Source organism: Streptomyces sp. NPDC002232 (assembly GCF_042890295.1).
Lineage (GTDB): Bacteria > Actinomycetota > Actinomycetes > Streptomycetales > Streptomycetaceae > Streptomyces.
The window spans coordinates 510707-626049 of sequence record NZ_JBIARV010000006.1 but is presented as its reverse complement, the minus strand read 5'-3'; the positions used below and the strand labels follow the sequence as shown (position 1 = coordinate 626049).

Genomic DNA, 115343 nt, shown 5'->3' with positions numbered 1-115343 from the left:
CTCCTCGCACCTCGCGCATGCGCGGGTGGTGCGTGCAGATGATGACACAGGCGCACCCGCTGTCACCAATCGATTCTCACCGTACTAGCCCTCCGGGGTTCAGGGCAAAGCCCGGCCGGCCCCGTCGTGCCGTTCGGCGCACCCCGCTTGCGCAACGCCGGGGCGGCCGGAGCGTTAGAGGAAGCGGCACCACGCCTTCCCGTGCTTCCCGTGTTCCTGGAGATCCGCATGCTGCGCAGCCTCGTCCTCGCCTCCCTCGCCACCGCCGCCCTCGGGACCGGCGGCCTCGGCCCCCTGCCGCCGCTCGGGCTGTTCGCGCCGCCCTCCGACGCGCTGACGGTCACCATCGAGAAGAGCGGCCGTCCGCTGGCCGACGGCACCTACGACCTCACCTGCGAGGGGCGGGCCGGGGGCAGTCACCCGGACGCGCGGGACGCCTGTACGCGCCTGGACCAGCTGGCGAAGGAGGGCGCCGATCCGTTCCGGCCCGTCCCCGAGGACCAGATGTGCACCCAGATGTACGGCGGGCCCGCTCTCGCCCACGTCACCGGCACCTGGCAGGGCCGTGAGGTCGACGCGCGCTTCTCCCGCGCCAACGGCTGCGAGATCGCCCGTTGGGAGAATCTGGAGCCTCTGCTTCCCCTGGTCCGGGGGTGACCCCCCGAGGCTCCCTTAGACTCCCCTCAGTGACAGGCAGCGGCCCGAGGGGCAAGATGGGGCCGGGCCGATAGGACGAGCACGTGCAGTGCGTCTGGGAGGAAGCGTCGTCGTGAGCAGCAGGCCATCCCGAGGCGCTGCTCGCCTCGCAGCCATACTCGACGCCCTCCCCGACGGCCTGGTGCTCGTCAATTGCAACGGCACGGTCGTCAACGCCAACACCATCGCCCTCGGCATGTTCGAGACGCCCGGCACCGCGCTCGTCGGGCGCGGCCTGCTGGATCTCCTGCCGACCTTCGACTCGCGCCTCATCCCCGGCTCCATGCGCCGCCCCGACGGCGCCGACGAGCGAGGGCGCACCAAGCCGACCCGGATGATCGCCCGCCGCACGGACGGCTCCGAGTTCCCGGTCGAGGTGACCAGCGCCAGCCTGGAGGACGGCCGCGAGGCCTACGACTCGTACGGCGGGTACACCGGCGACGAGCTGCTCATGCTGGTCGTGCGGGACCTCACGGGGACCCTCGACACCGAGGCCGAACTCGCCCGCTCGCAGCGGCAGACCGAGATGATCCTGCGGGCCGCGTCCGAGGGCGTCGTCGGCACCGACACGGACGGCCGCGTCGTCCTCGTGAACCCGGCCGCCGCCCAGATCCTCGGCTACCGCGCCGGTGAGCTCGGCGGCCAGGAGCTGCACCCGCTGATCCTCGCCGAGCGCGCCGACGGCGAGCCCTTCCCGTACGAGGAGTCCCCGCTCGCCGACACCCTCAAGTCCGGGCGCAAGCACCGGGTCCGGGGGCAGGTCCTGTGGGCGAAGAAGGGCACCCGGGTGCCGGTCGACCTGACGACCGCTCCGGTGCGGGACGGGGACCAGCTCGTCGGCGCGGTGATGACGTTCACCGACCGCAGGCCGTACGAGCAGCTCGTCGAGGAGCACGCCGCCGAGCTCGCCGACCGCGCCGAGCGGCACGCGGCCGAGCGCGAGACGCAGGCGGAGCGGTACGCCTCCCTCGCCGCCCGCCACGAGCAGCTGACCGCCGTCCTCGCCGAGTCGCTGCGCGGTCCCCTCGACGAACTCCGCACCCAGCTGGGCACCCTCGCCGCCGACGACGCCGGCCAGCTGTGGCCCGAGGCCAACCAGGTCCTGCACCACCTGTCCGCCGGCTACGCCCGGATGACGGCCCTGGTCGACAACGTCCTCGGCTACCAGCGGCTGGACGCGGGGGACGAGCGGCTCGACAAGGCGGTGGTGCTGCTCGACGGGATCGTGTCCGGCGGCATCGACGGCGCCGTGGAGCTGATCGGGCCGGGCCGCGCCCAGTTCGCCGTGCACGCGCCGCCCATCGAGGCCGAGGTGGACGCGGCCCGCCTGACGACCGCGCTCGCGCACCTCGTGGCGGACGTCGCCGGTGTCGACGCGACCGGCAAGAGCAAGGCGGACCGCACCCCGAGCGACTCCACGATCGTGGTCGCGGCCGCCCAGCGCGGTGACGTCGTCCGCATCGAGGTCCGCGGCCCGTACGCGGGCGGGGACCCGGTGCACGGGCCCGTGGTGCGCGGCATCGTGGCGGCGCACGGCGGAGTCGTGCAGACCCACGAGGTGCCGGGCACGAGCGGCGGGGCGTACGTCCTGGAGGTGCCGGTCGGCGCCGGCCGGGGCACCGTGCCCGCGCCGGCGCCCGAGCCGCGGGGCGACGGGCCCTCGGGCGGCCGCGAGGCCCTGGCACTGCCCGCGCAGGCCTCGGAACCCGCGGTGGAACCGGCCCCGGGGCCCGGCGAGGGACCGCACGGCCCCGGATCCGGCTCCGGATCCGCCCCCGGATCCGGCCTCGCGCTGGCGGCCGGTCCTGTGCCCGCGTCCGTCTCCGGGCCCGCGTCCGTCTCCGGGTCCGTGCCCGCCTCCGGTCCGGTACCCCCGTCCGTCTCCGGGCCCGTGCCCGCCGCCGGGTCCGGCGCGGGCGGGTCCTCCGCGCCGGGGGCCGAGGTCCCCGGCGGTGGACGGCGGCGCGCCCGGCGCGGCTCGACCGACGCCTTCCTGGAGAGCGCGGTCGCGCCCGAGGCCGACGCCGAGCCGAGTGGTCGCCGCCGCGCCCGTACGGGAGAGGCCGCCGGTCCCGCCGAGCTGATCCCCGCCCAGCAGAACTCCGCGGCGGACGCCGCCGTCCCGGTGTCGTCCGGCGCCCCGGCCCTCGCCCCCGCCCCCGTGGAGCCCACCGGGCGCCGTCGGGGACGGCCCGCCGAGGGCTCCGTGGTGACTGCCGCCGAGGGCGCCCAGGGCCGTGCCGCGCTCGGCGCGGCCGTGCCGCCGCAGGGCGTGCCCGTCGACCCGGCCGGGGCGCCCGCGCACTCCGCCCTCGCGCTGCCCGCCGTCGCCTCCGGACCCGCCCCGGAGGAGGCTCCGGCGCAGCCTAGCGGACGCCGCCGCCGCGCCCTGGCCGCCGCCCAGGAGCGGGCCGCCGCGGCCGAGGCCGGGCCCCGCACCCCGTTCGCGCTGCCGCCCGCCGACGCCGACCGCGACGCCGGACCGGAGCTCCCGGCCGACGCCCCCGGGTCCGGCCCGCTGCCCGTCTCCGACGAGGGACAGCACGAGGCCGTACGCGGTGTCCCGGGCGCCGACCACACGACGCCGCAGCCGCATCCGCAGTCCGAGGGCGCGACGCCGGCCGGGCCGACCGGGCGGCGCCGGGCCGTGGCGGTCCCGCGCCCGGAGTCCGCGAACCCGAGCCTGACCTCGGCCTCGACCCCGGCCCCGGCACCGGCACCGGCACCGGCCCCGCAGGAGCCCGCGGGCACCGGGACCGGCTCCGTACCGCTGCCGCCCGAGCTGCCGATGCCGGCGACGGTGTCGCAGGACTCCACCCAGGGGCGGGCGTTCAGCGTCCGGACCCTTGGGCAGGGCGTCCCGTTCGTGCCTCCGTCCTCGACGGCGACTCCCGCCGCCCCTCCCGGGGCCTCCAACGGCTCGGGGCGCCGCCGCAGGCTCGCCACCCCGCCCGAGGTCGACCCGCCGGCCGCGGCCGCCCCCGTGGCCGAGGCCAGGCCGCACCCGCAGCCGACCGCGCCGGCCCCCTCGCCGCACGACACCCCGGCCGAGGGCCGCGCCTACGCCATAGGAGCACCCGCCGAGGGCTCCGCCGAGGGGCCCGAGCCGCTGGACGGTCCCGGCGGCGCGGTCGAGGTCGCCAACCGGCCCGCCCCGCGTCCCGTCGACGACGAGCTGCCCCCGGAGCCCCTCGACAACCCCCGCAGGCTGCTCGTCTGGCCCGCGCCCGACGTCTCCACGCAGCAGGCGCTGAGCGACCGCGGCTACCGGCCGGTGATCGTGCACTCCCGCGAGGAGGTCGACGCGCAGATCGCCGCCTTCCCGGCCGCGCTCTTCGTCGACCCGCTGACCGGGCCGATCACCCGGACCGCGTTGCAGTCGCTGCGTCAGGCGGCCGTCGCCGCCGAGGTGCCGGTACTGCTGGCGGCCGGGCTCGGGCAGGCGACCCGGGAGGCGGCGTACGGCGCCGACCCGGCCGTACTCCTCAAGGCGCTGGCGCCCCGGGACAGCGAGCAGCACCCGTCCCGGGTCCTGCTGATCGAGGAGCACGAGTCCATCGCGGAGGCGCTCGCGGCCACCCTGGAGCGGCGCGGGATGCAGGTCGCGCGGGCGGCCACGGACACGGAGGCCGTCACGCTGGCGACCCGGACCCGGCCGAACCTGGTGGTGATGGACCTGATGCAGGTGCGCCGCCGCCGGGCCGGGATCATCGACTGGCTGCGCGCGAACGGTCAGCTGAACCGCACGCCGCTCGTCGTCTACACCTCGGCCGAGCTCGTCGAGGAGGAGCTGGCGAAGCTGGACTCCGGCGAGACGGTGCTGTTCCTCGCCGAGCGCGCGAACAGCGCCGAGGTCCAGGCCCGGATCGTCGACCTGCTCGCGAAGATCGGCACCAACTAGCCCCGCGGGGCCGGTCGGTGCCGATCGGTGACGCCGGACGGAGGTGGGTGGCGCCAGGTGGACGTCGGGGCGCCCGGTGGACGTCGGGGGCACCCGATGACCGCTGGTGGCGCCGGGGCGACGTCGGTGGCGCCCGGTGGACGTCGGCGGTGCCCGACGGACGTCGGGCACCGGGGCGGCGTCGGGGGCGCTACAGCTGGGTGACGTCCAGCCCGCCCTCCGCGTACTGCTTGCGGATGACCTTCTTGTCGAACTTGCCGACGCTCGTCTTCGGCACCGCCGGCACGATCGCCCACCGCTCCGGCAGCTGCCACTTCGCGATGCCGCCCTCGTCCGCGAGGAAGGCCCGCAGCGTCTCGTAGTCGGCCGTCGCGCCGTCCTTGAGGACGACGGTCGCGAGCGGACGCTCGCCCCACTTCTCGTCCGGCACCGCGACGACGGCGGCCTCGGCGACCGCCGGGTGCGCCATGAGGGCGTTCTCCAGCTCGACGCTGGAGATCCACTCGCCGCCCGACTTGATGACGTCCTTGGCCCGGTCCGTGAGGGTGAGGAAGCCGTCCGGGCCGATCACGCCGACGTCGCCGGTCTTGAGCCAGCCGTCCTCGCTGAACTTGTCGGCCGGGCGGATCTCCTCGGCGCCGACGCCGCCGAAGTACGAGCCCGCGATCCAGGTGCCGCGCACCTCCAGCTCGCCCGCCGACTCCCCGTCCCAGGGGAGGTGTTCGCCGCCGGGGCCGACGAGGCGCGCCTCCACCCCGGCGGGGAACCGTCCCTGCGTGATGCGGTACGGCCACTCCTCCTCGGCGGTGAGGCCGTGCGGCGGGTGGGCCATCGTGCCCAGCGGGGAGGTCTCGGTCATGCCCCAGGCGTGGCAGAGCCGGACGCCGAGCCGGTCGTACGCCTCCATGAGGGAGGGCGGACAGGCGGCGCCGCCGATGGTGACCTGGGTCATCGAGGTGAGGTCGCGGGGGTTCTCGGTGACCTCGGCGAGCAGTCCCTGCCAGATCGTGGGGACGGCGGCGGCGTGGGTCGGCCTCTCGCGCTCGATCATGTCGGCGAGCGGGGCCGGCTGGAGGAACCGGTCCGGCATGAGCATGTTGATGCCGGTCATGAAGGTGGCGTGCGGCAGGCCCCAGGCGTTGACGTGGAACTGCGGGACGACGACCAGGGTCGTGTCCCGGTCGCTGAGGCCCATCGACTCGGCCATGTTCACCTGCATGGAGTGCAGGTAGATCGAGCGGTGCGAGTAGACGACGCCCTTGGGGTCGCCGGTGGTGCCGGAGGTGTAGCACATGGCGGCGGCCGTGCGCTCGTCCAGATCGGGCCAGTCGTACGCGGTCGGGCGGCCGGCGATCAGCTCCTCGTAGTCGTGGACGCGCGGGGCGGTGCCGTCCAGCAGGGAGCGGTCGCCCGGGCCCGCGACGACGACGTGCTCGACCGTCGGCAGGTGCGGCAGCAGCGGGGCGAGGAGCGGGAGCAGGGAGCCGTTGACCAGGACGACCCGGTCGGCGGCGTGGTTGACGATCCAGACCAGCTGCTCCGGGGGCAGGCGGAGGTTGAGGGTGTGGAGCACCGCGCCCATCGAGGGGATCGCGAAGTACGCCTCGACGTGCTCGGAGTTGTTCCACATGAGGGTGGCGACGCGCTGGTCGCCGGTGACGCCGAGTTCGTCGCGCAGGGCGTGGGCCAGCTGGTGCGCGCGTGTTCCGGCCTCGGCGAACGTGCGGCGCTGCGGCTCGGGCTCGCCCGTCCAGGTGGTGATGGTGGACTTCCCGTGGATCGTCATCCCGTGCTGGAGGATGCGGCTCACGGTCAGTTGTACGTCCTGCATGGTGCTGTACACGGGGCGTCCTCCCGGTGGGCGCTACGTGGCAGAAGGGGTGTCCAGATTCTGCGCACGTACCGCGCGGTATGTCACTACCCGAGAGTACGCAAATTGCCAGTGATCACTGGCAGAAGCGGGCGGTCACCGCTGCGTGGCTACCGCACGGGCGTCAGCTCGGGGTCCTCGCGGAGCTTGCCGAGCGCCCGGGACACCGCGCTCTTGACCGTGCCGACCGACACCCCGAGCACCTCGGCCGTCTGCGCCTCGCTCAGGTCCTCGTAGTACCGCAGGACCACCATCTGGCGCTGGCGCTCCGGGAGCTTCAGGACCGCGCGCCACATCGCGTCGTGCAGCGCCTGCCGCTCGGCGGGGTCCGGCTCCGGGAGGCCGGCCGGCTCGGGCAGCTCCTCGCACGCGAACTCGTCGACCTTGCGCTTGCGCCACTGCGACGTACGGGTGTTCAGCAGCGCGCGGCGGACGTAGCCGTCCAGGGCGCGGTGGTCCTCGATGCGCTCCCAGGCCACGAAGGTCTTGGCGAGCGCGGTCTGGAGGAGGTCCTCCGCGTCCGAGGGGTTGGCGGTGAGGGAGCGCGCGGTGCGCAGGAGTACGGGCCCACGCGCCCGTACGTACGAGGAGAAGGTCGGGTACGACGCGTACTGCGAGGCACCGGCGCAGACGGGGCCAGAGGGTGGCGGAGTCATGGCTCCACGCTAGGAGGGCGGGGCCGTCCGGCGGATCGGCCCCAGGTCCCGACCCGCCGTCCGCCTCAGGTTGTAGGGGTGGGGACAGCTTCACCTCCTCTGGGTGGAGGGAGGGGGACGACGGGGTCAGGGTCGGGGCGGGGTCGCCCGGTCCCTACGGGCGGCGGGAGCTGTGAGGTCTCCCGGGGCTCAGGGGCGGCGGGAGCTGTGCGGTCTCCCGGGTCTCAGGGACGGCGGGATCTCGGCCGGCCGCCCGGGTCTCAGGGGCGGCCGGAGTCGAGGAACGACAGCGGGACGGGGAGCCGGGAGTCCGACCGGGCCGGGGCGGTGACCCGCGCGACCGGCGCGTCGATCGCGTTGCGGTCGATCGAGAGGGTGCGCCCGCCGTACGTCTCGGTGACGTTGCCCACGTACTGGTGGATGCGGGCGTGCGGCGTCCAGGCCTCCGGGTGCAGCGCCGGCTCGGTCAGCAGGGCCGGCTGCCCGCTCCAGTGGGCGAACCACATCACGTCCGGCAGGTCCTCCGTCCCCGCCCTCCGCTGCGCCTCCAGGTCCCGCACGCCCGTGTCGGCGCTGCTGTAGAAGCCGGGCAGGTAGCCGAGGCGCCGTACCTCCCGGTTCCAGGCCCGGACGAAGGCCAGGGTGGTCGCGGCGCAGCCCGCGTCCCCCCGCGCGTACGCCTCGACGTCGAGGTAGAGCGGGCTGTCGGTGCCGATCCCGAGCGCCCGCGCGGCCCGGACCGCGTCGCCGCCCTCCTGGGTGCCCTGGGCCGTGGGGGCGCCGCCGATGGCGTACTTGCGCTTGGCGGGGTTGTCCACGCACGGCGCCTGGGAGCCGACGAACAGCGGCAGCAGCCGCCAGCCCATGGCGTGCGCGGAGGCGACCCAGTCGGGGGTGAGCTCCTTCTGGACGGGACATCCGCGGCCCCGCCCGCCGAAGTAGATCCCCACGGCTCCGTACGGCGACCCCCGCCAGGCCTCCATCACGGTGAGGGGCGGCGCCTCGCAGGTGTCGAACGCCTTCCCGGCGAAGGTCGCGGGAGCGGCGCCGCCGGGAGCGCCCCCGGCCCCGCTCCCGGGCTTCGCCGAGTCGGACCCGGTGGCGGCGGGCACGGCCGGGACGGCCCTGGTGGCGGAGGCCGTGCCGCCGGGGCCGGTGCGCTCCGTGGCGGGGGGCGGGGCGGCGAGGAGGGCCGCCCCGGCCAGCGCCACCAGCACGGCGGCGACCGCGGTACGCGCCCCGGGAGGCGGCGCGCACCGCGGCCGGGCCGGTGCGGACGACGCGGCCGGAGCGCGTACGGCAGGGGGTGCGGGGGCGGGTCCGGGCTCGGGGGCGGGGGCGGGGCCAGGCTCGGGGGCGGGGCCCGGTCCCGCCTCAGGGTCGAGTACGGGCTCGGGACCGGGTTCGGGCGTCGGCGGCGTGCGAGTGCTCATGGCGCGAGTGAAGATCCGCACGCCGTGCCCGGCCACCGCTCAGGCCGTCGCCTCAGCCGTCCGTGCCCAGGATCAACCCGGACGTGGGAACCCCCGTGCCCGCCGTGACCAAGGTCCGGGCCGCGCCCGGGATCTGATTCACCGAGGTGCCACGGATCTGCCGTACCGCCTCCGCGATGCCGTTCATGCCGTGGAGGTACGCCTCGCCCAGCTGCCCCCCGTGGGTGTTCAGCGGGATCGCGTCCGCCGCGACGAAGTCGGCCCCCTCGCCCGGGCCGCAGAAGCCGAACTCCTCCAGCTGCATCAGCGCGAACGGGGTGAAGTGGTCGTAGAGGATGCCCACGTCGATCTCGGAGGGCGCGAGTCCGGAGGTCCGCCAGAGCTGACGGGCCACCACACCCATCTCCGGCAGCCCGGTCAGGCCGTCGCGGTAGAAGCTGGTCATGGCCTCCTGTCTGCGCCCGGCGCCCTGGGCCGCCGCCAGGATCACGGCCGGTGGCCGCGGCAGGTCACGGGCGCGCTCGACGGAGGTGACGACGATCGCCTGGCCGCCGTCGGTCTCCTGGCAGCAGTCGAGGAGCCGGAGCGGCTCGACGATCCAGCGCGAGGCCGCGTGGTCGGCGAGGGTGATCGGCTTCCCGTGGAAGTACGCGGCGGGGTTGCGGGCCGCGTACCGCCGGTCGGTGACCGCGACGTGCCCGAAGGCCTCCGGGGTCAGCCCGTACGCGTGCAGGTACCGCTGCGCGGCCATGGCGACCCAGGAGGCCGGGGTGAGGAGCCCGAAGGGCAGCTGCCAGCCGAGCGCCGCGCCCTCGGCGGAGGGTTCGCGCTGCTGCACCCCGGAGCCGAAGCGGCGCCCCGAGCGCTCGTTGAAGGCCCGGTAGCAGACGACCACCTCGGCGACCCCGGCGGCGACGGCCAGCGCGGCCTGCTGCACGGTCGCGCAGGCGGCCCCGCCCCCGTAGTGCACGCGGGAGAAGAAGGACAGCTCGCCGATGCCGGACGCCTGGGCGACGGTGATCTCGGGGTTGGTGTCCATGGTGAAGGTGACCAGGCCGTCGACGTCGGCGGGGGTGAGCCCGGCGTCGTCCAGGGCGGCGCGCACGGCCTCGACGGCCAGGGACAGCTCGCTGCGGCCCGAGTCCTTGGAGAACTCGGTCGCCCCGATGCCGACGACGGCCGCCCGCCCGCCGAGCTCGTCCCGGGAGCGGACGCTCATCCGGTCACCTCCACGGTGACCGTGCCGGTGACGTGGTGACCGAGCCCGTTGGCGCCGACCACCCGGACGCTCGCCGTGGCGCCGTCCACCTCGGTGACCGTCCCGGTCAGGACCATGGTGTCCCCAGGGAAGTTGGGGGCGCCGAGCCGGATGGCGACCCGGCGCAGGACGGCTCCGGGGCCGAAGTGGTCGGTGATGTACCGGCCGACGAGGCCGTTGGTCGTGAGGATGTTCATGAAGATGTCCGGGGATCCCTTCTCCCGGGCGAGTTCGGCGTCGTGGTGCACGTCCTGGTAGTCCCGGGAGGCGACGGCCCCGGCGACGATCAGGGTGCGGGTGATCGGGATCCGCAGCGGCGGCAGCTCGTCGCCCGGCTTCGGGACGGTCACGACGGGTCCCCCTTCGCGAGCAGGTCGCCGAGTTCGGCGAGGAGTTCGGTCCCGGCCCCGAGATAGGCGTCGAGCTGCCGGCCCCAGAGGAAGTGCCGGTGGACGGGGTGGTCGAGGTCCGCGCCCGTGCCTCCGTGCAGGTGCTGTCCGGCGTGCACGACCCGTCGGCCCGCCTCGGAGGCCCACCAGGCGGCGGTCAGCGCCGCCCCGCCGGCGTCGAGCCCCTCGTCGAACCGCCAGGCGGCCTCGTACGCCGTGACCCGGATGGCCTCGGTGTCCATGTGGGCGTCGGCGGCCCGCAGTTGCACCGCCTGACGGGTCGAGAGCGGCCTGCCGAACTGCTCCCGTACGGAGGTGTGCGCGACGGCCCGGTCCAGGGACCCGGCGCACACCCCGGCCTGGAGCCCGGCGAAGGCGATCCGCGCGGCGGTGAGCACGTCGTCGTGGGCCGTCGCGTCGGACCGCCCGAGCCGCTCGGCGGGCGCCCCGTCGAGGACGAGGCGGGCGGCGGCCCAGGGCGCGGTGAGCTCGACGGGCTCCACGGCGGCCGCGTCCTCGGTACGGACCAGCCACAGGACGCGGTCCTGGTCCGGCACCAGCACATGGGTGGCGTCCCTGAGCCACGGCACCCACGCCACGGCCCCACTGAGCCGGCCCGCGCGGGGTGCCGGGGTGGCCCAGCCGGGTGGCGCGGTGGCCGTGTCCGGTGGCGCCGTGGCCGTGGCCGGTGCCGCTGTGGCCGTGCCCGGTGCCGCCGTGACCGTGCCCGGTGCCGGGAGCGCGCCCGTCAGCACCGTCGTGCCGTCCCGGAGGCCGGGCAGCAGCCGGGCGCGCTGCTCCTCCGTACCGTGCCGGGCGACGGCGAGGATCCCGTACACACAGCTCGCGGCGAACGGCACCTGCGCCGTCGTGCGCCCCTGCTCCTCCAGGAGCAGGACCAGGCCGAGCAGCCCGGTCTCCTCGACGGAGCCCGGCAGCCCGGCCGCGCAGAGCGCCTTCCACAGCTCGGCGTCCGTGCCCGTCCCGGCGGCCCGGAGCCGCTCGTGGCCCGCGAGGTCGGCGAAGATCCGCCCGGCCAGCTCCCGGGCGGCCCCCTGCTCCTCGGTCGGGGTGAAGTCCATGTCAGTCCTCCCCTCCCGCGCGGAAGACGGGAAGCTCCAGCTCCTCGTCGACCCGCAGGAACTCCAGCCGCACCGGCATCCCGATCCGCACCTTGTCGTACGGCACCCCGACCACGTCGCTGACCATCCGCACGCCCTCCGCGAGCTCGATCAGCCCGACCGCGTACGGGGGGTCGAAGGCCGGGAAGGACGGGTGGTGCATCACGACGTACGAGAAGACCGTCCCGGCGCCGCTCGCCTCGACCGCCTCCCACTCCCGCGAGCCGCAGTCGGCGCATCCGGGCAGCCAGGGGAAGCGCGGGGTCGCGCAGTCGCCGCAGCGCTGGATCAGCAGCCGGTGCGCGGCCACGCCCTCCCAGAAGCCGGCGTTGTCCCGGTTGACGACGGGCCGGGGACGGCGGGGCGCGGGCTTCGGGTCCTCCCGCACCGGCTCCCTCGGCGGCTGCTCCCGCACAGGCTCCCGTACCGGCTCCCTCGTCAGCTCCGCCCGCTCGGACGGCCGCTCGGGCTTCCGGGGCGGCCTGGCCGCGGGGGCGTACTTGAGGATGCGGAAGCGGTGCGTGCCCGCCAGGACGCCGTCCGCCCGGACGTCCGTCCGCGTCGTCACGAAGTGCCCGGTGCCGAGCTTGGTGGTCTTGCGCTCCGACACGGACTCGATGACGGTGTCGAAGCCGATCTCCTGGCCCGGGCGGAGCGGCCGCAGGTACTCCTGCTCGCAGTCGGTCGCGACGACCGAGGTGTACCCGGCGCCGTCGAGGAGGCCGAACAGCTCCTCGTGGGCCGGGGACCGGTCGGTGTGCCCGGAGAGGCCGCCCATGGTCCACGCCTGGAGCATGGTCGGGGGCGCGACGGCGTCCGGTCCCCGGTAGGCGGGGTGCGCGTCCCCCATCGCCTCGCACCAGTGCCTGATCATGGCCGCGTTGACCGGGTCCTTCCCGGTCCCGGCGGTGGCGGCGGACCGCCCGACGAAGGCCGCGAGCCGCTCGTACAGCGCGTCGTCCGTCCCGCTCATCGCCGGCCCCTCGCCTTCATGCCGAGCCGCATCCTCGCGACGATCTCGCGCTGCACCTCGCTCACGCCTCCCCCGAAGGTGTTGATCTGCGCTGCCCGGTTCATGCGCTCCAGCTCGCCGCCGTCGCACGCGCCCGGTGATCCCCCGCGCACCGTCCCGGGCCCGCCCGCGATCTCCTGGCAGATGCGGTACACCTCCACCGCCGACTCGGTGCCCGCGAACTTCACGCCGCTCGCGTCCCCCGGAGCCAGTCGCCCGGCGCCCACGTCACCCACGAGGCGCCAGTTCAGCAGGCGGGTCGCGGCCAGCCGGGCATGCGCCTCGGCGGCCCGGATCCGTATCCACGGTTCGTCGATCCGACGCCGGCCCGTCACCGGATCGGGGGTGCGGGCCCGGTCGAGGACGGCCGCGAAGAAGTCCTCGGCCTGCATGCCGATCGCGGCCAGCGCGACCCGCTCGTGGTTGAGCTGGCCGGTGATGAGGCCCCAGCCGCCGTGCTCGGGTCCGACGAGATGACCGGCGGGGACCCGTATGCCGTCGTAGTAGGTGGCGGTCGTCGTCAGACCGCCCACCGTCTCGATCGGGGTCCAGGAGAAGCCGGGGGCGTCGGTGGGGACGAGGAGGATGGAGATGCCCCGGTGCGGTGGCGCGTCGGGGTCGGTGCGGCAGGCGAGCCAGATCCAGTCCGCGTTCTGCGCGTTGGAGGTAAAGATCTTCTGGCCGTCCACGCGCCAGGAGTCCCCGTCGCGCACGGCCCGGGTGCGGAGCGAGGCGAGGTCCGTACCGGCCTCGGGTTCGCTGTAGCCGATGGCGAAGACCGTCTCGCCGCGCAGGATCCGCGGAAGGAACCAGGCCTTCTGCTCCTGGGTCCCGTGGGCCATGAGCGTCGGTCCGACCGTGTTGAGGGTGACCATCGAGACGGGGGCGTCCGCGCGGTGGGCCTCGTCGAAGAAGACGAACTGCTCGTCGGGTCCGCGGCCCTGCCCTCCGTACTCCTCGGGCCAGCCGAGGCCGAGCAGTCCGTCCGAACCGATCCGCCGGAGCAGCCGCCGCTGGGCGGCCGCGTCGGTGGCCGGAGGCGGTCCTTCGGGCATCAGCTCCCGGAAGTACGCGCGGAGTTCGGCGCGCAGCCGCAGCTGCCGCTCGGTCGGGGCGAGGTGCACGGCGACGGCCTCCCGTGGGACGACTGAGATTTCTGACTGTCCGTCAGATTCTTGCGTCGTGTCAAGGCGCGCGCATGCGCGACGGCCCGTGCGCCGGTGCCGGAGCACCGGCGCACGGGCCGTCGTTCACCTCACGGTCCCGCCCCCCGACGGGCCGGTTTCCGTGCTGGGGTCACCACCAGGGGAGGAAGTTGACCACGTTGTCGGACTGGTCGATGTGCGTCAGGGCGGAGCCGTTCACGCTCGCGGTGTTGTTCTGGTTGGAGGCGCCGGAACCGGTCGCCACCTGCTGCGTCGTGGTGTTGTTGCCGAAGTTGGCACCCCCGACGCCGCTGCCGACGATGGTGGCGACGCTCGTGTTCGATCCGTCGTCCGCGAAACCGCCGATGTCGGCCTGGGCCACCCCGGTGAAGAGCGCGGCGGCGAGGGGCAGGGCGGCGGCAGCGGCGAGGACGCGGGCGGTACGGATGCTTGCCATGTCTGTTCCTCCAGGAACTGAAAACTGGTGCTCTGCACGGAACTGCTCTGCGGAACTGCTCTGAAGTTCTGAAGTACGGCCATTTCCAGGGCGGTTGGCCGACCGCCCCGGTCAGTTGTGCTCGACGTCGCGACTCCAGAGTTGCCCACCGAATCCCCGGCGAACCACACCGGAGCGTCTGATTCCCCCGCAAGCGTGAGGACAACCCGATAAACCCCGGCACTCCGAATGAAGCCGCAGTTCACAGGCACGGAGGGGGTCCGGAGAGGCCGGGGGAGCGGCGGAACCGGTGCGCCGCAAGAGAGGAAGCGTTCCGGCAGATGTCCCGCCCATCTCCCCTCCGGGGCGCCACGACGGCGCGTCTTCGCCCTTCGACGGATCCGAACACGCCTTCAGCGGGGCGCATGCGTTCGCATCAGCGGGTCCGGACGGTCAGGAGCCCTCACCCAGGGCCGTCTCGAAGGCCCCGTAGGCGGCCTCGTCGAAGAGCACGAAGCGCGCCTCCTCGACCTCGGTACGGGCCGCGCGCACCGTCTCCACGGCGATCCGCGCGCCGTCCGCCATCGGCCAGCCGTAGACGCCGGTCGAGATCGCCGGGAACGCGACCGTGCGGTCCCCCAACTCGTCGGCGACGCGCAGCGATGCGCGGTAGCAGGAGGCCAGCAGTTCCGAGCGGTCCTCGTCGCGCGACCAGACCGGGCCGACCGTGTGGATCACGTGCCGGGCCGGCAGCCGCCCCGCCGTGGTCGCGACGGCCCGCCCGGTGGGCAGGCCCTTCCCGTAGTGCGAGCGCCGCAGGTCCTGGCAGGCGGCGAGGATCTCGGGGCCGCCCTTCCGGTGGATGGCCCCGTCGACCCCGCCGCCGCCGAGCAGTGAGGAGTTCGCGGCGTTGACCACCGCGTCCGCCGCCTCGGCGGTGATGTCCCCCTGGACCAGCACGATGCGCACCACGACAAGAGCCCCTCTTCCGGCCGTCCGTACCCGACCCCAGGATTCAAGCCGCCCGCCCCGGCACCCGCCAACTGATAAAGCCCGCACCCGCCGACCGGCAGGGAAAGAGGGGGTGCCCCGGAACGACCGGGGCACCCCCTCCCGAGCTACGCGTCACGGCTGGGGCGGCGGGGGCGGGGGCGGGGTGTCCTTCCCCTGCTCCTGGCCGCCCAACTGCTGCTTGAGCCTGTCCTGGGCCGTGTCGACCTGGCCCGCGTACTTGCCCTGCGTCCTCTCGTCGACGGCGTCGCCGGCCTTGTCGATGCCCTGGGAGGCCTTGTCCTCGTGGCCCTTCAGCATCCCCTTGAGCTTGTCCATCACAGACATCCGTGCCTCCTAGCCGCTGTTCCAGCCCTTCCAGCATCGGGGCGCAGCACCGGAACCGCATCTGCAGGGCGCGCGTGGGGCAGCGGAATGGGGTGCTCCCGGCCGGGAGCACCCCCTGTGACCAGCACACTTGCCGGTCCGGAGCGGTGGGTGCGGGATCGGCTCCGCCGCAGCGCGGAGTGGCCCACGACGTCCCCGCGACCACGTGCGAGGGGCAGCTTCACGCTCGGCAACCGTCGTGCGGCGGAAGGCTTCCAGCTGTTCGTGAGAACTGCCGCAGGTGGCCGGCGACCCGTTGTGAGCGTGCTCCACGGTTCGACCGGCTGGTCGGTGGCCTGGAGCGCTTCAAGCTCCAGCGCCGTTCCCCTTGCCGCTCCCAGTTGAGGGCTGAGAAGCGCCAGTTACCGGGTGCCGGTGTCCGCCAGGGCGAGGAGGAGAGGGCGTGAGCTGAACTGGTCCGTCCATCCCCCGATAGGCGGTTCTGGAAGCCCTCAGCCGAGCTTTCCGAAGCTCCACAGGACTCCGAGCAGGAAGACCACGCCGGCGCCGATGCCGACCCACGCTTGCCTCAGGTAGAGGCGACGCGCCTTGGCTCGGCGCTCTTGTTCGTACTGGTGCAGCCCCCGCGCGACCGACCGTGCCATCTCTTCCTCGTTCACCGTGCCCCTCGCCCACTCCGTCGTGCCCCTCCCCTGCCCGGTCCATCGGGACGCCACGGGGAGCCTCAGTCACCAGCAGTCACGCGAACGCGAAGGACCCCTGGCCATCGGCCCCGGCCAGGGGTCCTTCACCTGCGGTGGGTGTGGGATTTGAACCCACGGTGACATCGCTGCCACGACGGTTTTCAAGACCGTTCCCTTAGGCCGCTCGGGCAACCCACCCTCGCCCCGGCCCACCTGGGGTGGAGCGGGCTACAGCGTACCGGCTGCGAGGGTGGGGCGGGTCAGCTGTCGCCGGTCCGCTCGCCGAGGACGACCGTGGCCGTGGCGGTCTTGCCGTCGCGCTCGTAGGTGATCTTCACCGAGTCGCCCGGCTTGTGCGTCCAGATCTCGCTGATCAGGGTGGGACCGCTGTCGATAGGGTGGTCGTCGAAGGCCGTGATCACGTCGCCGGCCTTCAGGCCCGCCTTGGCCGCCGGGCCGTCGGGCGTGACCGAGGCGGTGCCGCCGGAGCCCTGAGTGGCGATCGTCGCGCCCTGGCCCTTGTCCTGCATGTTCACGGTCGCGCCGATCACCGGGTACACCGGCTTGCCCGTCCTGATCAGCTGCTGGGCCACGTTCTTCGCCTGGTTGACCGGGATCGCGAAGCCGAGGCCGATCGAGCCGGCCTGGGACTGGCCGAAGCCGCCGCTGGTCGACTGGATGGCCGAGTTGATGCCGATGACCGCGCCGCTCGCGTCGAGCAGCGGCCCGCCGGAGTTGCCGGGGTTGATCGAGGCGTCCGTCTGCAACGCGCTCATGTACGAGCTGCTGCCGCCGGAGCCGTCGCCCGAGGCGACCGGGCGGTTCTTGGCGCTGACGATGCCCGTGGTCACCGTGTTCGACAGGCCGAAGGGCGCGCCGATCGCGATGGTCGAGTCGCCGACCGCCACCTTGTCGGAGTCCCCGAGCGGCAGCGGCGTCAGGCCCTTCGGGGCGTTCTTCAGCTTGAGGACCGCCACGTCGTAGCCCTCGGCCCGGCCGACGACCTCCGCGTCGTAGGTCTTGCCGTCGGAGAACGTCACGGACAGCGTGCCGCCGTCCGCCGCCGACGCCACCACGTGGTTGTTGGTGACGATGTGGCCTTCCTGGTCGTAGACGAAGCCGGTGCCCGTGCCGCCCTCGCCGTCCTGGCCGCCCGACTTGGCCTGGATGGTGACGACGCTCGGCAGGGCCTTCGCGGCGACCGCCGCGACCGTCCCCGGGTCGCGCTTGAAGGAGGCCGGGGCCTGCCCGGAGGAGACCGTGGTCGAGCTGACGCCGTTGTCGCCGCGCTCGGCCGCCCAGTAACCGATGCCGCCGCCGATGCCGCCCGCGACGAGCGAGGCGACGAGCACGGCCGCCACGAGGCCGCCCGTGCGGCGGCGCGGCGCGGCGGGAGCGGCCGGTACGGGCTGCTGCGGGGCGCCCCAGGCCGGCACGGTCGGCGGGGGCGGCGGCCAGCCGCCTGCGGGGCCGCCCGCGGCGGCCGGAGCCGGAGCGGGGGCCGGCGTGTGGGCCTGGACGGTGGGCTGGACCGCCGTCGGCTCGTCCTCCTGGGGAGCCGACGGCGGGGCGGCCTGCGGAGTGGGCCGGTGGGCCTCCTGCGGGGCCGTCTCCCCGGCGGGGGCGGTGGCCGGGGTCGGGGGGGCGGGAGGCGTGGGAGGGGCGGACGGGGCAGCCGGGTCCGCCGGAACCGGCGTGCCCTCGTTCTCGGTGCTCACAGCTCGCTCTCCTCGTTGACTGCGCGGGGTCGGGTACCTACTGCTCCAGGGTGCTGCACCAGCTTTTCCCACCGGGCGTCAGGCCGCTGTAAGGCGGAGCTGTGCGTGGGCACCCCTTTCTTTATATACGGACAGAACGGACAGCCGTCGGGGGTGCCCGCGTCACCCCGCCAATGGCACCATGACGCCGTGACTCACGCACGGCAGCACCAGAACCGCGTACCCCTCCGGGTCGTCGCCCACCGCGGAGCGTCCGAGGACGCGCCGGAACACACCCTGGCCGCCTATGTGAAGGCCATCGAGGACGGCGCGGACGCCCTGGAGTGCGACGTCCGGCTGACGGCGGACGGCCATCTCGTCTGCGTCCACGACCGGCGGGTCGACCGCACCTCGAACGGCCGGGGCGCCGTGTCCGCGCTCGAACTCGCCGATCTCGCCGCCCTCGACTTCGGGACCTGGAAGGGGCGCGACGACTCCGGCGAGAGCCCCGACCGGGAGAACCCCGCCTCCACGTCCGTCCTCACCCTGGAGCGGCTCCTGGAGCTGGTCTCCGACGCCGGGCGCCGGGTCGAGCTGGCCATCGAGACCAAGCACCCGACCCGCTGGGCGGGCCAGGTCGAGGAGCGGCTGCTCGAACTCCTCCAGCGCTTCGGCCTGGACGCGCCCGCGTCCCCCGACGAGTCCCCCGTACGCGTCATGAGCTTCTCGGCCCGCTCCCTGCACCGAATCGCCGCCGCCGCGCCGACGCTGCCCACGGTCTCGCTCGCCCAGTTCGTCTCGCCCCGGCTGCGCGACGGGCGGCTCCCCGCGGGCGCGCGCATCGCGGGACCGTCGATCCGGATCGTCCGGCACCATCCCGCGGTGATCCTGCGGCTCCAGAAGGCCGGGCACCAGGTCCACGTCTGGACCGTGGACGAGGCCGAGGACATCGAGCTGTGCGAGCGCCTGGGAGTGGACGCGATCATCACCAACCGCCCCAAGCAGGTGCTCGCCCAGCTGGGCCGCGGCTGACCCCGGGGCAGGGAGGGGGGAGGGAAGGGGCCGGAGAGGGGCCGGAAAGGGGCCTCTCCCGTCACACCCTCCCCCTGTGCCACAGAGTGCTGCCGCCATAACAGGGTGTGCACCGGCGCGTTCCATGCGTACGCGATCGTCACGAGTGCGTCATCCCACGTCGATTGGCCGGTTTCCGGTCCAGGCCATTGGGGCATCCACACCGTGGCGTGGGGCAAAGGAGGTCTCGGGGGTGGCGTTGGTGGTGGCACAGGAGGTGCCCACGTCGTCGAGCATGGCCGTACCCCATGGCCCTGCGGGCGTGGGTGAGGCGCGACACCGGATGCGGGACGAGCTGTACCGCAGCGGGGTGTCCGAATCGGTCGTCGACGACGCGGTACTGATCCTTTCCGAACTGCTCAGCAATGCCTGCCGGTACGGCAGGCCGCTGGGGCACGCGGAGCGGGGCGAGGGCGACGTACGGGCGGCCTGGCGGGTCGACCCGGCGGGCGGTCTGCGGGTCGAGGTGACTGACGGAGGTGGCCCGACGCGGCCCGTACCGTCGACACCCTCGGTCACCGCGCGCGGCGGCCGCGGGCTGAACATCATCGGGGCCCTGGCCCAGGACTGGGGCGTGCGGGACAGCGCGACCGGCGAGGTCACCGTCTGGGTGGTGGTCACCGAGGGACACCGCCGCGAGGACTTCGCGGCGCGCGTCGGCGGCGGCCCGGCCCTCGACTTCCTCGACGCGTACGACGATCTGGACTGACGGCGATCCGCTGACGACGATCTGGGCCGACGGCGGACCGCTGACGAGATCTGGGCCGACGGCGATCCGCTGACGAGGACCCGGGCTGACGGCGATCTGGGCTGACGGCGGCCGGACCGCGCCGGGCCCGGCCGCGGCGAAGAGGGCGTTCGGGTACGGCGTACCCGGGCGCCCCCCGTCGTCCCGGACCCCGGGCGCCGCCCCGCCTGAGCGGCCCCGGCGCCCCGGGCCGCTAGGCTCGCGCCCGATACCGCACGTACCAGCACGCAACAGCAGGCACACCGCACAGCTGCGATCGGGAGAAAGCCACACCATGGCCAAGAAGCGCCCCCAGACGAAGGCCGGCAAGGCCGGCCAGGCACAGGTCACGAGCGGGGAGATCCCGGTCGTCGGCGCGCGCGAGCCGTGCCCGTGCGGTTCGGGCCGCCGCTACAAGGCGTGTCACGGCCGGGCCGCCGCGCACGCCGTGACCGAGCTCGTCCAGCGCCCCTTCGAGGGTCTGCCCGGCGAGTGCGACTGGGTCGCGCTCCGCGAGCTGGTGCCGGCGGCCACCGTGCCGCTCACCCTCAAGGGCGGGCTGCCCGAGGGCGTGCCGTCCGTGACGCTCGCGACCGTGCTGCCGATGGCGTGGCCCGCGCTGCGCCGTGACGACGGCTCGGTCCTGCTCGCCCTTCAGAACGACTCCACCTCCGGCGACCTGGCCCGCGACCTCGCGGACACGCTCCAGCGCGCCCTGGAGACCGAGCCGGGCAGCCCGGTGCCCGCGCGCCGCGTCCCGGCGGAGGGCCCGCGCCTGCAGGACCTGCTGGACGCGGACGCCCCGTTCGCGCCCGAGGTCCACTCGGGCTTCGAGTTCTGGATCCCGCAGACGGACGGCGCCGACCCGGAGGTCGCCGCCTCCCTGGAGCGGGCCAACGCGGCCGCGATCCCGACCGTCAGGCTGACCGGCGTCGACTCCGCGTACTGGTGCGAGACCCCGGACAAGAACCACCTGCGCTGGGTCATGCCGTACCCGGAGGAGAAGCTCCTCGACGCGCTCGCCCGCCTCCAGGCCGGCGAGGGCACCTCGCTCGGCGCGGACACCCGGCTCGTCGGCTCCTTCCGGGCCCACGGCCTGATGGTGCCGGTGTGGGACCTGCCGACGTCGATGACGGCCGAGGAGTGCGAGAAGCCGGCGGCCGCGTTCGCCGAGCGGCTGGCCGGGGCGCTCGCCTCGGACGCCCCGCTGACGGCCGAGGAGCGCCGGGCGCGCGGCGGCCTGACGAACCGCCAGGTGACTCTCAGCTGATACCCCAGGTGGTATCGGTGACTGACAGACCGACCAGTCGGTGACTTCTGCCACAAGGCGGGTCCGCGGGCGGGTAAATCCCTGTCCGAATAACCGAGATCGAATTTGCGAACCGCAGATCTCTTGTTACCGTTCTTGAAGCCCGGTCGCTGGTGCATCCCCCGTCGCCAGCGACCGGGCCTTTCCATGTCCGCTTCCGGCAGGGCCGGGGCGTCCGACATTCAACTTCCTTCGCCGTCCGCCGTGTTGCTTCCGGCGCGGAGCAGCAGCGGAGTGGCGCCGCCCTCGCCGGATCCCGCGAATTCCGCGACCGCCGTATAGGCCGTGACCTCGCCCCCGGCGCGCTCCCTGGGTGTTTCACAGGTTCCCGGTTCGTCCTGCGCCGGGACCGGACAGTCCACTTGTACGGTCCGCCCGGCGGGGCCCATGAGGGTCAGAAACGCGTCGAGCTGCCGGCCCGTGGCGTTCCGGTAATAGGTGCGCGCCCAGATGTCGGGACCCTCGCCCAGGACGCAGGTCTGCGCCTCGGCGCCTTCGGGAGAGGCGAGTTCCGGCCCACAATGCGTGACGCGCTCGGGAGAGACCGGGGCCTTCGGTGTCGGAGAGGCGGTTGCGGGGGCGGGAGACACCGGTGTACGGGGCACCAGGCCGAGTCCGCCGAGCAGGTCCCCGGCCTTCGCGTCGCCCCGGGCACCCGCGCCGGCCGGCCGTACGGGCTCTCCCGTGGGCCGCGCCGTCGCGACGAGGGGCAGCAGGACGGCGACCGTGACGGCGGCGCCGAGTCCGACCGCACGGAGGTTCACCGGGCTCATGGGACCCACCTGCTCCTGCTCGGCTGGAGATCTTGGACGGTGGGGTGAACATAGCGGCGGGATCAGCGCGCCCAGCCGGGCGCGCGCCCGTTTCCCGTACAAGTCGGACCGGGACACACCCCTTCGGGTGAACGCCCGGTCCGTCGGCGGAGGGCGCCGGTCCGGCGCCGCCCGGCACGGGCTCGGTACGCCGGTCCGCTGCCGCCCCGCACCGGCTCAGTACGCCAGTCTGCTGCCGCCGCCCGGCGTGCTCGTGCTCGCCTCGACCAGGGCGTCGACCACGGCCTCGACGTCGGGCAGCCAGGGGCGGGCCGAGCCCGCGAGCGGGGCGCGCTCCCAGCGGACCTGCCCGGTGCCCGCGACCGACGGGGGCAGCAGGAGGTAGCCGCCCTCGCCGTGGAACCGCAGCGAGCTGGGCACGCCGTCCTTCGCGTACAGCAGCTCGCCCAGCCGTTCGAGGTCGTACGGGGCGACGAGGATCGACCACCGGGTCGGGGTGGCCACCACGGGGCCGAGCCGCATGCCCCTCGCGTCGAGCGCGGCGAGCGCCCGCGCGCCCGCCACCGCGGGCAGGCTGACCGCGCAGGGGGCGCCGCCGCCGGTGGCCAGCACCACGGGGGCGTCCGGGCGCCGGGTCCACCACCAGCGGATCATGCGCTCGTCGGTGGTGGCCGCGAGCAGCCCGGGGTCGTAGGGGTGCGCGCCGGGCACCACGCAGTCGGGGTCGGGACAGGAGCAGGCGATTCCCCTGGCCGTACGGGTCGTCGCTCTCAGGCTCGCGCCCGGCAGGACGGGCCAGTTCCACTCGACCGCGAAGGTGACCGCCGCGTCGAGCCGGGCGGTCCTCTCCTTGCGCCGGAACCGGAGCCTGCGTCGCCTTCCGAGGATCTCGCGCATGAGCGCTCGTTCCTTTCCGTTGAACGCCGAATCCACATCACACCATGTGCGGAACTCTTCACCGTGCGTATCTCAGCGCGTGCCGGGTCGGCGGGGTGCCGGACCGCGGGAGAGCGGTGCGGACCGGGCCGGTGCCGGGCGGATCCCGGGTGAACCGGTGGAGCGAGGTCGGAGCCGGAGCGGGCAGAACACGTTCCCCGCCCGTCGGTGGCGGGTTGCGGCCTGCGGCGAGTAAGACGCCGGGGTTCCGCGTCACGTTCCGGGGCGGTGTCAACTGCCCCTGCCTGTCACCGAGTACGTACCCAGCACGCTTCGTATGACGCGCTTTCAAACGACGTCAGTCGATCGCGAAAGGGTCACACCGGGGGCAATTTTCGGCCAACTTCCCCTGTACTTCAACCCCTGCGCACGACCTCACGGACACCACAAGTCCCATCGGGACAATGCTGGACATCGTTCCTCCCGTGCGTGTACATGTGGAGGCATCGAGCGGCTCAGAATGACATGGGGGTTTGCGATGCTATGGCGTCAAACGCACCGGTCGGAAAGCCGACTGACATGAGCGTCCCGCACATGCCGAAAGTGGCCGGAATCGATTCCACGATTCCCGGTCCCCCGCACACTACGTCGCCCCTCCCCGGGGTCCCCGCGGCCGCGGGTCCCGCCGACGCGGCCCTCCCGCCCGGCGTGCTGATCCAGGACCGGCTCGCCTCCTGGGTCTCCGACCTCACCACCCTCCACGAACTCACCGAGCGCCTCATCAGGACCTCCTCCCTCGACGGGGCCCTGCGCGAGCTGCTCGGCGCCGGTGCCGCCCTCGTCGGCGCCCGCCGCGGCATGGCCGTCCTCGAACCGGCCGACGGCCACGGCCCCACCAGCACCATCGGCCTCGGCCTCGCCCACGCCGACCTCGGCACCATCGAGACCGTCCCGCGCGGCGCCACCAGCTACGGCCGCCTCCTCGACGGCCTGCCCGATCCCGGACACCCGGAGCGCGTCCCCGGTCCGATCGCCATCCGTGACGTCCGCACGGAGGAGGGCCTCGACCCGCGCCACCGCGAGGTCGCCGCCCGCCTCGGCTACGCCGCCAGCTACGCTCTGCCGCTCGCCACCGAGGAGGCCGGCCGGCTCGGCGCGGCCGTCTGGCTCTACGACGAGCCCGCCGAACCCGGCGAACGGCAGCGCCACCTCATCGGGCTCTACGGCCGCTTCGCCACCGAGCACCTCACCCGGCTCCTCCAGGTCGAGCGCGCCCGCGCGCAGGTCTCCACCGTCGCCGAGGAGCTGCTCCCCAGCCGCCTCCCGCGCGTCCCCGGGGTCCAGCTCGCCGCCCGCCACCGCACCGGCCCGCTGGGCGGCGGCGACTGGTACGACGCGCTGCCGCTGCCCGACGGCGCCCTCGGCCTGGCCGTCGGCTCCGTCTCCGGCACCGGACCGAGCGCGATGGCCGCCATGGGCCGGCTGCGCGCCTCCCTCCGCGCGTACGCCGTGATGGAGGGCGAGGACCCCGTCGCCGTCCTCTCCGACCTGGAGCTCCTGCTCCGGCTCACCGAGCCCGCCCGCTCGGCGACCGCGCTCTTCGCCTACGCCGAGCCCGCGCAGCGCCGGATCGTCCTGGCCGGCGCCGGACACGCCCCGCCGCTGGTCGTCGGCGACCGCCGCACCGAGTTCGTCGAGACCTCGCTCTCGGCTCCGCTCGGCATGCTCTCCTGCTGGGAGGCGCCGAGCGTGGAGCTGTCCCCCGCACCCGGAGAAACGGTGCTTCTCTACACCGACGGGCTGCTGCGGCGCACCGGCGACGCCACGGACCGGGCCTACGCACGGCTGCACGCGGCCGCCGCGAGCGTGCCGCGGGCGGACCGGGGCGACCCGGGCGCCGTCGCGGACCACGTCCTGCGGACGCTGCTCCCCGGGGGCCTCGACCCGGCCGTGGAGGGGGAGGACGTGGTCCTGCTCGCCGCCCGCTTCGACTGAGACCGGCCGCCCGATGCGACCGAGACTCGCCGCCCGCCGCGACCGAGAAGCGTGTAAGCGGAACGTAACTCTCCGGTAATGGGTCTTCCGGCCCTGTGCCCCCTTCCGCACGACCGTACGATGGTGGGGGTTCAGTGTCGTACCAAGAGGAGGCAGACCCGTGGCCGAGGAGCTCACGCCGGAGACCCCGGAAGAGACCACCGAAGACCAGGCGATCAAGCAGCGGAAGAACGGCCTGTACCCGGGCGTGTCCGACGAGCTCGCCGAGAACATGAAGTCCGGCTGGGCCGACACCGAGCTGCACGACCTCGCCCCGATCGCCCAGGCCGGCGAGACCGCCGCGCGCCGCGCCGCGCTGTCCGCCCGCTTCCCGGGCGAGCGCCTGGTGATCCCCGCCGGGAAGCTGAAGACCCGGTCGAACGACACCGAGTACGCCTTCCGCGCGTCCACCGAGTACGCGTACCTCACCGGCGACCAGACCCAGGACGGCGTCCTCGTCCTGGAGCCGACCGCCGACGGCCACGAGGCCACGATCTACCTGCTGCCGCGCTCCGACCGGGAGAACGGCGAGTTCTGGCTCGACGGCCAGGGCGAGCTGTGGGTCGGCCGCCGCCACTCCCTCACCGAGGCCGAGCGGCTGCTCGGCATCCCGGCGAAGGACGTGCGCGAGCTCGCCGACGCCCTCAAGGAGGCCACCGGCCCCGTCCGCGCCGTCCGCGGCCACGACGCCGGCATCGAGGCCGCGCTGACCGACAAGGTCACCGCCGAGCGCGACGAGGAACTCCGCGTCCACCTCTCCGAGGCCCGCCTCGTCAAGGACGCCTTCGAGATCGCCGAGCTGGAGAAGGCCTGCGCCTCGACCGCCCGCGGCTTCGAGGACGTGGTGAAGGTCCTCGACAAGGCCGAGGCCACCAGCGAGCGCTACATCGAGGGCACGTTCTTCCTGCGCGCCCGCGTCGAGGGCAACGACATCGGCTACGGCTCCATCTGCGCCGCCGGTCCGCACGCCACCACCCTGCACTGGGTCCGCAACGACGGCGACGTCCGCTCCGGCGACCTGCTGCTGCTCGACGCCGGCGTGGAGACCACCGAGCTCTACACCGCGGACATCACCCGCACCCTGCCGATCAACGGCCGGTACACCGAGATCCAGCGCAAGATCTACGACGCCGTGTACGAGGCGCAGGAGGCCGGCATCGCCGCGGTGAAGCCCGGCGCCGGCTACCGCGACTTCCACGACGCCGCCCAGCGCGTCCTCGCCGAGAAGCTGGTCGAGTGGGGCCTCGTCGAGGGCCCGGTCGAGCGCGTCCTGGAGCTCGGCCTCCAGCGCCGCTGGACCCTGCACGGCACCGGTCACATGCTCGGCATGGACGTCCACGACTGCGCCGCCGCGCGCACCGAGAAGTACGTGGACACCACCCTGGAGCCGGGCATGTGCCTCACGGTCGAGCCGGGTCTGTACTTCCAGGCCGACGACCTGACCGTGCCGGAGGAGTACCGCGGCATCGGCGTCCGCATCGAGGACGACATCCTCGTCACCGAGGACGGCAACCGGAACCTCTCGGACGCGCTGCCGCGCCGCGCCGACGAGGTCGAGGCGTGGATGGCCGCGCTGAAGGGCTGATCCCCGCGTACGTTGGAACCGAAGGGCCCCCGCCGACCGACCGACGGGGGCCCTTCCCCGTGCCGTGCCCGTGCTCGTGCTGTTCCCCGTGCCCGTGCCGTGGCCGTGCTCGTACCCGTTCCCCGTGCCCGTCCCCGGGGCCGCGTCAGGCCAGGAGGAGCGACGGGCTGTCCCGCCACTTCAGGATCTTGTCGAAGCTGACCACGGCACCGCCCAGGCCCGAGCGGTTCCCGAACTGGACGTGATCGGCCAGCTCCTCGATCAGCCGCATCCCCCGGCCGTGCTCGGCCTCGTCGGACGGGACCGCGGGAACGGCACACCCCGGGAAGCCCGGACCCGAGTCGGCCACCTCGATGCGGCAGGTCTCGCCGTCCAGATAGGCCGTCACCCGGTACGCCTCCGAGGGCGCCCCGCCCGGCCCGTGGGAACCGCCCGCGCCACCGTGCTCCACGGCGTTGGCACACGCCTCGGTCAGCGCGACCGACAGCTCGTACGACACGTCGGGATCGACACCCGCCGTCTCCATCGTGCCCAGCAGCAGCCTTCGCGCCAGCGGCACGCTCGCGGCCTCGCGCCGCAGATGGAGTGACCACCAGATGCTCATGCTCCAGCCTCCCGGCAGCGGCTCGACATACCGTTACCTATTGCCGGAGCGGAGGCCCCGTAAGCGCCCGAAGGCGTCAAGAGCGCTCGTTCGGCGGATGCAGGCGGCGGGTGCGCCGGTGTATGCGCCGGGGGCGCGGGCCGCCGGGTCGCCGGGGCAGGCCGCGAGCAGGGGCGCACCCGCCGCCTGGTCAGGGCGCAGTCCGGAGGCACCTGCCCCCGGGTCAGGCCGCGGGTCCGGAGGCGCCCGTCCCAGGGTCCGGGCGCCTATCTCGCCGCGAAGACGCTCAAGAACGACCTTCCGGACCTGCCGCATGGCGGTGGGGGGCGTGGTGCGATGATGGGCCCGCCATGACTGCCCCCGCGCTCGCTCCACGGCTGCTGAGGGCCGCGGTGTTCACCGCGGTCTGCGTCGTGCTGTCCGCGTTGGGACACGCGCTCGCCGCCTGCGCGGGCATCGCGCTGTGGACGCTCGTCGCCGGTCTCCTCGGCGTCTTCGGGGTCACCGTCCTCTTCACCGGACGCGAGCGCTCCCTCGGCTTCGTCGTCGGCGCGCTCGCGGGCGGGCAGCTCGGCCTGCACGCCCTCTTCGGACTCGGCCAGCGGCCGCTGTCCCTCGGCGGCCAGGCCGACGACGCCCTCGTCCGGATGGCCGCCCGCCTCGTCTGCGGAGCGGGCCCGGCGTCCCTCAGCCCCACCGACGCCACCCGGATCCTCACCGACGCGGGGGTCGACCCGGCCGCCGCGCACGCCCACCACATGGGTCACGCGGCCGCCGTTCCCACCGGTGAGCTGCTGCCCGGACTGCCCATGCTGCTCGGCCACCTGCTGGCCGCACTGGCCACGGGCTGGCTGCTGCGCCGGGGCGACCGCGCCCTGGGCCGGCTCGTCGAGCTCTCCGAACAGGGCGCGACCGAGCTCGCCGAATGCTCCCTCGTACGCTCCCTGCGGGCCGCGCTCCGCCTCGTGCGGGCCCTGCTCGCCGGGCTGCCCGCGGCACCTCGCACGGGACCGCGGCGGCTCCTCCGGGCGCCCTCCGACTCCTCGCCGCCGCCGGTGGCCGAGGCACTCCAGCACACGGTGATCAGGCGCGGCCCCCCGGCCGCCGACTGCGTCCTCGCAGCCTGACGCGGACCGCTCACCGTTCGACGGGAGTGGACCGCGCACGTCCGCACGCCCGCCCGGGACCCCCGGTCCGCGGCGCGCCGGACTCGTCCGTCCCGTGAACCCTTACGAGCTGGAGTGTCTCCTTCCATGAGCGTTTCCCGTGTCTCCGCCGTCCGCACCGCCCTCGCCGGCGGCATCGCCCTGTCCTCCGTGGTGCTGCTCTCCGGCACCGCGTTCGCGCACGTGAGCGTGCAGCCGCAGGGCGAGGCGGCCAAGGGCGGCTACGCGACCGTCAACATCAAGGTCCCGAACGAGCGCGACAACGCCTCCACCGTGAAGCTGGAGGTCAACTTCCCGCTCGACCACCCGCTGGCCTCCGTCATGCCGCAGCCCATCCCCGGCTGGAAGGCCGAGGTCACCAAGAGCAAGCTCAGCAAGCCGCTGGAGCTGCACGGCAAGAAGATCAACGAGGCCGTCTCCAAGGTCACCTGGACCGCCGACGGCTCGAAGATCGGCCCCGGCCAGTTCCAGCAGTTCCCGCTCTCCCTCGGCCAGCTGCCCGAGGACGCCGACGAGCTGGTCCTCAAGGCGATCCAGACGTACGACAACAAGGAGGTCGTGCGCTGGATCGAGGAGCAGAAGGACGGCGCTGAGGAGCCGGAGAACCCGGCCCCCGTCCTGAAGCTCTCCGCCGCCTCCGCCGACCACCACGGCGGCGCCGCCCCGTCCGCCTCGGCGACGACGGACGAGAAGGCCGGTCACGACGACAAGGCGGGCGACCACGAGGAGGCCGCGGCCGCCACCTCCACCGACACCACGGCCCGGGTCCTCGGCGTCGTCGGCATCCTCGTGGGTGTCGCCGGTGTCGCCTTCGGCGTCCTCGCCGGCCGCCGCCGCTCGGCCTGACGGCCGCACCCGCACCCGACATCCGGAAGAAGCACCATGTCTGAACAGAAGACGCCCGGGACGGCACCGGCCCGTCCCGGGCGGCGCACGCCGCTGGTCATCGCGGCCGTCGCGATCGTGGCCGCCCTCGGCATCACCGCCGCGGTCGGCCTCGGCGGCAACGACGACAAGCCGTCGGGCTCCGGCTCGGCCGTCGCCGAGGTCTCGGGCGGCACCGACTCCACCAAGGCGGCGACCGTCCTCGACCGGCCGTTCACCAAGCCCGCGCTCGTCCTCACCGACACCAAGGGCCAGAAGTACGACCTGCGGGAACGCACCAAGGGCAAGCCGACCCTCATCTACTTCGGCTACACGCACTGCCCCGACGTGTGCCCCATGACGATGAGCAACATCGCCATCGCCAGGAAGCAGCTCCCCAAGGCCGACCAGGACAAGCTCCAGGTCGTCTTCGTCACCACGGACCCCGAGCGGGACACCTCCGCCGAGCTCGCCAAGTGGCTGCCCGCCGCGGGCGACCCGTCCTTCACCGGCCTCACCGGCGACTTCTCCGCCATCCAGGCGGGGGCCCGGCAGATCGGCATCGGCATCGACCCGCCGACGAAGGACAAGGAGGGCAACGTCGTCTCCATGCACGGAGCCCAGGTGGTCGCGTTCTCGCCCACCACCGACCAGGGCTACGTCCTGTACGGCGAGGACACGAGCATCGACGACTACGCCAAGGACCTGCCGAAGATCATCAAGGGGGAGAACCCGTGACCCGCCGCACCACCGCCCTGTCCGCCGCCGTGGCCCTCGCCGCCGCCCTCGCGCTCACCGGGTGCTCCTCGGGCGACGACGGCTCCTCGGGCGACGGCAAGCCGAAGCTGGAGGTCAGCGGCGCCTTCATGCCGCAGCCGGTGATGGACATGGCCGGCGGCTTCCTCACCATCAAGAACGGCAGCGGTGCCGCGGACAAGCTCACCTCCGTCACCAGCCCGCTCTCGGACGACATCACCCTGCACGAGACGAAGAACCAGAAGATGCAGCAGGTGAAGTCCTTCGACATCCCCGCGAACGGCGAGCTCTCCCTGGCACGTGGCGGCAACCACATCATGTTCATGGAGCTGAAGAACAAGCCCAAGCAGGGCGAGAAGGTCAGCATCGAGCTGCACTTCGAGAAGTCCGACCCCATCAAGGTCGACGTGCCCGTCGAAGCACCCGGCCACAACCCGCAGCAGCACTGAGCTCGTTGACGGAGTGACACACAGATGACAACCACCGCCCCGCGCCTCGGCAACGCCCTGGCCCGGCTGCTCATCCTCGCGGCCGCGCTCCTCGGCACGCTGCTCGCCGGCGCCGCCCCCGCCTCCGCGCACGCGGCGCTCACCGGCAGCGACCCGAAGGACGGGGCGGTGGTCGCCACCGCCCCCAAGGAGGTCAACCTGACCTTCTCGGAACAGGTCGCCATGAGCGCCGACGCCATCCGGGTCCTCGACCCGGCGGGCCGCCGGGCCGACACCGGCGAGATACGCGACCTGTGCAGCGGCTCCGTCGTCCGGTACGGCGTGGAACTCCGCGCCGGACTGCCCGACGGCACGTACACCGTGGCCTGGCAGGCCGTCTCGTCCGACAGCCACCCCGTCGCCGGCGCGTTCACCTTCTCCATCGGAGCCCCCTCCACCACGTCCGTCGCCCTGCCCGACCAGGCACCCGGCGGCGGCCTCGTCGGCACCCTCTACGGCGTCGCCCGCTACCTCTCGTACGCCGGGTTCGCCGTCCTCGTCGGCGGCGGCGCCTTCGTCCTCGCCTGCTGGCCGCGCGGCGCGAGCGTCCGCGCCGTCCAGCAGACGGTCGTCCGCGGCTGGCTGGCCCTCACCGGCGCCACCCTGGCGCTGCTGCTCCTGCGCGCTCCCTACACCGGCTCCGGAAAGCTCGCCGACGCCTTCGACCTGGCGGGCCTCAAGGCCGTCCTGGAGACGAAGACCGGCGCCGCGCTCACCTCCCGGCTGCTGCTGCTCGGCGCGGCCGCGCTCTTCGTGGCCGTCCTCTTCGGCGCCTACGCCCGCCGCACCGACCCGAAGGAGAAGAAGGACCTCGCCTTCGGACTCGCCCTCGGCGGCACCGTCGTCGCCGCCGGGATCGCCGGCACCTGGGCCCTGGCCGAGCACGCCTCGACCGGTCTCCAGCCCGGTGTCGCCATGCCCGTCGACATCCTGCACCTCCTCGCCGTCGCCGCCTGGCTCGGCGGCCTCACCGTGCTGCTCGTCGCCCTCTACCGGGCGCCGTCCGTCGAACGCTCCGCCGTCGAGCGCTTCTCCAAGGTGGCCTTCGGGTCCGTGGCCGTCCTCGCGGCCACCGGGCTCTACCAGTCCTGGCGCCAGGTCGGCTCCTGGTCCGCGCTGACCGGGACGCGGTACGGCCAGCTGCTCCTGGTCAAGATCGGCCTCATGGCGGTCCTCCTCGGCATCGCCTGGATCTCCCGCCGCTGGACCCGGCGTCTCGCGGACCCCGCGTCGCGTGAGACGGGGACGCCGGACGAGGCGTCCGAGGGAGGCGTCGACGGGACGGCGGGCGAGGGCTCCGAAGGCGCGGTCGACGGGACGACCGACGAAGCGTCCACCGCGTCCGGGGCCGAGATCGCCGCATCCGTGTCCGCGATCTCCGGGACCGGCTCCGAGCCCAGCTCCGGCACCGGCGGTGCCGCCGAGGCCGTCGACCCCGCGCGGGCCGCGCAGCTCGCCCGGCAACGGGCCGCCGTCGCCACCGCCACGCGCAAGCGGGAGCGGGACGCCGACCCCGAGCGCGCGGGGCTGCGCCGCTCGGTGCTGACCGAGGCCGCCGTCGCGGTCGTCCTCCTCGCCGTGACCACCGTGCTCACCTCGACCGAGCCCGGCCGCACCGAGGAGGAGGCGGGGCGCTCCACCTCCGCCTCCGGCCCGGCCGCCGTGCCGGACCGTCCCGTCGACATCCGGCTGCCCTTCGACACCGGCGGCGTCGACGGCAAGGGCGTCGTCCGTCTCAGCCTCGACCCCGGCCGCACCGGCGCCAACGCGCTCCACATCTTCGTCGAGCGTCCCAACGGCAAGCCGCTGGACGTCCCCGAGATCAAGGTCGCCCTCACCCTGGAGGCGAAGGACGTGGGCCCGCTGCCCGTCGCCCCCGACCGCATCCAGACCGGCCACTGGAGCGCGAGCGGAGTCCAGATCCCGATGCCGGGCGACTGGAAGATCCAGGTGACCGTCCGTACCTCCGACATCGACCAGACCACCATCGACAAGAACGTGAAGATCGGCTGAAGCACGTGACCGACAGCGACAACCTCCAGCTCTCCCGGCGGCGCCTGCTCGGCACCGTCGGCGCGGCGGGCGCGGCCGGCCTCGTCGCCGGCGCGGCGGGCGGGGCCGGGATCTCCGCGGCCGTGTCCGGCGAGGACACCGCGGGAGCCGGCGGCTCCCCGTCCCTGACCACCGTCGGCTCGACCGCGGTGATGTTTCACGGGAAACATCAGGCGGGCATCACCACCCCCCTCCAGTCCCGCGGTCATCTGGTCGCCTTCGACCTCGCGCCGGGCGCGGGCCGCAAGGAGGCCACGGCCCTGCTGCGCCGCTGGTCGGCCACGGCGAAGGCGCTGATGGCGGGCAAGGCGCCGGCCGAGGACACCGGGGTCGCACTCGACGCGGGCCCGTCCTCCCTCACCGTCACCTTCGGCTTCGGCCGCACCTTCTTCGACCGCACCGGGCTCGCCTCGCGCCGCCCGTCCGGTCTCGATCCGCTGCCCGCCTTCTCCGCCGACGCCCTGGACCCCCGGCGCTCGGAGGGCGACCTGTGGGTGCAGATCGGCGCCGACGACGCGCTCGTCGCGTTCCACGCCCTGCGCGCGGTCCAGAAGGACGCCGGGGACGCGGCGCGGGTGCGCTGGCAGATGAACGGCTTCAACCGCTCCGCCGGTGCCACCGCGAAGCCGATGACCGCCCGCAATCTGATGGGCCAGGTCGACGGCACGGGCAACCCGAAGCCCACCGACCCCGACTTCGACCGGCGGATCTTCGTCCCGGCCGGGACCGGGGGCGCGTCGGAGTGGATGGCCGGCGGCTCGTACGCGGTGGTGCGCCGGATCCGGATGCTGCTCGACGACTGGGAGAAGCTGCCGCTGGACCGGCAGGAGAAGGTGATCGGACGCCGGAAGTCCGACGGTGCCCCGCTCACCGGCGGCTCCGAGACCACCGAGCTCGACCTGAACAAGATCGGTCCGGACGGGAAGACGGTGATCCCGGGCAACGCCCACTCCCGGATCTCCGCCCCCGAACAGAACGGCGGGGCGGCGATGCTGCGCAGGCCGTTCTCCTTCCACGACGGGATCGGTCCGGACGGGACGCCGGACGCGGGCCTCCTCTTCATCTGCTGGCAGGCGGACCCGCTCCGGGGCTTCGTGCCGGTCCAGCGCAAGCTCGACCGGGGTGACGCGCTGTCCGCGTTCATCCGGCACGAGACCAGCGGGCTCTTCGCCGTCCCGGGCGGTCCGGCGGAAGGCGAGTACGTGGGCCAGCGCCTCCTGGAGGCCTGACGGCGGTGACCGTCGCGGGCCCCCGCCGGGGCGGCACGGACCGTCGTCCGCGCGGAGCACGCCCGCACTCGGACGGCGGCCCACGGCGGCACTCGGGCGGCGGCCCACGCCCACGCTCCGGGCGGCGGCACTCGGGCGGCGGCCCGCAGAGGCGCCGACCATTAGGGTGACGGTATGTCCGCCACCCGGTACACCTATCTCGGCCCCGAAGGCACCTTCACTGAGGCGGCGCTGCGCACGCTGCCCGAGGCCGCGACGCGGGAGCTCGTCCCGATGGTCTCGGTCCCGGCCGCCCTCGACGCCGTGCGGAACGGTGAGGCCGCCGCGGCGCTCGTCCCGATCGAGAACTCGGTCGAGGGCGGAGTGACCGCGACCCTGGACGAGCTGGCCTCCGGCGAGCCGCTGATGATCTACCGCGAGGTGCTCCTCCCGATCGCCTTCGCGCTGCTCGTCCGGCCCGGGACCAAGCTCTCGGAGATCAAGACGGTCACGGGCCATCCGGTGGCCCAGCCGCAGGTCAGGAACTGGCTGCGGGCGCACCTGCCCGAGGCGGTGTGGGAGTCGGCGGCCTCGAACGCGGACGGGGCCCGGCTGGTCCAGGAGGGCCGGTTCGACGCCGCCTTCGCGGGGGAGTTCGCGGCGGCGACGTACGGCCTGGAGGCGCTGGTCACGGAGATCCACGACGCGGAGAACGCCGAGACGCGCTTCGTGCTCGTGGGCCGTCCGGCCCGGCCGGCGGCCCCGACGGGCGCCGACAAGACCTCGGTGGTGCTGTGGCTGGGTGACGATCATCCGGGTGCCCTCCTCGAACTGCTCCAGGAATTCGCGGTGCGCGGGGTGAACCTGATGCTGATCCAGTCCCGGCCCACGGGGGCGGGGATCGGGAACTACTGCTTCGCCGTGGACGCCGAGGGCCATATCTCGGACCGGCGGGTGGGCGAGGCGCTGATGGGGCTCAAGCGGATCTGCCCCAAGGTGCGGTTCCTCGGCTCGTACCCGCGGGCGGGCGTCGCGGCCGAGGACGTGTCGCCGCTGCGGCGCGGGACGTCCGACGGGGAGTTCATGGCGGCCTCCGACTGGCTGGCGAGGGCCCAGGACGGTCGGGCCTGATCCGAGGATGACCGAACGCTCCCGACTCCGGGAGCGTTCGTCCACAGGTACGAGCCACTAGTCCTACCTGCATACTTTTCAGTTACCCACAGAGGTTATCCACAGGCTTGCGTCAGGCCTGGGGACAAGTCGACACCGCACCGAGACAAGGTCGACAAATCGTCCCACTCACCCCCCGTCCCTCCGTGCGCCATCCACAGCGCCCCGCTGACGCCCACGTCAGCAGCCCTCCGGCGACCCACTCGTTGGAGCGAGCAATTCCCACCCATATGAGTGCCTCAATGCTGTTTGATCACGGAATTCCCAGGCACGATGGCGGAAATCCACGGGGCGTTCCCCGTAATCCACAGATCTTCCGCACAGCCTGTGGATAAGTGAATGCGAGGCCCCTGCCGGGACCTGACCCATGTCATTTCCCTGGATCTCAATTCGGGCAAAACAACACGCGCCCCCTTATCCGGTGGGGGCGGGCGAACACGCACCGGTAGCCTGGTGGGGTGATTGACCTTCGCCTGCTCCGTGAGGACCCCGACCGTGTTCGCGCCTCCCAGCGCGCCCGTGGAGAGGACGTCGCGCTCGTCGACGCCCTGCTCTCCGCCGATGAGCGGCGCAGGTCGTCCGGCGTCCGCTTCGACGAGCTCCGATCCGAGCAGAAGGCGCTCGGCAAGCTGATCCCCAAGGCCTCCCCCGAGGAGCGCGCCGAGCTCCTGCGCAAGGCCGAGCAGCTCAAGACCGACGTCAAGTCCGCCGAGGCCGAGCAGAACGAGGCCGACGAGACGGCCAAGCGGCTGCTGCTCCAGCTCGGGAACATCGTCCACACGGACGTCCCGGTCGGCGGCGAGGAGGACTTCGTCGTCCTGGAGACGCACGGCACCATCCGCGACTTCGCGGCCGAGGGCTTCGAGCCCAGGGACCACCTGGAGCTGGGCGAGGCCCTCGGCGCCATCGACGTCGAGCGGGGCGCCAAGGTCTCCGGCTCGCGCTTCTACTACCTGACCGGCGTCGGCGCCCTCCTGGAGCTCGCCCTGGTCAACGCGGCGATCGCCCAGGCCACCGAGGCCGGCTTCATCCCCATGCTGACCCCGGCGCTGGTCCGTCCGCGCGCCATGGAGGGCACCGGCTTCCTCGGCCAGGCCGCGGAGAACGTGTACCACCTGGAGAAGGACGACTACTACCTCGTCGGCACGTCCGAGGTGCCCCTCGCCGCGTACCACATGGACGAGATCATCGACGCCGACAAGCTGCCGCTGCGGTACGCGGGCTTCTCGCCCTGCTTCCGCCGCGAGGCCGGCACGTACGGCAAGGACACCCGCGGCATCTTCCGCGTCCACCAGTTCGACAAGGTCGAGATGTTCTCGTACGTCGCGCCCGAGGACGCGGAGAGCGAGCACCAGCGCCTCCTGGAGTGGGAGAAGCAGTGGCTGACCTCGCTGGAGCTGCCGTTCCAGGTCATCGACGTCGCCACCGGTGACCTCGGCTCCTCCGCCTCCCGCAAGTTCGACTGCGAGGCGTGGATCCCGACCCAGGGCAAGTACCGCGAGCTGACCTCCGCCTCGAACTGCGACGGCTTCCAGGCCCGCCGCCTCTCCGTCCGCATGCGCGAGGAGAAGGACGGCAAGAAGACGGTGCAGCCGCTGGCCACCCTGAACGGCACGCTGTGCGCCGTACCGCGCACCATCGTGGCGATCCTGGAGAACCACCAGCTGGCCGACGGTTCGGTGCGGGTGCCCGAGGTCCTCCGTCCGTACCTCGGCGGCCGCGAGGTCCTGGAGCCGATCGCCAAGTGAGCCCCTTCCCCTACCGCCTGGTCGCGACGGACCTCGACGGCACGCTGCTGCGGGCCGACGAGTCCGTCTCGGACCGCACACGGAACGCGCTGGCCGCCGCGACGGAGGCGGGCGCCGCGCACATCGTGGTCACCGGCCGGGCGGTGCCCTGGACCCGGCACATCCTCGACGACCTCGGCTACGAGGGGATCGCGGTGTGCGGCCAGGGTGCGCAGGTCTACCACGCCGGTGAGCACCGGCTGCTGACCTCGCTGACCCTGGACCGGCAGCTCGCCGGGCTCGCCCTCTCCAAGATCGAGGCGGAGGTGGGACCGCTGGCGGTGGCCGCCAGCCGTGACGGTCTGGACGGCGAGGTCCTGATGGGCCCCGGTTACCGGGCCCAGGAGGGCCCGCTGCCGTACGTGCCGTACGAGGACCCGGCGGAGCTGTGGTCGGCGCCGCTGACCAAGCTGTACATCCAGCATCCCGAGCTGGGCGACGACGAGCTGACCCGTCTCGCGCGCGAGACGGTCGGCGGGCTCGTGGACGTCGTCATGGCGGGCCCCGGCATCGTGGAGATCCTGCCGCTCGGCCTGAGCAAGGCGACCGGCCTGTCGCTCGCGGCGCGCCGGCTCGGCGTGAAGGCCGCGGAGACGATCGCCTTCGGCGACATGCCGAACGACATCCCGATGTTCGGCTGGGCGGCGCACGGCGTGGCCATGGGCAACGCGCACGAGGAGCTGCGGGCGGTGGCGGACGAGGTCACGGCCTCGAACGAGGAGGACGGCATCGCGGTCGTCCTGGAGCGCCTGCTGGCGTCCTGACACCCGCCGGATCCCGTACGAAGGCCCGCTCCCCGGAGGGAGCGGGCCTTCGCGGGTTCACGGCCCGCGCGGACCGGTGATCCGCGCGCTCGAAGCGGCCGTACCCGGGAGATCCCCCGTGTCCCCCGTACCCCTAGTGTGCGCCGGGTGGACGTTCGGTCACCACCGGTTTTCCCCAGGGCGGCGTTCCGCAGGGCGGGACCCCCCGGGTCAGCGGGTAGCAGGCCAGGCCGATCGCCAGGGAGATCGCGTGCCCGAGGTCCGTGTAGGTGCGGTCGGTGGCGAGCGGCACGAGGAAGAACGCGAGGACGGCGGCCAGGTAGAGCCAGCGCCACGGCCTGGGCAGCCGGTAGGTCAGGATCCCGGCCGAGGCGGCGAGGCCGTAGCTGACGCCGATGTCGACGACGTGGGCCATGCTGCGCGGCACGTCGTGGAGCTGGATGGCCGCGAGGACCACCTGCTGGCTGATGAGCGTGGCCGCGATGTGGGCGGTGGCGACGGTGAAGAGCCATTTCGCGGTGCCCAGCCAGCGTTCCACGGGGGCGTGGAAGACCTCGAACAGGACCGCGTACAGGAGCAGGTCGGCCGGGTTCTCGATCCAGAACGCGCTGCCCAGCAGGGCCCGCACCGGATGGTGCGCGAGCTGGTGGAGATTGCTGCTGTTGCGGTGGAGGAGATACGTCTCCAGGCCGTGCGGCGAGAGCGCGATGACGAGGCTGGTGAGCGCGATGACCGCCAGCCACACGTGCGTACCGGGTGACGAACGCACCCACGACCTGATCGGTCGGGACGGTTCGCCACCCGGGGAGGTATTGCTCGGCACCTTTCAGTGCCTATCACCCGAACCTGGGAGAAACCTCAGAAATTGATCATGTGTCCGGCAATACCGTGGATCGCTTCCTTCACGGCCTCGCCCAGCGTCGGGTGCGCGTGCACGTTCCGGGCGACCTCGTGGACCGTGAGGTCCCACTGCTGGGCCAGCGTCAGCTCGGGCAGCAGCTCGGTGACGTCGGGGCCGATGAGGTGCGCGCCGATGATCTCGCCGTGCGTGCCGTCGGCGACGATCTTGACGAAGCCGGTGGCGTCGCCGAGGCCGTGGGCCTTGCCGTTCGCGACGAAGGGGAACTTGGCGACCTTGACGTCGTAGCCCTTCTCGCGGGCCTGCGCCTCGGTCCAGCCGAAGCTGGCGATCTGCGGCTGGCAGTAGGTGGCGCGCGGGATCATCGGGTAGTCGAGCTCCATCGTCTCGGCGTCCCCGATGGTCTCGGCCGCGATGACGCCCATGGCCTCGGCGGTGTGCGCGAGCATCAACTTCGCGGTGACGTCGCCGATGGCGTAGATGTGCGGCACGGAGGTGCGGCAGCGGCCGTCGACGTCGATCGCGCCGCGCTCGGTCAGGGCGACGCCGGTGTTCTCCAGGCCGTAGCCGGTGACGTTCGGGGCGAAGCCGATGGCCTGGAGGACCTTGTCGGCCTCCAGGACCTTCTGGGCGCCGTCCTTGCCGGTGACGGTGACGCGGACCTGCGGGCCGGACTCGTCGATGGCCTCGACACGGGTGGAGGTGAGGACGTCGATGCCGAGCTTGCGGTACTGCTTCGCCAGCTCCTTCGACACCTCCTCGTCCTCCAGCGGCGCGACGCGGTCGAGGAACTCGACGATGGTGACCTTGGTGCCGTAGTTGTTCAGCACGTACGCGAACTCGATGCCGATGGCGCCGGCGCCGGCGATGACGATCGACTTCGGGGCGTCCTCGGCGAGGATCTGCTGCTCGTACGAGACGACGCGGTCGCTCAGGGACGTGCCCGGGAGCAGGCGCGGGGTGGCGCCGGTGGCGATGATGCAGTGGTCGAAGGCGATGGTCTCCGACGTGCCGTCGGACTTGGCCACCTGGAGGGTGTTCGCGTCGACGAAGGTGCCACGGCCGTCGAACTCGGTGATGCCGTTCTTCTTCATCAGGAAGTGGACGCCCTTGACGCGGCCGTCCGCGACCGAGCGGCTGCGGCGGAAGGCCTCGCCGTAGTCGAAGGAGACGGTGCCGTCGACCTTGATGCCGAAGGTCTTCGCCTCGTGGTTGAAGATGTGGGCGAGTTCGGCGTTGCGCAGCAGCGCCTTGGTGGGGATGCAGCCGACGTTCAGGCAGACACCGCCCCAGTACTTCTCCTCGACGACCGCGACCCGCTTGCCCAGCTGGGCGGCGCGGATGGCGGCGACGTAGCCGCCGGGGCCAGCTCCGAGTACGACGACGTCGAAGCGGTCTGACATGACTGACTCCCGAGGGTGGTGAGGGTGTTCGGTCCGCGTACGGCCCCACAGTAGTCCGCCACCCCCTCCCCGGGCAGTTGTAGGATGACTGGGCAACCGGGCGAATGAAGGGGTACGGAGCGGCATGGCGGCACTCAAGGCGGCGGGGCGGACCTCGCTGGTGGACTCCGTGGTGGAGCAGCTGCGCACGCAGCTCACCGAGGGGGAATGGGCGGTCGGCGACCGCATCCCGACCGAGCACGAGCTCGCCCAGCAGCTCGGCGTGGGCCGCAACACCGTCCGCGAGGCGGTCCGCGTCCTGGTCCACTCCGGGCTCCTGGAGTCCCGCCAGGGCAACGGCACCTTCGTCAGGTCGACCGCCGACCCGGCCGCCGTGCTGCGCGGGGTCCGGCACGCGGGCGCGGCCGACGTCCTCGAACTGCGGGTCGCCCTGGAGGCCGAGGCCGCCCGCCTCGCGGCCGCCCGGCGCGACACCCACGACCTGCTCCGGCTGCGGGCCGCCCTGACCACGCTGCGCGAGGAGGGCGACCGGGACGCGGACGCGGACCTCGCCTTCCACCTGGCGGTCGTCGGCGCGACCCACAACGCCGCCTTCGTCGAGGTCTACCGCTTCTTCTCCGCGCAGGTCCACGAGGTCCTCGTGGAGGCACTCGGCGACCGCGAGATGCCGCCCGTCGACATCGACGCCCACGAGGCCCTGGTGGCGGCCGTCGAGGCCGGCGACCCGGAGGCGGCCGAGCGGCAGGCCCGCGAGCTGCTGCGGGTCCCGATGGAGACGGTCGCGACGCTGACGGAGCAGACCCGATGAGGACGGGGGAGGAGGTCCGGGTGCTCGTCGACGCCGAGGCCGGGGTCCGCCCCTCGGCCGAGGCGGCGGCCGCCCGGCGCGCGCTGCTCGCCCACCCGGCGGTGCTCCTGGTCGGCATCGTGCTGGCCTCGCTCAACATGCGGGCCGCGCTCGCCAGCGTGGCCCCGCTGGTCGGCGAGATATCCGACGCCTTCGGGCTCTCCGCGACGGCGAGCTCCCTCGTCACCTCGGTGCCGGTGCTCTTCCTCGGCGTGGGCGCCCTGGTGGCGCCGTGGCTCGGCCGCCGGTTCGGGGCCGAGCGCGTGCTCTTCGCGGCGCTCCTGCTGCTCGGGGTCGGGATCCTCGCGCGCGTACTGCCGTCCGTGTACGCGCTCTACGGCGGCGGGATCCTGGTCGGCACCGCGATCGCCCTGCTCAACGTGTTGATGCCGGGCCTGATCAAGCGCGACTTCCCGGACCGGGCGGCCTCGATGACCTCGGTCTACACGGGCGCGATGATCGCCGGTGCCACGGTCGCGGCCGCGGCGGCGGTGCCGCTGGAGAAGGCGCTGGGCGGCTGGGCGGGCTCCCTGGGCTTCTGGTCGCTGCTCGCGGCGGTCGCGGCGCTCGCCTGGCTCCCGCAGGTCCTGATCGCCCGCGGCCGCTCGGGGCACGGAAGCCCGGCGGTCCAGACCGACGGCGCCCGCCCGGTGAGCGTCTGGCGCTCGGCGCTCGCTTGGCAGGTCACCCTCTTCATGGGCCTGCAGTCGCTGTGGTCGTACGTGCTGATCGCCTGGATGCCGACGATCTTCACCGACCACGGGATGAGCCGCTCCACGGCCGGCGTGATCTTCGCCTTCAACAATCTGATCCAGGTCGCCGGCGCCTTCGCGGTGCCGCTGCTCGCCGGCCGGATGCGGAGCCAGCGCCCGCTGATCGTGCTGGTGACGACCCTGGTCGCGGCCGGCTACGCCGGACTGATGGTGGCTCCCGTGGAGGGCGCCTGGCTCTGGTCGGCGGTCCTCGGCGTCGGTCAGGGCGGTGCCGTCGGCCTCGCCCTGACCCTGATCGTGCTGCGCTCCGGGGACGCGGTGACCGCGGCCCGGCTGTCCGGGATGGCCCAGACGGTCGGCTATCTGCTCGCCGCCGCCGGGCCGCTGGCGGCCGGCGCCCTCCACCAGGCCACCGGCTCCTGGACGGTGCCGATCTGCGTGGTCCTCGGGGTCTGCGCGGCGGCCCTCGCCGTCGGCCTGCTCGCGGCCCGGAACCGCACGGTCTGAGCGGCCGCCTTCTCCTGGCCGGCCAGGAGAAGGCGGTCTCGACCCTCGCCGGCCAGGGGAAGCGGTCTCACTCCTCGCCGGCCGGGAGGGTCAGGCCTCCTACTCCTCGCCGGCCAGCTTCAGCCTGCGCAGCTTCTGGCCGGCGAACCAGGTCGCCACGACCGTGACCGAGACGAGGAGCGTCACCGCGGTCGTGAGACCGACCTCGGAGGTGACCAGGCCGTCGCCGGTGACCTTCTCCGCGAGGGCCAGCGCCCACTGCTGGACGCTCAGGGTCTTCGCGCCCGAGATGAGGGAGCCGAAGAGGGCCTCCCACACGAGGGCGTAGACCAGGCCGATCACCACGGCGTGCCGGCTGACCGTGCCGAGCAGCAGGAACAGGGCGCTGTACGCGATCGAGGCGACGAGCGCCGCCACCGTGTACGCGACGGCCACCTGCTGGCCGTTGCCGTTGAGGATGAAGCCGGCGATCAGCGTCGGGACGGCGGAGAACACCATGGTGACCGCGATGGCCACGATCAGCTTCGTGAAGATGATCGTGGGCCGCTTCACCGGCTTGGACAGCAGATAGACGATCGAGCCGTCGTCGATCTCGGGTCCGATGGCGCCGGTCCCGGCGATCACGCCGATCAGCGGCACCATCGTGGCCAGCGCGAACCCGCCGAGGACGTCGGCCGCGACCTGGTCGTCGGCGCCGTTGAAGGCCCGGACGGCCGCCGCGATGAGCAGCAGCATGCCGGGGAGCAGGAAGAGGATCAGCGCCCTGCGGCGGCCGAGGAGGGCCCGGTAGGTGAGCCGGGCGACTGTGGGGTTGTACATCGGTCAGGCTCCTTTCAGGCCGCTACGAGGTACGAGAAGACCGATTCGAGGGACTCGTCGGACGGCGAGACGGTGAGGAGGCGGATCCCGCGCTCCTTCGCGACCTGCGGCAGCAGCTCGGTGAACCGTCCGAAGTCCACCGCCTGCACGCGCAGTCCGCCCTCGGCGTGGTCGACCTCGATCCCGGCCGTGGACGGGTCGGCGATCAGCGCGGCGGCGAGGGCCCGGTCGTCGCTGGAGCGGACGAGGTAGCGGTGCGGCCGGTCCGTCATCAGCCGGCGGATCCTGCGGAAGTCGCCGGAGGCCGCGTGCCGTCCGGCCACGATCACCTCGATGTGGGAGGCGAGCTGCTCGACCTCCTCCAGGATGTGCGAGGAGAACAGGACCGTCCGCCCGTCCGCGCCCATCCGCCGCAGCAGGTCCATCAACTGCATGCGCTGGCGCGGGTCCATGCCGTTGAACGGCTCGTCGAGCAGGAGCACGGACGGCTCGTGGACGAGGGCCGAGGCCATCTTCACGCGCTGCCGCATGCCCTTGCTGTACGTGGAGATCTTGCGGTCCTGCGCGTACTCCATCTCGACGGTGGCCAGGGCCCGCTGGGCCTCCTCGGCGCCGAGGCCCTGGAGTTCGGCGTTGGCCAGGACGAACTCGCGCCCGGAGAGGAAGTCGTACATCGCCTCCCGCTCGGGGACGACGCCGATCTCGCGGTAGACCGACTCGTTCCCCCAGATCTTCCGGCCGTCGAGGGTGACGCTGCCGGTGGAGGGGTCGAGGAAGCCGCCCATCATGTTGATGAGGGTGGACTTCCCCGCGCCGTTGGGGCCGAGGAGGCCGGTGACGCCCGGGCCCACCGTCATCGTGACGTCGTTCACGGCCACGACGTTTCCGAACCAGCGGGAGACGTGATCGATGCTGAGGATGCTCATGGGCGCGGCCCGTTCCTTAGAAGGGTGGTGGCGGGCGACGGGAGGGCGGTCACAGCCCCACCTTTCGGTAGCGGCGCATCAGGACGCCGTACGAGCCGGCGATGAGCGCGAGGACGGCGAGGAGGTAGACGACGCCGACACCGGCGCCGGGACCCCCGCCGTCGGGGAAGCCCGTCGGCGCGCCGAGGAAGGCGGTCTGCACGCCGTCGATGAGGGTCATCGGCGAGAACAGGCCGAGCCACTGGATGGCGCCCTGGTTGTCCGTGGCGTAGGCGATGCCCATGAGGGTGGAGACGGCGCCGTACGAGATCGTCAGGACGGCGATCACGGCGGCGACGCCGAAGCCGCGCCGCGGGGTGAGGGCCGCCATGACGAGCCCGATGCCGCCGAAGAGCAGCGAGAGCAGGGCCACCGAGACGAGTCCCTGACCGAACATCTTGGTCTGCTCCACGAAGTCCATCTTGGCCAGGAGCGAGCCGATCCAGAGGATCAGCAGGGGGGCCGCGGTGAGGACGAAGAGCGCCGAGGCCATCGCGCCGAACTTGGAGAGGACGTAGTCCGCGCGCTCGATCGGGCGGGAGAAGTACAGCGGCACCGTCCGGAAGCGCAGGTCGCGGGAGACGGACTGGGGCGCCTGCGAGGCCAGGTAGATGCTGATGACGACCTGGAGGTAGAGCGCGTACTGCGTGTACTCGATCGCCAGCTTGGACTGCTTGGTGACGACCGCGACCGCGACGATGATCAGCGCCGGGACGCACATCACCGCGAAGAGCACCATCGGCAGGACCTTGGACTTGGCGCTGCGGCCCAGGCCGTAGGCGCCGCGCAGCGACTGCGAGAACAGCGACCTGCGCGCGTACGCCCGGCCGAGGCGGGGGCCGTCGTAGGACCGGTAGCCGATGTTGTGGATCTGGGTCGTGTCGGGGGCCTGGGAGCTCATCGAGCCGGCACCTCCTCCTGGTCCGTCGCCTTGAAGACCTCGGCGATGTGGTGGCGGCGCTGTTCCATGCGGACCAGACCGAGGCCGAGGGAGGCGACGGTGTCCCGCACGAGGTCGTACGTCTCCTCGCCCGCCGCCTCCATCAGCAGGATGTGGCCGGCGCCCGGGAGGCCGTCCTCCACGCCCGCGTGGAGGGTCACTCCGGCGGCGGCGAGGGCGTCGCGGAGGGCGCCGGTGCCGTCGGGGTGCAGGTCGGAGTCGGTGACCTCGACCGCGAGGGTCGTGGTGGTGCGGGTGAAGTCGCTGGTGGAGCTGGAGCGGAGCAGCCGGCCGCCGTCGACGACGACGACGTGGTCGCAGGTGCGCTCCAGCTCGCCGAGGAGGTGGGAGGTGACGAGGACGGAGATGCCGAAGTCGGTCCAGACCCGGCGGATCAGTCCGAGCATCTCGTCGCGGCCGACCGGGTCGAGGCCGTTGGTCGGCTCGTCGAGGAGGACCAGCTGCGGGTCGTGGACCAGCGCCTGCGCCAGCTTCACCCGCTGCTTCATGCCCGTCGAGTAGCCGCCGATCGGGCGGTAGCGCTCCTCGTACAGGCCGACGTGGCGCAGGGTGTCGGCGGTCCGCTCGCGGGCGGCGGTCGCGGGCAGCCCGGACATCCGCGCCATGTGGACGACGAACTCGGTCGCCGAGACGTCCGGCGGCAGGCAGTCGTGCTCGGGCATGTACCCGACGCGCTCCCGGATCTCGGGGCCGTGGGTCCGCACGTCGAGGCCCAGGACCCGGGCGCTGCCCTCCGTGGCGGGCGAGAGCCCGAGGAGGATCTTGATCATCGTGGACTTGCCGGCTCCGTTGGCACCCACCAGTCCGGTCACACCGGGCCCGATGTCCAGGGAGAGCCGGTCGAGAGCGGTCACCCGGGGGAACCGCTTGCTGAGGCTTTCGGTGGCGATCACAGTCACGTTTCGACGGTAGTGGTCCGCGCCACAGCGGTCGTCAGCCCAACGGCTCGATTCGTCTCCGACTACAGGAGTACAAGCCCGTAGGGGCGTCGCGACGAAAGTCTTTTTCCCCAGGCCTTCGGTCGGTCTTTCCGGCGGACTTTTCCACAGGGCCGCCGTCCGACCCCTTGACGCAGCCGCCGGGCATTGTCACATTCATCGGTGTCAAGTTACGGACGCGTAGCGCGGTCGGGCGCTCACACGGGACGGCGGGTGGCATGGCCTCAGCAGTGACAGGGGAACTCTCCGCGGAGCTGCGGGGGTTCAGGGAAGTCCAGCGGCTCTCCTACGCGTGCGCGGAGGCCGTCGCGGCTCAGCTCAGGCCGGGCGTGACGGAGCGCGAGGCCGCCCGGATGCAGCGGGAGTGGCTGCACGAGCGGGGCGTGCGGGACTGGTTCCACCGGCCCTTCGCCTGGTTCGGGGACCGCACGGCCTTCGTGGACTTCCGGATCCCGCTGCAGTTCTTCCCCACGAACCGGCGCCTGGAGGCGGGGATGCCGTTCATCCTCGACATGGCGCCGGTCCACCGGGGCTACACGGCGGACATCGGCTACAGCGGCTGCCTGGGCCTCAATCCGCTGCACGACAAGCTGCTCGCCGACCTGGAGGCCCACCGCGAGCTGATCCTGCGCGAGGTGCGCGAGCGCCGCACGCTGCGCGAGATATACGAGGACGTGGACCGGCTCATGGTCCGCCAGGGGTACGCGAACCGGCACCGCGCCTATCCCTTCGGCGTCATCGCCCACAAGATCGACCGGGTGCGGGAGCGCCGCTGGACACCGACGCTCTTCGGCTTCGGCACCCAGTCGCTCAAGGGCCTCGCGAGCGACGCCGTGCACGGCCACCGGGACGGCTGGTCACCGCTCTGGTCGCCGTACAGGTTTTCCGACCACCCGCCCAGGCCCGGGCTCTGGGCGGTCGAGCCCCACCTCGGATTCCGGGGGACGGGCGCCAAGTTCGAGGAGATCCTGGTCGTCACCGACTCCCGGGACCCCGAGCAGAGTGCTTTCTGGCTGGACGACGATCTGCCGCACGTGCGGCGCTGGAACGAGGGAGCGGTCTGATGACGGCAATCGCCGGCCTTGAGGGGGCGCGGGAGCGCTGGGTCCGGACGGGCGGGATCGAGCTGTGCGTCGCCGAGCTCGGCGACGCGGACCGGCCGACCGTCCTTCTGGTGCACGGGTATCCGGACTCCAAGGAGGTGTGGTCGGAGGTCGCGGCCCGCCTGGCCGAGGACTTCCACGTGGTGCTGTACGACGTCCGGGGCCACGGACGGTCGACGGCGCCGGCACCGCTGCGCGGCGGCTTCACCCTGGAGAAGCTGACGGACGACTTCCTGGCGGTCGCCGACGCCGTCAGCCCGGACCGGCCGGTGCACCTCGTCGGCCACGACTGGGGTTCCGTGCAGTCCTGGGAGTTCGCCACCGTGCCCCGCACCGAGGGCCGGATCGCGTCCTTCACCTCGATGTCAGGGCCCTCGCTCGACCACTTCGGGCACTGGATCAAGACGCGGATGACCCGGCCCACCCCGCGCCGGGTCGGCCAGCTCCTCGGCCAGGGCGCCAAGTCCTGGTACGTGTACATGCTGCACACGCCCGTGCTGCCCGAGCTCGCCTGGCGGGGTCCGCTCGGCAAGCGCTGGCCGAAGCTCCTGGAGCGGATGGAGAAGGTGCCGGCCGGGGACTACCCGACCCCCTCGCTGCCGAGCGACGCGGCGCACGGCGCCTGGCTCTACCGGGACAACGTCCGGGCCCGCCTCGGCAGGCCGCGCCCCGACGCGTACGCGCACGCGCCCGTGCAACTGATCACGCCGACCGGTGACGCCTTCCTCTCCGAGCGGCTCTACGACGACCTGGGCTCCTGGGTGCCGGACCTGACCCGGCGCACCCTGCCCGCCAAGCACTGGGTGCCGCGCACCCGGCCGGACCAGCTGTCCGCGTGGATCGCGGATTTCGTCCGGGCCAACGAGGACCCGGCGAGCAGGGCCCCGAAGCCGGTCGCCGCGACGGCCGCGAAGGGCGGCGTGAAGCCGGAGTACGCGCAGCGGTTCGGCGGCCAGCTCGTCCTGGTCACGGGGGCGGCGAGCGGCATCGGCCGGGCCACCGCCTTCGCGTTCGCCGAGGCGGGCGCCCGGGTCGTGGCCGTGGACCGGGACGCCGAGGGCGCGGCCCGCACGGCCGAGATGGCCCGCCTGATCGGCGCCCCGGAGGCCTGGGGCGAGGCGGCCGACGTCTCCGACGAGCAGGAGATGGAGAAGCTGGCCGCCCGGGTGGCGAGCGAGTACGGGGTCGTGGACGTCCTGGTGAACAACGCGGGCATCGGCCTGACCGGGTCGTTCTTCGAGACCTCGGCGGAGGAGTGGAAGCGGGTCCTGGACGTCAACCTGTGGGGCGTCATCCACGGTTGCCGGTTCTTCGGGGCCCAGATGACCGCGCGCGGCCAGGGCGGCCACATCGTCAACACCGCCTCGGCGGCGGCCTTCCAGCCCTCCCGGGCCCTGCCCGCCTACAGCACCTCGAAGGCGGCGGTGCTGATGCTCAGCGAGTGCCTCCGCGCCGAACTGGCCGACCAGGGCATCGGGGTGTCGGCGATATGCCCCGGCATCGTCAACACCAACATCACGGCGACCGCGCGGTTCGCCGGCGTCACGGACGCGGCGGAGGAGAAGCGGAGGCAGCGGAAGGCCTCCCGGCTGTACGGGCTGCGGAACTACCCGCCGGAGAAGGTCGCGGACGCGATCCTGGGAGCGGTGCTGCACGACCGTGCCGTCGTGCCGGTCACTCCGGAGGCGCGGGGTGCCCACGTCCTGTCCCGGCTGAGCCCGGGCGCCCTGCGGGCCCTGGCGCGCTGGCAGCCGCCGGCGTAGGCGGGGAGGGGGCGGGGGCCCGGGTGGTCGTTCGGGCCCGGGCGGTCGGCCCCGAACCCCGGGCGGTCCGGCCCCGGGCGGTCGGGCCCGGGCCGTTGAGCCCAGGGCCGTCGGGCCCCGGGCGGGACCGGGCCCCGGGCGGGGGCAGGACCGGCGGTCGTACGATCCCTCCCAGGAGGGGCCCCGCGGCTGCGGGGTGGAAGCATGCGGTCGGTGGGAGCGGGTTTGTCCGAGCAGTCAGCACAGCCGGAGTACCGGATCGAGGATCTCGCCCATCACAGCGGGGCCACGGTCCGGACGATCCGTGCCTACCAGGACCGCGGGCTGCTGCCCCGCCCCGAGCGGCGGGGCAGGTCGAACGTGTACGGGGACGCGCACCTCGCGCGGCTCCGGCAGATCGCCGACCTCCTCGACCGGGGCTACACCCTGGCGTCGATCAAGGAGCTCCTGGAGGCCTGGGACACGGGCCGGGGACTCGGCGGGGTGCTGGGCCTCGTCGCGGAGGTCCACGGGCCGTGGACGGACGAGGAGGCGGACCGGATCTCCCGCGCGGAGCTGGACGCCCGCTTCGGGGGCACGCCGGACGAGGAGGCGATCCGGGAGGCCGTCGAGCTCGGCGTGCTGGAGCGGCTGCCGGGCCGGGAGGGCCGGGGTGAGGAGTACCTCGTGCCGAGTCCGCAAGAGCTGGCGGTGGCGGCCGAGTTGTACGCGGCGGGCGTGCCGCTCGTGGCAATCACGGGGCACCTGAAGGAGCTTCGGGATCAGGTGGAGCACATCGCCTCCCGTTTCCTGGAGTTCACGACGGAGCACGTCTTCGCGCGCTACCTGGAGCACCGGCCGCCGACGGATGCGGACGCGCACGAGGCGGCGACGATGGTGCGGCGCCTGAGGCCGCTCGCCCAGCAGACGGTGGACGCCGAACTGGCTCGCGCCATGCGCTTGCTGGCGACCCGTCACCTCCAGCTCCATCTGTCGCCGGAGCCGCCCGAGGCGAGGGACGACCAGCCGCGCCCCGTGTCCCTACCGGCCGGGACGGTACGGGCCGTTCAGGGTCTTGTCGGCGCGGAGGGCATCGAGGCCTTCATCGCGGCGGCCACGGAACGGGAGCTCAACAAAAGGACATTGGATGCACTTACCGCAAAGCGGCACAAAGAAAGAGAAGTTGATTAAATGCCTTGACTCGACAGGTTCGTTGTCCACAGAATCTTCAATTCGCTTGTGGATAACTCCACTTGCTTGTGGATCAAACCTGAACGGGGAAAAAATCGAGATGGATGAGCGACGCACCGTGAAGGTGTCGAAGTACCTCTCCCGGCATCTGCGCCACCAGCCCGAGCGCATCGGGCTCGTCCTCGACGCGCACGGCTGGACCGAGATCGACGACCTGCTCCGGGCCGCCGCCGAGCACGGCTTCCGGATCACCCGCGCCGAGCTGGACCACGTCGTCGCGACCAACGACAAGAAGCGCTTCGCGGTCGAGGGCACCCGCATCCGCGCGAGCCAGGGCCACACCGTCACGGTCGACCTCGACCTGCCGGCCGCCGAACCGCCCGCATACCTCTACCACGGCACGGTCGGGGACCGGCTCTCCGCGATCCGGGCCGAGGGACTGCGGCCCATGGCCCGCCACCACGTCCACCTCTCCCCCGACCGGGAGACGGCGACCCGGGTCGGCGCGCGCCGGGGACGGCCCGTCGTGCTGAGCGTCGACGCCGGAGCGATGCGGCGGGCCGGGCACGTCTTCCACGTCAGCGCCAACGGGGTCTGGCTGACCGACGCCGTCCCGCCGGAGTTCCTCCGCTTCCCCTCCTGAGCCGGACGGGCCCCACGGGCCGTGCGGCATGATCGCTCCCATGGCTCACCCGCACCTGCCCACCACCGAAGCCGCCGTCACCGCGATCCGCGAGATCGCCCGGGAGTTCCACCTGGAGATGACGGTCGACGACTCCATCGGCGCGGACCAGACGTCCCGGCGCACCTCCTCCGGGGCGTTCGCCGTCCTCGACCCGGACGGATCCCTGCCGCACGAGGCCTACGTCGAGCTGGGCGGCTCCCCCTCGGTCACCGTCCAGGTCTACCCCGAGGACGACGCCCGGATCACGGTGGACGGGATCGAGTTCGCGGACGTCCCCCGCGACGCCGTGCCCGCCTTCCTGCGCTCCGTCCACGGCGGACTCGCCCATGTGAAGAGCCGGTTCTTCCCGCCCGGCTGGTGGCTCGTCGTCCCGGTCCCCGGCGACGTGACATACAAGGAACTGTTGACCGGCGCCTCGCTCACCCCCTGGATGAACAGGGCGGTCCGCTGATCCCCCTCGACCCGACCCGCTTGCGCAGGTCAGCGGCTACTCTGACCCACCGCATCCGACATGGTGAGAGGAATTCCAAGTGGTGGCTCCGACTGCGCTGAACTCGGTGATCGACGGCAAGGAGGTCCCCGGCGGCGGTGACACCTACGCCTCCCTCAACCCCGCGCGCCTGAGCGATGTCGTCGCCGAGGTCCGGCTGGCCGACTCGGAGACGTTCCAGGACGCCTGTGCGGCGGCCCGGGAGGCCCAGCGCGCGTGGGCGCGGGTCCCGGCCCCCGTGCGCGGCCAGGTCGTGGGCGCCTTCGGGCGTCTCGTCCAGGCCAACAAGGAGAGCCTGGCGCGCCTCGTCACCCGCGAGGTGGGCAAGACGTACGCCGAGGCGCTGGGCGAGGTCCAGGAGATCATCGACACCTGCGACTTCTTCCTCGGCGAGGGCCGCCGCCTGTACGGGCAGACCGTCCCCTCCGAGATGTCCGACAAGCAGCTCTTCACCTTCCGGATGCCGGTCGGCGTGTCCGTGATCGTGACGGCGGGCAACTTCCCGGTGGCGGTGCCGTCCTGGTACATCGCCCCGGCGCTGCTGTGCGGCAACGCGGTGGTGTGGAAGCCCGCCGAGTACGCGGCCGCCACCGCACGCGCCCTCGCCGAGCTCGCCTGGCGGGCGGGCGTCCCGGCCGGCGTGCTGAACCTGGTCTACGCGGACGGCGAGACCACCTTCGAGGGCCTGGACGCCGCCCTGGGCCGCGGCCTGGTCGACAAGGTCGGCTTCACCGGCTCGACGCAGGTCGGCCGCAGGATCGGCGAGCTGTGCGGCCGCCACCTCCAGACCCCGTGCCTGGAGCTGGGCGGCAAGAACCCGATGGTCCTCGCGCCCGACGCGGACCTGGACCTGGCCGTGCAGGCCGCGCTGTTCTCCGGCTACGGCACGGCGGGCCAGCGCTGCACCTCGCTGGGCACGGTCATCGCGCACGAGGACGTGCACGACGAGTTCGTCCGCAAGTTCGACGAGGCGGTGCGGGCCGCGGCGGTGGGCGAGCCGGCCGAGGGCGTCGTCTACGGCCCGCTGCTCGACGAGAAGTTCGCGCGCTCCTACGAGGAGGCGCTGAGCTGGATCGAGGAGCACCACACGGTGCTCGGTTCGAGCGCGATCGGCCGGATCACCGCCGAGTCGCCCCGCGAGGGCTTCGTCGGCGACGCCTCGGACGGCCTGTACTACCACCCGGTGCTCGTGGACGGGGTCCGCCCGACGGACCGGATCTTCCTGGAGGAGACCTTCGGGCCGGTCGTCGGCGTGACCACGTACCGGACGCTCGACGAGGCGATCGAGCTCGCCAACACCCCCGGCTACGGCCTCTCCGCCGCCGTCTGGACGAGCGACCCGGCCACCGTGTTCCGCTTCCGGCAGGGCATCGGCGCGGGCATGGTCAGCGTCAACAACTCCACCTCGGGCGCCGAGGCCCACCTCCCGTTCGGCGGCAACGGCAAGTCCGGCAACGGCAGCCGTCAGTCCGGCATCTGGGTCCTCGACCAGTTCACCCGCTGGCAGTCGATGAACTGGGACTTCTCCGGTTCGCTCCAGAAGGCCCAGATGGACGTGGCGACCGTCGAGGCCGACCTCGACTACCGCCTGCCGACCGACTGGACCGAGGGCGTCTGACACACGGAAGGGGCCGGGCGCTGTTTCACGTGAAACAGTGCCCGGCCCCGCACTCCTGGAGCTCGCTCGGTGTTTCACGTGAAACACCGCCCGGCCCCGGACCCCTGGAGCTCGTTCAGGACGTGTACGTGTGCGTGACGACGGTCCTCGCGTGGCCCACCGTCCAGTCCGGCAGCGCCGCCAGGGCACGCTCGGCGTCCTCGCCGGTCTTCAGGAAGACCTGGTCGACCTGGATCTCGACGGGACCCTTGCGGTCGACGGTCAGGGTGTGGCCGTCGAAGCGGCCGACGACGTCGATCACCGCCTCCTCGCTCTCGAAGGGCCGGCCGCCGAGGGAGAGCCCGGGGCCCTTCACCGTGACCCGGATCAGCTCCGCGCGGTTCGCGCCGATCGCGATCCGGACGGGCGCGGTCGCACCGGCGGTGTCGACGGAGACCTTCCCCTCGGGTACGGACACCTTCCGTGCGATGAGCCCGCCGTCGCGGATCCGCAGACCCGTGTCGCGGGCGACCCCGTCGACGACCCCGATGCTGTCGGGCGTGAGGTAGTCGCGCCCTTCGAGCATGATCCGCGGGTCCTTGCCGTCGGTCTGCTCCTGGAACGCGCTGACCAGCTTCGGGTGAGCGCGGTCGTACGGCTGGACGAGCCCGACGACCAGGAGCGCGCAGGCGGTGTACGCGAGCACGGCGAGGCCGGACCGGCGCGGCGGACGGCCGGCGTGGGCGGCGAACGGCGCCAGGACCAGCGCCAGCGGGACGGCGACCAGGACGCACGCCACGGCGAGCGCCGCGTCCATGGGGATGGCGGTCGGCATCCGGCCCATCATCGGGACGGCCAGCTCGAACAGGTTCTGGGTGAACTGGGCGATCAGCACGAACGACACGAACGCGGCCACGAGCGGCGGCACCGCGCGCCAGCGGCCCGGCAGCACCAGGAGGCCGCCGATGGACAGCACGGACAGGGCGGAGCCGATCCACAGCAGATAGCCGGGTCCGACGCCGAGCCAGGCGGTGAGCACGCCGAGCACTCCGACCGCCCAGGCGTTGCCGAGCAGGGCGGTGCGGGCGTCCGGCCGCCCGGCACCGTCCGGGGCCCGGCGGCGGCGCCGGCGCTCCAGGAGCAGCTGCGGGGCGAGCGCCCCGAGGACGGTGAGGGGCAGCGGCACCAGGTACATCAGCCAGGGGTGCGCGTACCAGGCGTGCGGGCCGATCAGGGACTGGGCACCGCCCACCAGGAGGCCCGTGAGCACGGCCGCCGGCAGGCCGAGGAGGGCGGCCCCGGCGGTGGCCGCCACCCGGCCGGGACGCAGGCCCCAGACCGTGCGGGCCCGCCAGGTCGCCGCCGCCATCGCGAGGAGCAGGGCGAGGGTGCCGGTCTTCACGAGCAGCGGGTCCAGGGTGACCCACCAGCGCGACAGGACGTCGAAGTAGTACGGGGCGGGCTTCCGGCCGGCCGGGGCTGCGGACCCGGTGACGTCGGAGGCGAACCGGACGGTCAGGTCGGTGACCGCCTGCGCGGAACCGTCCCCGATCGCGGCGACCCGGTCGTTCGGCGTGTGGTACTGGTAGCCGTCCTCGAAGAGGGCGTAGTCGAGGCCCGACCAGCCCTGGGCGCGCCACACCCGGGCGTCGGTGTCCGAGTTGATGAGGCCCGCCTGGAACAGCCACTGGCCGAGGACCGAACCGTACGGCCGCGCGGTGTTCCCCGCGAGCTCGATCAGACGGCCGTCGTCCTCGCCCGCCTGGAACAGGATGGGCAGGCCGCCCGAGCCGACGGCCTCCAGGTTCAGGAACCAGCGGACGTCCTTCGCCCACGGGTGCCGGGTGAAGGCGTCGGCTCCGGTGAGGCCGACCTCCTCGCCGCCGTTGAAGAGGTAGACGACCGTGCGGTGGTGGTCCTCGCCGGCCAGCCGGCGGGCGGCCTGGATCACCGCGCCGACGTTGACGCCGTCGTCGGCGGAACCGGGGCCCTCCATCGCCGAGTCGACGTGGACGTTCACCAGGAGGGTGTCCTTGCTGTCCCCGGGCTGCCGGGCGATCACGTTCTCGACGGCGTAGTCGACGGCACGGTCGTGGAAGCGGTACGAGCCGGTGGCGCGCTGCCGCTCCACCTCCAGGCCCGGAATCGCCTTCAGCTCGCGGGAGACGAGGTCGAGCCCCTGCGCGAGCTGCGGGCTCGCGGCGACGTGCGTGCCGAGGTCCTCGAGGCGCTGGGCCGTGGCCAGCGCGCCCCGCCCCTCCTCCCCGTCGGGTGCGGGACGGGTGGCCCCGTACGCCAGCGAGAAGGAGACGGCCAGGAGCGTCACGAGGACGGCCCAGGTCCCGGCGAACCGCCGGGCAGCGGCCGGCCCGCCGGAGCCGGCACCGGACCCAGCGCCCGACCGCCCACCGGCCGCACCGCCCGAACGCCCGTCGGCCGCACCGCCCGAACCGCCACCGGACAGGCCGTCGGCCGGAGCCGGGGCGTCGGTCCCGGAGGTCCCCGGGTCCCCCGACGGGGGCTCGCCGGCCGTGTCCGGCCGGGACTTCAGCATGCTCATCGCAGAGCCCTCTTCCCTAGGTCATTCCCCGGGCTGCGGCTGCTGCCGCAGTTCCCGCCACCACGTGCGCAGTTCGCGTACGACCGTCTCCTCGTGCTCGAGCGTGAGCGCGTGCGCCGCGTCCGGGACGCGGACCAGCGAGGCCTGCGGGACGGCGCGCTCGATCTCCTCGGCCGTGACCCGCATGCCGAGCGTGTCGGCCTCGCCGACGAGCACCCGCACCGGCACGTCGAGCTTCGCCAGCCGGTCGGCCGCGGGCTCGGGCCGCGTGAAGTCCGGGGTGTCCTTCTGCTGCGTGTAGTTGAGGCGCAGCATCTCGGCGACCGCCTCGCGCACGGCCGCCCGCTCGGGCGCCTGCTCGCGGCCGGGGCCGTCGACGAAGAGCCGCACCTCCAGGGCGATCAGTTCCTCGACCGTCCGGGGGACGTCGGCCGGCTCGGCGCTGTCCCAGGCCTCCTCGGCCTCCCCGACGGCTTCGATCAGCGGGCGCTCCTCGTCCGCGACCGGGGAGTCGAAGCCCGAGACGTCGGGCGCGAGCAGGAAGAGGCCGTCCACCCGCTCGGGGTGCGCGAGGGCGAAGTCGACCGCGAGGCGCGCGCCGCGCGACTCGGCGACGAGCACGGTGGATTCGAGGCCGTACGCGTCGAGGACGCTTCCGAGGTCGGCGAGGTCGGAGAACTCCCCGTCCAGCGTCGTCGTCGACCGGCCGAAGCAGCGGCAGTCGTAGGCGACGGAGAACATCTCGTCGCTCAGCGCCTCCATCAACGGGTGCCACATCTGGCCGTGGGCGATCCCGGAGTGCACCAGGACGGCCGAGGGGCCGGCCGGGGCGCCGCTGCTCACGGCGTGCAGGGTGCCGCCGGGGACGGTGAGGGTACGCGTTTCCATGTTCATCCTTCGATTGACAGCAGGGGGCGGGTGTCGGACCGCTGATGACAGCCGACCACGAACGAGGCGACTTCCTCGACGTGTTGCAGGAGGAACATGTGGCCGCCCTCCCACATCCGGACGGGGCAGTCGCCCTGCCCGTGCGCCGCCCAGGCCGTGAGGCCCTCGACGGGCACGTCGGGGTCGTCGTTGCCCCCGATCGCGTACACCCGGGCGGAGAGCCCGGGGCCCTCCGCGTACCGGTAGCCCATCGCCATCCGGTAGTCGGCGCGCAGGCCCGGCATGACGAGTTCGAGCAGGTCGGGCTGGGTGAAGAACTCCGGGGGCGTCACCCCGTGCGAGCGGAGGCTGGAGAGGATCTCGGCGTCCGTCGGCACCGGGCGGGGCGGCAGCACGACCGGCGCCACCATCCCGGACGCGACCAGGACGTCGACCGGGCGGGCACGCTCCTGGAGGACGCGGGCCACTTCGAACGCGACGAGCGAGCCGAAGCTGTGCCCGAACAGGGTCGTCGGCCGTCCGTCCGCGCCGAGCTCGTCGGCCAGGGTGCGGACGAGCAGCCCCATGTCCTCCAGGGGCTCTTCGAGCATCCGGTGTTCGCGTGCGGGCAGACGGGGGGCCCACAGCTCCACCTCGGGGGGAAGCCATCGGGTCCAGCTCTCGTAGACCGTGCCGTTGCCGCCCGCGTAGGGCAGGCACACGATCCGGCTGGTTCCTTCACCGGCGCTGAGCCGTCGGAGCAGGGTCATGGCGGACGATCAGCCCCGGGCGCAGCGCGGACGCATGTCGGTCCACACGGTCGCGATGCGGTCGAGGCACTCGTCCTTGCCGGCGGCCGGGCCGTCGGCCTCCCAGCCTGCGGGCAGCTCGCGGTCGCTGCGCCAGATCGAGTACTGCTCCTCTTCGTTGACCACGACGACGTAGTCGGGCTCTGCGGTGGTCACGCTCATGGGGTTACCTCTTCGGGGGTCGGACGGACGAGGGTGGGTGCGGCGGCGGGGGCGGCCGACACGGAGAGCCGGCGGCCGTAGCCGGCGAAGACGAGGCTGATCGCGAGGGACGAGACCGCGATCACGGCCAGGGTCACGGAGCCGGAGGTCGCCTCCAGGGCGATGCCGGCCGCCAGGACGGACAGGGGCTTCAGGCTGAAGGCGGCGACCTGTGCGGTGGTCGTCACCCGGCCGAGGAGCTCGTCCGGAGTGAGCCGCGCCCGCAGCGTGCTGTAGACGATCGCGGAGAGCGACTCCCCGCCGCCGGCGAGGAAGACGACGCCGAGGGCCAGCGGCAGCGACGCGGTGCCGCTCAGGACGAGCAGCGCGACGCTCCCGAGGACCGTGCCGGCGCACAGGACGGCGACGGTGACGGCCTTGATCCGCGAGGCGAGCACGGCGCCGGCGATCGCCCCGACCGCGTAGACCGCGATGATCGACCCGAGCACGCCGGGCGACCAGCCGAGGTCCTCGCGGATGAAGTACGTGGCGCAGATGACGACCGGCGAGGTGAGGAAGGTGACCGCCGCCCAGTAGAGCAGCGCCGCCCGGAGGAGCCGGTGCCCGGCGATGAACCGGAAGCCCTCCAGGACCTGGCGGCGCATCGGTGCGGGCGCCTGCTCCCGGGCGCTCTGCATCGGGCGGCGGATCAGCATCAGGGAGACCGCCGACACCGCGAAGGTCAGCGCGTCGACCGCCAGGGTGCCCGCCCCGCCGACGCCCGTCACCAGGACACCGGCGAGGGCGGGGCCGGCGATGTAGCCGAGCGCGTTGCCGATCGACAGCAGCGAGTTGGCCTCGCCGAGCCGTTCGCGGCCGACCAGCGAGGGCACGCAGGACAGGCAGGCCGCCTCGAAGACGGCGTACAGCACACCGACCGGCACGGCCACCGCGTACACCACCGGCAGCACCGGAAGACCCAGCCAGGCGGCGAGCGGGACCGCGCCGACGAGCAGCGCGCGCCCCACGTCCGCCCAGAGCATCATCCGCCGCCGGTCGAGCCGGTCGGCCCAGGCGCCCGCGGGGACGCCGATCAGCATCATGGGCAGCGCCGACAGCATGGCGATCACGCCCATGTGCAGTCCGGAGCCGGTGAGGGCCAGGACGAGCAGCGGCAGGGCGGTCTTGCTCAGCGCGTCACCGAGCGCCGAGGCGCCCTGGCCGCCCGCGAACAGCAGGAAGTCGCGGTCCCGCAGCAGGTTGTGGGCCACGGCCGGAGCCGTGCTCGGAGGTGTGCTCACGGTCAGGCCCAGTCGTCCCAGTCCTTGGCGCCGGTCACGTTGCGCAGACCGCCCTGGGACTTGAAGTACATCTGCGCCAGGTAGCGCTCGGGGATGCAGGTCAGCCAGCCCAGCGCGTTGTCCTCGCCGACGATCTGGTGGCTGTACGAGATCGAGGTGTCCATGGCCTCGATGGCGTGCCAGTAGCCGCTGGGGACGTACAGCGTCTCGCCCGGGTGCAGGACGGTCTCCTCCACGACCACGTCCTTGAAGCGCGGGTGCTGCTGGAGGTCGGGGCGGCGGTAGTCGACCTGCGCCATGCCGAACTGACGGCGGAAGGGGCGCGGGTACAGCTTGGCGTGCTGGTCCGGGGAGACGAAGTAGCAGCGCTTGCGGCCGACGACCTGGCTCAGGTAGGCCGCGGTCTGCATGCCGTCGCTGTGGAACGGGGTGACGGTGCCCTTGCTGCCGACGAACATCACGGACGCGACCCGGGAGGACACCGTGGAGCGGGAGGCGCCCTTGCCGCCGCCGCGGTTGAGGAAGAGCTTGGCGAGGTACAGGCCGAGCATCCTCGCCGGGTTGACCGTGCCGGCCGGCAGCTTGGCCTTGAAGCGGATGTCGGCCCAGTTCGGCGCCAGGTCGGGGAGGTCGTAGTCGTGCTCGAGGCCCGGGTAGTGCTCGACCATCCGGTGCACCGGGTAGGCGCGCAGGTAGTAGGCCTTGCCCTCGTCGGTGTTCTTCTCGATCTCGTCGAGCAGGGCGGACAGCTTCATCCCGCGGAAGCCGCCGACGTTGCCGAGGATCAGCTCCTTGTCGAGCCGCTGGAGGTTGGCGTGGATGTCCAGGTCGCCGAAGTGCTCGCGGAAGTAGTCCAGGCTCCAGCGCTCCATGGCCGGCCACTCGTCCATCAGGCCGGTGACGATGGCGGGCTTGCGCTTGTACACGTACTCGCGCTTGAACATCTCGGGGTCGGGGTTGTGGAGCCGGTCGATGGCGTCGACCTTGACGTTCGCCTCGGGGAAGATCGTGCCGGCGACGGCCGCGTCCTGCTCGGTCTGGCTGATGGTCATCGTGGGTCCTGTTCGTAAGTCTGTGGGGTGACGGAAGGGGGGACTGCGGGGCGCGTCAGTGGGAGAGCGCCGTGCGCAGGCCCTCGTGGATCAGCTCGCAGCCGTACCGGAGGACGTCGAGCTCCATGGTCAGAGCGGGCAGCAGCTTGAGGACGGCCTTGTCGCGGCCGGTGGACTCGACGATCAGACCGCGCTCGAAGCACCAGGCGACGACCTCGTCGGCGGCCTGGCGGCCTCCGGCGTGCGTCAGGTCGATGCCGATCGCGTGGCCCTCGCTGCGCACCTCGACGCCGGGCAGCGGGTGGCTCTCCCAGAAGTCGCGGAGCAGTTCGGCGCCGTCGCGGGCCCGGTCGAGGAAGGCGTCGTTCTTCCACAGGTCGAGGGCGGCGCAGGCGGCGACGAACGCCAGCTGGTTGCCGCGGAAGGTGCCCGGGTGGTCCCCGGCCTTCCAGGAGTCGAGGCCCTCGCGGATGAGGAGGATCGACATCGGCAGGCCCAGGCCGCCGATCGACTTCGAGACGGTGATGAGGTCGGGGACGATCCCGGCCTGCTCGAAGGAGAAGAAGCCGCCGGTGCGGCCGCAGCCGGCCTGGATCTCGTCGGCGATCAGCACGATGCCGTGCGTGTCGCAGAGCTCGCGCAGGCGGCGCAGGTCCTCGTCGGGGATGCGGTAGACGCCGCCCTCCATCTGGACGACCTCGAGGATCACCGCGGCGGGCACGTCGACGCCGGAGAGGTCGTCGCTCAGGAACTGCTCGAGGAGGTCGAGGGTCGGGAAGTGGCCGCGCGGGCCGACCGGGAACGGCAGGTGGGTGACCTCGCCGAGGGCCGTGCCGGCCACCTTGCGCAGCGAGTTGTCCGCCGTCGCGGCGAGACTGCCGCGGCTGACGCCGTGGTACGCGCCGGAGAAGGCGATGACCTGGGAGCGGCCGGTGTGCTTGCGGGCCAGCTTCAGCGCGGCCTCGACGGCGTCGGTGCCGGTGGAGCCGCAGAACTGGACGCGGTGGTGCAGTCCGCGCGGCTCCAGGATCTCCCGGCCGAAGCGGTCCAGGAACTCGCGCTTGGCCTCCGTGTGGAAGTCCAGGGCGTGCAGCAGCCCGTCGCCCTGGAGGTAGGCGAGGACCTGACCCTTGATGTGGTCGTGGTTGTGGCCGTAGTTGAGGGCGCCGGCGCCGGAGAAGAAGTCGACGTACTCCGTGCCGTCCTCGGCGACCAGGGTGGTGCCGTGCGCCGAGCTGAGCAGCATGGGGAACGCCCGGCAGTACGAGCGGACGGCGGACTCCCGGGTCTCGAACACCTCGGTGGACGGGGCGGGAGCGGAAGGGGCGAGCGGGGTGGCGGCGCGTTCTGCCATGACCGTCATCGGAGGTCTCCAATCGTGTGGGGGGCGAGCGCAAGCACCTGGCCGACGGTGGCGGCAGGTGTACGGGCGACGAGGGCGAGCAGCGCGAGGTAGTCGTCGAGCAGCTGCCGGGCGTCGGTGTCGGCGACGCGGTCGCCGTAGTACGACAGGGCGATACGGGGTTCGGCGTCGTCGGTGACGTCGAGGCGGAGCGCGTACTCGGTCTGGTTGCGGGTTCCGTCGCTCTCGGCGCCCTCGTGGACGCTCTCGGCCTGCTGGGCGCGGAGCGCCGAGGAGACCGGGTAGTTGGCGACGACGACGACCGAGTCGAACAGCGGTCCTTCGCCGGCGCCCATCCGCTGGAGCGTGCCGGTGGGGACCGAGGTGTGCTCGGCGCCCTCGACGCGGGCCAGCTGGAAGCGGTCGAACAGGGCGGTCAGGCTCTCGTCCCGGTCGATCTCCACCCGTACGGGCAGGGCCGCGATGAACAGGCCGACCGCGTGCTCCAGGCCGTCGACGGCCCGGTCGCGGCCCGCCGAGACCACGCCGACCGTGACGTCGGCGCGCTCCAGGCGGGAGGCCGCGAGGAGCGACCAGCCGGCGCAGGCCAGGGTGGAGAAGGTGTGGCCGTGCTCGGCGCCGCGCTCGCGCAGCGTCCGGGCGACCGCCGGGTCGAGCCGGCCGGCGACCCGGGCGAAGCGGGACGGGCCGAAGCGGCCCGGCTCCGCCGCGAGGCGGGACGGGAGGGCCCCGTCGAGCTGGTTCCGCCAGAAGGCGGTGTCCGCCTCCGGGTCGGTGGGCCCGGCGTCGAGCTCGGGGACCGGCGGGAGGCCGGCGTCGCGTCCTTCGAGGGCGGCGACGTAGAGCGCGAGGAGTTCGTCGAGCAGCACCAGGTTCGACCAGCCGTCGGCGAGCAGGTAGCTCTGGATCTGGCCCAGCCACCAGGTGTTCCGGCCGCGCACCAGCCAGACCCGCCACAGGGGCGGCTCGGAGACGTCGAAGGGCGTGGCCCGCTCGGCCTCCAGGAGCGCGATCAGCTCGTCGGCGACCGTGTCCGGCTCGTGGTCGCTCCAGTCGAGGACCTCGACGACCGGGGCGAGTTCCTCGGCGACGACCGGGGTCCAGGCGCCGTCGCCGTCGCGCCGGAAGCCGGTGCGCAGGGCGGGGTGGCGGTCGGTGAGCGCCCGCCAGGCGGCCCGGAAGCCGTCCGGGTCGATCGCGAAGGGCAGCTCGGTGGTGGACTGCATCTGGTACAGGCCGGGCACCCAGTCGTTTTCCAGGACGTCCAGCATGTGCTGCTGTCCGGTGGTCACCGTCGGCCCGGTGGGGCGGGGGCGGGCGGGCCCGTCGGCCGGGGCGGCCTCCCGCTCGTCGATCGCCTTCGCGAGCGACTCGATCGTCTGGTGGGCGAAGACCATGCGCGGGGTCATCTCCAGGCCGGCGCGGCGGGCCGCGCCGACCATGCGGATGACGGCGATGGAGTTGCCGCCCAGGGAGAAGAAGCCGAGGTCGACGGGGACGTCCTCGCGGCCGAGGGCCTCGCGCCACAGCTCCACCAGGGCCCGCTCGGTGTCGGTGGCCGCGGCCCGTCCGGTGACGGCGGCGACCGTGGGCGCCGGCAGCTCGCGGCGGTTGATCTTGCCGTTGTGGGTCAGCGGGAAGGCGTCCATGCGGACGAAGGAGGCGGGCACCATGTGCTGGGGCAGCCGCTCGCCCAGCCGGCGCTTGAGCTCGGCGTCCTCGGGGATCTCCCCGCCGGTCGGCGCCACCAGGTAGGCCACCAGCGTCTTGGCACCGTCGCGCGGGCCGTGCGCCGCGACCAGGCAGGAACCGCCGCCGATGACCTCCCGCAGGGCCGCCTCGATCTCACCGGTCTCCACCCGGTAGCCGTTGATCTTGATCTGGAAGTCGATGCGGCCGAGCAGCTCCAGGTTGCCGTCCGGCATCCAGCGGGCCCGGTCGCCCGTGCGGTACATCCGCGCCCCGGGCAGCGGGCTGAAGGGGTCCGGCAGGAACTTCTCGCCGGTCAGCCGGGCCCGGTTGTGGTAGCCCCAGCCGACGCCGACACCGCCGAGGTACAGCTCGCCAGGGACGCCGACGGGAAGCGGGGACAGCGAGGCGTCGAGGACGTACGAGGTCTGGTTCGCCATCGGGACGCCGTACGGGATGCTGCGCTGCTCCGGCAGGACCTCGCCGATCAGGTGGATCGTCGAGTCCATGGAGACCTCGGTGGCGCCGCCCATGCTGACCAGCTGCGCCGACTCGATGAGCTGGGCCGCTCCGCGCTGCGGCAGCGCCAGCGGGATCCAGTCGCCGCCGAGCAGCACCAGGCGGATCGGCAGCCGCTCCCCGCCGCGTATCTCGGCCTCTTCGACGAGCAGGCCGAACAGCGCGGGGACCGAGTGCCACACCGTGACGGACTCGCGCTCGATCGTCTCGATCCAGCGGTGCGGCGAGCGCTCGTCCTCGGGCGTCGGGAAGACCACGGTCGCACCGGCCATGAGCGTGCCGAACACGTCGTACGCGCTCATGTCGAAGGCCAGCGCGGAGACGCCGAAGACCTTGTCGCCGGGACCGACCAGGAAGCGGCGGTTGAAGTCGGTGAAGTTGTTGACGCGGCCCCGGTGGTCGAGCAGCACGCCCTTGGGCAGACCGGTCGAGCCCGAGGTGTAGATCAGGTACAGCAGGTCGTCCGGGCGGACCTCGCGCTCCGGCCGCGTCGCGGGGAAGTCCCCGGCGGAGGCCGGGTCGACGGCCGTGACGCCGTCGCCGGCCAGCCGGCCGTCACGGGTGACGACCAGGCGGGCGCCGGAGTCCGCCAGCATCCACTGGAGGCGCTCCGCCGGATAGCCCGGGTCGAGCGGCACGTAGCCCGCGCCGGCCTTGGCGACGGCGAGCTGGGCGACGACCAGGTCGACGCCGCGCTCCAGGCAGACGCCGACGCGCTCGCCGCGGCCCGCTCCCCGCTCGACGAGCAGGTGGGCGAGGCGGTTGGCGCGGGCGTCGAGCTCGGCGTAGCCGACCGTCTCGTCGCCGCAGACCACGGCGGCGGCGGCCGGATCCACGTCCGCCCACTGCTCGAAGAGGCCGTGCGCGGTGGCGTCCGCGGGGTACTCCTCGCCCGTGCGGTTCCACTCCCCGACGACGAGCTCCCACTCGGCCGGGGTCAGCAGGTCCGCGTTGTCGACGTGGACGTCCGGGGTCTCGCACAGTCCGGTGAGCAGCCGCCGGTAGTGGCCGAGGAGGCGCTCGGCGGCGTCGGCGTCGATCACCGACTCGTCGAACTCCAGCGACACCATGACCTCGTCGTCCGTCACCGCGCAGGACAGGTCCAGCGGGAACTTCGCGGTGCCGGAGTGCAGGTGCGTCGGGGTCAGCGACAGGTCGCGCAGCCGCATCTCGTGGCCGGGGCCGTTGTTGAAGACGAACATGGCCTCGAAGAGCGGGCTCTCGGCCAGGGTCCGCTGCGGCGCGACCTTGTCGACCAGGACGTCGAAGGGGATCTGGTGCTCCTGCGCCCACAGCGACTCGCGGGTGATCCCGGCGAGCACGTCACCCAGGGTGCCGGCCCCGGCGGACAGGTCGGCGACGACGGGAACGGTGTTCGCGAAGTAGCCGACCAGCCGCTCGGTCTGCCGGTTCCGGTTGGCCATGACCGTGCCGATGGCGAACCGGGAGGTGCCCGTGTAGCGGTGCAGGAGCACCGCGAACGCGGAGAGCATCACGTTGAACGCGGTCGTGCGGTGCGCCTCGGCGGCGCGCTGGAGCTCACGACCGAACCGCGCGTCCCACTGGCGGCGGATGCGCCGCCCAGTGCGGGCCGTGCCCCGGTCGCCGCTCGCCGACAGGCCGAGCGGCTGGGCCCAGGCCAGCTGCTCGCGCCACTGCGCGACCAGCCAGTTGTAGTCCGCGGGCTCCTGGGCCCGCTCGTGCACGGCCGCGTCGGCGTAGTCGATGCCCAGCTCCGGGAGCCGGGGCGAGCGGCCCTCGCGGGCCGCGTCGTACAGCTCCGCGAGGTCCTCCAGGAGGACGCCCACCGACCAGGCGTCGGTCGCGATGTGGTGCACGACCAGCGCCAGCAGGTGGTCGTCGGCGGCGATCCGGAACAGCCGGCCGTGCATCACGGGCCCGCCGGCCAGGTCGATCGGCCGGGCCGCCTCGCGCTGCGCGGCGGCCATCGCGGCCTCCTCGCCGCCGGTCTCCTCGACCGGCAGCGGCACCGGCTCGGCGTCCCGCACGACCTGCTCCAGACCGCCGTCCGGCAGCTGCCGGTAGACGGTGCGCAGGACCGCGTGCCGGGCGACGAGCCCGTCGAGGGCGGTGCCGAGCGCGGCGACGTCGAGCGCGCCGCGCAGACGCACGCCGTACGGCACGTTGTACAGCGGGCGGCCGTCCGCGAGGGACTCGGCGACCCACAGCTGCTCCTGGCCCCGGGAGAGCAGGACGCGCGCCGCCGGGTCCCGGCGGCGGATGGTGCGCGCCGCCGCCCGCTGCTTGCCGCGGGCGAGCAGGAGCTGAGCCATCAGCTCCCGCTTGGCCCCGGAGAGGCCCTTGACGGCCTCCCGCTGGGTGGACACTTCCCCGATCATGCGTCCCTCTCCTCGCCGGCCGCGAGCAGCTCGCGGGCCTGGTCGTCGGTCACACCGTCGAGCAGCACTTCGAGTTCGAGGAGCTCGGCCTCGCTCAGCCCGGCCATCTGGAGCTCCTCCAGGGCCTCGGCGACACCGCGCACGGTGGGCTGCTCGAAGACGGTGCGCAGCGGCAGTTCGATGTCGGTCTGCGCGGCCAGTTCGGCCACGAGACGGGTGGCGAGCAGCGAGTGGCCGCCCAGGGTGAAGAAGTCGTCCAGCGCGCCGACCGCCGGGGTGCCGAGCAGCTCCTCGAAGACCGAGGCCACGAGCCGCTCGGTGGGGCCGGACAGCGCCTCGAAGCGCTGCCGGACCCGCTCGACGGTGACGTCGTCGCGCTGGAGGGCGCCGCGGTCCACCTTGCCGTTGGCGTTGCGCGGCAGCCGGTCGGCGAAGACGTAGCCGGTGGGGACCATGTAGCGCGGCAGGCGGGTGCCGAGCGCGGCGGCCAGGACGGCCGGGTCGTGCTCGGTGCCGACCACGCAGGCGACCAGGGTGGGCTCGCCGTCGCAGTCGCGCAGGACGACCGCCGCCTCCCGTACGGCCGGCAGCTCGCACAGCGCCGTCTCGACCTCGCCGGCCTCGATGCGGAAGCCGCGGATCTTCAGCTGGTCGTCGAGGCGGCCGAGGAACTCGAGCCGGCCGTCGGCGTGCAGCCTCACCCGGTCGCCGGTGCGGTAGAGCCGGGCGCCGGGGACCGTCGCGTACGGGTCGGGGACGAAGCGGTCCGCGGTGGCCTTCGGGTCACCGAGGTAGCCGCGGCCGACCACCGGGCCGCCGATGGCGAGCTCGCCCGGCACGCCGAACGGCACACGCCGTCCCTGCGCGTCGAGGACGTACGAGGTGACACCGGCGACGGGGCTGCCCAGCGGGACGGGCCGGTCCGCCGGCGGCGGCGTGGACAGCACCGCGAGGTGGGTGTCGTCCGAGCACTCCGCGGGTCCGTAGGCGTTGACCATCGGGATCCCGGGGAAGCGGCTCAGCCAGTCCGCCGCGAGGTCCGGCGGCAGCGCCTCGCCCGTGGCGATCAGGAACCTCAAGGTCGCCAGGTCGCCGCCCTCCGCGTGGTCGAGCAGCGCCCTGATCATGCCGGGCACCAGCTGGAGCACGGTGACCCCGCGCTCCCGGACCAGGGCGAGCAGCGCCTCGGCGTCGCGGCTGGTGGCGTCGGGGCTGACCACCGTGGTCGCACCGCGCGTGACCGCGACGAGCATCTGCCAGACGGAGATGTCGAAGGACTGCGCGGCGGTCTGGGCGACGACGTCGCCCGGGGTCAGCTCCAGGTCGTGGGCCATCAGCTCCAGGTGGCCCAGGAGGCCGGCCTGTTCGATCTCCACGCCCTTCGGCTCACCGGTCGTACCGGAGGTGAAGATGACGTACGCGCGCCGGTTCGGGTGCGCGGCGATGGCGTCGAGCGGACGGTCGGCGGCCGCGTCGTCGAGGACGAGGTGGCTGCCGCGGGCCCCGCCGTCGCCGAGCAGGGCGGCGATGCGGTCCGCCTGCTCGTCGTCGGTGACCGCGACGACCTCGCCGAGCCGGTCGAGGATCGTGGCGATCCGCCGGTCCGGTACGGCCGGGGAGACCGGCACGTACGTGGCGCCGGCCGCGCCGCAGGCGAGGGCGGCGGCGATGTGCCGGGCGGAGCGCTCGGCGCAGACCACCACAGCCTGCTCGGGGCCGGTGGCGGCCGAGGTCAGCCGCTCGGCGAGCGCCGCGACGCGGTCCCGCAGTTCGCGGTAGGTCCAGACGGTGGTCCCGTCGATGACGGCGGGGGCGTCCGGGGTCTGCCGCGCCCAGTGTTCCAGCGCCTCGGCGGTCGTCCTCGTGGTGAGGGCGTCCGGTCCCGCGCTCAGCGCGTCCTGAGCCTCGGCCTCGGCGGCCGAGCGCAGTTCCAGGTCGGCCACGGCCCGCGTCGGGGCGGCGGTGATGCTGGCGAGCAGGGCCTCGAAGTGGTCGAGGAGCTGCTCGCCGGTCTCGGCGTCGAACAGGTCGGCGTTGAGTTCCAGGGTGGCGTGCAGGCCGTCCTTCTCCTCGGCCAGATCGAGGCTGAGGTCGAACTTGGCGGTGCCGACGGGGGCGTGCAGGCGCTCCAGCCTGAGGTCGCCGAGGTCGATCTCCGTGTAGGGCGCGTTGTGCAGGGTGAACATGACCTGGAAGAGCGGGCTCACACTCAGGTCGCGGTGGGGCTGGAGCGCGTCCACGACCCGGTCGAAGGGGACGTCCTGGTTGGCGTAGGCCGCCAGGGTCGTCGCGCGGACCCGTTCGAGGAGGGCGCTGAAGGACTCCTCCGCGGAGAGCTCGTTGCGGAAGACGATCGTGTTCACGAAGAACCCGACCACGTCCTCGATCTCGACCGAGCGGGTGCCGACCGGGGTGGCGACCGCGATGTCGGCCGCGCCGCTGTAGCGGTGCAGCTGGGCGTTGAAGGCCGCGAGGAGGGTCATGAACAGGGTCGCGTTGTGCTCGCGGCCCACGTGCCGCACCCCGTTGACCAGTTCGGCGTCGAGGGTCCGGCGGACCGTCAGGCCGCGGTTGGTCATCGCCGCGGGCCTCGGCTTCTGCGCGGGGAACTCGAGCACGGAGGCCGGCTTGGCCAGCGTCTCGCACCAGAAGTCGAGCTGCCCCTGGTGGTCGCCGCCCTCGACCCGGTCGCGCTGCCAGCTCGACCAGTCGGCGTACTGCACGTCGAGCTCGGGCAACGGCGAGGCCGTTCCCTGGCGTCGTGCCTGGTAGAGGGCCGCGAAGTCGCGGACCACGATCTGGAGGCCCCAGCCGTCGGCGACGACGTGGTGCACGGTGAGGACGAAGACGTGGTCCTCGTCGGCCAGCCGGATCAGGGTGGCCTGCTCCAGGGGCGCCCGGGCCAGGTCGAAGCGGTGCCGTGCGGCCTCGTCGACGAGCTCCCACATGCGCCGCTCGGCGTCCTCCCGCGGCTCGTCGCCCAGGTCGACGACCGTGAGCGGCATGGTGACCGCGCCGGCCGGCTCGACGATCTGGCTGACCCGGCCGTCGTCCATGACGATCCGGGTGCGCAGCACCTCGTGCCGGGCGACCAGCTCGTCCAGGGTGGCGGCCAGCGCCTCGGTGTCCAGCGGGCCGCGCATCCGCACGACCGTCGGGCTGTTGTAGGCGCCGGTGTCGCCCTCCAGCTGGTCGAGGACCCACAGGCGTTCCTGGCCGTACGAGGCGGGCAGGGCGCCGGTGCGGGGCAGGGCGGTGATCGGTTCGGCGACGAAGGTGCCGCCGGCGACGCCGTCGATGTGGGCGGCGAGGTCCCGCACGGTCTGCTTCTCGAACAGGGTGCGCAGCGCGATCTCGCAGCCGAAGACCCGGCGGATCCGGGACACGACCTGGGTCGCCATCAGCGAGTGTCCGCCGAGGTTGAAGAAGTTGTCGTCGGGACCCACCTGGTGGGCGCCGAGCACGTCCTGCCACAGGCCGGCCACCAGTTCCTCGGTGGGCGTCAGCGGGGTGCGCGGTCCGTCCTCGTGGACGCCGGACGCCGCCGAGGGCTCCGGCAGCGCCGCGCGGTCGATCTTGCGGTTCGGGGTGAGCGGGAAGGCGTCGAGCGCCACGACGAACGCCGGGACCATGTAGTCCGGGAGCCGCTTGCGGACGTACCCCTTCAGCTCGTTGCCGGCCACCTTCTGGCCGGGCCTGGCCACCACGTAGGCGACCAGGGCGGTCTCGCCGCTCGCGTCGGCGCGGGCCATGACGAGGGCGTCCTGGACCTCCGGCGCGGAGCAGATGGTGTGCTGGACCTCGTCGGTCTCGACGCGGTAGCCGCGGATCTTCACCTGGTTGTCGGCGCGGCCGAGCGGGGTGACGGTGCCGTCGGCGAGGTAGCGGCCGAGGTCGCCGGTGCGGTACATGAGGTCGTCGTCGGAGGTGCCGAACGGGTTGCGCACGAACTTGGCGGCGGTGAGCCGCTCGTCGGCGTAACCGAGCGAGAGGTGCGGGGAGCGGATGACGATCTCGCCCGGCTCGCCGACGCCGGCGTGCTGCCCGGCCTCGTTGAGGACGAGGAGCTGGACGTCCTTCATGCCGCGGCCCAGCGGGTACGTGACGCCCGGGTCGGTCTCGGCGGTGCCGTGGGCGGCGGGGACCGTGTAGTGGCCGACCGCGCGCTGCGTCTCGGTGGAGCCGTACAGGTTGACGCAGGTCGCCGAACCGGCCATGCGGGTGATGGCCCGCACGTCACGGCTGGTCAGCGTGTCGCCGAGGAAGAACACCCGCTCCAGGAGGGGCAGCGTGCCCGGGGCGACCGAGAGCTGGTCGAAGAGCCGCGCCATCGGGGGCGTCATGTGGCTGACCGACACCTGGGCCGTGCGGAACCACTGGGCGAGCCGGCCGGGGGTCTCGACGTCGAGGCGGTCGGGGACGCAGATCATGGCGCCGGTGACCAGCGGCGTGAACACCTCGCGGTGCAGCGGGTCGTGGCTGATGCCGGAGAGCAGGCTGTAGCGGTCGGTCTCGCGGAGCCCGAAGGTCTCCACCATCCACGGCACGAAGTGGGTCAGGGACCCGTGCGCGCCCCGGATGCCCTTCGGCTTGCCGGTGGAACCCGAGGTGAAGGCGATGTACGCGCAGTCCCGCGGGCCCACCGGGACGGCCTCGGCCGGTTCGGCGCCCTGCGGCACCAGGTGCCGGGCGTCGGCGAGGCGGGCCGGCAGCTCGAAGCGGCAGCGCAGACCGAATGCCTGGAGCGCGGTGTCCACCGCGAGCGGCACGGCGCCGGCCCCCTCCAGCTGGAGGAAGGCGGTCGGGCGGGCCACCTCCAGGCAGTCGGCGATGCGGTCGGCGGGGTAGCTCGGGTCGAGGATGGCGAACGAGGCTCCGGCGCGCATCACCGACAGGATCGCCCAGACCAGGGAGGCGCTGCGCTCGCCGTAGATGGCGACCACGTCGCCCTTGGCGACGCCCTGCTGGTTCAGCAGGCCGGACATGGCGGACGTCGCCCAGGCGAGGTCGCCGTAGGTGAGCTCCTGGCCCGGCTCGCTGATCGCGAGCCGCTGCGGCTCACGGGCGGCGAGCCGCTCGAACTGCTCGACGACCGATCCGTACCAGCCGGCGTCCAGCGGTGCGGACGGGTCGGGCAGCTCGCGGCGCGCCTGCGGCGTGTCGAGCCGCAGCGCGTCGATCCGGCTGCCGCTGTCGGCGACGGCCTGCTCGATGACCCGGATCCACTGGGCGAGCAGCTCCCGCGTCGTGGCCTCGTCGAACCGCTCGCCGGCGTACATCAGGTCCAGCGAGAGGCCGGGACCGGCGGGGTCGACGTAGAAGGTCAGGTCGAACTTGGCGCCGAGGTCGGGGACCGCGAAGGTGTCGACCTCGATGCCCGGGAGACCGGACTCGCGCGGCGGGATGTTGAGCAGGTTCAGGTAGACCTGGAACAGCGGCGTGGTGGTGAGGTCGCGCTCGGGGGCCAGCTTCCCGACCAGCGTCTCGAACGGGACGTCCTGGTGCTCGTAGGCGTCGAGGGTCGTCGCGCGGACCCGGTCGAGCAGCTCGGCGAAGGTCGGGTCGCCGGACAGGTCGGCGCGCAGCACCAGCGAGTTGATGAAGAAGCCGATCAGGTCCTCCACCTCGCGGTGGCGACGGCCCGCGATGGGCACGCCGATCGCGAAGTCGCGCTGGCCGGCCAGGCGTCCCAGGGTGAGCTGGAGGGTGGCGGCGAGCACCATGAAGAGCGTCGCCCCGGTGCCGGCGGCGAGCCGCTCCATCGCCTCGCGCAGCTCCGGCGTGACGGTCGCCCGCACCCGGTGGCTCTTCTCCTCGTCCGCCGGGGCGGAGCCGGAGCGGGCGATCGGGAGGGTCAGCGAGGGCAGCTCGGCGAGCTTCTCGCACCAGTACGCGACGGAGGCGTCGAGTGCGCCGGAGTCCAGCTGGTGGCGCTGCCAGCGGGAGAACTGCTCGTACGTGACCGGGAGCGGCGGCAGCGGGGTCGCGGGCGCGTGGCCGGTCTCCTCCGCGTAGAAGTGCGTGAGGTCCCGCTTGAGGATCTCCATCGACCAGCCGTCGCCGACGATGTGGTGCAGCGTCAGCACCAGGACGGCGTCGTCGCGGCCGAGGTCCAGGAGCCGGACCCGCAGCAGCGGTCCCGCCGACAGGTCCATCGGCCGCGCGGCCTCGCGCTCGACGAGGGAGAGGGCTTCGGACACCCGCTCCTCGGCGGTGACTCCGGTCAGCGCGGTGCGCGTCAGGGTGACGTCGGCGCGGTCGAGGACGGACTGCGTGAGGACGCCGTCCCGGTGGGCGACGACCGTGCGCAGCGTGGTGTGCCGGTCGACCAGGCGGCCGACGGCCCGCTGGAGCGCGGCCTCGTCGAGGGCGCCGGTGAGCCGGATCGCGCCGGCCAGGTGGTAGCGGCCGGTGAGGGCGTTCTGGCCGGAGCCGTTCTCGATCTCCTCCAGGAGCCACAGGCGTTCCTGCATCACCGACAGCGGCGCGTCGCCGCCGTCGGCGGCGTGGGCCGCGATCCCGCCGGAGGTGTCCCGGGCGGCGGCCGCGTCGCACAGGGCGGCGTAGTCGCGGAGCACGGGCGCCTCGAACAGGGCGCGCAGCGGGACCTCACGGCCCAGCTCCTCGCCGACCTGCGAGGTGATCACGGTGGCGAGCAGGGAGTGGCCGCCGATGGTGAAGAAGTCGTCGCCGGCGCCGACCGCGTCGACGTCGAGGACCTGGGCCCAGACCCGGGCGACGGTCCGCTCGGTCTCCGTCTCCGGCTCGGCGAAGTCGGCGTGCGCGAAGTCGGCGCGGCGCGGCCGGCCGAGACGGCTCGGGTCGATCTTGCCGCCGGGCAGGCGGGGCAGTTCCGCGGAGGCCAGGAACGCGGCCGGGACCATGTGCGGCGGCAGCTCCGCCGCGCACCGCTGCGCGAGCGCCTGCGGGGTCAGCTCCGGGTCGGCGGTCTCGACGTGGGCCACCAGGACCCCGTCGAGGCCCCGGACCACGGCCTGGGTCACCCCGGCCGTGGCGAGCAGCACCGACTCGATCTCGGCGGGCTCGACGCGGTAGCCGCGCAGCTTGATCTGGCTGTCGCCGCGGCCGCAGTAGTCCAGTGTCCCGTCGGCGCGCAGCCGGACGAGGTCACCCGTGCGGTACATGCGGGCGCCGGGGACGGCGGAGAACGGGTCGGGCAGGAAGTGCCCGGCGGTCAGCGCGGGGCGGCCGTGGTAGCCGAGGGCCAGACCGGCGCCGCCGGCGTACAGCTCGCCCACCGCTCCGGCGACCACCGGCCGCAGGTCCGCGTCCAGGACGTACGCCGTGCCGCCCGGCAGGACCGCGCCGAGCGAGGCGGGCCGCCCCGGCTCCAGGGCGGCGGCCGTGATGGCGACGGTGCACTCGGTGGGGCCGTACGCGTTGACGAAGCGCCGGCCCGGCTGCCACTGCTCGACCAGCTCGGGACGGCAGGCCTCGCCGCCGGACACCAGGGTCCTCAGGTGCGGCAGGTCGCGGACGGGCAGGGAGGCGATGACCGACGGCGGCAGCAGGCAGACGCTGATGGCGCGCTCGGCCAGGACGTCGGCCAGGGCCTCGCCGACGAGGGCGTGCTCACGGCCGACGACGCACAGGGTGCCGCCCGCGGCGAGCGTGGAGAAGATCTCCCACACGGAGGCGTCGAAGCTCAGGCTGGCGAACTGGAGCATGCGCGAGCCGGCGTCGATCCCGAAGACACCCGCCTGGGCCGCCGTGAGGTTGGCGAGCGAGCGGTGGGAGACGAGGACGCCCTTGGGGCGGCCGGTGGAGCCCGAGGTGTACAGCAGGTACGCGGGAGCGTCCGGGTCGGCCTGCGGCAGCGCCGCGGCCTCGGCCGGGGCCGCGCGCAGCGCCTCCTCGACGAGCTCGCGGGTCACCAGACCGCGCGCCCCCGAGTCGGCGAGCATGAAGTCCTTGCGCTCGGCCGGGTAGGCGGGGTCGATCGGCAGGTACGCCGCTCCGCAGCGCTGCGCCGCGAGGACGGCGACGACGGCCTCGACGGACGGCTCGACGGACACGGCGACGACGTCACCGGGACGCACGGCGAACCGGTCGGCGATCACCCGGGCGACCCGCTCGACCCGGCCGCGCAGCTCGCCGTAGGTCAGCGCGCTGTCGGCGCCCTCCACGGCGATCGCGTCGGGACGGCTGTCGGCGGCACGCTCGAACTGCGCCCAGAACGTGTCGGGGTGCCGCTCCGCGCCGGTCGCGGCCGGCCAGTGGCCGAGGGCCGCGGCCGCCGAGGGGGTCTCGACGCGCTCGTCGGGGCGCTGCGCCATCGCGCGGGCCGTCTCGGCGAAGAGCCGGGCGACGAGCTGCGCGGTGTCGGTGCCGAAGAGGTCCGTGTTGAACTCCAGCCAGCCGGTCAGCGGGCCGCCGTCGTCGGTGATCTCGAAGGTGAGGTCGGTCTTGGCGGTGCCGGTGTACAGCGGGGCGGTCTCGACCCGCAGGCCGGGCAGGGCCGGCGAGGGCAGGGCTCCGCTGCGGACGTCGAGGATCGCCTGGAAGAGCGGGCTGCGGCTGGAGTCGCGGTCCTGGCCGCTCGCCTCGACGATCGCCGAGAACGGCACCCACTTGTGCGGCATCGCCTCCAGGGTGGTGGCGCGGACCCGGGCGACGAGGTCGCGGCCGGTGGCGCCGCCGGGCACCTCGAAGGAGAGCGGGACGGTGTTGACGAAGAAGCCGACGACGTCGTCGTAGGCGCCGTCGCCCGGGCGGTTGGCGTCGGGGACGCCGACGACCACCCGCTCCTGGCCGGTCAGCCGGGAGAGCGTCGAGGACAGGACGGCGGCCAGCGTCATGAAGACGGTCGCCCGCTGGTCGCGGGCGAGCGCGCGCAGCTGGTCGGAGTCGGCCTGGCCGAGGGTCAGCGGGACGCGCGCGCCGTCGAAGGTCTGCACGGCCGGGCGGGTCCGGTCGAAGGGCAGGTCGAGGGCGAGCGGCGCGCCGGCGAGGTGCCCGGCCCAGAAGGCGAGGCCCTGCCGGCCCTCTTCGGAGTCGAGCCGGGCGGCCTCGTCGAGGGCCCAGCGGGCGTACGGGTGGACGACCGCGGGCGGCTCGCCGGCGCCGGTGCCGGCACCGTGCGCGTACAGCTCGGCGAGCTCTCCGGCGATGATCTCCATCGAGCGGCCGTCGGAGACGATGTGGTGGAAGGCCAGGAGCAGCGCGTGCTCGTCGGGCCCGAACTCCACCAGGGCGGCGCGCATCAGCGGCGGCGCGTCCAGGTCGAACAGCTGCTGGACGTGCTCGCCGACGAGCTCGGAGAGCTCCGCCTCGCGGCGGGCGGGCGCGACCGAGGTCCGGTCGAGGACCTCGAAGGGGCAGGCCAGGCCGGTGTGCACGAAGGGCACGGGGCGGCCGCCCTCGTCGGTGAAGCCGGTGCGCAGCGCCGGGTGCCGCTCGACGAGCGCGTCGAGCGCGCCGCGCAGGACGTCCCGGTCGAGCGCGCCGTACAGCCGGAGGACACCCGGCACGACGTAGGCGCGGGAGCCCGGGGCGAACTTCTCCAGGAACCACAGGCGGCGCTGGCCGAGCGACAGGGTGGGCTCGGCCTCGGCGGCGGTGTCCGCGGCGGCGGTCTCCACCGGTGCGGCGGCGGCCAGTTCGGCGATCCGCGCGGCCTGGGCGCGGACGGTGACGGACTCGAAGAACATCCGCAGCGGCGGCTGGACGCCGAACGCGCGGCGGACCCGGGTGTTCAGGTCGGCGGCGCGCAGCGAGTGGCCGCCGAGCGCGAAGAAGTCCTCGTCGGGACCGACGCCGGCGACTTCGAGGACCTCGCACCAGAGGGCGGCGAGCCTGGTCTCCAGCGGCGACATGTCGGCCGCCCCGGCGGAGCGGGACACGTCGAGGGCCAGCTCGCGCAGGGCGTGCGCGTCGACCTTGCCGTTCGAGGTGAGCGGGATGGCGTCCAGGACGAGGAGGCGGCCGGGGACCATGTAGCTGGGCAGCTCGCGGTTGAGCCAGTCGCGCAGCCCGTCGGTGCTGACGCCGGTGCCGGTGACGGCGGCGATCAGCTCGGTCTCGCCGGCGCCGCGGGTGGCGACGACGGCCGCCTCGGCGACCTCGGGGTGCCGGCGCAGCACCACGTCGACCTCGCCGAGCTCGATGCGGTAGCCGCGCACCTTGACCTGCTGGTCGGCGCGGCCGACGTAGCGCAGCTCGCCGTCGGCGGCGCGGCGCACCAGGTCGCCGGTGGCGTACAGGCGGCGGCCCGGCTCGGTCGCGAACGGGTCCGGGACGAAGCGCTCGGCGGTCTTGCGGGGCTCGGAGGCGTAGCCGCGTCCGACGCCGATGCCGCCGATGTACGCCTCGCCGACGACGCCGTCGGCGACGGGCCGCAGCTCGGCGTCGAGGACGTGGACGACCGCGTCGGTCATGTCGGCGCCGATGGACACGTCACGGGCGCGGGAGACCCGGCCCGACTCCGGGCCGAGGTGGGCGACGGTCGAGCACACGGTGGTCTCGGTGGTGCCCCAGCGGTTGTACAGCTCCACGTGGGCGCGGTCGGCCGCGAACCACTGGTCGAGCTTGTCGGGGTGCGCGGCCTCGCCGCCGATGAGGATCGAGCGCAGCAGCGGCGGGACCCGTACCCCGGACTCCAGGGCGGTGACGAGGACGTGGAAGAAGGCCGTGGGGATGTCGACGAGGTTGAGGCGCTGTTCCTCGCACCAGGCCCAGAACCGCTCGGGCGAGCCGAGCACGGACTCGTCGCGCAGCACCAGGGCGGCGCCCCGGGTCCACGCGGAGAAGATCTCCTCCAGGCAGGGGTCGAAGGTGAGCGGGGCGAACTGAAGCACCCGGTCGCCCTCGGCGACGTCGAAGGCGTCGAGGAAGGACAGCACGTAGCTGACGAGCGAGCGGTGCTCGATCTGCACGCCCTTGGGGCGGCCGGTCGAGCCCGAGGTGAAGATGACGTACGCGAGGTTGTCGCCGGTGACGGCGCGCGCGGGACGGTCCTCGGGGAGGTCCGCGCCGGGCTCCTCGTCGACGCGGGTCGCCTCGCCCAGGGAGGCCGAGAGCGCGGCGGTCGCGCCGTGGCAGAGGATCCGCTCGCAGCGGGCGTCGCCGACCATGTCGGCGAGACGGTTCTGCGGCAGCGTCGGGTCCAGCGGGACGAACGCGGCCCCGGACTTCATGACCGCGAGCATCGCGACGATCAGCTCGGGGGAGCGCTCCAGGCACAGGCCGACGGTCTGCTCGGGGCGCAGGCCGTCCTGCCGCAGCCGGTGGGCGAGGCGGTTCGCCGCGGCTTCCACCTGGGCGTACGTCAGCTCCTCGGTGCCGGACACCAGGGCGGTCGCGTCGGGGACGCGGTCGGCCGTCGCCTCGAACAGCTCGTGGACGGAGGTGATGCCGTCCTGGGTGCGGGCGGGGACGCCGGCCCGGGAGAGGGACTCGGTCGCGCCGGTGAGCCGCAGCGCGGAGACCGGGGACGCGCCCTGGACGACGATCTGCCCGAGCAGCTCCAGGAACTGCTCGCCCAGCTGCCCGGCGAGGGCCTCGTCGAAGCGGTCCGCGCGGACCAGCATGTGCGCGAGCAGGCCGCCGTCGGCCGGGACGGCGTGCAGGGTGATGTCGAACTGGGTGGCCAGCTCACCGGCCGGGAACGGCTGGAGGGTGAGGTCGCCGAGGGCCGCGCCGGTGCTGCCCGCGCCGAAGAGGACCGAGGTGACGTCGTCGGCGATCGCGGTGTGCGGCCGCTCGAAGACGACGGCCGTGTTGATCGCGGCCGAGGTGTTCCCCCGGGCGCGCAGCAGCTCGACGAGGCGGCTGACCGGGAAGTGCTGGTGGCCGAGGGAGCGGCGCAGCTGCTGTCCGGTGCTGCGGATCAGCTCGGTGACGGTCGGGTGGGCGCCGGGCTCGGCGCGGACCGGGACGGTGTTGGCGAAGTAGCCGAGGGTGTTGCGGAAGCGGGCCTGCGGACGGCCGGCCGTGGTGGCGCCGACGACGAAGTCACGCGCGCCGCTGTGCGCGGCGACGAGGACCTCGAAGGCCGCCATCAGGACGGAGAAGACCGTCGTGTCGCTCTCGGCTGCGGTCTTCTCGAGCGCGGCGAGCAGCTCGGCGTCCACGGTCACCCGGTGGCTCGCGATGCCCAGGTCGGGCCGCGGCACCTCCCGTGCGGGGAGGGTGGGCGCCTGGACGTCGCCGTCGAGGAGGTCGAGCCAGTAGCGCTCGTCGGCCTGCCACTGGGGGGAGCGCTCGTAGTCCTGCTGCCAGCGGACGAACTCCTCGTAGCCGACGGCCGCGGGGAGCTCGGGGGTGCGCTCGTGCAGCAGGTCGCCGTAGACGGTGGTCAGCTCGTCGAGCAGGGTCACCACCGACCAGAAGTCCGTGATGGCGTGGTGCTGCGCGAGCACCAGGACCGGTGCGCCGCGGCCGGTGAAGAGCTTCGCGCGGGCGACGTCGCCGTGCTCGATGTCGAAGGGGTCGAGGGCGCACGCGTCGACACGGGCGCGGAGCTCCTGCTCCGTCTCGCCCGTCAGGTCGACGACGTCGAGCTCGAAGGGCCTGGTGGGGTCGACGAGCTGCACGCGGCGGCTGCCGTCGACGCCGAAACCGGCGGTGAGGATGGGGTGGCGGGTGCCGATGTGGCGGACGGCGGCGGCGAGGACCCCGGCGTCGACGGGCTCCTGAAGCCGGACGGCGACGGAGACGTTCTGCCGGCAGTCGGGGCCTTCGAGGTCCCGCATGAACAGCAGCGACTGCTGACCGGCCGACAGCGGTACGGCTCCGCCGCGCTGCCCGGAGGTCTGACCGGCCGGCGCCTCGGGGGCGGACTCCAGGCCCTCCTCGACCGCGGCCGCGACCTCGCGCAGGCTCGTCGGCTGGAGCAGCAGGCCCGGGTCGGTGACGACACCGAGCTGCTCCTCGATGCGGAAGGCGAGGTCGACCGCGGCCAGCGAGTCGAGGTCGAGCTCGGCGACCATCGTGGCGGGCGCGTCGCCCTCACCACGGCCGACCAGACTCAGGGCGCGCTCGATCGCGTCGACGCGCGCCTCGCGGGCGAGCGGGAGGAGTGCGGCGCGCGACGGCAGGGCGAGCTCGCGGCGCTCGCCGCGGACGGCGGCGGTGGTGGAGCGGCGGTAGACCTCGCCCTCGACCTGCCCGGCGGTGTACGCCGTGCGGCCGGCCAGGCGCTGGATCTTGCCGCTGGAGGTCTTGGCCAGGCTGCGGGCGGCGAGCAGCACCACGTCGTGCAGGGCGATGCCGTGCTCCTGCTGGACGGCCGCGGCGATGGCGTCGGCGATCCCGGGGAGCTCCTCCTCGGTGGCGGAGACGGCGACCTCGTGCAGGATCACGCACTGCTCGCCGTCCGCGGTGTCCACCGAGAACGCGGCGCCGCAGCCGGGGCGCGCGAGCGGCGAGGCCGCGACGGCGGTCTCCTCCAGGTCGTGCGCGTAGAGGTTGCGGCCGCGGACGACCATCATCTCCTTGAGGCGCCCGGTGACGAAGATCTGCTCGTCGAGGACGAAGCCGAGGTCGCCGGTGCGCAGGTACGGCTCCGGGTCGTCCGCGAGGCGGGCGCCGAAGGCCGTCTCGGTCGCGGCCTCGTCCTCCCAGTAGCCGGCGGCGACGGAGGCGCCGCGCACCCACAGCTCGCCGACGGTGCCGGGGGCGACGCGCTCGCCGGACTCCGGGTCGACGACGGCGAGTTCGTGGCGGTCGGCGACGCGGCCGGAGGAGACCAGGTGGTCGCCGTCCGGGAGCTCCTCGGCGCGGCCCTGCTCCAGGGCGGGGCGGTCGACGCGGACGCTGTGCGTGCCGTTGCCGCGGCCGGCGCCGGCGACGAAGAGGGTGGCCTCGGCGAGGCCGTAGCAGGGCAGCAGCGCGGAGCGGTCGAAGCCGCTGACGGCGAAGGCGTCGGCGAAGCGTTCCATGGTGCGGTCGCGGACCGGCTCGGCGCCGCAGAAGGCGACCCGCCAGGACGACAGGTCGAGGTTCTCCCGCTCGGCGGGGGTGCTCTTGTTGACGCAGAGGTCGAAGGCGAAGTTCGGGCCGCCGCTGACGGTCGCGCCACGGCTGGAGATGGCCTCCAGCCAGCGCATCGGCCGGCGCATGAACTCCAGCGGCGACATCAGGACGTTGGACAGGCCGGACAGCATCGGCTGGAGGACGCCGCCGAGCAGACCCATGTCGTGGTAGAAGGGCAGCCACGAAGCGACGATGTCGCCGTCGCCGAGGCCGAAGGCGCCGGCGATCGCGGAGCCGTTGGACAGCAGGTTCCCGTGGGTCACCACGACACCGCGCGGGGTGCCGGTGGAGCCGGACGTGTACTGGAGCAGGGCGACCGAGTCGGGGGCGACGGCCGGCATGCGCCAGTCGTCGGCGCCCTCCAGCATCGCCTCCTCGGTGACGATCCACGGCAGCCGGGCCACCTCGGGCGCGTGCTGCTCGAACAGCTCACGGGTGAAGGCCTGCACGAGGCCGTCGGTGAGGACGATCTCGGCGCGGGAGCTCTGCACCACCGCGCGCAGCCGGGGCAGCGTACGGGCGACGCGCATCGGGTCCGGCGGGTAGACCGGGACCGCGACCATGCCGGCGTACAGCGTGGCCACGAAGCCCACGACGAAGTGCTCGCCCGGTGGGTACAGCAGCATGACCCGCGCACCCGGCTTGGCCCGCTCCAGGAGCGAGACGGCCGTCGCCCGCGCACGCCTGTCGATCTCCAGCATGCTGAGCTTCGTGTCGACGCCACCGGCGTCGGCGAGGAATTCGTAGCTCGTGTCGGCACCGCGCTCGGAGACGTTGCGGCGGATGACATCGACGACAGAATTGTTTGCGTACATAGACCGTTCTCACATCGGCGTGGAGTATCGGGGCCCGGACGGGGCGCGGTGGCTCGGAGGGCACACCGCGGGGGCGGGCCGGCGTCATGGGGGTTCGCCGGCCCGCCGGGGAATCGCGGTCAGTAGCCGGCGACCGGCCTGCGGTGGCAGATGCTGCGGATCCGCTCCTGGACGCGCTCCCGCAGCGCGGGGTCGAGGGCGTAGGTGTTGTGGGTGATGTTCTCGAGGTCGGTCAGCACCTCGTGGACGAGCTCCGCGACCTCCGCGACGTCGGCCTCGTCGAAACCGCGGGCCGCCATGCTGTTGCTGCCGAAGCGCACGCCCGAGGTGACGAACGCGGAGTGCGTGTCGCCGACGATCCGGTTCTTGTTGACGAGCACACCGCACTGCTCCAGCGCCTTCTCGGCGTTGACCCCGGTGACGCCGTACGACGTGAGCACGTCGGCCACGACGATGTGGTTGTCGGTTCCGCCGGAGATCACCCGCACTCCGCGGGCGACGAGCTGCCCGGCGAGGGCGGCCGCGAGATCGCGGACGCGGTGGATCCGGGCGGTGAACTCCGGCGTGGTCGCCGCCCCCAGGGCGTAGGCCTTGGCGGCGATGCTGTTGACCACGGGCGCGCCCTGGATCAGCGGGAAGAGCCCGGTGTTGAGGGTCTGCTGGAGCGTGCGGCCGGTGGGGAGCACCAGGTCGGCCGAGTCGCCGAGCATGATCAGACCGCCGCGCGGGCCGTAGAGCTGCTTGTGCGTGCAGGTGGTCACGACATGGGCGTGGGCCAGCGGCGAGGGGTGCAGACCGGCCACCACGAGACCGGCGATGTGGGTGATGTCGGCCAGCAGGTAGGCGCCCACCTCGTCGGCGATGGCGCGGAAGACGGCCCAGTCGAGCGTACGCGGGTAGGCGGTGGTGCCCGCGATGATCAGCTTCGGGCGGTGCGCGAGCGCCTGGGCGCGGACCTCCTCGTAGTCGATGAGGCCGTCCGCCCCGAGGCCGTAGCTGTGCGCCTCGAAGATCTTGCCCGAGAGGTTGACCTTGGCACCGTGGCTGAGGTGGCCGCCGGCGTCCAGGTCGAGGCCCAGGATCGGGTCGCCCGGCTTCAGGAGCGAGTTCATCACGACCTGGTTGGCGGTGCTCGCCGAGTGCGGCTGGACGTTCGCGTAGCGGGCGCCGAAGGCCTGCTTGGCGCGCTCGACCGCGAGCTCCTCGACCTTGTCGACGTTCACGCAGCCGGCGTGGAACCTGCGGCCGGGGTAGCCCTCGGCCGTGACGTTGGCGAAGAAGCTGCCCTCGGCCAGCAGCGCCGCCGGGTTCACGGGGCTGCACGAGGCGACCAGGGCGAGGGTCTCGCGCTGCCGGTGCAGCTCGTCGTCGAGGAGCCCGTACAGGGCCGGGTCCCCGAGCTCCATGGCGTGCAGGGCGTTCTCGTAGAAGGCCGAGAGCGGGGCGGTCGGAGGAGTGAGCGTGGGCAGTCCGACGGCTTGGGTCATGGGGCCGAATCCAAACTGTGAGGGGTGAGGGGGTTCAGAAGTTCGGCGTCGAGAGCATCGCCGCGACCTTGCGGTCGGGGTCCTCGAAGCCGCGCCGGCCGTGCATCACGCGCTTGTTGTCGATCATGACGATGTCGCCGGACTGCCACTGGAGGTCGACCCGCACCTCCTCGGTGGCGTCGAGCGCGTCCCAGCGGCAGTGCTGCGGGATGGACGAGCCGTCCTCGAAGGCCACGAGCGCCCCGGAGCCCAGGTAGCTGTTGCACAGCGTGGGCGCGTCCACGTAGGGGGCCTGCGGGACCGCGGACACGGTCCACTTCCAGTTGAGGTTGCCGGCCTCGTCGAAGTCGTACGCGAAGTCGTCGAAGGTGGCGAACAGCGCCTCCAGCTCGGCGCGGTCGGCCGTGCCGAACACGCGCTCCTGGTGCTCGGGGGCGGTCGGGAACGGCAGGCGCCAGGTCAGCCGCAGCCTGTCGAACAGCTCGCGGGTCTCGGGAGCGAGCCGCTTGTACGCCTCGACGCCGTCGTAGACCGTCGTCTCGCCGTCCTCGTCGGCCGGCCGCACGCAGTAGAACCACTGGAGGCCGGGGTGCAGCGGGCAGTAGCTCATCTCGGAGTGCGCCGGAATCGGGTTCCGGTGCGCGTCGACGAGGAGCACGGCGCCGTCGTCGGAGATCGTCTCCCGGTTGGGATTCTGGTGGAAGAACAGCTTCGACGAGAACTTCTGGACCAGCGCGCGGAAATCATCGGCGGTGGCGCCGAATCCACGGAACATCAACGTGCCGTGCTGCTTGAAGAGTTCGGAGATCTCGGAGTGCGGGAGTTCGGCGAGGGGGAGATCTGCGCTTTCGATCACCAGACCGTGGTGGTCGGAAAGGGGAGAAGTTTTGAAGGGGGTTATCGCCATGAGAATTCCTACGGAAGAGAGAGGCCCTGACTTTTCGTCACGACAATGACGTTAGGCGGGCGTTCATACGGTGGGCAATATCGGGATCCTGGACTGATCCGGTCACTGCAGCAGGTGTCCAATTCCGGCCACGGAACGGGGTGCGCGGTGTCCCCGGAACAGGTGTCACGGCTTTCGGGGGCGTGCGCCCCCGCCGGCCGGCGGCGAGCATGGGAGCCGATCGGTACATGCGGTACCTCCCCGTCCCGACCAGCGGAACGGCGGCGAACGGCAGGGGAAGGCAGGCGGTGGACGATGAACTCGTGCCCCACGCCGTACGCGGCCGGCCACCGGACCGACCGGCTCCCGGCGGTCCCCGTGCTCGGCCCGTCCGACTGCCATGTCTGGTGGGCGGATCCGGCCACGGTCACCGACGCCTGCCTGGACCTGCTCGACGAGACCGAGCAGTCCCGGCTCCCGCAGCTGCGCCGCGTCGAGGACCGGCAGCGGTTCATCGCCGGCCGCGCCCTGCTGCGCACCGCGGTCGCCGGCTACCTCGGCCTGCCGCCCCAGTGGGTCGAGGTGATCGCCCGCTGCCCCGACTGCGCCAGGAACCACGGGAAGCCCGAACTGCCGGGCACCGGGCTCCAGGTGTCGGTGTCCCACTCCGGCTCCCGGGTGGGGGTCGCCGTCACCCGCACGGGTCCCGTCGGGATCGACGTCGAGGAGATCAGCGCCTCCGTCGCCCCCGCGGAGCTGCTCCCCCACGTCCTCGGCCCCGCGGAGACGCGTACCCCCGCCCACGCCACCATCGGCGGCTTCCACCGGATGTGGACCCGGAAGGAGGCGGTGCTCAAGGCCACGGGCCAGGGACTGCGGATACCGCTGTCCGAGGTCGGGGTGTCGGCTCCGGAGGAGGACCCGAGGGTGCTGTTCCTGGGCGGTCCGGCGGCCCGGCCCGCCGAGGACTTCGTCCTGGCCGACCTGGAGGCCGGTGCGGGCTGCGCGGCCGCGGTCGCCGTGATCGGCGGCATCCGGCCCGTCTTCACCGCCTACTCCCGCAGCCGCCCCTCGGCCGCCGGGTTCAGTGCGGGGCCGCCGCGGGCTGCGGGGCCCGGGCGCTGAGCGGCCTCATGTCCGTCCACATCCGCTCGATGTGGTCGAGGCACTCCTGCCGCTCGCCGCTGAAGCCCTCCGGCTCCCAGCCGGCCGGCAGCTCGCGGTCGGCGGGCCAGAGCGAGTACTGCAGTTCGTGATTGCGGACCACGAGCTGGGTGCCGATGCCTTCGGTCGTCATGTCTCCACCTGCTGTCGTTGTCGGGGTTCGGGGGTGCGCGGGAAGGTCAGGGGGTGGTCAGGGCGGCGCGGACCAGCTGCGCCTTGTTGTGCGCGCCGAGCTTGGAGCGGATGCGCTTCACGTACGTGTCGACCGTGTGCTGGCTGATGCCGATCCGCCGGGCCGCCTGGTCGTGGGTGCAGCCCTCGACGAGGTGCCCGAGCACTTCGCGCTCCCTCGGCGAGAGCGTGGCGACGCCCTGCCGGACGGGCGCCGGTCCCGGTGCCGCCACCCGCCGGATGGCGGCCACGAGCAGCAGGGGCGCGTCGTCGAACGGAAGGGCCGCGCCCGTCCGTTCCGTGCCCGTCTCCGGTCCCCGGGTGAGGAGGACCGTGCGGGCGGCGGGGACGGCCGGCGCCCGCTCGCCGAGCAGGCCCCGGTCGAGCACGAGGCAGTCGACCGACCCGGGCGCCACCGCGAACGGCGTGCTCGCGGCGAACGCGACCTGGATGTCGGCCTCCGCGTCGAGCAGATAGCGGATGCCGAGCAGGGCGAGCTGGTTCTCGACGAAGATCCCGGCACGTGTCATGTCGTCGTCTCCCCGTCCTCACCCGGTCCGGTCCGTTCCGGCTCCACAGGACCAATCTGCGTGATCGGAGCACCCACCGGAAGGCGACTTCGGTGGCCCGTTGGGGCCCTGGACAGAAAGGGACATCGACGCACGGGGAGGTGAAGGGGCACGGGGCCGGGAATGCGGGAGTACGGGAGGACGGGAGAAGGAGGCCGGGCCTGCGGGAGTACGGGGCACGGGACGGCGAGTACAGGGATACGGGACCGGGGGTACAGGGCACGGGACCGGGAGTACGGGGGTACGGAACCGGGGCCGCGGGACCGGGCGTACGGGCGCGTGCCGAAGGGGCCGGCCCGTGGAGGGCCGGCCCCTGAGACGGTCACGGCGGCGTCAGCGCTGCTCGGAGATCCAGCCGTTCTGCGCGGCGCGGACGCCCGCCTCGAACCGGCTGCGCGCCCCGAGCCTGGTCATCAGCTCGGAGGCCAGCCGGCGCGCGGTCCGCGGGGACACCCCGAGCCGCTTCGCGATGGTCTCGTCCGTGTGCCCCTCGGCGAGCAGGACCACGACCGTGGCCTGCTGGTCGGTGAGGCCCTGCTCGTCGGCCCTGCTCTCCTCGTTGAGGGGCCGGGCGTCGTTCCAGACGCTGTCGAAGAGCGCGCACAGCGCGGTCAGCGTGCCCTGGCCGGTCAGCACGACGGCGCCCTCGGCGCTCTTGGCGCTGTTCACGGGGATGACGGCGGTCTTGCGGTCGAAGACGATCATCCGGGTCGGGAGGGTCGGCACGGTGCGCACCTGACCGCCGAGGGCGGACAGCCAGCTCACGTACTGGAGGGTGTGAGGGCTGTTGCGGGCGCTGTTGAGGTAGACCGTCCGCATCCGGACACCCCGGTCGAGGAGCTCCTGGTTGAGCGGCTTCGCGGCTTCGATGTGCTCCGGGCGCTGGGGCCCGTCCGGGGCGAAGGTCATGACCTCCTCCCGGGTCTCCCGGGTGAGGGCGGCGAGCCCGTCGCGGATCTGGTCGATCCCGGTCAGCCGCTCGCTGTGCGGCCGGTTGTCGGCCGGCCGTATCTCCTCGTACTCGGCGATCAGCTGGGCCGCGGCGGCCCGCGATTCCTCGAGGCGTCTCTGGTGCGCCGCGAGCTCGGCCTGCTGGCGCGCCATGAGCACTTGGAGGCCGACCTCGGGCGAGACGGGCCAGAGCGTGCCCTCCTGGTCGTAGGAGGGACGCAGCAGCGCCAGTTCGCTCAGGGTGTCGAGACCGTGCCGGACCTGCTCGGGAGTGAGGGCGAGGCGCTCCGCCAGGTCCGCCACGCCGTCGCGCGGCCGCGCCAGGAGACCCCGGTAGACGGCCTCGGCAATGGAATCAAGACCGAGCGATGTGAGCACGGCTCATCTCTCCCCCCGGAGATGCAACGGTTTAGAGCCCCATCATCACACGCGTGGCGCGATTTCTACAGAAGGAGTCCTGGACTGTACCGGCCATTGCCGGAATGGGACTTCTGTTCTTCTTCTTCCCGGTTCGTCCTTTGGGGAAAATGTCGGGCGTGTATCTCGTTCATACCGAACTCCTCAATAGGAAGGCGGAGTTGTGCATCCCTCAGAACCTCGCGGATCTCCTGCGCGACCTGGCACTTCCCGGCGACGGAGTGGAGCATGTGGTGATCCACCCGCGTCCGGGCCACGGTCTGACGGTGGGGGTCTATCTCCTCGCCGACCGTCTCCGGGTCGCGGAGGAGACGGCGGCACGGCTGTGCCTGCGCGCGGTCACCGAGATCGGTCCGCTGCCGGGGTGGCGGGTCGGCCGCTCGGAGGCGCCGCTGCTCGCGCCGTACGGCTTCGACGGATTCGTGGGCTGAGCTTCCCGGACGCGGCCCTCTGACCTCTTCGGTCCAGGGCCCGTTCCGTCCACCGGAAGTCCCTTCCGAACGCCTTTCGGCTTGACGAAGCTCTGTCACACCGAAAGAACGACCCCACCGACTCGTAAGGGACTCCCACCTTGCTGCGCTTCCGTTCCGCCCGCTGGGCCGCAGTCATCCTCACGGCTCTCGCTCTCCTGGTCCCGGCTTTCGACGAGGCCGGCGACACCGCCGGGACCACCGTCACCGCAGCCGCCCTGGGCGACGTGATCTGGGGCTGACCCCCGCTCCGACGCCCTGGCGTCGGTCCGTGGAACGGGACGCGGGGCGCCCCGGAGCCGCCCCCATCCAGAACGCCGAACGGCACCGAAGACAGAGTCTTCGGTGCCGTTTCGTCGTCTGCGCGGACCCCGTGGCCGCCCTTCAGGCCGTCCGCCGCTCGTGGCTCGCCCGCTCATGACTGCGCTGCCCGGGGCTCCGCGGCTCATGGCTCCGCCACAGGGCCAGCAGGACCGGAATGTCGTCCAGGACCTCGCCCACGAGGACCGGATCCCGCGCCGGGTGTCCCGAACCGGCTTGCTCGCACTCCGCGCAGAGGGCCATCCCGAGGCTCGCGACCCACGCCCCGCACGGCACACCGCAGGAATCGCACTCCACACGTCGCCCGCCCGCGCCCATGCCCGCCCTCCCCGGATGCGCCGTCAGCTCGCCAGGACTCTTCCCCGCCACGCCGCAAACGAACGGGTGTTTTACGGCCATCTCCCGGCGGCCATGTCCCGGCGGCCATATCCCGGGGCCGGAAGGGGTCGGGGACCTGATGGGGTCGGACCGGAATACCACCGGCCGGAGCGCGCCCGCCCCGAAGGTCAGCCCGGCTTCTTCGGCAGCCGGCGGTAACCGGGGTGGACGCCCGGGGTGAGGCCCTGCTGCTCGGCGATCCGCCCGAGCAGTGCCGTCAGCCGGGCCCGGTCCTCCTCGTCGAGCGCCGCGAACAGGTCGTCCTCGTGCAGCGCGGCGACCTCGCGGACCTGTCCGAGCGCGCGGCGGCCGTCCTCGGAGAGGTGCAGCTCGTGGTGGCGGCGGTCCTCGGCACTGCGGCGCCGCTCGACGAACCCCTTCTTCTCCAGGCTGTCGATGAGCGCGACGACCCGGCTCGGGACGACGCCGAGGTCGGTGGCGAGGGAGCGCTGGCTCCGTCCCGGCTCCATGGCGATCATCCGCAGCAGGCCGACGTCCGGCGGGGCGAGGCCGAGCTCACCGACGCGCTCGCCGAAGCGGCCCGCCGCGTGCGCCCCGAGCTGGGCGAGCAGGAACGCTCCGCCGCTCGGGGGCGGGGCCGCCGCTCCGGGATCTTCCACTGCTTGCCGGTCGCTGCTCACGGAGTTATCGTACGCCACAAGAATGATTCTCCCCTGTGAACTATTCTCCTTACAGAACGGACAGGACCCGTGTCTGAAGAGACCCGCACCCGGCCCGCGGAAGCCCCTGGGAAGGAAGCCCGGGGAGGGCCGCCGCCCGGCGTGCTCGCCGTGGTGTTCACCGGGTTGTTCCTGGCCGGGCTCGTGCTCAGCACCGTGCTCGGCGGCGGCGACCCCTTCCCCTCGCCCTTCGGCGGGACGGGCGCGACCGCCGAGATCGTGGCCTGGTTCCGGGCCCACTCCGACGCCGTCCGGATCTCCGGCGCCCTCCAGTTCGCGGCCTCGGTCCCGCTAGCCGTCTACGCCGCCACGGTCTCGGCCCGGCTGCACCGGCTCGGCGTCCGCGCCCCCGGCGCGACCATCGCCCTGGCCGGAGGTCTCCTCGCCGCCGGCTTCCTGGCCCTCTGCGGCCTGGTGAGCTGGACCCTCTCCCGTACGGAGGTGCTCGACCTCCCCTCGCTCGTCCGGGCCCTCCAGTACCTGGCCTTCGCCACCGGCGGTCCGGGCCACGTCGTGACGCTGGGCCTGCTCGTCGCCGGGATCGCGGTCCCCGGGCTCCTCGCCGGACTGCTGCCCCGCGCGCTCGCCGTGACCGGTCTCGTCCTGGCGGCGGTCGCCGAACTCTCCACCCTCACCCTGCTCTTCGACGGCGCCGCCCTGCTGCTGCCACTGGCCCGCTTCACCTGCCTGGGCTGGCTGATCGCCGCCGGCTTCCTGCTGCCCCGACGCCGCACCCGCAAGGAGCACTGACATGGCCGAGAACCTCACGCACAAGCTCGTGCGCTTCCAGCAGCCCGAGAAGACCCTGCGCTACCTGGGCGAACTGCCCGACACCCGCCTCGCCGGCCTCTTCGGCCTCGACACCGAGGCGTACCGGAAGCTGCTGGAGGACCTCGACGACCGGACCCGGCGCACCGCGGCCGAGCTGCTGGAGGACCCCGCCTTCGCCGAGCGGGCCGACCGGCTGCCGTTCCTGCCGGGACAGCGGGTCGTGGCCCTCGGCGAGAGCACCACCGCCGACCGGCTCTCCTGGTTCTCGATCCTGCGCCACCTGCTCCCGGAGGGCGTCGAACCCGTCGACCTCGCCGTCTCCGGTTCCACCACCACGCAGGCCCTCGCCCTCCTGCCGCAGCTCGCCTTCCGGCGCCCCGACTGGATCCTGTGCATGCTCGGCGCGAACGACGTCCAGCGCCTGGGGCGCCGCGCGGAAGCGCCCGGCACGCGGCTGGTCAGCGAGGCGGAGACCGAGCGGAACCTGCTCGCCCTGCGGGACCTCTCCGGCCTCGGCCCCGACCGCTGGATCTGGCTCACCCCGAGCTCCGTGGACCAGGAACGGGCCGACGCGTACGCGCACTTCCGACGCGCCGGAATCGGCTGGACGAGCGAGGACGTCGACGCCGTCGCCGACTTCCTCCTCGGGCGCCCCGAGCTCACGGTCGACACCCGGCCGGCCACGGCGGGACGGCACCTCGACGACGGCGTCCACCTCACCCTCGAAGGCCAGCGGGCCGTCACGGTCGCGCTCGTCGACGCGCTCGCGCGGGAGGCGTCATGAGGCTGATGCTCTTCGGCGTCACCGGCGGTACGGGCGCCCAGCTCCTCGCCCAGGCCCTCGGCGCCGGCCACCGGGTGACCGCCGTCGTCCGCGCCCCCGCCCGGGTCCCGGTCACGGCCCCGGACGCGCCGCTGACCGTCCTGCCCGGCGACGCCCTCGCCCCCGAGACCTGGCAGCAGGCGGTCGCCGGTCACGACGCCGTACTCTCCTGCCTCGGCAGCACCGACCGCAAGCACCCCACGGCCGTCTACTCCCGGGGCACCCGGAACATCGTCGAGGCCATGCGCGGCTCCGGCGTCGCCCGGCTGCTCTGCCTCTCCTCCGCCGGCCTGGACACCGCCCCGGACGTGCCGCTGCCGCAGCGGCTCGTCACCCGGTACGTGATCCGGCGGCTCTACCGGCACGGCTACGCCGACATGGCCCGGATGGAGGCCTTCGTACGGTCGCCCGCCGCCGACGGCACCGCCTGGACGGTGGTGCGGCCCCCGATGCTGACCGACGGCCCGCTGACCGGCGCCTACCGGACCGCCGAGAACGGCCGCCTGGCGCGGCCCGCGTCCCTCTCCCGCGCCGACCTCGCCCACTACCTCCTCACCCACGTCGACGACCCGCGCGCCCACCGGGCCGTCGTCGAGGTCGCGTACTGAGCGCCCCCGTCCCCGCCCTCCGCCGGGAAACCGCACTCATATGTGCGGCTCCTCGCACGCCCGTGCGTCCGGTGCGGAAGAATGGGGCGGTGACCTCTCCCCGTTCCCCGCGCCCCTCCGCCCCGACGGCCCGGCTGATCGCCACCGACCTCGACGGCACCCTGCTCCGCGACGACAAGTCCGTCTCGGAGCGCACGGTCGCCGCCCTCGCCGCGGCCGAGCGGGCCGGCATCGAGGTCTTCTTCGTGACCGGCCGCCCGGCCCGCTGGATGGACGTCGTCCGCGACCACGTCCACGGGCACGGCCTCGCGATCTGCGCCAACGGCGCCGCGGTGGTCGACCTCCACGCGGGAGGCACCTTCCAGGAGGTCCGCCCGCTGGAGCGGCCCGCCGCGCTCGACGTCGTCCGCGCCCTGCGCGCCGCCGCACCGGGGACGACCTTCGCCGTCGAGCTCACCACGGGCATCCACTACGAACCGCTGTACCCGCCGTTCTTCCTCGACCCCGGTGCCACCGTCGCCACCGCCGAGAAGCTCCTCTTCGAGGAGACGCCCGGCTCGGCCGCCCCCGTGCTCAAGCTGCTGGCCCAGCACCCCGACCTGGACCCCGACGCCTTCCTCGCGACCGCGCGGGAGGCGGCGGGAGACCTGGCCTCCTTCACCCGGTCCAGCCCGACCGCGCTCATCGAGATCAGCGCCCTGGGCGTCTCCAAGGCCTCCACCCTGGCCCTGTGCTGCGCCGAGCGCGGCATCACGGCCGAGGAGGTCGTCGCCTTCGGCGACATGCCGAACGACATCGAGATGCTCAGCTGGGCCGGCCGCTCGTACGCGATGGGCAACGCGCACCCCGACGTCATCACCGCCGCCTCGGGCCGCACGGTCGGCAACAACGAGGACGGGGTGGCCGTCGTCGTCGAGCAGCTCATCGCCGAGGCCCTGGCCGCCCGGGGATAGCGGGGCCCTGGGCCGGAACGGGTCCCGGCGGCAGTCCGCAAGCTCTACGGGCCCCGGCGGGCAGTCCGCCGTCAGAGCTGGGCCTCCCACACCACCGTCGTCCCGCCGCCGTCCTCGGCCAGGCCCGGGCCGCACCAGCTCGCGCCGCCCAGTGACTCGGCCCGGCGCGCCAGGTTGCGCAGGCCGCTGCGCCGCCCGCCCGGCGGGATGCCGATGCCGTCGTCGGCGACCGAGAGGCGCACCCCGGCGGAGCCGTCGGGCAGGGTGACGCCGGCGTCGACGACCACCTCGATGCGGGTCGCCCCGGCGTGCCGGAAGGCGTTGGACAGCGCCTCGCGCAGCGCGGCGATCAGGTTCTTGCCGGTGAGGTCGCCGACCGTCGAGTCGATCGCGCCGAGGAAGCGGTGCGCGGGCTTGAAGCCGAGCGGCACGGCCGCCATGTTGATCTCCCGCAGGACGCGGGTGCGCAGCCCCGACGGGGCCTCGGCGGGGCCCTGCTGGAGCGCGAAGATCGCCGTCCGGATCTCCTGGATGGTGACGTCCAGCTCGTCCACGGCCTTGCCCACGCCGTCCTGGACGGCCGGCACGATCGACTTCCGCTGGGCGCTCTCCAGCATCATGCCGGTGGCGAAGAGGCGCTGGATCACCAGGTCGTGCAGGTCGCGGGCGATCCGGTCCCGGTCCTCGTAGACGGCGAGGCGCTCCCGGTCGCGCTGTGCCTCGGCCATCATCAGGGCGAGGGCCGCCTGAGAGGCGAACTGGGTGGCCAGCGTCCGCTCCGCCTCCGTGAACTGACGGGCGCCCCGCAGCCGGGGGGTGGCGAGCGCGCCGAGGACCCGGCCGCCGCTCTGCAGCGGAAGGATCATGCTCGGCCCGTACGTGCCCGTCAGCCGGGTGATCATGCGCGGGTCCGTCGAGGCGTCGGCGACGAAGACCGCCTCGCCCTCCAGGAGCTCCCGCACGACGGCGCTCTCGGGCGGGATCACCACGCCCAGCGCCTTCGTGGGCCGGGGCGAGGAGACGGCGACGATCTCCAGCCCGCCGTCCTCGGCGGGGAGCAGCACGATCCCGGCGTCGGCCTCGGCGAGCCTCCGGGCCTGCTCCGCGACGACCGTGAGCGCGTCGTCCGCGTCACCGCCGGAGAGCAGGGCGGTGGTGACGGCGACCGACCCGTCGATCCACCGCTCGCGCTGCCGGGCCGCCTCGTACAGCCGGGCGTTGCCGATGGCGATGCCGGCCTCGGTGGCGAGGACCCGGACCATGTGGACGTCGTAGTCGTTGAACTCGCCGCCGCCGTGCTTCTCGGCGAGGTACAGGTTCCCGAAGATCTCGCCCTGGACCCGGATGGGGACACCGAGGAAGGTCCGCATCGGCGGGTGCCCGGGCGGGAAGCCCGCCGCGCGCGGGTCGGTGGACAGATCGGCGAGGCGGATGGTCTCCGGGTCGCGGATCAGCGCGCCGAGCAGCCCCGCTCGACCGTCGGGGCGGCGGCCGATCCGACGGGCCGTCTCCTCGTCGACGCCGAAGGTGACGAAGTCGGAGAGGCCCTCGCCCTCGTCGTCGACGACACCGATCGCCGCGTAGCGGGCGTCGGCGAGCTCGGCGGCCGTCTCGCAGATCCGGTCGAGGGTGGAGTGGAGCTCCAGCCCGGTGCCGACCGAGCGCATCGCCTCCAGGAGCTGCGGCACACGCGCGGTGAGTTCCGTGGACAGCCCCTGGAGGCTGCGGGTGGCACGGGTGGCGGCTTCCAGGGGGTCCGAGGAGTCGGACGCGGCGGCGGTCATGGGCTTGAGCCTAGTAAGTCCTATTTGGCGAGAAAAGTCAGCTGGTCCCTCCCGGTGGCGCCGACGTCGCGAGCAGATCGGTCTCCCGCTCCTGTTCCAGCATCCGGCGCAGCGGGCCGTCCACCGACGCGAGCTCCGCGTACGGGCCGCGCTGCACCGTCCGGCCCTCGTCGAGGACCAGCACCTCGTCGACGGCGTCGAGTCCGTGCAGCCGGTGGGTGATGAGGACGGTGGTGCGGCCCTCGGTGGCCCGGAGCAGGTCGTCGGTGAGCGCGTCGCCGGTGGCGAGGTCCAGGTGCTCGGCGGGCTCGTCCAGGACGAGGACCGGGAAGTCGGCGAGCAGGGCCCGGGCGAGCGCGAGGCGCTGCCGCTGACCGCCGGAGAGCCGGGAGCCGTGCTCGCCGACGAGAGTGTCGAGCCCGGCGGGAAGGCCGTCGACCCAGTCGAGCAGCCGGGCCCTGCGCAGCGCCTCGCGGAGCTCCTCGTCGTCCGCCCCGACCTTGGCGAGCCGCAGGTTCTCGCGGACGGAGCTGTCGAAGAGGTGGGCGTCCTGGGCGCAGAGTCCGACGAACCGCCGGACCGCGTCGCCGTCGAGCTCCCAAGCGGGCACTCCGCCGAGCACGTACGTGCCGTGCTCCACGTCCAGGAACCGCAGCAGCACCTGGGCGAGCGTGGTCTTGCCCGAGCCGGAGGCGCCGACGACCGCGACGCGCCGGCCCGCCTCCAGGCCGAGGGAGAAGCCGTCGAGCGCGAGCCGCTCCTGGCCGGCGTGCCGGGCCGAGAGTCCGGCCAGCTCCAGCGGGAAGGGGCTCGCCGGGGGAGCGGCGGGCGTCCGCGGCTCCCGCACGGGGACGGGGGCGTCGAGCACTTCGAAGACCCGCTCGGCGCTGCGCCTGACGCGCTGCCGGTACTGGACGGCGAGCGGAAGTCCGGTGACGGCCTCGAACGCGGCGAGCGGGGTGAGGACGACCACCGCGAGGGCCACCCCGTCGAGCCGTCCGTCCCGCACGCCCTGGACGCCGACGAACGCGGCGGCCACGACGGTCAGTCCGCAGACCACGGCCGAGAGTCCGGCTCCGAGCGCGGTGGCGGCGGCCTGCCGGGAGGCGATGGAGGTGAGGGTCCGGTCGGCGTCCCGGACCCGCTCGGTCCTGCCCCGGAGCGCCCCGGCCACGGTCAGCTCGGCGCAGCCGCGCAGCAGATCGGCCACGGCGGTCGCGAGGGTGCCGCGCGCGGGGGCGAGCCGGCGCTCGGCCCTGCGGGCGAGAGCGCCGCCGGCCGCCGGGACGGCGACCCCCGCGACCAGCAGGCCCACGGCGAGCACGGCACCGGCCTCGGGCAGCAGCCAGGCCGTGAACCCGGCCGAGGCGACCCCCACGAGGAGCGCCGCGCCCACCGGGAGCAGCCAGCGCAGCCAGTAGTCCTGGAGCGCGTCGACGTCCTGGACGAGCCGGGCGAGGAGGTCGCCGCGCCGGGTGCGGCCCAGCCCGGCCGGAGCGATCCGCTCCAGGCGCCGGTAGACGGAGACCCGAAGGTCGGCGAGCATCCGCAGGACGGCGTCGTGGGAGACGAGCCGCTCGGCGTACCGGAAGACGGCCCGGCCGATGCCGAAGGCGCGCGTGGCGGTGACGGCCATCATCAGATAGAGCACGGGGGGCTGTTCGGAGGCCCGGGAGATGAGCCAGCCGGACACGGCCATCAGTCCGACGGCGGATCCGAGGGCGAGGCTTCCGAGCAGCAGCGCGAGCGCCATCCGGCCCTTGAGCTCCCCGGCCATGCTCCGGACCCGTGCGAGCGGGGCCGCCGGAACCGTGGGCGTCGGCTCGTCGGCCGCGGCGAGGAGACCGGGCGCGTCCTCCGGGGTGGCGGCGGGGCCCGGCCCGGCGGTCACCCCGTCGGTCTCCGCCGCACCCGTGCCCGCCGTGGCGCCGCCCAGCGCCACCACCCGGTCCGCGACGGCGAGCAGCGCCGGCCGGTGCACGACCAGGAGCACCGTCCGCCCGGCCGCGAGGCGGCGGACCGCCTCGACGATCCCCGCCTCCGTCTCGCCGTCGAGCGCCGCGGTCGGCTCGTCGAGGAGCAGCAGCGGACGGTCGGCCAGGAACGCCCGGGCGAGCGCGAGCCGTTGCCGCTGCCCCGCCGAGAGCCCCGCGCCGTCCTCGCCGAGCAGGGTGTCGAGCCCCTGCGGCAGCGCCGCCACGAACCCGTCCGCACCGGCGTCCCGCAGCGCGCTCCGTACCGCCTCGTCCGGAGCGTCCGGCCGGGCGAGCCGTACGTTCTCGGCGACCGTCCCCGCGAACAGGTACGGGCGCTGCGGCACCCAGGCGATCCGGGACCGCCACTCCTCCAGGTCGAGCGTCGCCAGGTCGGCTCCCCCGACCCGTACGCAACCGCCCTCGTCCGAGACCGCGAAGCCGAGGACGACGTCCAGCAGCGTCGACTTCCCGACCCCGCTCGGTCCGACCAGCGCCACCGTCTCGCCCGGCTCGACCGTCAGCGAGGCGGCGTCGAGCGAGGGCTCGGCGCGCCCCGCGTGCCGGACGGTCACGCCGTCGAGCTCCAGCCGCACCGACTCCGGAACGGCCGCGGTGCCACCGTCCCGTACCGGCTGCTCCAGGACCTCGAAGATCTCCTCCGCCGCCGCGAGCCCCTCCGCCGCCGCGTGGTACTGCGCCCCTACCTGCCGCAGCGGCAGGTAGGCCTCGGGGGCCAGGATCAGGATGACGAGACCGGTGTACAGGTCGAGCTCGCCGTGGACGAGCCGCATGCCGATGGTCACGGCGACGAGCGCGACCGACAGGGTCGCGAGGAGTTCCAGGGCGAAGGAGGAGATGAAGGCGATCCGCAGGGTGCGCATCGTCGCCTGGCGGTACTCCGAGGTGATCGCGCGGATCGACTCGGCCTGGGCCTTGGCCCGGCCGAAGATCTTGAGCGTGGGAAGCCCGGCCACGACGTCGAGGAAGTGACCGGAGAGCCGCGAGAGCAACTTCCACTGCCGGTCCATGCGGGCCTGGGTGTACCAGCCGATGAGGATCATGAAGACCGGGATGAGCGGCAGCGTGACGACGATGATCGCCGCCGAGACCCAGTCCTCCGTGACGATCCGGGCCAGCACCGCCACCGGCACGACCACCGCGAGGCCCAGCTGCGGCAGATAGCGGGCGAAGTAGTCGTCGAGGGCGTCCACGCCCCGGGTGGCGAGGGCGATCAGCGAGCCGGCCTTCTGACCGCTCAGCCACCCCGGCCCGAGGGCGGCCGCGCGGCCGAGGAGCCGGCCGCGCAGCTCGGACTTGACCGCCGCGCTCGCCCGGTGGGCGGCGAGTTCGGTCAGCCAGGAGACCAGCCCCCGCGCCACCGCGACTCCGGCGAGCAGCAGCAGGGGCGTGGTCAGGTCGGCGACCGCCTGGCTCTTCTGGAAGGCACCCACCACGATCTCGGCGATGAGCATCGCCTGGGCGATGACCAGCGCCGCTCCGACGAGGCCGAGGACGACCACCGCGGCCAGGAAGAGACGGGTGGCCCTCGCGTACCGGAGCAGGCGCGGATCGATCGGTTTCACGTGAAACATGCCCCTCTGAGGAGAGTCGGCTGCCGGTGCCGGCTAGTGGGCGTCGGCGATGTGCTGCGTGCCGATGCGCTTGCGGAACACCCAGTAGGTCCAGCTCTGGTAGAGCAGCACCAGCGGGGTCGCGATCGCCGCGCACCAGGTCATGATCTTGAGCGTGTACGGGGTCGACGACGCGTTCGTCACGGTGAGGCTCCACTCCGGATTGAGCGAAGAGGGCATGACGTTCGGGAAGAGCGCGAGGAAGAGCATCGCCACCGCCGCGACGATGGTGAGGCCCGACAGCGCGAACGACCAGCCCTCGCGCCCGGCCCCGATGGCCATGAGGGCGCCGACGAGCGCCACCACCGCGACCAGCATCGCCGCGAGGCTCCAGCCGTCACCCGTGTCGACCTGGGTCCAGACGAGGAAGCCCAGGGCGAGCACCGCCGTGACCAGACCCAGCTTGAGCGCGAGCGCGCGGGCCCGCGTCCGGATGTCCCCGACCGTCTTGAGCGAGGCGAAGACCGCGCCGTGGAAAGTGAAGAGGGTGAGCGTGACCAGGCCGCCGAGGAGCGCGTACGGGTTGAGCAGGTCCCAGAAGCTGCCGACGAACTCCATGTCCGCGTCGATCTTCACGCCCCGGACGATGTTGCCGAAGGCCACGCCCCAGAGGAACGCGGGGATCAGCGAGGTCCAGAAGATGGCCTGCTCCCAGTTGCGCTGCCAGTTCTCCTCGGGCCGCTTCACCCGGTACTCGAAGGCGACGCCCCGGATGATCAGGCAGACCAGGATGATCAGCAGCGGCAGGTAGAAGCCGGAGAAGAGCGTCGCGTACCACTCGGGGAACGCGGCGAAGGTCGCGCCTCCGGCGGTGAGCAGCCACACCTCGTTGCCGTCCCAGACGGGTCCGATGGTGTTGATGAGGACCCGCTTCTCGACCCGGTCCCGGGCGAGCAGCTTGGTCAGGACGCCGACCCCGAAGTCGAACCCTTCGAGGAAGAAGTAGCCGATCCAGAGGACGGCGATGAGTACGAACCAGACGTCGTGGAGTTCCATGCCTCGTTCTCCTGAGCCTCAGTACGAGAAGGCCATGGGGCGGTCGGGGTCACGAGAGTCCCCGCCGATCTTGGTGGGCGGGTTGAGGTCGTCCTCGGTGAGCTCCGGCGGGCCCGCCTTGACGTACTTGACGAGGAGCTTGACCTCGATCACGGCGAGGACGGCGTAGAGCGCGGTGAAGACGATCATCGAGGTGAGCACTTCGCCCGTGGTCGTGCCGGGGGAGACCGCGTCACGGGTGCGCAGCACGCCGTAGACGACCCAGGGCTGGCGGCCCATCTCGGTGAAGATCCAGCCCCAGGAGTTGGCGATCAGCGGGAACGCCATGGTCCAGAGGGCGACGATCCAGTACCACCTGCCCCAGCGCGGGCTGAGCGCCTTGCGCTTGAACAGGACCAGATTCGGCACCTCGTCCTCACCGGTCCGGAGCCCCGGTGCCAGCATGAACTTCTTCCGGGTCAGCCAGAGACCCAGCATGCCGATGCCCAGCGAGGCCATGCCGAAGCCGATCATCCAGCGGAAGCCCCAGTAGGCGACGGGGATGTTGGGACGGTAGTCGCCGGGGCCGAACTTCTCCTGCTCGGCCTTGTTCACGTCGTTGATGCCCGGGACGTAGGAGCTGAAGTCGTCGTTCGCGAGGAAGGACAGCAGGCCCGGGATCTCTATGGCGACCTTGTTGTGGCCCTTCTCGACGTCGCCGTAGGCGAAGACGGAGAAGGGTGCGGGGGCCTGGCCGTCCCAGAGCGCCTCGGCGGCGGCCATCTTCATCGGCTGCTGCTTGAACATGACCTTGCCGAGCAGGTCACCGCTGATGGCGGTGCCGAGGCCGGCGATGATCAGGGTGACCAGGCCCAGCCGCAGCGAGGTCCGCATGATCGGGATGTGCTTCTTGCGCGCCAGGTGGAACGCGGAGATGCCCACCATGAACGCTCCGCCGACCAGGAACGCCGCCGTGATCGTGTGGAAGAACTGGGTCAGCGCGGTGTTCTGGGTGAGCACCTGCCAGAAGTCGGTGAGCTCGGCCCGCCCGCGCTCCTCGTTGATCCGGTAGCCCACGGGGTGCTGCATCCAGGAGTTGGCCGCCAGGATGAAGTACGCGGAGAGGATCGTGCCGATCGACACCATCCAGATGCAGGCCAGGTGGATCTTCTTCGGCAGCTTGTCCCAGCCGAAGATCCACAGACCGATGAAGGTCGACTCGAAGAAGAAGGCGATGAGCGCCTCGAAGGCGAGCGGGGCCCCGAAGATGTCGCCGACGAACCGGGAGTAGTCAGACCAGTTCATACCGAACTGGAACTCCTGGACGATGCCGGTGACCACACCCATGGCGATGTTGATCAGGAAGAGCTTGCCCCAGAACTTCGTCGCCCTGAGGTACTTCTCCTTCTCCGTCCGCACCCAGGCGGTCTGGAGGCCTGCGGTGAGCGCGGCGAGGGAGATCGTCAGGGGGACGAACAGGAAGTGGTAGACGGTCGTGATGCCGAACTGCCAGCGCGCCAGAGTCTCTGGCGCCAGAGCGAGGTCCACTGCGTTTTCTCCTTACATCGCCGTGGTCACATCGGCAGTTTGCCCTGTTAATCCCACAAATTTCGGGAGGAACAGGACACGCTTGTGAACGCGTTCACATTCACAAGCATTATGGCTCATACGAAATCCGTACCGTCAACCGGGGGTCCCCCTAGCGAAGGCCAGCCCTTCCCAAGACCTTCAACATATTGTTGAATCCGGGGCATGACCCTTCGGATACGCATCATCTGGCCGGCCGGACACACCACGGCCACCCTGGAGGAGACCCCCACGAGCACGGCGCTCGCGGGAGCCCTCCCGATCTCCTCCACCGCCCGCACCTGGGGCGAGGAGGTCTACTTCGACACTCCGGTCTCCGTCCCCGTCGAGGACGGCGCGCGCCAGGTCGTGGAGCCCGGCACGGTGGCCTTCTGGACGGACGGCGACGCGCTCGCCCTCCCCTACGGCCCGACGCCGATCTCGCGCGGCGACGAGTGCCGGCTCGCGAGTCCCTGCAACCTGCTCGGCGCGCTCGACGGGGACCCGCGGATCCTGGCCGGCGTCAGGGACGGCGACCCGATCCGCGTGGAACGCGTCCAGGACTGACCGGCACCGGTCGATCGGACCTACCGGGTGATCACCTTCACCTGGCCGATCGGACCAGACCGAGCGATCCCCCTCACCCGGCCCGTCAGACCCGCCCGGCCGACCGCCTTTGTCCGCCCGACCGCCTTCGTCCGGCCGACCGCCCTCGTCCGCCCGATCGGCCCCGTCCGCCCGATCGGCGGCCCTCCGGTCAGGCCTTGCGGAAGCCCTCCGCCGCCTTCAGGAAGAGGTCGTTCGCCTCGGTCTCACCGATCGTGACGCGCACGCCCTCGCCCGCGAACGGCCGCACGGTCACGCCGTGCCGCTCGCACTCCGCCGCGAAGTCCATGGTCCGCTCGCCGAGCCGCAGCCAGACGAAGTTCGCCTGGGTGTCCGGCACGGTCCAGCCCTGGGCCACGAGCCCCGCATGGACCCGCTCGCGCTCCGCCACCAGCGAGCCGACCCGGCCGAGCAGTTCGTCCTCTGCCCGCAGCGAGGCCACCGCCGCGTCCTGCGCCAGCTGGCTCACGCCGAAGGGCACCGCCGTCTTGCGCAGCGCCGCGGCCACCGGCTCGTGGGCGACCGCGAAGCCGACCCGCAGACCCGCCAGGCCGTACGCCTTGGAGAAGGTGCGGAGCACGGCCACGTTCGGCCGGTCGCGGTAGAGCTCGATGCCGTCCGGGATCTCCGTGTCGCGGACGAACTCCCGGTACGCCTCGTCGAGCACGACCAGGACGTCGGAGGGCACCCGGTCCAGGAAGCGCTCCAGCTCCGCCCGGCGCACCGCGGTGCCCGTGGGGTTGTTGGGGTTGCAGACGAAGATCAGCCGGGTCCGGTCGGTGATCGCCTCCGCCATCGCGTCGAGGTCGTGCACCTCGCCCTCGGTCAGCGGCACCTGCACCGAGGTGGCCCCGCTGATCTGCGTGATGATCGGGTACGCCTCGAAGGAGCGCCAGGCGTAGACGACCTCGTCGCCCGGGCCCGAGGTGGCCTGGAGCAGCGACTGCGCGACTCCGACCGAGCCGGTGCCGGTGGCCACGTGCGAGACGGGCACGCCGAAGCGGTTCGCCAGCTCCTCGGTCAGGCCGGTGCAGGCCATGTCGGGGTAGCGGTTGAAGTGCGCGGCGGCGGCCAGCGTGGTCTCCATGACCCCGGGCAGCGGCGGGTAGGGGTTCTCGTTGGAGGACAGCTTGAAGGCCACGGGACCGCCCGAGGCGGCCGGCCTGCCCGGCTTGTAGGTGGGGACCCCGTCCAGCTCGGCGCGCAGCTTGGGGCTGCCGGTGCTCGTCCCGCTGGTCTCGCTCACAGTGTGGCCTCCTCGACCGTCCGTACCACCAATACTCCTCACCTTAAGAGGATTCGCCTCCGCTGCGAATGGGCTGTGGACAACAGGAGGGACACGCTGTGGACACGGCCCCGCTCCCGCCCCCGTCGAGGGGGAGCGCGCGCCCGGGTGGCGCGCGCCGGTGGCGGGCGCCGTAGCGCGCATCCCCCGTAGAGGTGAGTTGAGACCTCTTCGAGACCTCGCCACCTCGCCAGGCCTACGCCGCCCGACGGGCGTAGATCGCACGCGAAGAGCCCTAACTGCCTTTGATTCCCTGCCCCTTGGCCCATTTCGATCATGCAGAAACGTGCCTGTTAAGGCCTGCATATGCGGCCGTCCCGACCGCCCTCCATCGCCCTACTATCGGCTCGCCATGACAGCAGCAGGGAAGCACCAGGTGAGCCGGGCACAGACCCGGGGAAGCCGGCAGGGCCGGGCAGGCATCCGGGACGTGGCCGCCGCCGCCGGGGTCTCCATCACGACTGTCTCCGACGCGCTCAACGGCAAGGGCCGACTCCCGGACGCCACCCGCCGCCACGTCCGCGAGGTCGCCGACCGGCTGGGCTACCGCCCATCCGCGGCGGCCCGCACGCTCCGCACCGGCAAGTCGGGACTCATCGGCCTGACCGTGACCACGTACGGGGATGAACCTTTCACCTTCACCGAATTCGCGTACTTCGCGGAGATGGCCAGAGCAGCCACATCGGCGGCACTCGCCCGGGGCTACGCCCTGGTCATCCTCCCCGCCACCTCCCGCCATGACGTCTGGTCGAACGTCGCCCTCGACGGCACCGTCGTCATCGATCCCTCCGACCACGACCCCGTCGTGACCGAACTGGTCCGCCAGGGACTGCCCGTCGTCTCCGACGGACGCCCCGCCGGCACCCTCCCGGTCACCGCCTGGGTCGACAACGACCACGAAACCGCCGTCCTCGACCTGCTCGACCACCTCGCCGCCGCCGGCGCCCGCCGCATCGGCCTCCTCACCGGAACCACCACCGACACCTACACCCGCCTGTCCACCACCGCGTACCTCAACTGGTGCGAACGCGTCGGCCAGGACCCCGTCTACGAGGCCTACCCGGCGCACGACCCGTGCGCGGGCGCCGTCGCGGCCGACCGGCTGCTCGCCCGCCCCGACCGCCCCGACGCCGTCTACGGCCTCTTCGACCCCAACGGAACCGATCTCCTCGCCGCCGCCCGCCGCTACGGACTGCGCGTCCCCGACGACCTGCTCCTGGTCTGCTGCAGCGAATCCACCGTCTACGCCACCACCGAACCCCCGATCACCACGCTCTCGCTCAAGCCGCGCCGGATCGGCACCGCCGTCGTCCAGCTCCTCATCGACGCCATCGAGGGGATCGACGCCGACGGACCGGTGCAGCGGGTGATACCGACCGAACTGATCGTCCGCACCTCCTCGCAGCGGCGTTCACCGCGCACCACGGTCAGCCCGCCGCGCTCGCCCTCGAAGGACTGACCCCACGGGCGGCGGCGCACGAGCCGGCCGTCGCCCGAACCGCCGTCCGCGCCCCTGCCCGGGGGCGGGGACGGGGAAACCGGACACCGCACCGGCCCCAACCCTGGACCGGACCTTCTCAATTCGGGCGAAACAACCGATGAACCCGGAGTGGACCCGGATTCACCACCCCTGGTGCGTCACAGAGAGGGACGCTCATTCCTATGATGGGCGGACGACATCGCGGACCGCCCCGACCAGGCCGGTCCGCGATGTGCAGGGCATCGCGACGGTGGTGGAGGGGTCGATGACTCAGGGGGCCGGTCAGGAGCCCGTGGTACGCACGGCGACATTGCGTGACTTCCGCGTACCGCCGTACGCCCGCGTGCCCGTACAGGGTCATGCCGCCCAGGCGCCCGCCGCCGGGGAGACACCCTCGGCTCCGGCCGTCGAGCGCCTCCCCGCCGAGCATCCGGCGCCCGCCGGACGGCAGGCCACGGCCGAGCACCCCGTCGCCGAACACCCGGTGTCCGCCACGCGCCTGCCCACGGTCGCGCCCTCGCCGGTCGAGGCCGTCCGGGTGCCGAGCCCGCCGGCCGAGCCCCTCCCACCCGCGTCGGCACCGGCCCCGGCACCGCAGGCCCCCGCGTCCGCCCCGGCACCGCAGCCCGCCGCCGCCGCGCCGCAGGCCACCGCGCCCATGCCCGCCGATCCGACCCTCCACCTGGGTCAGCGCCTCGCCCCGGCGTTCGCCGCCCCGGCCGGCTCCTCGATCGTCTCCGTCGCCACCGGCCACCCCGGGAACGCCTTCCCCGAGGGCGAGGCTCCCGAGGGGTACACCCCGACCGAGCGCGACCTCCCGGTCATCAACCGCGGCGACACCGTCCAGGTCCCGGTCGCCCCCGAGCAGGCTCCCGCGCCCGAGCCCGCGAACGGCGACGGACCCGGCCCGCTCTACGTGGTCGGCGATGTCCACGGATACCTCGACGAGCTCATCGCCGCCCTGCGCGCCCAGGGCCTCATCGACGAGAACGGCGGCTGGGCCGCGGGCAACGCCCGGCTCTGGTTCCTCGGCGACTTCACCGACCGCGGCCCCGACGGCATCGGCGTCATCGACCTCGTCATGCGGCTCTCCGCCGAGGCCGCGGCCGCCGGCGGCTACTGCAAGGCCCTCATGGGCAACCACGAGCTGCTGCTCATCGGCGCCAAGCGCTTCGGCGACACGCCCGTCAACTCCGGCGCGGGCACCGCCACCTTCCAGGCCGCCTGGCTGCTCAACGGCGGCCAGAAGCACGACATGGACCGGCTCCAGGACGTCCACCTCCAGTGGATGTCCCGGCTGGACGCCGTCGTGCGCGAGGACGACCACCTCCTGGTGCACTCCGACACCACCGCGTACCTCGAATACGGCGAGACCATCGAGGACGTCAACGACACGGTCCACGAGATCCTCAACCGGAACGACGCCGACGAGGTCTGGGACGTCTTCCGGAAGTTCACGAAGCGCTTCGCGTTCCGCGACGACGGCGGCCCGCAGGCCGTCGAGGAACTGCTCTCGACCTACGGCGGCCGCCGGATCGTGCACGGCCACAGCCCCATCCCGTACCTCCTCGGCCAGGTCGGCACGGAGGACGGCGAGGACAGCGCGGGCCCGGTCGTCGACGGTCCGCACGTGTACGCCGACGGTCTGGCGATCGCGATGGACGGCGGAGTGACCATGGCCGGAAAGCTACTGGTCGTCCAACTCCCGCTGAACGACTGACCTATCACCCTGCGCATCCGGGAAGAGCGATTTCGGGAAACACCCTGTCAGGTCGTGGTGTCACCGCAATACCATCGGGTCATCCGTAGCAGGCTCTCCTCCGTTTCTGCCCAACCGACCGTTTCCCACGGCTGATCCGGGCCTACGGAGCATCGGGGGATGCACATGAACGTGGCTCCGCACCTGCTGACCGAGGATCGCGCCGAGTACGAGCGGGTCCTCGACGACGCACTGAGCACCGCCCACGCACGTCCGGAACTCGCCGGCGTCGGCACGCGGCTCACGGTCGCGCAGCTGCGCGCCATGACCCTGAACGCGACCGCGCTCATCACCTCCGCCGCGGCGAGCGAGTACGACCACTTCGTGAAGGTCCGCGAGCAGAGCCGGGCGCCCGCCGCGCCGCGCACCTCCCTGACGGACCCCGGGGCGGGCACCGACCCGGGGGCCGGGGTCATCGCGATCGTCACCGTGATGGTGCCCGTCCTCGCGGGCACCGCCGCGGTCGTCCTCCTGCTGGTCGGGGCGGTGCTGCACGCGGTCGCGCCCACGCTGGTGTTCGGCACGACCCTGCTGACGGCCGGCCTGGTCTTCGCCGCCCTCGCCGCCGCGGGACTGCTCAGCGCGGGAGCCGGCCTGCTCCTGACCGCCCTGCGCAACAGGCCGGCCGCGGCGGACGGGACCGCCACGGCCGACGACGAGCTCTCCCGCGCCCGGGAGGCCTGGCGCCGCGCCCTCCTGGAGCGCGGCATCCTCCCCTTCCTCCGGGACGCCCTCGCCGCGACCGGCCCACCGGACGCGACGAAACCCTGAGGGACGAGGGCTGCGGGCTGCGAGCTGAGGGCTGCGGGCTGAGGGCTGCGGGCTGCGGGCTGCGGGCGCTACTCGGCCAGCGGCAGGTAGACGCGGTTGCCGCTCGCCGCGAACTCCTTCGACTTCTCCGCCATGCCCGCCTCGATCTCCTGCTGCGTCCCGCCGTGCTCGCGGCGGATGTCCTGGGAGATCTTCATCGAGCAGAACTTCGGACCGCACATCGAGCAGAAGTGCGCGGTCTTCGCGGGCTCGGCGGGCAGCGTCTCGTCGTGGAACTCGCGCGCCGTGACCGGGTCGAGGGCCAGGTTGAACTGGTCCTCCCAGCGGAACTCGAACCGCGCGTCGGAGAGCGCGTCGTCCCACTCCTGCGCGCCCGGGTGCCCCTTGGCGAGGTCCGCCGCGTGCGCCGCGATCTTGTACGTGATGACGCCCGTCTTCACGTCGTCCTTGTTCGGCAGGCCCAGGTGCTCCTTGGGCGTGACGTAGCAGAGCATCGCCGTGCCCCACCAGGCGATCATGGCCGCGCCGATGCCGGAGGTGATGTGGTCGTACGCCGGCGCGACGTCCGTGGTCAGCGGGCCGAGCGTGTAGAACGGCGCCTCCTCGCAGATCTCCTGCTGGAGGTCGATGTTCTCCTTGATCTTGTGCATCGGGACGTGCCCCGGGCCCTCGATCATCGTCTGCACGTTGTGCCGCTTGGCGATCGTGTTGAGCTCGCCGAGGGTGCGCAGCTCCGCGAACTGCGCCTCGTCGTTGGCGTCCGCGATCGAGCCGGGGCGCAGTCCGTCGCCGAGCGAGTACGTGACGTCGTACGCCGCCAGGATCTCGCAGAGCTCCTCGAAGTTCGTGTAGAGGAAGTTCTCCTTGTGGTGCGCCAGACACCAGGCGGCCATGATCGAGCCGCCGCGCGAGACGATGCCGGTCTTGCGGCGCGCGGTGAGCGGCACGTACGGCAGGAGCACGCCGGCGTGCACCGTCATGTAGTCCACGCCCTGCTCGGCCTGCTCGATGACCGTGTCCTTGTAGATCTCCCAGGTCAGGTCCTCGGCCCGGCCGTCGACCTTCTCCAGCGCCTGGTAGAGCGGCACGGTGCCGATCGGGACGGGGGAGTTGCGCAGCACCCACTCACGGGTGGTGTGGATGTTGCGGCCGGTGGAGAGGTCCATGACCGTGTCGGCGCCCCACTTGGTCGCCCAGGTCATCTTCTCCACCTCCTCCTCGATGGAGGAGGTGACGGCGGAGTTGCCGATGTTGGCGTTGACCTTCACCAGGAACCGCTTGCCGATGATCATCGGCTCGATCTCCGGGTGGTTCACGTTCGCCGGCAGCACCGCGCGGCCCGCGGCGATCTCCTCCCGCACGACCTCGGGGGAGACGTTCTCCCGGATCGCGACGTACTCCATCTCCGGGGTGATCTCGCCCCGGCGGGCGTACGCGAGCTGGGTCACGGCCTCGCCGGCGCGGCCTCGGCGCGGCAGGCGGGGGCGGCCGGGGAAGACGGCGTCGAGGTTCTTCAGCCCACCCCCGCGCGGCGAGGTGTGCTTGATGCCGTCGTCCTCGGGGCGGGCCGGGCGGCCCGCGTACTCCTCGGTGTCGCCGCGCGCGATGATCCAGTTCTCGCGCAGCGGCGGAAGGCCCCGCCGGACGTCGGTGTCGAGGGCGGGGTCGGTGTACGGGCCGGACGTGTCGTAGAGCGTGACGTCCTTGCCGTTGGTGAGGTGCACCTGACGGACGGGCACCCGGAGGTCGGGGCGCGAACCCTGGACGTACCCCTTGTGCCAGCCCGGCGTGCGCTCCTGCCCGTCGGGCTGGTTCTGGTCGGAGGCAGGCGTGCGTGCATCCTGAATGGTCATGAGACCGATCTCCCTACGCCGGCATTACCCGGTAACAGGTTCGGCGGTCGGCGCAGCCTCCTCCCGTACGTGCGTACGGTGATCAGCGCCCTCTCAGCCCGGTGCTCCGAGCTCCCGCGTGTGCAAAGGTGTCACCACGCTAGCGCCCTCACGGGCGTGCTGAACAGTGGGCCCCCGCCGTTCTTGCGATGATCGGTCGGTGACTTCCCCCCAGCAGACCCCCGAGCCGCACGGCCACGCCCACGGTCCCGGACACGAATCCGGCCCCTCGCACGGGCACGGAGGCGGGGCGCACAGCCACGGCCACAGCCATGGCCACGGGCCCGCCGCCCCGGTCTCACGGCATCTGCGCAAGGTCATCGCCGCCGTCCTGATCCCCTTCGCCACCGCCGTCGTGGTCGGCCTCGTGGTCCTGTGGCCCGGCGGCACTCCGGCGCACGAACGCACCGGCGTCGGCTTCGACCGGCAGACCCAGCAGGGCGAGGTCGTCTCCGTCGAGCACGTCGACTGCAAGGACGTGAACGCCGCGCAGGTCCCGCCGACCGGCGACACCTCCACTCCGGAGGGGCGCGAGGCGGTCAACGCCCAGCGGGGGCAGTGCGCGAAGGCGACCGTCGAGGTCACCACCGGACCGGACCAGGGCCGGAAGTTCGTCGAGGTCGTGCAGCCGGACGCGCCGCGCCAACTGCACCAGGGCCAGGGGGTGGTGGTGGCGTACGCCCCCGACGCCCCGCGCGACCTGCAGTATTCGGTGACCGACGTGAACCGGAAGATCCCGCTGGCGGTGCTCGCCGGGATCTTCGCCCTGGTCGTCGTGCTCGTCGGCCGCATGCGGGGCGTGATGGCGCTCATCGCGCTCGGGGCGAGCTTCCTGGTGCTGACGCTCTTCATCCTGCCGGCGATCCTGGAGGGATCGAACCCGCTGGTCGTCGCGGTGGTCGGGTCGAGCGCGATCATGCTGATCGCGCTCTACATGTGTCACGGGCTCTCGGCCCGCACCTCGGTCGCGGTGCTCGGCACGCTGATCTCGCTGATGCTGATCGGGCTGCTCGGCTCGGTGTTCATCGACTGGGCGTCGCTCAGCGGCAACACCGACGACAACACCGGCCTGATCCACGGCCTGTACCCGGAGATCGACATGTCCGGCCTGCTGCTGGCCGGGATCATCATCGGTTCGCTCGGTGTGCTCGACGACGTCACCGTCACCCAGACGTCGGCCGTCTGGGAGCTGCACCAGGCCGACCCGGGCATGGGGCCGCGCGGCCTGTACCGGGCCGCCATCCGGATCGGCCGCGACCACATCGCCTCGGTCGTGAACACCCTGGTCCTGGCCTACGCGGGCGCCGCGCTGCCGCTGCTGCTGCTCTTCTCCATCGCCCAGAGCAGCATGGGGACCGTGGCCAACAGCGAGCTGGTCGCCGAGGAGATCGTCCGGACGCTGGTCGGTTCGATCGGTCTGGTGGCGTCCGTGCCGGTCACCACGGCGCTCGCGGCCCTGGTGGTGTCCGCCGACCGCCCGGCGTCCGGGGGTGGGAAGCCCGCGCCGGTACGGGGAGGGCGGCGGCGACGCGCGAAGTGAGACGTGCGCGCCGAAGGGGCGGGCCGGCCCGGCTCGGGGGGAAGGGTCCGGCCCGAACGGGCCCGCGGGGCGCGGGACGGATCGGGTGAGGTGCTCGGTCACGGCAGCCCGGGGAAAGGGCGCGCGAGGGGGACAGTGCGGTGAGACGGCGCCAGTGAGGCGACTCGTGTGGGTCGGCTCGACGGGTCGGCCGGGTGGGTCGGCGCGTTGCAGTCGGCTCGCGTGAGACGGCTCGGCGGGGTGGCTCGGGCGGGGCGGCGGGGCGGGTGTCAGGCGGGGCCGGCGTTCTCCTCGGCGAGGATCCGGCCCAGCGCCGCCTCCAGGTTGTCCTCGAAGTCACCGAGCGTGCGTTCCTGACCGAGCGGCACCAGCTTGTCCGTCCGGTCGAGGAAGGCCACCAGCGGGGGCGCGCTGGCCCGGAAGAGCGCGCGGTCGCCGCCGACCTGGAGCCGGATGGAGACGTCCGAGAGGCCTTCCGGCTCTGTCGGGGCGATGTGCACGTCTCCGTCCCCGCTCGGCCGGTTGATCCCGTCGAGCAGCAGCTCCCTCCCGAACGCCCAGGTGACGGGCGCGTCTCCGGGGAGGTGGAAGGTCATCCGCACCGCGTAGGGATCCCGGGTCTCATATCGGAGTTCGACCGGGATCTTGAAGGAGAGCTCCTCGGAGACGAGGAAGCTCATCAGGACCTCGGCCTGAACCGACTCTCGCATCATGTACCCCGCAGTAGATGAAGCAGTTGTGTAAACACAGCTGCTGAAAGCTGTGACCGAAACGGCCAGGAATGATCCCCCGTGGCCCTCTTGACGTAATCGTGCTGTAAGCACTAGCAGATCACAAGGAGTGATTTTTCAGATACTGATAGAGAGCACGAGGGAGCTGAAGAGCTTTCCGATCTCTGTGCGTAGTCGCTCGACTGCTGGGAGCAACCGTTCTTCCTGGTGGAGGGGGAGAGAAATGGCCACAGAGGCCGCCACGGGGCCCGCAGTGATGGGGATTGCGGCACAGACCGTGCCGAGCGCATATTCCTGACGCTCCACCAGGGGCTCCATTCGCCCCAAACCGCCCAAACGATCCAAAAGCACACGGCGATTACGCACCGTGTACGGAGTGAGGGCTTCCACCGGATGGCGGTCAAGGTGGTCTTGACGAGATTTCAGATCGAGTTGGCTCAGCAGACATTGGCCGATCGCATGGGCGTGAGCGGTCTCGCGGAAGTCGGCCCATTCCTCCACGGCGGGGGCGGAAGGGGTGTCGGCGACGGCGACGAGTTCGATCTCGCCCTCGCGGTAGAGGGCGAAGTAGACGGGTACGCCGATCTCGTCCCGCCAGCGGGCGAGCGAGTCTTCGATCTTGATGCGACGATTCTGCACATCTCCGCCGCCGGCCAGTCGGGCGGCGGCGTCGCCCAGGACGAACACACCCTTGTCGCGGAGCAGATAGCCCTCGTGCGTCAGGGTGCGGAGCAGGTGGTACGTGGTGGGGAGCGGGAGACCCGTCTCGCGGGCGAGCTGTTTGGCCGGGGCTCCCTCCGCGTGGGAGGCCACGGCCTCCAGGAGTCTCAGCGCCCGCTGCACCGAGCCGATCAAGGTAGGCGAAGCCGTGTGCGTAGCCGTGGCCAGTCACCCCCAGGCGTCACGACGGGTGTTTCGCACCCGCCCGCAGGGGCCGCCCCCGCGCGCCTCCGGGCTTGGGAAACCGCTGGTCAGCAGGGAGATCTACGCCAGTAGTCCCCAACACGGCGGAGGAATTCCACACTAGTGGCAGCCCCAGGGCCCACACCCGATTCGACCAGCGCGTTCCCCCGCCCGGGCTAATGCCCTCGACCGGCTCGTACCGATCAGTAGCTGGTGCTACCAGTCCTCCTTGGACCTGCCGGAGGAGCTGAACTTGCGGACGACGTAGATCAGTCCGGCGACGAGGGCCGCGAAGAGCAGCACCTTGAAGAGCAGTCCGACCACGAAGGCCAGGACGCTGGTGATCAGCCCGCCGAAGACGAACAGGGCGAGAAGGGGTATGGCGACCCACTTCACCCACCAGGGCATCCCCGCGAGCACCTCTCGTACGGCCATCGTCCCTACCTCGCTCTCGAAGATCCGCTCGGCGCACTCCGCGCCGAACACCCCCAAGGCTAGAGGCGCCAGGAAGCCCGTGGGGGCGCCGCGGCCCCCGCTCTCCCCTGATCCGACCCCTAGGGGCCCGAGGCCTTCCGGCCAGGCCCTCCTCCGGGTCCCGGCCGGGCCCGGCCCCCGGGCCCGCTCCGACACGGGGCCGCTCCTGGAGCACGGCCGGGCCGGGCCCAGCAGCTCAGCCGGCCCCGGGCCCCGCAGGCCTCGGCCGGTCCCGGATCACCGCCGTGCCGGACTCCGCTCAGCCCTCCGGCGGCGAGAAGACCACCATGACCCGCAGGTCCTCGCTGATGTGGTGGAAGCGGTGCTCCACCCCGGCCGGCACATAGACCACGCTGCCGCGCGCCACCTGGGTCGTCTCCGTCCCGACCGTGATCGCCGCCCGGCCGCTGACCACGAAGTACACCTCGTCCTGACCGTGCGGCTGCTGCGGATCGAGCGCCCCGGCGTCCAGGGCGTACAGACCCACCGACATGTTCCGCTCCCGCAGGAACTGGAGGTACGCCCCCTCGTTCGCGGCGCGCTCCGCCTCCAGCTCGTCCAGACGGAATGCCTTCATCGCCCGCTCGCCCCTGCCCTCGGCCCGATCGTGTCTGCCACGATCAGACACATGATGAATTTCGTAGTCAAGACGCTCGCGAACGCGGGCGCCCTGGGAGTCGCCGTCTGGCTCCTCCAGGACATCACCCTCACCGGTGACAGCACCGGCAAGAAGGCCCTGACGCTCATTCTCGTCGCCCTTGTCTTCGGACTGGTGAACTTCCTGGTCAAGCCGGTCGTCAAGCTGCTGACGCTTCCCCTCTTCATCCTGACGCTCGGACTGATCACCCTGGTGGTCAACGCCCTGATGCTGCTCCTCACCTCGTGGCTGGCCGGGCTGGTCGACCTCAGCTTCCACGTCGAGGGCTTCTGGACCGCCGTCCTGGGCGGCCTGATCATCTCCGTCGTCTCGTGGGCACTGAACGTCGTGCTCCCCGACGGCGACTGAGCGGCGGCCATGACCTACCGCGTCTGCTTCGTCTGCACGGGCAACATCTGCCGCTCACCCATGGCCGAGCACGTCTTCCGCCGCCGGATCGAGGAAGCCGGCCTCGACGGCCTGGTGGAGATCGACAGCGCGGGCACCGGAGGCTGGCACGAGGGCGACCCGGCCGACCCGCGCACGGTCGCCGTGCTCGACGAGAACGGGTACACCTCCGCGCACACCGCCCGGCGGTTCCGTTCCTCGTGGTTCTCCACCCTCGACCTGGTGATCGCCCTCGACGAGGGGCATCTGCGGGATCTCCGGGAGCTCGCCCGGACCTCGGAGGAAGCGGCGAGAATACGACTGCTGCGGTCCTACGACCCGGCCGCCGGGCCCGGCCTCGACGTCCCCGACCCCTACTACGGGGGACGCGAGGACTTCGAGGAGTGCCTGGAGATGGTGGAGGCCGCGAGCGAGGGACTGCTCGCGGCCGTACGCGCGGAACTGGAGGAACGGACACCGTGAAGGACGACGAACTCGGCGACGGCACACGGGCGGTACGGGCGGGGCTGCCCGAGCCCGTGAAGTACGAGCCGACCCTGCCGGGGCCGGTCTTCGCGGCGCACTTCCACCTGCCGGGCGAGCCGACCGGCCCGTACACCTACGGCCGCGACGAGAACCCCACCTGGACCCATCTGGAGCGGGCCATCGGCGAGCTGGAGGCGCCGGGGGAGGAGGGAGTGGAGACGCTGGTCTTCGCCTCCGGGATGGCCGCGATCTCCGCCGTCCTGTTCTCCCAGCTCAAGGCCGGGGACGCGGTGGTGCTCCCGTCCGACGGCTACCAGGCCCTGCCGCTGCTGCACGAGCAGCTGCGGGCGTACGGCATCGAGGTCCGCACCGCTCCGACCGGCGACGACGCCCAGCTGTCCGTGCTGGACGGGGCCCGGCTGCTGTGGATCGAGAGCCCGTCCAACCCCGGTCTCGACGTCTGCGACATCCGCCGGCTGGTGCGCGAGGCGCACGCGGCCGGGGCGCTCGTCGCCGTCGACAACACCCTCGCGACCCCGCTCGGCCAACGCCCGCTGGAGCTGGGCGCGGACTTCTCCGTGGCCAGCGACACCAAGGGCATGACCGGGCACGGCGACATCCTGCTCGGCCATGTGAGCTGCCGCGATGCCCGGCTCGCGGCGGACGTGCGGCGCTGGCGCAAGATCGTCGGCGCCATCCCCGGCCCCATGGAGGCCTGGCTCGCCCACCGGTCGCTCGCCACGCTCCAGCTGCGGATCGACCGGCAGTGCTCCACCGCGCTGAGGCTGGCGCGGACGCTCGCCGGGCGCGCGGACGTGACCGGGCTGCGCTACCCCGGACTTCCCGACGACCCCTCGCACGCGGTGGCTTCCCGGCAGATGCGGCGCTTCGGCCCGGTCGTCTCCTTCGAGCTCGCGGACCGGAAGCGGGCCGAGCGGTTCCTGGAGGAGCTGCGGATCGTGGACGACGCCACCAGCTTCGGCGGTGTGCGCTCCACGGCGGAGCGGCGCGGGCGCTGGGGCGGGGACGCGGTCGCGGAGGGCTTCGTCCGCTTCTCGGTCGGGGCCGAGGACCCGGAGGACCTGGTCGCCGATGTGCTGCGCGCGCTGGACGAGGCCGGCAGCGCCGGCTGACGCGGTCGTCCGCACGGAGCGAGGGTGCTCCGAGCCTCCCCCCTCGTGGCTCGGAACGCCCCCGGATTCTCGCGCGGAGACCGCCTGCACAAGGCTAGTTGACTGTGCGTCAGTGTCCAATCACGGTAGCGACAGCGACCTATCGACTTATTTATAGTTGGACGGTCCTGAGGCGCAGTCAGCCGACCGCCTGAGTCGAACGGCCTCACGGCCGGGAGGGGCGGACATGGATCTGAGCCTGCTGCGCACGTTCGTCACGGTGCACCGGGCCGGCTCCTTCACCCGCGCCGCCGCGCTCCTGGGGCTCTCCCAGCCCGCCGTCACCAGCCAGATCAGGACACTGGAGCGACAACTGGGGCGCCCGCTCTTCCTCCGGCAGGCACGCGGAGTCACCCCCACCACCATGGGCGACGAGCTCGCCCATCGCGCCGCGCCCCATCTGGACGCCCTCGTGGAGATCGCCGAGACCGGCATCCCCCAGGAGGGCGGGGTCCGGACCCTGCACCTCGCCGGACCGCCGGAGTTCACCGCGCTCCGCGCGCTGCCCGCCCTCACCCCGCTGGTCGCCCAGGGGCTCGCCGTGCGGACCTCCTTCCACGGCACCACGGAGGAGATCCTCGACGGGCTCGCGGCGGGCCATCACGATCTGGCCATCGCCACCGCGCGCCCCCGGGGCGGGCTGCTCGTCTCCACTCCGCTCTGCGACGAGGAGCACGTCCTGGTCGCGGCCCCGCGCTGGGCCGCCCGGCTCTCCCCCGAGGTGCTCCTGAGCAAGGGCGCCGTGGTGCTGGAACAGCTGCCGGTGGTCGAGGTCCACGAGTCGCTTCCCTTCGTCTCCCGCTACTGGGCGAGCGTCTTCGAGACCAAACCCGCGGCCGCCGCCACCGTCATCGCCCCCGACCTGCGGGCCGTCCGGGACTCGGCCGCCTCCGGCGCGGGACTCGCCGTCCTGCCGCGCTACCTGTGCGAGGACGCCCTGCGCGGAGGCCGGCTCGTGGCGCTGCTCGACCCCCCGGTCCCTCCGCTCCGCACCTACTTCCTGGTGGCGCGGACGGGGACCCTCGCGCTGTCGCCCCTCGCGCGGGTCCACGAGGAGCTGCTGCGGGCCGCCGAGAACTGGTGAGTTTCAGGACACCCCGGACGGGCCATTTTCTTCCCATGACCGAACGGCCCGTGATCAAGCGCACCGCACGCGCCATCCTGCTCGACGGGGACGACCTGATCCTCATCAAGCGGACCAAGCCCGGAGTGGATCCCTACTGGCTCACGCCCGGCGGCGGCGTGGAGCCCACCGACGCCACCGTCGTCGAAGCCCTGCACCGCGAGGTGCTCGAAGAGCTCGGCGCCAAGGTCACCGATGTGGTGCCCTGCTTCGTCGACACCGTCGAGCACATCGTCGACGGCGGAGTCTCCGGGGTGAAGGTCCAGCACTTCTTCGTGTGCCGGCTCGGCTCCATGGACACCTCCCTCCGCCACGGCCCCGAGATCGACGAACCGGTCGGCGAGTACGAGATCGTCCGGGTGCCCTTCAGCCGGGTCGGCATCGCCGCCGTGCACCTGGTCCCGCTCTCCCTGCGCCACTACCTCGACGGGAACATCGAGGGCGTCCGCGCGATGCACGCCCCCGACCTGGGCTAGCCCGCCGTCGCGGGGGCCACGGCTAGCCCGCCGTCGCGGGGGCCAGTTGCGCCAGGAAGTCGTGGCGGATCCGGTCCGAGGGGACCCCGACCCCGCGCAGCACGTCGACGCCCCGGCGGACCATGTCGAGCGGGCCCGAGAGATAGGCGTCGCGCTCGTCCCAGGGGCCGTAGCGGCAGACGGCGTCCGGGAGCCGCCCCTGCTCCTCGGTGACCGGGTGGACGGAGAGCCACGGGAAGGTCTTCTGGAGCCGCAGCATCGTGTCGATGTCGTAGAGGTCGTGGCCGCTGCGCGCCCCGTAGAAGACGTCGACGGGGCGCCGGTCCCCGTGCTCGGCGACGTCCTCGACCAGCGCCTTGATCGGCGCGATCCCGGTGCCGCCGCCCATGCAGAGCAGCCCGGTGTCCGTGGAGTGGTCGACCGTCATGGAGCCGGCCGGCGGACCGAGCCTCAGCACGTCACCGGGGCGCGCCCGGTGGACGAGCGCGTTGGACACCCAGCCGGCCGGGACGGCCTTGATGTGGAGGGACAGCAGCCCGTCCGGCCGGGGTGCCGAGGCGAAGGAGTAGTGCCGCCATATCCGGGGCCACCAGGGGGTCTCCAGCGTCGTGTACTGCCCGGCGAGGAACGGATACGGCTGGTCGGGCCGGAGCGTGACGACGGCGACGTCCGGGGTGCGCAGGTCGTGGGAGACCACCTCGGCGTGCCACCACGCGGGCGCGGTCCGCTCGTCGTCCGCGGCCGCGTCGATCATGATCTGGGAGATCGTCGTGTACGTACGGACCCAGGCCGCCTCCGTCTCCTTGTCCCAGGTCTTCTCCGCGTACCGCACGAGCGCGCCGATGAGCGCCTCGCCGACGGCCGGGTAGTGGTCGGAGCGCGTGCCGTACTTCCGGTGCCCCCTGCCGAGGTTCTCCAGGTACGCGGTCAGCACCGGCGCGTCGTCCATGTGCTCGGCGGCCGTCAGGAGGGCCTTCAGGAGCCGGTCCCGCTGGGTGTCCATGGCCGCGGGGAACATCTCGCGCAGCTCGGGGTGCCCGATGAACAGCAGGGCGTAGAAGTAGGAGGTCACGCGGTCGGCGACCGGTGCGATCTCCGCGAGGGTGCGCCGTACGAGCACGGCGTCGGCGGAGGGACCCTCGGGTATTCGGGTTTCCTTCCGGTCCGCCGCCGAGGAATCCCGCTCGTCCGTCGTGGTGGTCGGAGCATCCATCATGTGCCTCGCCTCGCGCTGACCGGCTTGCGTGGTCGCAGCATGGCGCCTCTGACCGGCGCGGCGGACCGAAAGTGGCGTTCTCGGGCCAAAGGGCCGGGTTTCTGGCTAGGCTGCGCTGTTTCGGACCAGCCCGTAGGCCTCGCGCAGATCCCCGCCGGAGTAGCTGTGGCGGGAGAGCCCGGCGAGATGGTGGTCCGCGTTCACGGCCACGGTCTCCGGGACGATCACGAAGAGTTCCGCGTCCGACATCGAGTCCCCGTACGCCACGCAGTCGTCGAGGCCCAGGCCGTACCCGGCGCAGAGTTCCCGGGCGATGCGCACCTTCGCGTGCGCGTCGAGAATGCCGGGCCGGTGGACCGGCTCGGTGAACGGGACCGCCGGCCAGAGCGAACCGTGCGTCGTGTCGACTCCCCAGTCGAGAAGCCGCTCGACGAAGAAGTCCGGTGAGAGGGAGATGACCGCGCAGCGCTCCCCACGGGCCCGGATGTCCGCCCAGACCTCGCGGATGCCCGCCAGCCAGGGCGCCCCCTCGAAGGCCGCCGCGACCTGCTCAGGAGTGAGCGCCGACCACAGCTCCCGGGCCCGGACCGCGAACTCGTCCGGCGTCATGCCCCGCAGGAATCCCACCTCCAGGGCGGCGATCTCCTCCATGAGACCGAGTTGC

The 115343-nt window shown here is 72.9% G+C and carries 90 protein-coding genes, 2 tRNA genes and 1 riboswitch (2 of these 93 running past the window's edge); of the genes, 41 read left to right on the top strand and 51 right to left on the bottom strand.

All coding sequences use genetic code 11. The features are described 5' to 3' along the window. Positions 1–4, bottom strand: a tRNA-Ser gene (locus tag ACFYXU_RS31030) (it extends 87 nt beyond the left edge of the window). A gap of 206 nt (positions 5–210) precedes the next feature. Between ACFYXU_RS31030 and ACFYXU_RS31025 the strand changes: the two genes are divergently transcribed. Both ACFYXU_RS31025 and ACFYXU_RS31020 read left to right on the top strand, forming a co-directional pair. Further along, on the top strand, positions 211–657 hold the full coding sequence (locus tag ACFYXU_RS31025) for an SSI family serine proteinase inhibitor (RefSeq protein ID WP_389407884.1): 447 nt from the start codon (positions 211–213) through the stop codon (positions 655–657). A 112-nt stretch (positions 658–769) separates the two neighbouring features. Beyond that, positions 770–4597: a PAS domain-containing protein gene (locus tag ACFYXU_RS31020; protein ID WP_389461012.1), complete on the top strand. Its 3828-nt coding sequence runs from the start codon at positions 770–772 to the stop codon at positions 4595–4597. 190 nt (positions 4598–4787) lie between these two features. Here the strand turns inward: ACFYXU_RS31020 and ACFYXU_RS31015 are convergent, their stop codons facing one another. From ACFYXU_RS31015 to ACFYXU_RS30950, 14 genes are all read right to left on the bottom strand, one after another. Then, on the bottom strand, positions 4788–6440 hold the full coding sequence (locus ACFYXU_RS31015) for a long-chain fatty acid--CoA ligase (RefSeq protein ID WP_376507590.1): 1653 nt from the start codon (positions 6438–6440) through the stop codon (positions 4788–4790). A 137-nt stretch (positions 6441–6577) separates the two neighbouring features. Next, positions 6578–7123, bottom strand: coding sequence for a SigE family RNA polymerase sigma factor (locus tag ACFYXU_RS31010; protein ID WP_329856167.1), 546 nt, complete (start codon positions 7121–7123; stop codon positions 6578–6580). A gap of 260 nt (positions 7124–7383) precedes the next feature. Continuing rightward, on the bottom strand, positions 7384–8556 hold the full coding sequence (locus tag ACFYXU_RS31005) for a DUF1906 domain-containing protein (RefSeq protein WP_389461009.1): 1173 nt from the start codon (positions 8554–8556) through the stop codon (positions 7384–7386). Positions 8557–8608: 52 nt separating this feature from the next. Beyond that, complete coding sequence (locus ACFYXU_RS31000) at positions 8609–9775, bottom strand: lipid-transfer protein (RefSeq protein ID WP_389461007.1); 1167 nt, start codon at positions 9773–9775, stop codon at positions 8609–8611. Further along, positions 9772–10164, bottom strand: a complete 393-nt coding sequence (locus ACFYXU_RS30995; protein ID WP_329856162.1) for a MaoC family dehydratase — start codon at positions 10162–10164, stop codon at positions 9772–9774. The genes ACFYXU_RS31000 and ACFYXU_RS30995 overlap by 4 nt, the downstream gene beginning before the upstream one ends. Beyond that, entirely contained in the window at positions 10161–11285 is a 1125-nt protein-coding gene (locus ACFYXU_RS30990) for an acyl-CoA dehydrogenase family protein (protein WP_389461004.1), read from the bottom strand. Before ACFYXU_RS30990 ends, ACFYXU_RS30995 begins: the two co-directional genes overlap by 4 nt. A 1-nt stretch (position 11286) precedes the next feature. Then, a complete protein-coding gene (locus ACFYXU_RS30985) occupies positions 11287–12297 on the bottom strand; it encodes a bifunctional MaoC family dehydratase N-terminal/OB-fold nucleic acid binding domain-containing protein (protein WP_389461001.1) in 1011 nt (336 codons plus the stop codon). Then, a complete protein-coding gene (locus ACFYXU_RS30980) occupies positions 12294–13460 on the bottom strand; it encodes an acyl-CoA dehydrogenase family protein (RefSeq protein ID WP_389460999.1) in 1167 nt (388 codons plus the stop codon). Before ACFYXU_RS30980 ends, ACFYXU_RS30985 begins: the two co-directional genes overlap by 4 nt. Before the next feature lie 172 nt (positions 13461–13632). Beyond that, on the bottom strand, positions 13633–13938 hold the full coding sequence (locus ACFYXU_RS30975; protein ID WP_329856156.1) for a hypothetical protein: 306 nt from the start codon (positions 13936–13938) through the stop codon (positions 13633–13635). A 432-nt stretch (positions 13939–14370) separates the two neighbouring features. Beyond that, on the bottom strand, positions 14371–14889 hold the full coding sequence (locus tag ACFYXU_RS30970) for an O-acetyl-ADP-ribose deacetylase (RefSeq protein WP_389407876.1): 519 nt from the start codon (positions 14887–14889) through the stop codon (positions 14371–14373). Between the two features lie 153 nt (positions 14890–15042). Beyond that, positions 15043–15255 carry an antitoxin gene (locus ACFYXU_RS30965; RefSeq protein WP_389407875.1) on the bottom strand — a complete coding sequence of 71 codons (213 nt, stop codon included), beginning with the start codon at positions 15253–15255 and terminating at the stop codon, positions 15043–15045. A gap of 491 nt (positions 15256–15746) precedes the next feature. Beyond that, on the bottom strand, positions 15747–15914 hold the full coding sequence (locus tag ACFYXU_RS30960; protein WP_389460997.1) for a hypothetical protein: 168 nt from the start codon (positions 15912–15914) through the stop codon (positions 15747–15749). Between the two features lie 135 nt (positions 15915–16049). After that, a tRNA-Ser gene (locus tag ACFYXU_RS30955) sits at positions 16050–16136 on the bottom strand. A gap of 62 nt (positions 16137–16198) precedes the next feature. Continuing rightward, positions 16199–17656, bottom strand: a complete 1458-nt coding sequence (locus ACFYXU_RS30950) for a S1C family serine protease (protein WP_389460995.1) — start codon at positions 17654–17656, stop codon at positions 16199–16201. 189 nt (positions 17657–17845) lie between these two features. On the opposite strand from ACFYXU_RS30950, the gene ACFYXU_RS30945 reads away from it, so the two are divergent. From ACFYXU_RS30945 to ACFYXU_RS30935, 3 genes are all read left to right on the top strand, one after another. Next, positions 17846–18667: a glycerophosphodiester phosphodiesterase gene (locus ACFYXU_RS30945; protein WP_389460993.1), complete on the top strand. Its 822-nt coding sequence runs from the start codon at positions 17846–17848 to the stop codon at positions 18665–18667. 124 nt (positions 18668–18791) lie between these two features. Continuing rightward, complete coding sequence (locus ACFYXU_RS30940; RefSeq protein ID WP_329856150.1) at positions 18792–19415, top strand: ATP-binding protein; 624 nt, start codon at positions 18792–18794, stop codon at positions 19413–19415. A gap of 313 nt (positions 19416–19728) precedes the next feature. After that, on the top strand, positions 19729–20703 hold the full coding sequence (locus ACFYXU_RS30935; RefSeq protein ID WP_361397236.1) for a DUF5926 family protein: 975 nt from the start codon (positions 19729–19731) through the stop codon (positions 20701–20703). 221 nt (positions 20704–20924) lie between these two features. On the opposite strand, the gene ACFYXU_RS30930 is transcribed toward ACFYXU_RS30935, so the two are convergent. Both ACFYXU_RS30930 and ACFYXU_RS30925 read right to left on the bottom strand, forming a co-directional pair. Further along, positions 20925–21515 (bottom strand): hypothetical protein, encoded by a 591-nt coding sequence (locus ACFYXU_RS30930; protein ID WP_389407872.1) that lies wholly within the window; start codon positions 21513–21515, stop codon positions 20925–20927. Positions 21516–21731: 216 nt separating this feature from the next. Further along, complete coding sequence (locus tag ACFYXU_RS30925; protein ID WP_361397242.1) at positions 21732–22412, bottom strand: bifunctional DNA primase/polymerase; 681 nt, start codon at positions 22410–22412, stop codon at positions 21732–21734. 522 nt (positions 22413–22934) lie between these two features. Here ACFYXU_RS30925 and ACFYXU_RS30920 point away from each other — a divergent pair. Together ACFYXU_RS30920 and ACFYXU_RS30915 are read left to right on the top strand one after the other, a co-directional pair. Further along, a complete protein-coding gene (locus ACFYXU_RS30920) occupies positions 22935–24386 on the top strand; it encodes a PP2C family protein-serine/threonine phosphatase (RefSeq protein ID WP_389460990.1) in 1452 nt (483 codons plus the stop codon). A 160-nt stretch (positions 24387–24546) separates the two neighbouring features. Beyond that, positions 24547–26010, top strand: coding sequence for an aminopeptidase P family protein (locus ACFYXU_RS30915; protein WP_389407870.1), 1464 nt, complete (start codon positions 24547–24549; stop codon positions 26008–26010). A 145-nt stretch (positions 26011–26155) separates the two neighbouring features. On the opposite strand, the gene ACFYXU_RS30910 is transcribed toward ACFYXU_RS30915, so the two are convergent. Then, entirely contained in the window at positions 26156–26614 is a 459-nt protein-coding gene (locus ACFYXU_RS30910) for an ATP-binding protein (protein WP_361397250.1), read from the bottom strand. 350 nt (positions 26615–26964) lie between these two features. Between ACFYXU_RS30910 and ACFYXU_RS30905 the strand changes: the two genes are divergently transcribed. The 9 genes from ACFYXU_RS30905 (at position 26965) to ACFYXU_RS30865 (ending at position 36869) form a co-directional block, all read left to right on the top strand. Then, positions 26965–27741, top strand: coding sequence for a hypothetical protein (locus ACFYXU_RS30905; protein WP_389460988.1), 777 nt, complete (start codon positions 26965–26967; stop codon positions 27739–27741). 126 nt (positions 27742–27867) lie between these two features. Continuing rightward, complete coding sequence (locus ACFYXU_RS30900; RefSeq protein WP_329856140.1) at positions 27868–28626, top strand: YcnI family protein; 759 nt, start codon at positions 27868–27870, stop codon at positions 28624–28626. A 36-nt stretch (positions 28627–28662) separates the two neighbouring features. After that, the gene (locus ACFYXU_RS30895; RefSeq protein ID WP_329856138.1) at positions 28663–29382 is read left to right on the top strand and encodes an SCO family protein; all 720 of its coding nucleotides are present in this window, start codon (positions 28663–28665) and stop codon (positions 29380–29382) included. Next, complete coding sequence (locus ACFYXU_RS30890; RefSeq protein WP_376507565.1) at positions 29379–29849, top strand: copper chaperone PCu(A)C; 471 nt, start codon at positions 29379–29381, stop codon at positions 29847–29849. Before ACFYXU_RS30895 ends, ACFYXU_RS30890 begins: the two co-directional genes overlap by 4 nt. Positions 29850–29873: 24 nt before the next feature. Then, positions 29874–31901, top strand: a complete 2028-nt coding sequence (locus ACFYXU_RS30885) for a copper resistance protein CopC (RefSeq protein WP_389460986.1) — start codon at positions 29874–29876, stop codon at positions 31899–31901. A 5-nt stretch (positions 31902–31906) separates the two neighbouring features. Further along, entirely contained in the window at positions 31907–33169 is a 1263-nt protein-coding gene (gene efeB / locus ACFYXU_RS30880) for an iron uptake transporter deferrochelatase/peroxidase subunit (RefSeq protein ID WP_389460984.1), read from the top strand. A 174-nt stretch (positions 33170–33343) separates the two neighbouring features. Next, on the top strand, positions 33344–34279 hold the full coding sequence (gene pheA / locus ACFYXU_RS30875) for a prephenate dehydratase (RefSeq protein ID WP_361397265.1): 936 nt from the start codon (positions 33344–33346) through the stop codon (positions 34277–34279). A 497-nt stretch (positions 34280–34776) separates the two neighbouring features. Then, positions 34777–36066, top strand: a complete 1290-nt coding sequence (serS, locus tag ACFYXU_RS30870; RefSeq protein ID WP_376507562.1) for a serine--tRNA ligase — start codon at positions 34777–34779, stop codon at positions 36064–36066. Beyond that, positions 36063–36869, top strand: coding sequence for an HAD family hydrolase (locus ACFYXU_RS30865; RefSeq protein WP_361397268.1), 807 nt, complete (start codon positions 36063–36065; stop codon positions 36867–36869). The genes serS and ACFYXU_RS30865 overlap by 4 nt, the downstream gene beginning before the upstream one ends. A 133-nt stretch (positions 36870–37002) precedes the next feature. Here the strand turns inward: ACFYXU_RS30865 and ACFYXU_RS30860 are convergent, their stop codons facing one another. Both ACFYXU_RS30860 and lpdA read right to left on the bottom strand, forming a co-directional pair. Then, positions 37003–37692, bottom strand: coding sequence for a rhomboid-like protein (locus tag ACFYXU_RS30860; RefSeq protein WP_389460981.1), 690 nt, complete (start codon positions 37690–37692; stop codon positions 37003–37005). Between the two features lie 35 nt (positions 37693–37727). Continuing rightward, on the bottom strand, positions 37728–39131 hold the full coding sequence (gene lpdA / locus ACFYXU_RS30855) for a dihydrolipoyl dehydrogenase (protein WP_329856126.1): 1404 nt from the start codon (positions 39129–39131) through the stop codon (positions 37728–37730). A 124-nt stretch (positions 39132–39255) separates the two neighbouring features. Between lpdA and ACFYXU_RS30850 the strand changes: the two genes are divergently transcribed. Both ACFYXU_RS30850 and ACFYXU_RS30845 read left to right on the top strand, forming a co-directional pair. Then, positions 39256–39939 (top strand): FadR/GntR family transcriptional regulator, encoded by a 684-nt coding sequence (locus ACFYXU_RS30850; RefSeq protein ID WP_389460979.1) that lies wholly within the window; start codon positions 39256–39258, stop codon positions 39937–39939. Next, positions 39936–41198 (top strand): CynX/NimT family MFS transporter, encoded by a 1263-nt coding sequence (locus ACFYXU_RS30845; protein ID WP_389460977.1) that lies wholly within the window; start codon positions 39936–39938, stop codon positions 41196–41198. The genes ACFYXU_RS30850 and ACFYXU_RS30845 overlap by 4 nt, the downstream gene beginning before the upstream one ends. Positions 41199–41297: 99 nt before the next feature. Here ACFYXU_RS30845 and ACFYXU_RS30840 read toward each other — a convergent pair whose 3' ends face one another. The 4 genes from ACFYXU_RS30840 to ACFYXU_RS30825 are packed head-to-tail and all read right to left on the bottom strand — an operon-like array spanning position 41298 to position 44836. Continuing rightward, positions 41298–42017, bottom strand: a complete 720-nt coding sequence (locus ACFYXU_RS30840) for an ABC transporter permease (RefSeq protein ID WP_389407864.1) — start codon at positions 42015–42017, stop codon at positions 41298–41300. Positions 42018–42031: 14 nt separating this feature from the next. Then, on the bottom strand, positions 42032–42943 hold the full coding sequence (locus tag ACFYXU_RS30835) for an ABC transporter ATP-binding protein (RefSeq protein ID WP_329856120.1): 912 nt from the start codon (positions 42941–42943) through the stop codon (positions 42032–42034). Positions 42944–42992: 49 nt separating this feature from the next. Further along, entirely contained in the window at positions 42993–43883 is an 891-nt protein-coding gene (locus ACFYXU_RS30830; RefSeq protein WP_361397281.1) for an ABC transporter permease, read from the bottom strand. Next, the gene (locus tag ACFYXU_RS30825) at positions 43880–44836 is read right to left on the bottom strand and encodes an ABC transporter ATP-binding protein (protein ID WP_329856314.1); all 957 of its coding nucleotides are present in this window, start codon (positions 44834–44836) and stop codon (positions 43880–43882) included. The genes ACFYXU_RS30830 and ACFYXU_RS30825 overlap by 4 nt, the downstream gene beginning before the upstream one ends. Before the next feature lie 263 nt (positions 44837–45099). Here ACFYXU_RS30825 and ACFYXU_RS30820 point away from each other — a divergent pair, with 263 nt between their 5' ends. The 6 genes from ACFYXU_RS30820 (at position 45100) to ACFYXU_RS30795 (ending at position 51710) form a co-directional block, all read left to right on the top strand. Further along, the gene (locus ACFYXU_RS30820; RefSeq protein ID WP_389460975.1) at positions 45100–45945 is read left to right on the top strand and encodes a M24 family metallopeptidase; all 846 of its coding nucleotides are present in this window, start codon (positions 45100–45102) and stop codon (positions 45943–45945) included. Next, positions 45945–47747: an SDR family oxidoreductase gene (locus tag ACFYXU_RS30815; protein ID WP_389460973.1), complete on the top strand. Its 1803-nt coding sequence runs from the start codon at positions 45945–45947 to the stop codon at positions 47745–47747. Before ACFYXU_RS30820 ends, ACFYXU_RS30815 begins: the two co-directional genes overlap by 1 nt. Before the next feature lie 204 nt (positions 47748–47951). Continuing rightward, on the top strand, positions 47952–48917 hold the full coding sequence (locus ACFYXU_RS30810; protein WP_389460971.1) for a MerR family transcriptional regulator: 966 nt from the start codon (positions 47952–47954) through the stop codon (positions 48915–48917). Between the two features lie 100 nt (positions 48918–49017). Then, the gene (locus ACFYXU_RS30805) at positions 49018–49560 is read left to right on the top strand and encodes an RNA 2'-phosphotransferase (protein ID WP_361397292.1); all 543 of its coding nucleotides are present in this window, start codon (positions 49018–49020) and stop codon (positions 49558–49560) included. Between the two features lie 40 nt (positions 49561–49600). Continuing rightward, positions 49601–50053, top strand: a complete 453-nt coding sequence (locus ACFYXU_RS30800; RefSeq protein WP_389460969.1) for a hypothetical protein — start codon at positions 49601–49603, stop codon at positions 50051–50053. Between the two features lie 79 nt (positions 50054–50132). Further along, the gene (locus ACFYXU_RS30795; protein WP_389460967.1) at positions 50133–51710 is read left to right on the top strand and encodes an aldehyde dehydrogenase family protein; all 1578 of its coding nucleotides are present in this window, start codon (positions 50133–50135) and stop codon (positions 51708–51710) included. Between the two features lie 115 nt (positions 51711–51825). Here ACFYXU_RS30795 and ACFYXU_RS30790 read toward each other — a convergent pair whose 3' ends face one another. From ACFYXU_RS30790 to ACFYXU_RS30740, 11 genes are all read right to left on the bottom strand, one after another. Continuing rightward, positions 51826–54249 carry a M28 family peptidase gene (locus ACFYXU_RS30790; protein WP_389460965.1) on the bottom strand — a complete coding sequence of 808 codons (2424 nt, stop codon included), beginning with the start codon at positions 54247–54249 and terminating at the stop codon, positions 51826–51828. Between the two features lie 21 nt (positions 54250–54270). After that, on the bottom strand, positions 54271–55137 hold the full coding sequence (locus ACFYXU_RS30785) for an alpha/beta hydrolase (RefSeq protein ID WP_329856104.1): 867 nt from the start codon (positions 55135–55137) through the stop codon (positions 54271–54273). Positions 55138–55139: 2 nt separating this feature from the next. Then, positions 55140–55886, bottom strand: coding sequence for a thioesterase II family protein (locus ACFYXU_RS30780; RefSeq protein ID WP_389460962.1), 747 nt, complete (start codon positions 55884–55886; stop codon positions 55140–55142). A 9-nt stretch (positions 55887–55895) separates the two neighbouring features. Continuing rightward, positions 55896–56087, bottom strand: coding sequence for an MbtH family NRPS accessory protein (locus ACFYXU_RS30775; protein ID WP_329856102.1), 192 nt, complete (start codon positions 56085–56087; stop codon positions 55896–55898). Further along, a complete protein-coding gene (locus tag ACFYXU_RS30770; protein WP_389460960.1) occupies positions 56084–57367 on the bottom strand; it encodes an MFS transporter in 1284 nt (427 codons plus the stop codon). Before ACFYXU_RS30770 ends, ACFYXU_RS30775 begins: the two co-directional genes overlap by 4 nt. 2 nt (positions 57368–57369) lie before the next feature. Further along, positions 57370–58419, bottom strand: a complete 1050-nt coding sequence (locus tag ACFYXU_RS30765; RefSeq protein ID WP_376507550.1) for a cupin-like domain-containing protein — start codon at positions 58417–58419, stop codon at positions 57370–57372. A 55-nt stretch (positions 58420–58474) separates the two neighbouring features. Then, positions 58475–59773, bottom strand: a complete 1299-nt coding sequence (locus ACFYXU_RS30760) for a diaminobutyrate--2-oxoglutarate transaminase (protein ID WP_376507549.1) — start codon at positions 59771–59773, stop codon at positions 58475–58477. A 5-nt stretch (positions 59774–59778) separates the two neighbouring features. Further along, on the bottom strand, positions 59779–64350 hold the full coding sequence (locus ACFYXU_RS30755) for an amino acid adenylation domain-containing protein (RefSeq protein ID WP_389460957.1): 4572 nt from the start codon (positions 64348–64350) through the stop codon (positions 59779–59781). After that, the gene (locus ACFYXU_RS30750; RefSeq protein WP_389460955.1) at positions 64347–79160 is read right to left on the bottom strand and encodes an amino acid adenylation domain-containing protein; all 14814 of its coding nucleotides are present in this window, start codon (positions 79158–79160) and stop codon (positions 64347–64349) included. The genes ACFYXU_RS30755 and ACFYXU_RS30750 overlap by 4 nt, the downstream gene beginning before the upstream one ends. A 119-nt stretch (positions 79161–79279) precedes the next feature. After that, the gene (gene glyA, locus ACFYXU_RS30745) at positions 79280–80647 is read right to left on the bottom strand and encodes a serine hydroxymethyltransferase (RefSeq protein WP_389460953.1); all 1368 of its coding nucleotides are present in this window, start codon (positions 80645–80647) and stop codon (positions 79280–79282) included. Positions 80648–80681: 34 nt separating this feature from the next. Then, positions 80682–81503 carry a TauD/TfdA family dioxygenase gene (locus ACFYXU_RS30740; RefSeq protein ID WP_389460951.1) on the bottom strand — a complete coding sequence of 274 codons (822 nt, stop codon included), beginning with the start codon at positions 81501–81503 and terminating at the stop codon, positions 80682–80684. A 345-nt stretch (positions 81504–81848) separates the two neighbouring features. On the opposite strand from ACFYXU_RS30740, the gene ACFYXU_RS30735 reads away from it, so the two are divergent. Continuing rightward, positions 81849–82658 (top strand): 4'-phosphopantetheinyl transferase family protein, encoded by an 810-nt coding sequence (locus ACFYXU_RS30735; RefSeq protein ID WP_376507544.1) that lies wholly within the window; start codon positions 81849–81851, stop codon positions 82656–82658. Here the strand turns inward: ACFYXU_RS30735 and ACFYXU_RS30730 are convergent. The 3 genes from ACFYXU_RS30730 to ACFYXU_RS30720 form a co-directional block, all read right to left on the bottom strand. Then, complete coding sequence (locus ACFYXU_RS30730) at positions 82618–82830, bottom strand: MbtH family protein (protein ID WP_093878732.1); 213 nt, start codon at positions 82828–82830, stop codon at positions 82618–82620. The genes ACFYXU_RS30735 and ACFYXU_RS30730 overlap by 41 nt on opposite strands. Positions 82831–82876: 46 nt before the next feature. Next, entirely contained in the window at positions 82877–83398 is a 522-nt protein-coding gene (locus tag ACFYXU_RS30725) for a response regulator transcription factor (RefSeq protein ID WP_389407851.1), read from the bottom strand. A 372-nt stretch (positions 83399–83770) separates the two neighbouring features. Continuing rightward, positions 83771–84766, bottom strand: a complete 996-nt coding sequence (locus ACFYXU_RS30720) for a helix-turn-helix transcriptional regulator (protein WP_329856087.1) — start codon at positions 84764–84766, stop codon at positions 83771–83773. Positions 84767–84924: 158 nt separating this feature from the next. Here ACFYXU_RS30720 and ACFYXU_RS30715 point away from each other — a divergent pair, with 158 nt between their 5' ends. Further along, a complete protein-coding gene (locus ACFYXU_RS30715; RefSeq protein ID WP_329856085.1) occupies positions 84925–85236 on the top strand; it encodes a hypothetical protein in 312 nt (103 codons plus the stop codon). A 140-nt stretch (positions 85237–85376) separates the two neighbouring features. Next, complete coding sequence (locus ACFYXU_RS30710) at positions 85377–85517, top strand: hypothetical protein (protein WP_389407850.1); 141 nt, start codon at positions 85377–85379, stop codon at positions 85515–85517. A gap of 585 nt (positions 85518–86102) precedes the next feature. Here the strand turns inward: ACFYXU_RS30710 and ACFYXU_RS30705 are convergent. Further along, positions 86103–86615, bottom strand: a complete 513-nt coding sequence (locus tag ACFYXU_RS30705; RefSeq protein ID WP_376507542.1) for a MarR family winged helix-turn-helix transcriptional regulator — start codon at positions 86613–86615, stop codon at positions 86103–86105. 69 nt (positions 86616–86684) lie between these two features. On the opposite strand from ACFYXU_RS30705, the gene ACFYXU_RS30700 reads away from it, so the two are divergent. The 4 genes from ACFYXU_RS30700 to ACFYXU_RS30685 all read left to right on the top strand — a co-directional run bounded on the left by ACFYXU_RS30700 (position 86685) and on the right by ACFYXU_RS30685 (position 89809). Then, positions 86685–87404, top strand: coding sequence for a hypothetical protein (locus tag ACFYXU_RS30700; RefSeq protein WP_389460948.1), 720 nt, complete (start codon positions 86685–86687; stop codon positions 87402–87404). 1 nt (position 87405) lies between these two features. Beyond that, the gene (locus tag ACFYXU_RS30695) at positions 87406–88209 is read left to right on the top strand and encodes an SGNH/GDSL hydrolase family protein (RefSeq protein ID WP_389460946.1); all 804 of its coding nucleotides are present in this window, start codon (positions 87406–87408) and stop codon (positions 88207–88209) included. Further along, complete coding sequence (locus tag ACFYXU_RS30690; RefSeq protein ID WP_389460944.1) at positions 88206–88856, top strand: NAD(P)-dependent oxidoreductase; 651 nt, start codon at positions 88206–88208, stop codon at positions 88854–88856. The genes ACFYXU_RS30695 and ACFYXU_RS30690 overlap by 4 nt, the downstream gene beginning before the upstream one ends. 89 nt (positions 88857–88945) lie before the next feature. Continuing rightward, a complete protein-coding gene (locus tag ACFYXU_RS30685; protein ID WP_376507537.1) occupies positions 88946–89809 on the top strand; it encodes a Cof-type HAD-IIB family hydrolase in 864 nt (287 codons plus the stop codon). Between the two features lie 71 nt (positions 89810–89880). On the opposite strand, the gene ACFYXU_RS30680 is transcribed toward ACFYXU_RS30685, so the two are convergent. Genes ACFYXU_RS30680 through ACFYXU_RS30665 form a run of 4 tightly spaced genes read right to left on the bottom strand, consistent with a single transcriptional unit; the run spans position 89881 to position 97723 of the window. Then, positions 89881–91593, bottom strand: coding sequence for a GAF domain-containing sensor histidine kinase (locus tag ACFYXU_RS30680; protein ID WP_389460942.1), 1713 nt, complete (start codon positions 91591–91593; stop codon positions 89881–89883). 37 nt (positions 91594–91630) lie between these two features. Continuing rightward, positions 91631–95152, bottom strand: coding sequence for a thiol reductant ABC exporter subunit CydD (gene cydD / locus ACFYXU_RS30675; RefSeq protein WP_389460940.1), 3522 nt, complete (start codon positions 95150–95152; stop codon positions 91631–91633). A 42-nt stretch (positions 95153–95194) separates the two neighbouring features. Continuing rightward, complete coding sequence (gene cydB / locus ACFYXU_RS30670) at positions 95195–96196, bottom strand: cytochrome d ubiquinol oxidase subunit II (protein WP_389460938.1); 1002 nt, start codon at positions 96194–96196, stop codon at positions 95195–95197. 18 nt (positions 96197–96214) lie between these two features. Continuing rightward, on the bottom strand, positions 96215–97723 hold the full coding sequence (locus ACFYXU_RS30665; RefSeq protein ID WP_329856066.1) for a cytochrome ubiquinol oxidase subunit I: 1509 nt from the start codon (positions 97721–97723) through the stop codon (positions 96215–96217). A gap of 204 nt (positions 97724–97927) precedes the next feature. Here ACFYXU_RS30665 and ACFYXU_RS30660 point away from each other — a divergent pair, with 204 nt between their 5' ends. After that, positions 97928–98308, top strand: a complete 381-nt coding sequence (locus ACFYXU_RS30660) for a cyclophilin-like fold protein (protein WP_329856065.1) — start codon at positions 97928–97930, stop codon at positions 98306–98308. Positions 98309–98498: 190 nt separating this feature from the next. Here the strand turns inward: ACFYXU_RS30660 and hisC are convergent, their stop codons facing one another. After that, positions 98499–99593 (bottom strand): histidinol-phosphate transaminase, encoded by a 1095-nt coding sequence (gene hisC / locus ACFYXU_RS30655; protein ID WP_376507530.1) that lies wholly within the window; start codon positions 99591–99593, stop codon positions 98499–98501. Positions 99594–99984: 391 nt separating this feature from the next. Between hisC and ACFYXU_RS30650 the strand changes: the two genes are divergently transcribed. The 3 genes from ACFYXU_RS30650 to ACFYXU_RS30640 all read left to right on the top strand — a co-directional run bounded on the left by ACFYXU_RS30650 (position 99985) and on the right by ACFYXU_RS30640 (position 103642). Further along, complete coding sequence (locus tag ACFYXU_RS30650) at positions 99985–101091, top strand: LacI family DNA-binding transcriptional regulator (protein ID WP_389460936.1); 1107 nt, start codon at positions 99985–99987, stop codon at positions 101089–101091. 286 nt (positions 101092–101377) lie between these two features. Beyond that, complete coding sequence (locus tag ACFYXU_RS30645) at positions 101378–102832, top strand: metallophosphoesterase (RefSeq protein WP_389460934.1); 1455 nt, start codon at positions 101378–101380, stop codon at positions 102830–102832. A gap of 159 nt (positions 102833–102991) precedes the next feature. Beyond that, positions 102992–103642 carry a hypothetical protein gene (locus ACFYXU_RS30640; protein WP_389407841.1) on the top strand — a complete coding sequence of 217 codons (651 nt, stop codon included), beginning with the start codon at positions 102992–102994 and terminating at the stop codon, positions 103640–103642. A 68-nt stretch (positions 103643–103710) separates the two neighbouring features. On the opposite strand, the gene thiC is transcribed toward ACFYXU_RS30640, so the two are convergent. Beyond that, positions 103711–105495 (bottom strand): phosphomethylpyrimidine synthase ThiC, encoded by a 1785-nt coding sequence (gene thiC, locus ACFYXU_RS30635; protein ID WP_376507527.1) that lies wholly within the window; start codon positions 105493–105495, stop codon positions 103711–103713. Next, a riboswitch (TPP riboswitch) is annotated at positions 105489–105623 on the bottom strand. Its footprint overlaps the gene before it by 7 nt. Positions 105624–105694: 71 nt before the next feature. Between thiC and ACFYXU_RS30630 the strand changes: the two genes are divergently transcribed. Then, entirely contained in the window at positions 105695–107074 is a 1380-nt protein-coding gene (locus ACFYXU_RS30630; RefSeq protein ID WP_389460932.1) for a YibE/F family protein, read from the top strand. 269 nt (positions 107075–107343) lie between these two features. Here ACFYXU_RS30630 and ACFYXU_RS30625 read toward each other — a convergent pair whose 3' ends face one another. The 4 genes from ACFYXU_RS30625 to ACFYXU_RS30610 all read right to left on the bottom strand — a co-directional run bounded on the left by ACFYXU_RS30625 (position 107344) and on the right by ACFYXU_RS30610 (position 109759). After that, positions 107344–107784: an SsgA family sporulation/cell division regulator gene (locus tag ACFYXU_RS30625; RefSeq protein ID WP_329856313.1), complete on the bottom strand. Its 441-nt coding sequence runs from the start codon at positions 107782–107784 to the stop codon at positions 107344–107346. A gap of 138 nt (positions 107785–107922) precedes the next feature. Continuing rightward, positions 107923–108693, bottom strand: a complete 771-nt coding sequence (locus ACFYXU_RS30620; RefSeq protein ID WP_329856312.1) for a helix-turn-helix domain-containing protein — start codon at positions 108691–108693, stop codon at positions 107923–107925. Positions 108694–108924: 231 nt separating this feature from the next. Continuing rightward, positions 108925–109143 carry a DUF5326 family protein gene (locus ACFYXU_RS30615; protein ID WP_329856055.1) on the bottom strand — a complete coding sequence of 73 codons (219 nt, stop codon included), beginning with the start codon at positions 109141–109143 and terminating at the stop codon, positions 108925–108927. Between the two features lie 298 nt (positions 109144–109441). Beyond that, positions 109442–109759, bottom strand: coding sequence for a cupin domain-containing protein (locus tag ACFYXU_RS30610; RefSeq protein WP_329856053.1), 318 nt, complete (start codon positions 109757–109759; stop codon positions 109442–109444). Between the two features lie 51 nt (positions 109760–109810). Between ACFYXU_RS30610 and ACFYXU_RS30605 the strand changes: the two genes are divergently transcribed. The 5 genes from ACFYXU_RS30605 to ACFYXU_RS30585 all read left to right on the top strand — a co-directional run bounded on the left by ACFYXU_RS30605 (position 109811) and on the right by ACFYXU_RS30585 (position 113463). Beyond that, positions 109811–110188, top strand: coding sequence for a phage holin family protein (locus ACFYXU_RS30605; RefSeq protein WP_389460930.1), 378 nt, complete (start codon positions 109811–109813; stop codon positions 110186–110188). 9 nt (positions 110189–110197) lie between these two features. After that, on the top strand, positions 110198–110689 hold the full coding sequence (locus ACFYXU_RS30600; RefSeq protein WP_389460928.1) for a low molecular weight protein-tyrosine-phosphatase: 492 nt from the start codon (positions 110198–110200) through the stop codon (positions 110687–110689). Continuing rightward, a complete protein-coding gene (locus tag ACFYXU_RS30595; protein ID WP_389460926.1) occupies positions 110686–111825 on the top strand; it encodes a cystathionine gamma-lyase in 1140 nt (379 codons plus the stop codon). The genes ACFYXU_RS30600 and ACFYXU_RS30595 overlap by 4 nt, the downstream gene beginning before the upstream one ends. A gap of 226 nt (positions 111826–112051) precedes the next feature. Further along, positions 112052–112948, top strand: a complete 897-nt coding sequence (locus ACFYXU_RS30590; protein ID WP_389460924.1) for a LysR family transcriptional regulator — start codon at positions 112052–112054, stop codon at positions 112946–112948. A 35-nt stretch (positions 112949–112983) separates the two neighbouring features. After that, positions 112984–113463, top strand: a complete 480-nt coding sequence (locus ACFYXU_RS30585) for an NUDIX hydrolase (RefSeq protein WP_329856046.1) — start codon at positions 112984–112986, stop codon at positions 113461–113463. 22 nt (positions 113464–113485) lie between these two features. On the opposite strand, the gene ACFYXU_RS30580 is transcribed toward ACFYXU_RS30585, so the two are convergent. Both ACFYXU_RS30580 and ACFYXU_RS30575 read right to left on the bottom strand, forming a co-directional pair. Further along, complete coding sequence (locus ACFYXU_RS30580) at positions 113486–114679, bottom strand: globin domain-containing protein (protein WP_389460922.1); 1194 nt, start codon at positions 114677–114679, stop codon at positions 113486–113488. A 105-nt stretch (positions 114680–114784) separates the two neighbouring features. Continuing rightward, positions 114785–115343 carry the 3' portion of an HAD family hydrolase gene (locus tag ACFYXU_RS30575; RefSeq protein WP_376507517.1) on the bottom strand. Its footprint extends 104 nt past the window's final position, so 559 of the gene's 663 nt are visible here — the last part of the coding sequence; the start codon falls outside the window, past its right edge — the gene reads right to left on this strand; its stop codon occupies positions 114785–114787.

Coding starts and splice junctions, on each gene's coding strand:
- ACFYXU_RS31010 (WP_329856167.1), bottom strand. CDS start 7,123: ATGACTCCGCCACCCTCTGGCCCCGTCTGCGCCGGTGCCTCGCAGTAC.
- ACFYXU_RS31005 (WP_389461009.1), bottom strand. CDS start 8,556: ATGAGCACTCGCACGCCGCCGACGCCCGAACCCGGTCCCGAGCCCGTA.
- ACFYXU_RS31000 (WP_389461007.1), bottom strand. CDS start 9,775: ATGAGCGTCCGCTCCCGGGACGAGCTCGGCGGGCGGGCGGCCGTCGTC.
- ACFYXU_RS30990 (WP_389461004.1), bottom strand. CDS start 11,285: ATGGACTTCACCCCGACCGAGGAGCAGGGGGCCGCCCGGGAGCTGGCC.
- ACFYXU_RS30985 (WP_389461001.1), bottom strand. CDS start 12,297: ATGAGCGGGACGGACGACGCGCTGTACGAGCGGCTCGCGGCCTTCGTC.
- ACFYXU_RS30975 (WP_329856156.1), bottom strand. CDS start 13,938: ATGGCAAGCATCCGTACCGCCCGCGTCCTCGCCGCTGCCGCCGCCCTG.
- ACFYXU_RS30965 (WP_389407875.1), bottom strand. CDS start 15,255: ATGTCTGTGATGGACAAGCTCAAGGGGATGCTGAAGGGCCACGAGGAC.
- ACFYXU_RS30940 (WP_329856150.1), top strand. CDS start 18,792: ATGCGTACGCGATCGTCACGAGTGCGTCATCCCACGTCGATTGGCCGG.
- ACFYXU_RS30935 (WP_361397236.1), top strand. CDS start 19,729: ATGGCCAAGAAGCGCCCCCAGACGAAGGCCGGCAAGGCCGGCCAGGCA.
- ACFYXU_RS30930 (WP_389407872.1), bottom strand. CDS start 21,515: ATGAGCCCGGTGAACCTCCGTGCGGTCGGACTCGGCGCCGCCGTCACG.
- ACFYXU_RS30925 (WP_361397242.1), bottom strand. CDS start 22,412: ATGCGCGAGATCCTCGGAAGGCGACGCAGGCTCCGGTTCCGGCGCAAG.
- ACFYXU_RS30920 (WP_389460990.1), top strand. CDS start 22,935: ATGGCGTCAAACGCACCGGTCGGAAAGCCGACTGACATGAGCGTCCCG.
- ACFYXU_RS30910 (WP_361397250.1), bottom strand. CDS start 26,614: ATGAGCATCTGGTGGTCACTCCATCTGCGGCGCGAGGCCGCGAGCGTG.
- ACFYXU_RS30905 (WP_389460988.1), top strand. CDS start 26,965: ATGACTGCCCCCGCGCTCGCTCCACGGCTGCTGAGGGCCGCGGTGTTC.
- ACFYXU_RS30900 (WP_329856140.1), top strand. CDS start 27,868: ATGAGCGTTTCCCGTGTCTCCGCCGTCCGCACCGCCCTCGCCGGCGGC.
- ACFYXU_RS30895 (WP_329856138.1), top strand. CDS start 28,663: ATGTCTGAACAGAAGACGCCCGGGACGGCACCGGCCCGTCCCGGGCGG.
- ACFYXU_RS30885 (WP_389460986.1), top strand. CDS start 29,874: ATGACAACCACCGCCCCGCGCCTCGGCAACGCCCTGGCCCGGCTGCTC.
- pheA (WP_361397265.1), top strand. CDS start 33,344: ATGTCCGCCACCCGGTACACCTATCTCGGCCCCGAAGGCACCTTCACT.
- lpdA (WP_329856126.1), bottom strand. CDS start 39,131: ATGTCAGACCGCTTCGACGTCGTCGTACTCGGAGCTGGCCCCGGCGGC.
- ACFYXU_RS30850 (WP_389460979.1), top strand. CDS start 39,256: ATGGCGGCACTCAAGGCGGCGGGGCGGACCTCGCTGGTGGACTCCGTG.
- ACFYXU_RS30845 (WP_389460977.1), top strand. CDS start 39,936: ATGAGGACGGGGGAGGAGGTCCGGGTGCTCGTCGACGCCGAGGCCGGG.
- ACFYXU_RS30840 (WP_389407864.1), bottom strand. CDS start 42,017: ATGTACAACCCCACAGTCGCCCGGCTCACCTACCGGGCCCTCCTCGGC.
- ACFYXU_RS30835 (WP_329856120.1), bottom strand. CDS start 42,943: ATGAGCATCCTCAGCATCGATCACGTCTCCCGCTGGTTCGGAAACGTC.
- ACFYXU_RS30830 (WP_361397281.1), bottom strand. CDS start 43,883: ATGAGCTCCCAGGCCCCCGACACGACCCAGATCCACAACATCGGCTAC.
- ACFYXU_RS30820 (WP_389460975.1), top strand. CDS start 45,100: ATGGCCTCAGCAGTGACAGGGGAACTCTCCGCGGAGCTGCGGGGGTTC.
- ACFYXU_RS30815 (WP_389460973.1), top strand. CDS start 45,945: ATGACGGCAATCGCCGGCCTTGAGGGGGCGCGGGAGCGCTGGGTCCGG.
- ACFYXU_RS30810 (WP_389460971.1), top strand. CDS start 47,952: ATGCGGTCGGTGGGAGCGGGTTTGTCCGAGCAGTCAGCACAGCCGGAG.
- ACFYXU_RS30805 (WP_361397292.1), top strand. CDS start 49,018: ATGGATGAGCGACGCACCGTGAAGGTGTCGAAGTACCTCTCCCGGCAT.
- ACFYXU_RS30800 (WP_389460969.1), top strand. CDS start 49,601: ATGGCTCACCCGCACCTGCCCACCACCGAAGCCGCCGTCACCGCGATC.
- ACFYXU_RS30790 (WP_389460965.1), bottom strand. CDS start 54,249: ATGAGCATGCTGAAGTCCCGGCCGGACACGGCCGGCGAGCCCCCGTCG.
- ACFYXU_RS30785 (WP_329856104.1), bottom strand. CDS start 55,137: ATGGAAACGCGTACCCTCACCGTCCCCGGCGGCACCCTGCACGCCGTG.
- ACFYXU_RS30780 (WP_389460962.1), bottom strand. CDS start 55,886: ATGACCCTGCTCCGACGGCTCAGCGCCGGTGAAGGAACCAGCCGGATC.
- ACFYXU_RS30775 (WP_329856102.1), bottom strand. CDS start 56,087: ATGAGCGTGACCACCGCAGAGCCCGACTACGTCGTCGTGGTCAACGAA.
- ACFYXU_RS30765 (WP_376507550.1), bottom strand. CDS start 58,419: ATGACCATCAGCCAGACCGAGCAGGACGCGGCCGTCGCCGGCACGATC.
- ACFYXU_RS30760 (WP_376507549.1), bottom strand. CDS start 59,773: ATGGCAGAACGCGCCGCCACCCCGCTCGCCCCTTCCGCTCCCGCCCCG.
- ACFYXU_RS30755 (WP_389460957.1), bottom strand. CDS start 64,350: ATGATCGGGGAAGTGTCCACCCAGCGGGAGGCCGTCAAGGGCCTCTCC.
- ACFYXU_RS30750 (WP_389460955.1), bottom strand. CDS start 79,160: ATGTACGCAAACAATTCTGTCGTCGATGTCATCCGCCGCAACGTCTCC.
- glyA (WP_389460953.1), bottom strand. CDS start 80,647: ATGACCCAAGCCGTCGGACTGCCCACGCTCACTCCTCCGACCGCCCCG.
- ACFYXU_RS30735 (WP_376507544.1), top strand. CDS start 81,849: ATGAACTCGTGCCCCACGCCGTACGCGGCCGGCCACCGGACCGACCGG.
- ACFYXU_RS30730 (WP_093878732.1), bottom strand. CDS start 82,830: ATGACGACCGAAGGCATCGGCACCCAGCTCGTGGTCCGCAATCACGAA.
- ACFYXU_RS30725 (WP_389407851.1), bottom strand. CDS start 83,398: ATGACACGTGCCGGGATCTTCGTCGAGAACCAGCTCGCCCTGCTCGGC.
- ACFYXU_RS30695 (WP_389460946.1), top strand. CDS start 87,406: ATGGCCGAGAACCTCACGCACAAGCTCGTGCGCTTCCAGCAGCCCGAG.
- ACFYXU_RS30690 (WP_389460944.1), top strand. CDS start 88,206: ATGAGGCTGATGCTCTTCGGCGTCACCGGCGGTACGGGCGCCCAGCTC.
- ACFYXU_RS30680 (WP_389460942.1), bottom strand. CDS start 91,593: ATGACCGCCGCCGCGTCCGACTCCTCGGACCCCCTGGAAGCCGCCACC.
- cydB (WP_389460938.1), bottom strand. CDS start 96,196: ATGGAACTCCACGACGTCTGGTTCGTACTCATCGCCGTCCTCTGGATC.
- ACFYXU_RS30660 (WP_329856065.1), top strand. CDS start 97,928: ATGACCCTTCGGATACGCATCATCTGGCCGGCCGGACACACCACGGCC.
- ACFYXU_RS30650 (WP_389460936.1), top strand. CDS start 99,985: ATGACAGCAGCAGGGAAGCACCAGGTGAGCCGGGCACAGACCCGGGGA.
- ACFYXU_RS30645 (WP_389460934.1), top strand. CDS start 101,378: ATGACTCAGGGGGCCGGTCAGGAGCCCGTGGTACGCACGGCGACATTG.
- ACFYXU_RS30640 (WP_389407841.1), top strand. CDS start 102,992: ATGCACATGAACGTGGCTCCGCACCTGCTGACCGAGGATCGCGCCGAG.
- thiC (WP_376507527.1), bottom strand. CDS start 105,495: ATGACCATTCAGGATGCACGCACGCCTGCCTCCGACCAGAACCAGCCC.
- ACFYXU_RS30625 (WP_329856313.1), bottom strand. CDS start 107,784: ATGCGAGAGTCGGTTCAGGCCGAGGTCCTGATGAGCTTCCTCGTCTCC.
- ACFYXU_RS30615 (WP_329856055.1), bottom strand. CDS start 109,143: ATGGCCGTACGAGAGGTGCTCGCGGGGATGCCCTGGTGGGTGAAGTGG.
- ACFYXU_RS30610 (WP_329856053.1), bottom strand. CDS start 109,759: ATGAAGGCATTCCGTCTGGACGAGCTGGAGGCGGAGCGCGCCGCGAAC.
- ACFYXU_RS30605 (WP_389460930.1), top strand. CDS start 109,811: ATGATGAATTTCGTAGTCAAGACGCTCGCGAACGCGGGCGCCCTGGGA.
- ACFYXU_RS30600 (WP_389460928.1), top strand. CDS start 110,198: ATGACCTACCGCGTCTGCTTCGTCTGCACGGGCAACATCTGCCGCTCA.
- ACFYXU_RS30590 (WP_389460924.1), top strand. CDS start 112,052: ATGGATCTGAGCCTGCTGCGCACGTTCGTCACGGTGCACCGGGCCGGC.
- ACFYXU_RS30585 (WP_329856046.1), top strand. CDS start 112,984: ATGACCGAACGGCCCGTGATCAAGCGCACCGCACGCGCCATCCTGCTC.
- ACFYXU_RS30580 (WP_389460922.1), bottom strand. CDS start 114,679: ATGATGGATGCTCCGACCACCACGACGGACGAGCGGGATTCCTCGGCG.